This window comes from Viridibacillus sp. NPDC096237 (assembly GCF_050278625.1).
Lineage (GTDB): Bacteria > Bacillota > Bacilli > Bacillales_A > Planococcaceae > Viridibacillus.
The window spans coordinates 1-86,438 of record NZ_JBNNTI010000013.1; the positions used below are offsets into that span (position 1 = coordinate 1).

The following is an 86,438-nucleotide window of genomic DNA, read 5'->3' on the forward strand; positions in this document are numbered from 1 at the left end:
TGTCGCTACCATTATACCGAATTTGGGGAGGTGCCTGTTTTTTATTGTCTGAAAGACGTTGATATGACTGAGCTCAGAATTATGAAATTAACTCACCTGATAAATTTTTAAAAAACATTAAAGTTCTTTAATAATGATAACAGCAACTGAAAATAGTGTCTGCTTATTCTATCTAAGGTAAAAAGATAAATGAACAAGAGTGGAATGGATTAATAGTTGCTTCTCTAATTTAACCAAAATTCTTAAATATAGAAATATACAGAAATTTATAAAAATAGTATAATTAGTTAACTTGTTATGGGTAAGGTTAATAATAACGACTATACCAATAGTGGGGGAGTGTTTTGAAGAGGATCTCAATACTGGGATTTAAAAGAATCAAAATATAAATATCATTTAATTTCAGGGGAAATAATTTATTTATAGGGGTGGATGAATTGAAAGTTATAGAAGAATTGGAGAGTTTCATTTTGCTACGCTAGAAATGGATAATGAGCATACAGAATTTGAATCTGCATTAAAACTAATTACAAATGGAAAAGACGGTTTAGCTGCTGAGAAGTTGAAACATCTTTATTGCAATTCTCAAAATCTTTCATTACGGGGTGTATGCGCTCAACTATTATTTCAACTTTATTTTGTTAAATCCGAATGGAAACAAATAGAGCTTCTCGGTCTTCTTGATGAACCTAGTATAGAAAAAAGTAATAGATTAATTGCGCAAGCTTGTAGTCAGTTTGAACAAACTACATTCACTTTTCAAAACAACCAAATATGTATTCCTATGGAACTAAGCAGCTCTGGCTCACCAACGATTGAGATAATGATTAATGGACATAAGAAATGCTTTTGGCTAGATACTGGAGCAATGATGACTGTCATTTCTAATTCTTTAGCAAAAGATTGTCAAATAAACTTAATGAAAGATACAGAATTTCAGGTGGAAGGTTCAGCTAATCAAAGCTCGGGTACCGATTTGGCCTTAATGGATTCAATTGTAATAAAGGATTTATCGATTCGTAACCAGCCTACATTGGTGTTAATGGATGATTTGTTAACGATTCAAAACCCTAATACGAAAGAGACTATAATTATTGATGGAATTATTGGATGGGATATCATTCAACATATCTATTTGGAAATTGACTATAGTCAGCACAAAGTAACAATTCAGAAACCAAAACGAAAAGATGATGCGGAGAACAACCTTTTCTTCTGTGGTTATCCAATTTTGAAAGTGAAGTCAAAGAATCAAGTTCCCTTGTTTTTCGGATTAGACACCGGGGCAAATAAGTCCCATTTTGGACAACCTCTCCTATCAAAAATTGAAGATCTGAAAATAGAGAAAAGAGTTGTTCAAATTGGAGGCATAGGAGGGGGAATAGAAAAAGAAATAGATAACCTAGAAAATTTAAATGTTTATCTGAATGATGATCAATCCATCAGCTTGTACAACGTAAGTAAGGTATTGATAGAACTTGCTACTTTCTTTAAGTTAGATGGAGTTTTTGGGAGTGATATTGCTAAAAATGGACGCTTGATCATTGATTATACGAATAGAAAGGTTGAGCTTCTTCCTATAAAAAAGTATTGATGTTAATAATGGAAAGGGCTATTTAGATCAAACTTTTTTCAAAAGAGTCTATTTTTTATGTATATTAAAATACCAAAGCTAAAAAAGATGGATTAAGTAAACTTTATTCTTATGCTTCAAATAGAAGGGTAGATAAAGCAAGTTTCTTCTGCTTATCTACCCTTCTATTTTCGTTTGAAGAAGAGGCCAAAATATCGATATTTTCAAATAGTCAAGACGATTAATAGTATTGTAAGAATCGCTTTTACTTTTTAAACGATTTCAGCTTATCATAAATTCCAGCCATGCGTTTTTCTTCGCCGGCAATGACAGGTTTATAATACTCAATGCCGACAAGCTCGTCAGGCAAATATTCTTGATTGACCCATCCGCCAAATGTACCGATAGGGGTGTTATGTGGATATTGATAACCTTCTACACCTAATGTTTTCGCTCCTGCATAATGAGCGTCACGTAAATGCATAGGAATATCTCCTGTTTTCCCGGCGCGAATATCAGCGATGGCAGCGTCAATTGCTGATATCGCTGAATTTGATTTGGATGCTAAGCACATTTCAATAACAGCTTGTGCTAATGGGATACGTGCTTCAGGTAAGCCCAGGCGCTCAGCTGCTTGTATAGCGGCTAAAACATGCCCACCTACCTCTGGATTTGCAAGACCGATATCTTCATAGCCCATAACGAGTAATCTACGTGAAACGGCCACTAAATCTCCATTTTCTAGACAATGCGCTAAATAGTAGAGTGCTGCGTTCGTATCACTACCTCTGATTGACTTTTGTAAAGCGGATAATAGATTATAAAAATGCGAACCTTTTTTATCTCCAAATACCCCGATACGTTCTGCTAGATTTTTGACTGTATCATCCTGTACAATCGTTTCATTATTTACTTCATCAGAAGCGTAATAAATAGACTCCAATAATGTTAATGCTTTTCGTGCATCACCGTGTGCTGCGACCACTATTTTGTCACGTTGTGAATCGCTTAATCGTATTGTATAGCGACCAAGTCCACGTTCTTTATCTTCTAAAGCGCGTAACACTAGTGCGTCAATATCTTCATATGTTAATCTCTTAAGCTGCTTAATCTCACCACAGCGTGAGCGAATGGCTGGATTCACATCGTGAAAGGGATTTTCGGTTGTCGCACCGATTAATACAATAGAGCCATTTTCTACATGGGGTAATAATGTGTCTTGTTGTAATTTATTGAAACGATGTATTTCATCTAAAAACAGTAGTACTTTACCTGTTAACTGTGATTCTGCGACGACGTCCTCAACATCTTTCTTTCCTGCGCGTGTGGCATTAAGGGCAAAGAATGGCAGATGAGAAGTACCGGCAATAGCATAGGCAATTGATGTTTTTCCGATTCCGGGTTCGCCGTATAGTAATATGGAAGGAACATGCCCGTTTGAAATCATTTTATATAAAGTAGTATCTTTTCCAATAATGGTTTGTTGTCCGACGACTTCATCTAAGTTACGTGGTCGCATGCGGAATGCGAGTGGTTCATTTGGCAAAACAATTGCCTCCTCTCGTACATTTGTTCTATTTTACAACTTGTAACATTTATGATAAAGCATTCCCGAGTAGAATGGAAGGAAATATGCTATACTTTAACGTATAAATGTAAGCTACTATATAGAGGTGTATACTTTGAAAATCTCAACTAAAGGCCGTTATGGTCTAACAATTATGATCGAATTAGCTAAACAATACGGGCAAGGTCCAATTCCTTTGCGACAAATTGCAGCGGACAATGATTTGTCAGAAGCTTATTTAGAACAGCTTGTTTCACCCCTTAGAAACTCAGGTTTAGTGAAGAGTGTTCGCGGAGCTTATGGTGGCTATATGTTATCCAAACCACCGCATTTAATTTCAGCAGCTGATGTCATTCGTGTACTTGAAGGACCGATTCAGCCAGTTGAAGGAATTGAAAACGAAGCACCACCTCAGCGACAGCTATGGATGGATATTCGTGATGCAGTGAAAAATGTATTAGATACAACATCTTTAGAGGATTTAGCCGCTTATAAAGAACAAGATTCTGATGAAGGCTATATGTTTTATATCTAAATGAATTTATCTTATCATTTTATTAATTGATGAGATGAATGCAACAGATATATATAATTCAGTGGAGGTCAAACCCCGGCTGAATTAAGTTAAAGCCTTAGGCAAATGCCACAGATTTATATCGTGTAAGTTCGATATTGATCTGTGAGCATTGTTTTCTGCGACGAAAGTAAAGCGGTAGGAACAAATATGCCAAGGCGAATTTGATAGGAGTTTTTTACGATGAAAGAAATTTATCTAGACCATGCAGCCACTTCACCTATGCATCCAGACGTTATTGCGAAAATGACTGACCTTATGGGTTCTGTGTACGGTAATGCTTCTAGTATTCATAGTATTGGACGTCATGCAAGAAAATATTTGGACGATGCAAAAACGATATTAGCGCAGTCAATTGGTGCAAAAGACCACGAAATCATTATGACAAGTGGTGGTTCTGAAGCAGATAATTTAGCAATTTTCGGTACGGCATATGCTCGCCGTAATGAAGGTCGTCACATTATTACTTCTCAAATCGAACATCATGCAGTATTGCATACTTGCGAACGTCTTGAAAAACAAGGCTTTAAAGTAACGTATTTACCTGTCAATGAACAGGGCGTTATTTCTGTTCAAGACGTACAACAAGCATTAACTGATGAAACGATATTAGTAACAATCATATATGGTAATAATGAAGTAGGATCTATACAGCCGATTAAAGAAATTGGCTCTCTATTAAAAGGTCACAAGGCAACATTCCATACAGATGCAGTACAAGCTTATGGTATGGAGAAATTTGACGTGGAAGATTTGCAAGTCGATTTACTTTCGGTTTCTGCTCATAAATTGAACGGACCAAAAGGAATAGGCTTCCTATATCAGCGTGAAAATACACCATTACAATCCACATTGCTTGGTGGGGAACAAGAGCGTAAACGTCGAGCAGGAACAGAGAGTATTCCTGCAATTGGTGCCTTTGCAGAAGCAGTACGAATTGCACAAGCAAATTTTGAAGTGAAACAGCAAGAATTTATGGAATTCCAAGAACTATTTTTAAATACATTTGATCAAGCTAAAATTGTTTATCATGTTAATGGTGATAGAATTAACTATTTACCACATGTATTGAACATTAGTTTTACAGGTATGGATGTGGAATCCTTCCTAGTAAATTTAGATATGGCAGGTATCGCAGCTTCAAGTGGTTCTGCATGTACGGCTGGATTAATCGATCCATCGCATGTGTTAGTTGCAATGTACGGAAAAGGTGCACCAGAACTGCGTAATTCAATTCGTTTTAGCTTCGGACTTGGGCTCACTTTAGAGGATGTTCAATTAGCTGCTTCTAAAACGGTTGAAATTATAGAACGCTTAGCGAAATAAAAGAAAAAAGGTGAATGTTATGAACGCAACAAAAGACCCTTCAAAAACACGCGTTGTTGTCGGCATGTCTGGAGGAGTCGATTCTTCAGTTGCTGCGTATTTATTGAAAAAACAAGGCTATGATGTAATTGGCATCTTCATGAAAAACTGGGACGATACAGACGATTTTGGTGTTTGTACTGCAACGGAAGATTATGATGATGTTATTAAAGTATGTAACCAAATTGGAATCCCTTATTATGCTGTAAACTTTGAAAAGCAGTATTGGGATAAAGTTTTCACATACTTCTTAGATGAATACAAAGCAGGACGTACACCAAACCCAGACGTAATGTGTAACAAAGAAATCAAATTCAAAGCATTCCTTGAGCACGCATTAAAACTAGGTGCTGACTATTTAGCAACAGGTCACTATGCACAAGTAGCAGAACGAAATGGTGAAACAGTCATGTTACGAGGAAAAGATGATAATAAAGACCAAACGTATTTCTTGAACCAACTATCACAAGAACAACTGTCTAAAGTAATGTTCCCAATTGGTCATTTGGAAAAACCTAGAGTACGTGAAATAGCACATGAAGCAGGGCTAGCAACTGCTACGAAAAAAGATTCAACAGGTATTTGCTTCATTGGTGAACGGAATTTCAAGCAATTTTTAAGCCAATACTTACCTGCTCAACCTGGTAATATGGAAACAATGGATGGCAAAGTTATGGGTAAACACGATGGTTTAATGTACTATACAATTGGGCAACGTCACGGCTTAGGTATTGGTGGCGATGGTGAACCTTGGTTTGTACTTGGTAAAGATTTAGAAAAGAACATATTATTAGTCGGACAAAACTTCCATAATGACAAACTGTATTCTCATAGCCTAACAGCTGTGAAATTAGGTTTTACTTCAAATAAGCAAAAACAAGAGAAATTTAGTTGTACAGCTAAATTCCGTTATCGTCAACAAGATACACCTGTTGAAGTTGAAATGTTGGGTGAGGATAAAGTTCGTGTTACTTTTGAAGAACCAATACGTGCCATCACACCAGGACAATCTGTCGTATTTTATGATGGGGATGAATGTTTAGGTGGCGCAACAATTGATGAAGTATTTAAAGACGGTAAAAAACTAACTTATGTTGGTTAATGGGAGTGGAATTAGTGGATTTTAACGAACAAGGTATAAAAGCTATTCAAGAAAAGCGTTACGAAGATGCTGTGAAAGCTTTTACACAAGCAATAGAAGAAGAACCAAATAACACAGTAGGTTACATCAACTTTGGTAACTTACTAGCATCTATGGATGAAACAGAAAGAGCTGAGCGCTTTTTCCAAAAAGCAATTACTTTAGATGAAAAAGCAGCAACAGCCTATTACGGGTTAGCTAATTTATATTACAATAGCGAACGTTTTATGGAAGCAGCTAAATTATATGAAATCTCTATTCGCCTTGGTATTGAAGGTGAAGATGCATTTTATATGCTTGGTAAGAGCTTTGAACGCGCTGGCGAAACAAAATTAGCGTTACCTTATTTACAAAGAGCAGCGGAATTAGCTCCAGAAGACGTGCAAGTTCGTCTTGCGTATGGAATTTTACTATGCTCATTAGAAATGTTTGATGTGGCACAAAAAGAATTGCAATATGTTATCGATCAAGACTGGAATAATGCAGATGCTCATTATAATTTAGGCGTTCTATATGCAGTGTCAACTGAGCGTACTGAAGATGCCTTATATCATTTAAAACAAGCATTTACATTACAACCTGAGTTTGAACAAGCGCGTTATATCCACGATATGATTGCTATGAAGAACCAATAAAAAGGAGGGGACAGAGTTGACTGAAAATGTATCATTGTTTCAAGAAGAACAGCTATTTATAGTCGGTCGGCCTGTCGTCTCTATCTTCCATAATCCTCAGAATTTATTTTCCATCATTAAGTTGAAAATCCAAGAAACGAATACAACGTATCAAGAGAAGGAAATAATCGTGACAGGCTTTTTTCCTTCTGTCGTTCAAGAAACGTTGTATCGTTTTACAGGACAATTGAAACAACATCCTAAATACGGCATACAATTTCAAGCAAATACTTTTGTCAAAGAGATCCCTGGCACTGAACAAGGGGTAGTTCATTATTTGTCAAGTGATTTATTCCCAGGAATTGGTCATAAAACGGCTGAGACAATTGTTAAAAAGTTAGGGAAAGATGCTATCAAAATTATTATTAATAATCCGGATGTACTTGATGAGATTCCAAGACTTACGGAAGATAAAAAAGAGACATTACGCTCCGTACTTGAACAAAATTTAGGGTTGGATCGTATTATGATCCAATTAAATGACTGGGGTTTTGGTCCACAACTTGCAGTCCGTATTTACCAAATGTATGAAAATGAAACTATTCAACTGTTAACTGAAAATCCTTACAGACTAATTGAAGAAGTTGAAGGTGTAGGTTTTCAACGCGCAGATGAATTAGGAGCTAAACTACATATTACAGGCGATCATCCCGACCGCATTAAAGCTGCGGTATTACACCTTTTAAATGCTGGTGCTTTGTCAGAAGGACATGTGTATATGGATGCTCAGGATATTTTACCACAAGCGAAAAGCTTACTTGAAATGAGTCAAGCGTATGAAATTCCGTTTGAGGCAATTTCAAAAGCTTGTATTGAACTTCGCGAGGAAAGTAAAATTTGTGGTGAAGAAACTCGACTCTATATGCCGTCTTTATATTTTTCTGAAATTGGTATCGCTTCGAAAATTACAGAATTAGTTCAAAAAAATGCTGAACAATCTGCGTTCCCTACATCTGAAATCCGGAAATTTATCGGTGATGCTGAGGAACGTTTTGGTGTTTCATACGCTGAAACACAAGTGGATGCAATTGAGAAGGCGATTAACTCAGCTGTTATGATTTTAACAGGTGGTCCTGGTACAGGGAAGACGACGGTGGTTAGAGGGATTGTAGACGTTTATGCAGAGCTTCATGGTCTAACTTTGAATCCAAAAGAGTACGCAGAAAAAGAAGAGCCTTTTCCTATTGTATTAGTAGCTCCGACAGGGAGAGCAGCTAAGCGTCTTAGTGAATCGACTGAATTACCAGCAATGACAATTCACCGTTTGCTTGGTTTCACTGGGCAAGAAAAGGAAGAGGAAACGGAGAAGGAAGTTGGAGGGCGACTTATCATCGTCGACGAAATGTCGATGGTTGATACTTGGCTAGCTCATCAACTATTGAAATCATTAAATGATGATTGCCAAGTTATTTTTGTTGGTGACCAAGATCAATTGCCACCTGTAGGTCCTGGACAAGTGCTAAAAGATTTACTCGCTTCTAAAGCAATTCCAACTATCGAGTTAACAGATGTTTATAGACAAGCAGACGGGTCATCTATTATTGAACTTGCCCATCAAATGAAAAAAGGCGAGATGCCACAAAACATGCTCGCAAAAACTTCTGATCGCTCTTTTATCCAAGCGAGCTCCGATCAAGTAGCTGATGTCATCAAACAAGTCGTATCAAGTGCTGTGAAGAAAGGCTTCTCCATTCATGATGTGCAAATTTTAGCTCCAATGTACAGAGGGCCGGCTGGCATTGACGCTATTAATAAAATGATTCAAGAACTTGTTAATCCGAAAAAATCCGAAAAGAGTAAGGAAATAGCATTCGGTGATGTGACGTATCGGATTGGTGATAAAATATTACAACTTGTCAATCAACCAAATAGCAATGTTTTTAACGGTGATATGGGAGAAGTAATTAGCATTATCAAAGCAAATGAAACAATAGAGAAGCAGGACTTACTTGTAGCTTCCTATGATGGTATTGAAGTGACGTATCAGCGTGGTGATTTGAATCAGATTACCCTCGCTTATTGTTGTTCAATTCATAAATCACAAGGTAGTGAATTTCAAACAGTTATTATGCCAGTAGTACGTGGTTATTCTAAAATGTTACGTAAAAACTTGCTATATACAGGAATTACGAGGGCAAAAAACTTCCTTATACTTTGTGGTGAAATTGATGTGTTTAAATACGGCATGCTAAGAACGGATGATCTGCAAAGAAATACGACTCTAGCACAGCGCTTGCAAATAGAGGAAGTGTTAGAAGTCGTTATGGAATCAGCAGAACCTGAATTGTCGCAAGTATCCGAAAGCACTGAAACAACAATTGTCGAAGTGCAAGATGAGCAATTATCTATCGAAAAACAGACCTTAAATGCCAAAAATTATTTGGATATTCACCCTTTAATCGGTATGAAAGGTATTAGTCCTTATAATTTTCTTGAAAAAGAGATTTGACAGATACAAAGACCTTTTTTAAAATAAGATTGAGTTGATATTTGAAAACAATCTTATTTTCGAATATTTGTAACTAACAATATATATATCGCTTAAAACTACGAAGGATAAAAGTACATTATGCAATGTGCACAGAAAGAGGTTCCTAGGCTGCAAGAACCTTCACAAACCATTCTAGAAAGCTCATCCTGAGTACAGCTAATCCCTGTCGTTTGCCGCGTTAAGGCTTAATGAAGAGACAATAGACGCTAGACCAGTCTATTGTAACTAGGGTGGTACCGCGAATTTTCAACCTTCGTCCCTTTTATAGTGGATGAAGGTTTTTTATTGTCTAAAGGAGGAATTAACAAATGCAAACAGCAGCAGAAATTCGTCGTAAATTTATCGAGTTCTTTGAAGAAAAAGGACATCAGCAAGAGCCAAGTGCACCACTTGTGCCAATTAATGACCCATCATTACTATGGATTAACTCAGGAGTAGCAACATTAAAGAAATACTTTGATGGACGAGTTATTCCAGACAATCCACGTATCGTTAATGCGCAAAAATCTATTCGTACAAACGATATTGAAAATGTAGGTAAAACAGCTCGCCACCATACATTCTTTGAAATGTTAGGAAACTTCTCTATAGGTGATTACTTCAAAAATGAAGCAATTCACTATGCTTGGGAATTCTTAACGGATGCGAAATGGATGGGCTTCGATCCAGAAAAACTTTCTATTACTATACACCCTGAAGATACAGAAGCATATACAATCTGGAAAGACGAAATAGGCATTCCTGAAGAACGTTTAATCCGTCTTGAAGGGAACTTCTGGGATATTGGTGAAGGTCCAAGTGGTCCAAACTCAGAAATTTTCTATGACCGTGGAGAATCATACGGTGCTGACGAATCAGATCCTGAGCTATATCCAGGTGGAGAAAATGAACGTTACTTAGAAATCTGGAATCTTGTATTCTCAGAGTTCAACCATAACCCTGATGGAACATATACACCACTGCCAAAACAAAACATTGATACTGGTATGGGTCTAGAACGTATGGCTTCAGTTGTACAAAACGTACCAACAAACTTTGATACGGATTTATTTATGCCTATTATCGAGCATACTGAACGTATTTCTGGAGAAAAATATCACGTTGATGCAAGCAAAGATGAAGCATTCAAAGTTATCGCCGACCATATTCGTACAGTAGCATTTGCAATCGGTGATGGAGCACTTCCATCAAACGAAGGACGCGGTTATGTATTACGTCGTTTGCTACGCCGTGCAGTACGTTATGCAAAACAATTAGGTATTGAAAAACCATTTATGTATGAACTAGTACCAACCGTTGGCGAAATTATGGTGGACTTCTATCCAGAAGTAAAAGAGAAACAAGATTTCATCCAACGTGTAATAAAAAACGAAGAAGTACGTTTCCACGAAACATTAGACGGTGGTTTAGCTATTTTCAATGAAGTAGTTGAAATGCAAAAGGCAGCAAATTCAACTATCGTGCCAGGTAAGGATGCATTCCGCCTTTACGATACTTATGGTTTCCCTGTTGAATTAACAGAAGAATATGCTGAAGAAGTGAATATGACTATAGATCACGAAGGTTTTGAAAAAGAGATGGAAGCACAACGTAACCGTGCTCGTGCAGCTCGTCAAGACGTTGATTCTATGCATGTTCAATCTGAAGTATTAGCTAACTTAAACCAAGAAAGTACATTTGTAGGTTACGAAACATTAACAACTGAAACAACAGTAGTTGCGATCGTAGCAAATGGACAAGAAGTGAAAAAAGCTTCTGAAGGTGAAGAAGTCTTAGTTATTCTTTCGGAAACGCCATTTTATGCAGAATCAGGTGGTCAAATTGCTGACCTTGGTACAATCTCGAATGACTCTTTCTCTGCATCAATTAAAGACGTACAAAAAGCACCGAATGGTCAAAATTTGCATACAGTTATCGTAGAAACTGGAGAAATGCATATTGAAGATGCTGTTCAAGCAGTTGTTAATCGCGATGCTCGCAATCAAACGATTAAAAACCATACAGCAACTCACCTTTTACAACGTGCATTAAAAGATACATTAGGTGATCATGTAAACCAAGCAGGTTCTTATGTAGGACCAGATCGTTTACGTTTTGACTTCTCTCACTTCGGTCAAGTTACAAAAGAAGAGTTAGAAACAATTGAGCAAATTGTGAACGAAAAAGTTTGGGGTGATATTGCTGTTATTATCGAAAACAAAGCAATCGAAGAAGCAAAAGCAATGGGAGCAATGGCTCTATTTGGTGAAAAATACGGTGATGTAGTACGTGTTGTACAAGTAGGTGACTACTCGTTAGAACTTTGTGGTGGTATTCATGTAGAACGCACATCACAAATCGGTTTCTTTAAAATTGTTTCTGAAAGCGGAATTGGAGCAGGTACTCGTCGTCTTGAAGCTGTAACAGGAAAAGCAGCTTTCTTAGCAGCAAAAGAAGAGCAACATATTCTAGAACATGCAGCATCATTATTAAAAGCAAATCCAAAAGATTTGGTTGCTCGTGTTGAAGGTTTACAAAATGATTACAAAGAACAACAACGCGAAAATGCTGCACTATCTTCTAAAATTGCGAATGCTCAAGCATCTAACATCTTATCTGCAGCAAAGAAAATCGGTGAAGTAACAGTTCTTGCAACAAAAGTAGACGCAAAAGACAATAATCAATTACGTCAATTAATGGATGATTTAAAAGAGAAAATGTCGAACAGCGTTATTGTTTTAGGTGCAAATGAAGGTGACAAAGTAATGCTTATCGCAGGGGTTACAAAAGATATAGCTGGTGGTAACTATCACGCTGGAAATATCGTTAAACAAGTAGCAGAACAATGCGGTGGTAAAGGTGGCGGTCGCCCAGATATGGCGATGGCTGGAGCAAAAGATGGCTCTAAACTTGCAGAAGCGCTTGAATCTGTTTATGATTATGTAAAATCTATTTAAATGGTAGCTCTAATACGGTATACTTACTGTGAATAGAAGATTTTTTATACTTTCAAAAACTTAAAGTGAGGTGCTGAGCATGAGTTCGTTCGATCAAACGATGAAATTTAATTTTCCGGAAGAATCTATGGAACAAGAAGTAAAGCAAACTATGCTTCATGTTCATGCGGCACTAGAAGAAAAAGGGTATAATCCGATTAATCAGATTGTTGGTTACCTGCTGTCAGGTGATCCAGCATATATTCCTCGTCATCAAGAGGCTCGTAACAAAATTCGCAAGCTTGAGCGTGACGAAATACTAGAAGAACTTGTGAAGTTCTACATTAAAAAGAATAACGAGGCATAATGATGAGAATAATGGGTTTAGATGTTGGTTCTAAAACAGTGGGAGTAGCAATCAGTGATGCACTAGGTTGGACTGCTCAAGGAATTGAAACTGTAAAAATCGACGAAGAAAACGAAGAATTTGGTATTGACCGAATTCGTGAACTTGTCCAATCATATGGAGTAACGGAATTCGTTGTTGGATTCCCCAAAAATATGAACAATACTGTTGGACCTAGAGGAGAAGCTTCTCAACGCTATAAAGAGCTATTAGAGGAGACCTTCTCTTTAGAGGTAACGTTATGGGATGAGCGTCTAACAACGATGGCTGCGGAGCGCTTGCTCATTGAAGCAGATGTCCGTCGCAAAGATCGAAAAAAGGTTATTGATAAAATGGCTGCGGTTATGATCCTTCAAGGATTTTTAGACCGAAAACAATTATGAGGTGAATATATTATGACAAACGAACAAGAACAAGAACAACGCAACATCACAGTGGTAGATGAAGAAGGCAACGAACAATTATGCGAAGTATTACACACATTTGACTCAGAAGAATTCGGTAAATCTTACGTACTTTACTACGTAATCGGTACTGAAGATGAAGAAGGCGAAGTAGAAATCTTTGCATCAGCATTCACTCCTTCTGAAGATGGTCAAGACGGTGAATTAGCACCAATCGAAACAGAAGCTGAATGGGATTTTATCGAGCAAGTTGTAAATGAGCTTGATGAAGATATCGACGCTGAATAATTTTTAATCTAAATAAGAGGTGAAAAGCATGTCAAACGAACAAGAACACGATCATAAACATATCCATCTAATCGATGAAGAAGGCAATGAACACACATATGCTGTGCTTTATGAATTTACAGTAGATGCTACTGAACAATCATATGTACTTTATTATGAAGAGGGCCTTGAAGAGGGTGAACAAGTAGAAGTTTTCGCTGCTAAAACAATACTATCAGAAGACGGTGAACTTGAATCACTTGAAGAAATCGAAACAGATGAAGAGTGGGACATGGTTGAAGAAGTATTGAACACGCTTGACGCTGAATTCGGTGAAGAGTAGTCTGTAAGCCTTTATGAAAGCGGAATGGTTTTTTCATTCCGCTTTTTCTTATGATAATAGTTTAGATAGGTAATAGGAGGACAGCTAGTGGACCAGGAATCTCAAAAAAAAGCAATGTTAGACAAAATGAAGGAACGCAAAAAAGAAGTTAAAACCGTCCGTAAAATTGTTTTCATCATTGCTTTAATCGTTATTATTGTTACTGCCATAATCGGTACAAGCATGTATTTTTATGTATCTAGTGCATTAAAACCTGTTGATTCTAATTCTAACAAGTCAGTAAAGGTCGAAGTGCCAATTGGCTCTACTCTCGATTCAATTGCTGCCACACTTGAGAAGAAGAACATCATTAAAAATGCCAAAGTTTTTAAATATTATACAAAATTTAAAAATGAATCAGAGTTCCAAGCAGGCTCATATAAATTAACAAAATCGATGACAATCGATGAAATTATTGAAAGTTTAAAAACAGGTAAAGTTTATCGTCAGCCAACTTTCTCTCTTATTATTCCAGAAGGATTAACAATCGATCAAATTGGGAACCGCGTGGCGAAGAGTACGAAGTATTCCTCAGATGAATTTATGAAGCTTGTTACAAGTAAATCTTACGTTAAGAAGATGAAAGCGAAATATCCTGAACTGATTACTGAAAAAGTGAGTAATAAAAACATTCGTTATGCGTTAGAAGGTTATTTATATCCAGCTACTTACGCATTCTTTGAAGAAGAACCTTCTTTAGAAGAAATTGTAGATCAAATGATTGCTCAAACAAATACTGTGATAACGCAGTATAGTGCACAGTTAAAAGAAAAGAATATGTCAGTACATGAATTTTTAACATTTGCATCATTACTTGAACGTGAAGCAACAGCTAAAACTGACCGAGAAACAATCGCAAGTGTTTTCAATAACCGTATTGAAGCTGGTATGCCATTACAAACAGACCCAACAGTTTTATATGCATTAGGTGAGCATAAGGATCGTGTCTTATATAAAGACTTAGAAGTAGATGATCCTTATAACACTTATAAAGTGAAAGGTTTACCACCTGGACCGATTGCCAATGCAGGAAAAGAATCATTAGACGCGGTGATTAGCCCAGCTGAAACGCCATATTTGTACTTCTTAGCGGATAAAAATGGTATCAATCATTTCGCAGAAAAGTACGAAGAACATTTGAGAAATGTTGACAAATATATTAAGTAACAAACTGTAGAAGAAAAGCACCACTCGCTTTTCTTCTATTTTCATGTTAATATAAAGTGTATTTTTGATACTTAAGGAGCTATGAAAGTATGAACATTTCGGATTCATATATTCAAACCTTCATCCAACCAAGATCAGAATTGCTAATGGAAATGGAACGCTTCGCAGAAGAAAACCATGTACCAATTATGCAATTACCTGCAATCGAGATATTACTTCAAATGCTGCGTATACAACAGCCATCATCTATTTTAGAAATAGGGTCAGCCATTGGCTATTCCGCTATTCGTATGGCAGAGACATTACCACAATGCCAGGTTGTGACGATTGAACGTGATGTTGAACGAATTCAACACGCAAAACAATTTATCGCACAATCGGTTGCTAAAGAGAATATTGAGTTACTTGAAGGAGATGCGTTAGAAGTGGATGTGGAAAGCAATCATCCAACTTTTGATGCTGTTTTTATTGATGCGGCAAAAGGTCAGTACCAACGCTTTTTTGATAAATATAGTCCGCTAGTTCGTTCAGGCGGTATTCTATATATCGATAATATGTATATGCATGGCCTATCAGATCTAGATATGAAAGATGTGCCGAGAAGAAAAAGAACGATGATCCGCAACCTACATCATTTTGCAGATTGGATTATTAATCATCCTGATTACAAATCCACATTCTTCCCTGTAGGGGACGGTTTATTGATATGTATAAAGAGGTGACCATTCATGAAGAAACCTGAATTACTCGTTACACCACAATCTGTTGAGCATGTTGAAGCACTCATCCAAGCTGGAGCGGATGCTTTTTTAATAGGTGAACAACAATTCGGTCTACGTTTAGCAGGTGAATTTTCAATAGAACAAGTAGCTGCAGCAACTGAGAAAATTCATGCAGCAGGTAAAAAAGTATATGTAGCGATGAATGCTATTTTCCATAATGACCGAGTAGACGCACTTGCGCCATATATGCGAAAATTAGCGGAAATTGGCGTAGATGCAATCGTTTTCGGTGACCCTGCTATGATCGTTGCACGTCGCGAAGCAGAAGTGACGATTCCATTACATTGGAATCCGGAAACTATTGCAACTAACTGGTTCCAAGCAGACTACTGGGGTAAACGCGGTGCAACTCGTACGGTTTTAGCTCGTGAGTTAAGCATGGATGAAGTGGTTGAAATTAAAGAAAATACTGAATTTGAAATCCAAGTACAAGTGCATGGTATGACTTGTATGTTCCAATCAAAACGGTCATTACTTGGTAACTATTTCTTATACCAAGATAAAGCAATGGAAGTTGAAAACCGTAAAGAAAATCGTAATATGTTCTTACATGATGACGAACGTAATAACAAATATCCAATTTATGAAGATTTAAATGGTACACACATTTTCAGTCCAAATGACTTATGTATTATTGATGAATTAGATGAGTTATTTGAAGCAGGAATTGATTCATTAAAAATTGAAGGTGTACTGCAATCACCTGAATATGTAGTAATTGTGACTGAATGTTACCGTAAAGCAATCGATGCTTATGCGGAATCAACTGATAGCTATTTAGATATTAAAAATGACTTATTAGCAAAAATTGAAGAAATTCAACCAGCAATTCGTCCATTAGATACTGGATTCTTCTTTAAAGAAACAGTCTATTAAGAAAGGAGAGGTTCACTTTGACAACATTACAAAATGATCGTATTAGCGAAATCATTGATGGCAAAAGAGTCATCGTGCGAAAACCTGAATTATTGGCACCAGCAGGTAGCTTAGAAAAATTAAAAATAGCTGTACACTATGGTGCAGATGCTGTTTTCATCGGCGGACGCGAATTTGGTTTACGTTCAAATGCAGGCAACTTCTCCATTGACGAAATGCGTGAAGGTGTTGAATTTGCAAAAAAATATGGCGCTAAAATCTATGTCACAACGAATATCTTTGCTCATAATGAAAATATGGACGGACTTGAAGATTATTTACGTGACCTAGAATCAGCAGGTATTACAGGTATTATCGTGGCAGATCCACTTATCATTGAAACATGCCGTGAAGTGGCACCGGAAATTGAAATCCATTTAAGTACACAGCAATCTCTATCCAACTGGAAAGCAGTACAATATTGGAAAGAAGAAGGTTTACACCGAGTAGTTTTAGCGCGTGAAACAAGTGCTGAGGAAATCAAGCTAATGAAAGAAAAAGTGGATATCGAAATTGAATCTTTCGTTCATGGTGCGATGTGTATCGCTTATAGTGGACGTTGTGTGTTATCTAACCATATGACAGCACGTGACTCTAACCGCGGTGGTTGTTGTCAATCATGCCGGTGGGATTATGATTTATATGAAGTAGAAGATGGCGTTGAAAAACCATTATTTACTGAAAATGATGAAGCATTTGCTATGAGTCCCAAAGATTTAAAACTAATCGAATCTATTCCGAAAATTATAGAGCTTGGTATCGATTCATTAAAAGTAGAAGGTCGTATGAAGTCCATTCACTATGTAGCAACAGTTGTAAGCGTATATCGCAAAGTAATGGATGCATACTGTGCAGACCCGGAAAACTTCAAAATCGATAAAGCTTGGTTAGAAGAACTAGATAAATGTGCAAATCGTGAAGCGGCATCATCTTTCTTTGAAGGAGAGCCAAGTTACGAGCAACAAATGTTTGGAGAGCACGGAAAACAAACGAAATATGATTTCGTAGGTATGGTGCTTGATTATGATAAGGGAACTAAAATGGTTACTTTGCAACAACGTAACTTCTTTAAACCAGGTGAAGAAGTAGAATTTTTCGGTCCTGAAATTGATAATTTCCGTGTAACACTAGATGAAGTGTGGGATGAGGATGGCAATGCACTAGATGCAGCGCGCCATCCGTTACAAATTGTTCGCTTCAAATGCGAAAAAGAATTATTCCCACATAATATGATGCGTAAGGAGACCCGTTAATGAGTGAAAAACGCCCTGTTGTAATTGGGATTGCCGGTGGTTCGGGTTCAGGTAAAACGAGTGTGACACATGCTATCCATGATGTATTTAAAGAGCACTCAGTTGTAGTTATTGAACAAGACTATTATTATAAAGATCAGAGTCATTTGGAGTTTGAACAACGTTTAGCTACAAACTATGATCACCCAAATGCATTTGATACAGATTTATTAATTGAAGATATAAAAAGTCTTTTAAATAGACAAGCCATAGAAAAACCAGTGTATGACTATGCCCTACATACACGTGCAAAAGAAACAATTCACATCGAGCCACAAGATGTAATTATTTTAGAGGGAATTTTAGTTTTAGAAGATGAGCGCCTACGTGATTTAATGGATATTAAATTATTCGTTGATACAGATTCCGACTTACGTATTATCCGTCGTATTGTTCGTGATATCAATGAACGTGGCCGCTCAATTGATTCTGTAGTTGACCAATACTTATCTGTTGTCCGTCCAATGCACAATCAGTTCATCGAACCGACAAAGCGATATGCTGATATTATCATCCCTGAGGGTGGTCAAAATGAAGTAGCAATCGATTTAATGGTTACAAAAATTAAAACAATTCTTGAATCTGAAACTATTGTGTAATATGATATTTATGGATTGGCAATATTTTCATAAAAACTATGTCGCATTCTTTCCATAGAAGCGGCATAGTATTTTTATTAAGTAGTGAATTATCTAAGGAGTGAAATACTTTGTCAAATGAAAAACAATACCCAATGACAGCAGCGGGTAAACGGAAATTACAAGATGAATTAGAGTACTTAATTTCAACGAAACGTAAAGAAGTAGTAGAGCGTATTAAAATAGCTCGTAGCTTCGGAGATCTTTCTGAGAACTCTGAGTATGACGCAGCGAAGGATGAGCAAGGGTTTGTTGAAGGTCGTATTACGATTCTTGAAGCAATGGTCCGTAATGCTGTTATTATTACAGAAGACCAACTAAGTAATGATTTTGTAGCAATTGGTAAAACGGTTACATTTTTAGAACTTCCAGATGGTGATGAAGAAACTTACACAATCGTAGGTTCTGCAGAAGCAGACCCAATCGAAGGTCTTATTTCAAATGACTCACCAATCGCTAAAGGTCTTCTAGGCCGTAAAGTTGGAGAAGAGTTAAAAGTCTCTACACCGGGTGGAGACATGGACGTACGTATCATCACAATCAAATAAAATGATTATGCAAAAAGGCTTATTCTAAATGAATAAGCTTTTTTTTGCTTGGGACAATGAAACAATTCGTGTTACGATATAAGAGAGATTTTACATAGGGGGAATCAAAATGGCTGAGACGAAACGTCGATACAACCCACAACCAAATGGACCGCAAGATAAAAAGAAAAAAATGGATAAATTATTGAATGGACTAATAGGTGTCGTTGTACTTCTTATACTAGTAGTAGCGACAATGATTATACTAGGTGGCAAACCTGATGACAAAGACACTGCAAAAGAGGTTGATAAAGTACAACAAAAAGAACCTGTTATTAAACAACCTGCAGAAGAAGAAAAAGAGGAGTCAGACGAGCCAGAAGAAGAACCTGTAACGGAAGACAATGATGAAAAGAATAATGATGAAAAGAATAATGATGAAAAGAATAATGATGTAGATAACACTACTGATACCGAAGAAGATACAGAGAATGATAACTCGGTAGACCAAACACAAACCGATAGTAATACTTCTACAGATAAAGAATCAAATAATAACTCAAATTCATCAGAAGATAAAACAAACAGTCCAACAGCGAAAAAAGAAGGTTCAGAAGATCCTAATGTTAAAGAGGTCATTAAAGACTCTAACTGGAAACCAACGGCTACTTCTCAAAAGGAATCCGATGCACCGCATAATTCTAGTTACGATACAAAGTCAACAGACTGGAAAGAGAAGATTACAACTCTTGCTTCAACAACCGGCCTAAATGAAGAGGATATGATTGTATGGTACGTAAAAAATGGTGGCAGTCCTGATACAGCAATTGGGACAGTTTCTTCAAAAGATAAAAAAGACAAATACCGTGTATATATGGAATGGGTTAAAAACAAAGGATGGAAACCAACTAAGATGGAAGTTCTAAATACTTTACCCAGTGCAAATCAATAATCTCTTTTATGAAATTGAAAAGGCGTCATCCTCGTTCTTGACGGATGCACGCCTTTTGTTTTATGTTTAGAGAAGTGTCGAAAAAAGAAAGGCGGAGAAATATGAAAATCGCAGTAATTGGTGCAATGGAAGAAGAAGTAGAACTTCTACGTGCAACACTTGAAAATACAACTTCAACAACAATCGCAAAAAGTGAATATACAACAGGTACATATAAAGGGAATGATGTTATTTTACTTAAAAGTGGAATTGGTAAAGTTAATGCTGGAATGTCAACGACCATTCTATTACATCAATTCAAACCTGATGTTGTCATTAACACAGGTTCAGCAGGTGGTTTTGATGAGAATTTAGAAGTAGGAGCAGTTGTTATCTCTGATGAAGTACGTCACCATGATGTTGACGCTACTATTTTTGGTTACGAAATGGGTCAGGTACCACAAATGCCTGCTGCTTTTAAATCGGATGAGATGCTACGTAAAGTAGCTGAAGAAGCCGTAGCAGAGCTTGGAGAGCATCAATTTGCAACAGGTCTCATTTCGACAGGGGATTCATTTATGAACGATCCTGAACGTGTAGCGCTTGTTAGAAGTCATTTCCCGCAAATGAAGGCTGCTGAAATGGAAGCGGCAGCGGTAGCGCAAGTTTGTCATCAATTCGGCACACCATTCGTCGTTATTCGAGCGTTATCTGATATTGCAGGAAAAGAATCGAATATTAGTTTTGATGAATTTTTACCAGTGGCTGCAAAACATTCAACTGAAATTGTGTTACGCGTTATTGAGAAACTGTAATGTTCACAATTCTGCCTATTATTTGACAGAAGATGTTCATATATCATCTAATCTAAAAAACGTCCTAATGGTAAAATAGATGTAGGGATGCTACACATTATTCTAGGGATGTTAGGAGGATTTGACATGGTATTTTTAATGGCAGGAGCAATGGCGATTACAGCAATTGCAAGTTTAATTATTACAGGTGAAACAACTGACTAACTTAATAACTAGTAAGCTCTCTCTGAGATGCCTCTCAGAGGGAGTTTTTTTCATGTTTGAAATATTGATAGAGCTTTATCAATGCGCGTTTTTCAATGCGTGAAACGTAACTTCTGGAAATACTTAATTTTTTTGCGATTTCTTTTTGAGTCAGCGGTTCAAATGCACCAAGTCCATATCGATTTTGAATGATTTCGAGTTCTCGTTCATCCAATTTATCGAGATGTCTGTATAAGTGCTGTTCCTCCTCCTGTTGCTCAATCTGCACATCAGTTGGTCGTTCATCACTTTGTAGTAAATCTGTAATTTCTAATGCGTTACCGTCTTTATCTGTTCCGATTGGTTCATATAAAGAAACATCCTTCTGTACTTTTTTCTGAGCTCTTAAGAACATTAAAATTTCATTTTCAATACAGCGTGCGGCGTAAGTGGCTAAACGTGTCTTTTTATCTGGTGTAAAGCTACTAACAGCTTTCATTAAACCAATGGTACCGATGGAAATGTAATCATCAAGTTGCTCGTGTTTCGGGTGGAATTTTTTCACGACATGGGCGACAAGACGCATATTTCTTTCGACAAGCTCGAGCTTCGCTTGTTCATCGCCTGCTAAATAGCGTTCCAAACAAATGGCCTCTTCTTCTTTAGAGAATGGTTGAGGGAACGCCTGACCTTTTAAATAGCCGACGATTGAGGGAAGCTCCATCCAAAATTGGATGATGGCAGTTATTAGAGTACTCATTTCAGACATCCTTTCTGTCATCGTTCATCAATATATGACAGCTTGTGGTTGTCTAAGTACGTAAAAAAGCGCCCAATTTCATTGGACGCTTCAGACATTCTTTTTAAACTTTTTTCAAAGAAAAAGTACTAATCATTAAAATAGATAAAATCGGGAACAAAAACATGTAAAATGCCGTTGAAAGTATAGATATAAAAAAGAATGAGGCAGTTAAGATAGCACCTGCAGCTGTAATTGGCAGGCCTGTGAAAAAGCCGTTTGATTCTGTAATGTTGAAGCGGGCTAGTCTAAATGCACCGCAAGCCATATACATGACAGTCACTACCATTCCAACGGTACCAAATTGACTTAACACCACTTCGTACATTAATAACGCAGGGGCAACGCCGAATGATATAATATCACTCATCGAGTCAAGTTGTTTACCTAACGCCGATTCCTGGTTATATTTTCTTGCTACTTTTCCATCGTAGCGATCTAGCAAGGCAGCTATAAAAATAAATAACACACTGTATTCGTATGATTCATTGATGGTAGCCATAATAGAGGCACCACCAAAAGATAGATTTCCAATAGTGATTAAGTTTGCTAAATGTGATTTCATTTTTTTAACTGTGGTATCCACCATGTGAAGTAAAAACAATGGACAACACTCCTTTGTTATTCAGTATTAGAACATTATACTTCTTTTATAAGGTTCCGTAAATCTTTTTTGAAATGGAGGACAATGCATGATGAAAGAAAAATTTTATCAAAAAGCGATTGAACTAACGAATGGTAAATGGTCTTCGCTGCTTTTAAAACGCTTTACCACATCGTCTATAAGTAAGAAGATAATACCGTCCTATATTGATATATACGATATTAAAACGGACGAGGTTTCAAAAAACATGCAATCTTTTACGAGTTTACATGATTTCTTCACACGTAAGCTCGTGTCAGAAGCAAGACCAATTGATCATAATCCAGAAATGTATGTAAGTCCTGTTGATGCAAAAATTGAATCGTTTGGAACGATTGAAAATAATACATCGTTTTTGGTAAAAGGGAAAACCTACGATTTAGTAGACCTATTAGGTAAAGAAGAGCATGCCAAAACATTTGAAAATGGTCAATATATAGTCTTTTACTTAAGCCCTAGAGATTATCACCGTATCCATAGTCCGATTGATGGGAAAGTTGTTCGTCAATATATACTTGGTGCGAAGTCGTATCCAGTTAACGGCACTGGTCTTACATATGGTGATAAGCCGATTTCAGGCAATTATCGTAGTGTTACAGAGCTAAAAACGAATAGTGGCGCGCATTGTGAAGTGATAAAAGTCGGTGCGATGTTCGTGAATTCAATTCAATTAACGAATACGTCGGACACTTGGGAAAAGGGCGAGGAAGTTGGCTATTTCACATTCGGTTCGACAGTCGTCATGCTTTTCGAAAAGAATCGTGCAGCATTCTTTGAAAATGTTGTGAAAGATGGACGGATTCGTGTGGGAGAAGCGTTCGCACATATGTTATAATCGATAAAGTGAATTAAAGAGAATACGTCTAATTTAGTGAGTAAACACTAAATAACGTTGACTTCGATAGATAAGGGGAACATGATTTGTATAACTTTTTAATGCCAAAAGAATTTGTCACATCGATTTATCAAATTACACCTGACAAACTAAAGCAACTTGGTGTTCGCGGAATTATTACAGATTTGGATAATACGCTTGTCGAATGGGATCGTCCAGATGCGACTGAAAAGCTAATCGAATGGTTGAAAACAATTCGAGAAGCAGATATTCAAGTGATGATCGTTTCAAATAACGGCGAGCTTCGTGTTAAAGCATTCGCAGATCCGCTAGAGCTACCATATATCTTTAAAGCCCGTAAGCCTTTGGGTAATGCATTTAAACAAGCTTTAACGGAACTGAATATGCAGCCACATGAAGTTGTCATGGTAGGCGATCAAATGCTGACGGATGTACTCGGTGGAAATCGTTTACACATTCACACTATTTTAGTGAAGCCAGTTGCACAATCTGATGGTTTCGTCACACGCTTTAATCGCATGGTCGAAAGACGTGTCTTTAATTATTTGAAAAAACATGGTGTCAAAACTTGGGAGGAATAAATAAATGAATGAAATGCCAAATTGTATTGGCTGTGGAACAATTATTCAAACAGACGATTCAAAAGCGCCAGGTTATGCACCGGCTTCATCTCTTGAAAAGGAAAGTATTATCTGTCAACGATGCTTCCGTTTAAAAAATTATAATGAATTACAACCGGTAGCATTAACGGATGATGATTTCTTGCGTATTTTAAATGGTTTAGGTCAGCAAAAAGGCTTAATCGTTAAAATTGTTGATATCTTTGATTTCAATGGAAGCTGGTTACCGGGCTTACATCGCTTTGTAGGCAATAACCCAGTACTGTTAATTGCCAATAAAGCAGATTTACTACCAAAGTCAGTGAAGAAACAAAAAGTTGTTAACTGGCTAAAGCAAGAAGCGAAAAAATTAGGGTTAAAACCAATCGATGTTATGCTTGTTAGCGCTCATAAAGGTATGGGCATGCAAGAAGCAATGGGCGCTATCGATGAATATCGTCGTGGACAAGATGTATATGTTGTTGGTTGTACGAATGTTGGTAAATCAACTTTTATTAACCGTATTATTAAACAAGCAACAGGTGAAAAAGAAGTTATTACGACATCTTATTTCCCTGGAACAACTCTAGATATGATTGAAATTCCTATAGAGGATGGTAAAGCAATCTTTGATACTCCAGGAATTATTAATCATCACCAAATGGCACATTATCTAGACCCGTCTGAACTTAAATATATTATGCCGAAAAAAGAAATTAAACCAAAAGTATTCCAATTGAACGAAGGCCAATCATTATTTGTTGGTGCATTAGCACGCTTTGATTTCATACAAGGTGCTCGTGCTGCATTCACTGTTCATATTGCAAATGACCTACAAATTCATCGTACAAAATTAGAAAAAGCAGATGACTTATATGAAACCCACAGAGGTGAGTTACTAGCTCCACCTTCTAAAAAGTATATCGATCAATTGCCAGAGTTAGTGCGCTATGAATTCTCGATTAAAGAAGCGAAAACAGATATCGTCTTTTCTGGTTTAGGTTGGATTACCGTCCAAAATGCAAATGTTGTCATTGCAGCATATGCTCCTAAAGGTGTGGAAGTTCAAATTCGCCCATCGCTTATTTAGGAGGATTTTGATATGAAAAAATGGTTTGCAGTTATTGGAGATCCTATTGAGCATTCAATGTCTCCAGCAATGCACAATCAGTGGTTCTCAGAAGAAAATTTAGATGCAACTTACTTACCAATCCATGTATTACCCGAGGAATTAGAGGACGCTATCAAGTCTTTAAAATTACTTGGAGCAAGTGGATGGAATGTGACGATTCCACATAAAACTGAGATTATCCCATTTCTAGATGAGTTAGATGTTATGGCGAAAAAAATGGGTGCTGTGAATACAGTTGTGAGACAAGCGGATGGTAAGTTTAAAGGCTATAATACAGATGGTCTTGGATTTGTATGCTCGCTTGAGGAAGCAATCGGTAACACATACCGAAATGGCAATGTATTGTTAATCGGTGCTGGTGGAGCGGCAAGAGGAATTGCTTTTGCGCTACAGCATACGGGATATCATTCCATTACGATTGCAAACCGTACTGTAGCGAATGCAGAGCAAATTTGTACAGAACTTGGCGGTCAATCTAAAGCAGTATCACTGAAAGATGCAGAAGCAACTTTAGGTGACTATGATATATTAATTCAAACAACACCAGCTGGTCTAAAAAATGGTCCTTTACAACTGCCATTTGAACTAGATCAGCTTGCAACTAAAGCAATTGTTGCGGATATTGTGTATAATCCTTTAATGACGCCTTTTTTACAGGTGGCAGAACAACGCGGAGCAACTGTGGTGACAGGGTTAGGAATGTTCGTTCATCAAGGTGCTTTAGCTTTTAATTATTGGTTAGGACAGTTCCCAAATACGACTTCTATGAAAGAATCGTTAACGGAGCAATTAGGAGGAAATAATGTTAACAGGTAAACAAAAACGTTTTTTACGTGCGGAAGCACATCATTTAAATCCAATTTTCCAAGTAGGTAAAGGCGGGGTAAATGACGCATTAATTAAACATATTAAAGAAGCAATTGAAGTACGCGAATTAATGAAAGTTCGTATTTTAGATAACTGTGAAGAAGATAAGCATGAAGTAGCAGAAGCATTAGCAAAAGGTGCTCGTGCAGAACTTGTGCAACTAATTGGATTAACAGTTGTATTATATAAAGAATCTCGTGATAACAAACGTATTGAATTACCGAAATCTAAATAAGGATTTGGTTTTATGCGACGAATTGGTTTATTAGGTGGTACGTTTAATCCACCTCATAACGGTCATTTAATAATGGCAAATGAAGTATATGATGCACTTGGGCTAGATGAAGTTAGGTTCATGCCCAATGCCATTCCACCTCATAAACAGACGGCTCACGATGCTACAGCTGAAGACCGTATGATAATGACAGGGTTGTCAATTGCTTCGCATGAGCACTTTAAACTCGAGCCATTTGAAATAAAGAGTGGTGGCATTTCTTATACGTATGAAACGATGAGGAGGCTAACTGCAAGTGAACCTGACTGTGAATTTTATTTTATTATCGGTGGCGATATGATTGATATGCTTGATCACTGGTATAAAATTGATGAACTAATGGAACTTGTGAAATTCGTTGGTGTTAACCGTCCACATTCGAAAGCAGAAACAACATATCCTGTGCAAATAATAGATGCACCACTCATTGAGTTATCATCCACTTTGATTCGCGAGCGTGTGCAGTCAAATCGCACAATTACTTTTTTAGTACCAACAGAAGTTGAACAGTTTATACGAGAGGAAGGGTTATATGGAACGCGATGAATTATTATTAGCGATGAAAGACCGTATGCCTGAAAAACGTTATATCCATACAATTGGTGTTACTGAAACGGCAATTGCATTGGCAGAACGCTTTGGGAGCGATCCAAAAAAAGCAGAAGCTGCAGCAATTCTACATGATTCATGCAAGTATGCTGATAGAGATTGGATGAAATCGAAAATTATCGACAAAGAGATGGATTCGACTCTACTAAAATACCACCATGAACTTTGGCATGCACCAATGGGCGCTTATGTTGCGAAAAAAGAATTTAATATTGAAGATCAAGACATACTAAACGCCATCTGCTACCATACTACAGGACGTAAAGGGATGAGTGATTTAGAAAAGATTGTCTATATTGCAGATATGATTGAACCGAATCGTCGATACCCTGGCGTAGAAGACTTACGAGCTGCTGCAAAGGGTGACGATCTAAACGAAGTGATGATTGCGTGCATACGCCATTCCATCGTATTTTTAATAAATAAAAATCAACCGGTGTATCCGGATTCATTCAAATGTTATAACGATTTGATGTTAAAGAGAGGACAAGTGAAAGAATGACTAAAACTTTATTACAACTTGCATATAAAGCGGCAGACGACAAACGTGCGGAGGATATCGTCGTATTGAATATGCAAGGAATTTCACCATTAGCAGATCATTTCATCGTTTGTCATGCCAATTCTGACCGTCAAGTGCAAGCAATTGCACGTGAAATGGTAGATGTAGCACATAAAGAAGGTTTTGAAGTGAAACGCTTAGAAGGTTTTGACGCAGCTCGCTGGATACTAGTAGATATGGGCGATGTTGTGGCACATGTATTCCACCGCGATGAGCGTACTTTTTATAACTTGGAACGCTTATGGGGAGATGCTCCATTCGTAAACGTTGAAGAACTATGAGTAGCTACCAGCGTTTTGCCGAAGTATATGATACATTAATGATGGATATCCCATATGATCAGTATGTAGATTGGGTAGTTAAACATGCACCGAGCATAACTGCACCTAAGTTATTAGATGTTGGTTGTGGTACGGGCGTGATGGCTGCAAAATTTGCACGACAAGGATATGATGTGAGTGGTGTTGATTTATCGGAAGAAATGCTAGCAATTGCAAGTGAACGCTTTATGGACGATAAACTCGCTATCCCATTATTTTGTCAATCAATGGACGAGCTTGAAGGTTTTTCTGATTTAAATGTTGTTACGATTCCAATTGATTCCCTTAATTATTTAGTGGATGAAGAGGCGGTTGTTGCTACATTTGAGCACATATATGCGGCACTTTGTAATGGTGGTCATTTATTTTTTGATGTTCACTCATTATTCAAAATGGATTCTATCTTCCTAGATGGACCATTTACGTATGATGACGGAGAAATTACTTATATTTGGGATACAGAGGCAGGGGAAGCTCCACATTCTGTACACCATGATATGACATTTTATGTAAACGTAAATGAGCAGCTTTTCGAGCGATTTGAAGAGTATCATTATCAACGTACATTCTCGGCTGAGCAATACGTTAAATGGCTTAATGATGCTGGATTTTCTAAAGTATCAATTACAGCAGATTATAAGGAAGAAGCTCCAGTAGCAGAATCTGAACGATTATTCTTCCACGTTGTGAAATAAACTCTTTTCAATTATTAAAATATACTATAATATGGAATTAGCTTCGTATGATATGCCTTCTGAAAAGAAAGGATGGTGCGGACTAATTCCTTCTTTTTTCAAGCAGTATGGCAAAAAGTATCTACTCCCAGGGATCATGATTTTGTCGTGCTTTTTTTATTTCTACTTCTCCAACAACCCGTCGGACACTCCCCAAACCGACATTTTCGAAACAATCCCAGAAGAAACAAAAACGGAACAACCATCAATTACTGAACAGCAAGAATCACAAGGTATTATTGCTGATACATCCATTATTGTAGATGTCAAAGGGGCGGTCAAAAACCCTGGTGTTTACTCATTATCTGCAGAAAGTCGGGTGATGGATGCTATTTTACTAGCTGGTGGCTACGCAAAAAATGCTGATTCAGTAGGTATTAACCATGCCCAGCGACTACTGGATGAAATGGTCATTTATGTACCTAAAATAGGTGAAGAGCCGACGGAAGTACAAGCAATTGCTGGTATTCAACAATCGACGTCACCATCTACTCAATCGGGTAGTAGTCAAACTGGTAATCAGTCAGATAAAATCAATTTAAATACAGCTGACGAAGTAGCACTTATGAATTTAAATGGAATCGGTCCTTCAAAGGCAAAAGCGATTTTAAGTTATCGTGATGATAGCGGTCCGTTCAAAACGATAGAAGATTTAAAAAATGTAACAGGAATTGGCGATAAAACGTTTGAAAATTTACGCGACTTTATTACCGTTCAATAAATGATGCATTGACGGTTTATGTTGGTTGTGGCTAAATTTATACTAGAACGATTTATTCAGGAGGCATTCATATGGAGCGTATTACTTGGGATCAATTTTTCATGGCACAAAGCCATTTATTAGCATTAAGGAGTACATGTACCCGATTAGCTGTTGGAGCAACAATTGTACGTGATAAACGTATTATTGCAGGTGGCTATAATGGTTCAATTTCTGGAGATGATCATTGTATCGACAAAGGATGTTACGTTGTCAACAACCATTGTGTGCGTACAGTGCATGCAGAAACAAACGCATTATTACAATGTGCAAAATACGGGACATCAACAAACGGAGCAGATTTATATGTGACACATTTCCCTTGTCTCCCTTGTACTAAATCTATTATTCAATCTGGTATTCATAATTTATATTACGCAACAGATTATAAAAACAATGAATATGCGATCGAATTGTTTAAGCAAGCTGGAGTAAATGTTGTACATGTTCCTTTTGATGAACGGAAAGTTGACTTTTTAAGCGATGAAAAAATGGCGCTGTACGTTGAACTATTAAATAAACTGCGTGATAGCGGTGCTTCAAATGAGGAATTAGCTCCCTTTGAAGAGAAGGTGAAAGAGCTATTTGGCTTGCAAATATTCAACATAAAATAATTTTCTTTGCTTTGTCGATCTTACTAGCAACAGTTGCTGCCCATGAATCGGCAAAGCTACTTTTTATATTAATCCCCTATAGTATTTGGCTTTATTTAAAAAAAGAAAAAATAATCATAATACTATGTATTATTCTTGTCACCATCTCCACATATTGTTATTTCTCACATAATTTAGCTACTAGAGATACCCCTATCCCAAATGACATAAATATTACTTGGACCAATCAATATAAGGTAAATGGACAGAAGCTAAGAGGCTTTGCAAAATTGCAAAATGGTCAAAAAGTATATATTATTTTCACTCTTCAATCAGAAGAGCAAAAGAAAAAATTTGAAGAGCAATCTTTATGCGGTTCAGTTTTTCAGGTATCTGGTGAATTGGTTGAACCTGCAATGCCTGCTCATCGTTACGCTTTTTCGATGACTAATTATATTGAAAGCAATGGTGCACAAGGTATTTTTGAAGCAAAGAGTTTCCGCTTTGTATCAAAAGAAAGATCATTATCTGTGTTCTTTGCAGAGCAACGATTTAGAATGAAAAAGCATATAGAAAATACATTCCCAGAAAGTTTAGTAGCTGAAGCGCAGTCACTTATAATAGGTGACCGTGAAAATGTCGATATGGATACTGAACGTGCTTATCAAAAACTAGGTATAACACATCTATTTGCTATCTCAGGTTTGCATGTTGGGCTCGTTTCGATGCTTGTGTATGAATTATTACTGAGGTTACATATACGCAGAGAACATGCAACATGGGCTCTTATTATAGGACTACCTATATATGCTTGTATCGCAGGAGGTGCACCGTCTGTTTGGAGGGCAGTGTCAGTTGTTGAGCTTGTAATGCTAAGTAGAATTGTTTCGAATCGCTTAGCAATTGATGATGCGCTAGCATTGAGTTTTATCGGATTTGTATTATTACAGCCGAGCGTAGTGTTTCAAATCGGTTTTCAATTATCTTATTTGGCGACTGTATCGTTAATGTTTTCGGGAAAGATTTTCTCATTCGCGAAAAGTGCCTGGCAACAATCATTTGCTATCACTTTTGTGTGTCAGCTACTCGTCTATCCTTTACTTTTGTATCATTTTTTTGAAATTAGTTTGTCTTCGTTTATTGCCAATATATTTTTTGTTCCGCTATTTTCATTTGTTGTATTACCAACAAATTTAATGTTGTTAATGCTCACCTATGTGTCAAATCCATTAGCGGGGGTTTGTTTTTTTATATATGAACCTGCTCGTGAATTATTGTCGGCGATTATCATGTGGTTACAGACGATTCCGTATCAAATGTGGACGCCAGGAAGACCTTCTGTCTGGCTTCTACTCTTAGCATTTGCTAGTGTCATTTTCGTGTTAATACAAATAGAACAACGAAAACATTGGTTCCTTATTGCTTTTACACTATTATTTTCTGCATTTTTGATTCATGAAAGTCCTGCATGGAATGGAGATTTAAAAATTACATTTTTAAGTGTAGGTCAGGGTGATTGTACGATTATTGAATTGCCATTTCGGAAGAAAATCTATGTCATAGATACTGGAGGAGTACTAAGGTTTGATCAGGAGGCATGGAAGTATTCTAAAAAGCCGTATGAAGTCGGTAGAGGATTGTGGTTCCTTATTTAAAAGGAAGTGGTATACGGGCTGTAGATACGCTTATATTGACACATGCTGATGCAGACCACGCTGAAGGTGCTGAGGAGGTAATGGAAGAAATTAGCGTTAAGGAAATTCATGTGTCGCCAAACTCATGGCAAAAATCAGTTATGAAAGATGTGGTAGACATCGCACAAAAGGACGGTATTCCAATCCGTGAGCAGATTGCAGGGAGGAGTTGGATGCAAGGAGAAACTACATTATCTTATTTATCCCCAGATGATTTGATTTATGAAGGCAATGATGATTCTCTTGTTTTAATGTTACAGCATGCAAATTTTAAGGCATTATTTACAGGTGATTTAGAGCAAACAGGAGAAATAATCTTGGTAGAAAATTATAAAGAAACTATTTCTAAAATGGATATTTTAAAAGTGGGGCATCATGGCAGTAAGACGTCTTCAACAGAACCTTTCTTAAAACTAGTGCAACCACGTCTATCGATATTTTCTAGCGGTTTAAATAATCGTTACGGTCATCCGAATAAGGATGTTGTTACAAGGTTCGAAGAAATGCAACTACCGACTTTAAATACGGCAGAAGTGGGAACAATTGAAGTAATCGTCTCTAAGAGTGGATTTACAGTGTTTAAAACAAAAAATCTGCAGAAACAGAAAAAGACATTATCAAATTGATAATGTCTTTTTAACTGTATCTTATAGAGCTGCGTAATCGATGACAGTCGCAATGATGAAAATAAGTGCGAAAAACACGAATGATACGCCAAAACCTACTCCTGAATCGATTGCGTCGTTACGCTTTGATTGTACGTTTTCTTCAAATGGATTCATTGCTACCCCTCCTAATTCTCATTAATTATACGGTATGCCTATTAAAAAAGCTATATTGAAAAGGCAAAAATAGATGACTGCTCTAGAATGACACAATTTGTTCAAACTCACAGAATGAGAAATTTACGGTATACTGTAATCAATGTCAATTAGAGGTGAGACTATGTTTTCAACAATATGGAAAAATATAAAAAAAGGAGATTTACAGCCTGTCTACTTACTTGCGGGCTTAGAGCCTTATTTTATAGATGAAACAATAAGACGTATTAAAACGCAACTTGAAGAAGCTGGAGAAATTGAGACAATCACAATTGATTTGGATGAGCAACCAATCGATTATGTGATTGATGAATCAGATACAATCCCATTCTTCTCAAGTCAAAAACTTATCATTGCGAAAAATGCATCGTTCTTAAAAGCAACCGAAAAAGGCAAAGAGAAAATTGATCATGACTTAAAACGATTAGAAAAATGGTTAGACTATCCGTCAGATACATCGATAACAATTTTTATTGCTCCTTATGAAAAGCTTGATGAGCGTAAAAAAGTAACAAAGTTAATGAAAGATAGAGCTGTTTATTTACTCGCTGAAACGCCGAAAGAAAATGATTTAATGGTTTGGGTGCAAAATGAAGTAAGTCAGCAAAAAAAAACAATTGACCAAGATGCCACTAGTAAATTAATCGAGCTAGTAGGTATGGATATGCTTCATTTACAGTCAGAGATTGAAAAACTGAGCTTATATTTAGGTGAAGAAAATACAATTACGCAAGCTCTAGTAGAGGAAATGGTTGCGAAAACGCTTGAACAAGATGCTTTTAAGATGCTTAATGCTTATTTACACAGAGATGTTTCTAGTGCATTAACTATTTACCATGATCTTATACGTCAAAAACAGGAGCCAATCGCACTTGTAGCATTACTTGCATCCCAAATTCGTTTAATGTCGAATGTTTATTATTTACTAAAAAAGGGATACCATTCGCAACAAATTGCAAAACAACTAAAGGTCAACCCTTATCGTGTTAAACGAATTGTTGAAGATCGTCGGAAAATTTCAGAGGATAGTTTACTAAAAGGTTTATTTGGGTTAAGCGAAGTTGATTATCAGTTAAAAACAATGAGCGGACGAAGAGAGCGCTATTTAGAATTATTTATGATGAAACCAATATAGAGGCAAGCACTCTCTGTTGTGAGTGCATAAGTGCGTTGATTTCCGCTACGGTGGACGCATTCCGCGGGCGGGCGCCAAGTCGCTTCGTCGCTATGCTCCTGCAGGGTCTTGGACTTCCCGTTATTCCCGCAGGAGTCGCCACCTTCGCTTCAATCAACTACACATGTAATAAAAACAAATCTTTTGAGACGATGAAAAATGATGACGAGACCTCTTCAGACTGTAGACAAACTCGAAGAAATTCGAATTTATCTACGGTCTTTTTTAAAAAATAGATATGGCATTGATGTCCGCTACGGTGGACGCCAAGCCGTTTCGTCGCTATGCTCCTGCAGGGTCTTGGACTATCCCGCTATTCCCGCAGGAGTCGCCACCTCCGCTCCAATCAACTACACATGTAATACAAACAAATCTTACGGCATTGTTAAATAGGACTTAATTGATATTTTCTACAAATAAGCTTATGTATCTAATATAGCTGTTACTGCAATACTCAATACAATTAAAAGAAATGATGCTGTAAACGCTAAACTGTATTTTTAGCAGTCTTTTTACTTCTCTTTATTTTTTTCGATTGCTCAAGATTTAGACAAAAAATAATGCTTAAAATTGGAGTTAAGTAAAGACTAATGAATAAAAATGTTATATCCATGCATAATACCTTCTCTCCAAATAGTCCCTAAAACCTTACGGAGTACTTTTGAGTAATGATTTGGTAGATACAATATAGTTTTTTTATAACAATATTTCCTTTTATTAAAATATTTACGGCAAATGGTTAATTGGGGCTTACTTGGATAAAATAACACGAGGTGACGTGAATGTATGAATGAATCCAAATCGCAATAAATAGTGCGATTTCGTTATACTAATACGAAATAACCTTATGTTGCCATATTCTACGGACTTGATAGTTATTTGTATTTTAATAACAACAGTTTGCTTTAATGTAAGTTTTAAAAAAATATTTAAACACAAAAAAAGACTAGAGATATATCTCTAGTCCCTTTGAATCCATAATGGATTAAGCTTTTTTCATTAAACGAGCTTTTTGACGAGAAGCTGCGTTTTTGTGGATTAAGCCTTTAGATGCTGCTTTATCTAATGATTTAACAGCTACGCTTAAAAGTTCTTTTGCGTTATCTTCTTTAGCAACTAAAGCAGTTTCAGCTTTTTTCACAGCAGTACGCATAGCAGATTTCACTTGCGAATTTTGTGCATTAACTTTTGCATTAGTTTTTACGCGTTTGATAGCAGATTTAATATTTGGCATTAACTTTCACCTCCTAAAAAGGATCGAGATGAGTAAATTCTCAACTGTTTCAAGTGTCTATACAACAGTCATCATTTTAGCAAATCACAGTATAAAAATCAAGCATCAAATGCAAAGAATATTTACTTGACAGTTGGACCAAAATAAAAAGAGAGGTGATTAGTTTGGAAAAGAATAAATGGTATCGAACAGATTTAGTAGATGAGACGGAAGAATTTATTAATCATAGGACAAAGGAAGAGCGCGAAACATTGCGTGATTCTGCAGGTATTAAGGTGTTAGAGGAAGATCGCGGGCGCGTTAAAATTACGCGTGTAGATGTCGATTCGAGCGGCGCAGAAGAAATAGGAAAGAAGGAAGGAACTTATTTTACTTTTACCATCCCGACGTTAACCACAGATGATGAAGAAGGGTTCAAGCAACTCGGGGAAGTTTTAGCAAAAGAATTAACAACACTCCATCCTTTTATTAAAGACAAAAATGACAGCAAAGTACTTATTATTGGGTTGGGAAATAAGACCATTACCCCTGATGCAGTAGGGCCACTAGCAATTGATGAACTGCAAAATAGTGCCACGTCGATCCAAGAACGTTGTATTATTTATGCACCGGGAGTAACAGGGCAGACAGGCTATGAAACGAGTTCCTTTATAAAAGCTTTAGCTGAACAAATAAAACCAGCACTAGTTATTGTAGTAGACGCACTTGCTACAAGAGCTAGTAATCGACTTTGTAAAACCATTCAAATGACAGACACGGGGATTCATCCAGGGTCTGGCGTAGGTAATATGCGTAAAGAAATTTCAAAAGAAACAATTGGTTGTCCTGTAACTGCAATTGGCTTACCTACAGTTGTCGACGGACCAGTACTTATCGCAGATGCTGTCGATACACTTTTCCAATCTATTGCAGCTAAAATACAGGAAAAAAATAGTCCGTCCTCCGCTTTGTCTGTAACACCCTGGAGACCATCAGACGCTTCTAAGGTAGATTTAGAGGTAATAAAACCGATATTTGGCGAATGGTCGACTTGGCCAAAAGAGGAGCGTTTACAGCTCTTTGAAGAGTCTCTTGTTGGGCATGACCGATTGTTTGTAACACCGAAAAACATAGATGAGTGGGTACACAACTATGCATACCTGATTTCCGAAACATTAACTGAATGGATTGAAAGTACGTAAAATGTTCTAATTAGCTCCCCTCCTCCATACATTGATAGGAGGAGGGGGATGTTAAATGCGACGGAAAATGCAAATGTGGATTGGTCTTCTATGTTTTTTCTTTATGCTACCAATTATTACTGTAAAGTTACCAATCTGGCCACAGCAAGAGGCAACAACAACACCATCAACAAAACAAGATACGAAAATAGTCTATGCTGCCAATACTGCCACTGAAAAAAATGCTTTGACAAATAATAAGGACGCTTCATTTAATACACTAATATATTTCACGCATTCCCATGAAGCTTACTACCCTATTTTGAAAAGCCAAAATCAAAAAATAACAGCCTATCATAACGCAACTAATGTTTTGCAACTAGGTTCAGTTATCGAAGCCCATTTTAAACAAAATGATCTTTCAACGGATATTTTAGAAGTTGATACGATGACAGAAATGCAGAAAAAAAATATAGCGCTTTTTAAAGCGTATGATGCTGTAAGGCCATATGTAAAAAAACAATTAGAGAAAAAAGAATATGATTTGGTGCTAGATATCCATCGTGATTCCGCAAATAAAAAAGCCACAACAACAACCTTTGATGGCGAAAAGTACGCGCGAATTGCTGTCGTTGTTGGTGGTGAAAATAAACAGTCTAAATGGAATGAAGCCTATGCTAATCAGCTATCCGCTCATTTAAACCAGCTAGTTCCTAACATCTCTAGAGGTGTTATGAAAAAAGAAGGTTCGGGTGTAAACGGTGTATATAACCAAGATCTTTCGAAAAAACTTCTAGTAGTTGAATTAGGTGGAGTAGATAATACGGAAGACGAATTAAATCGTACCATTGCCATTTTGGCAAGAGCAATTTCGGAAGCATTTTCAAATCAAACTTCATCATAATATTGCATAAAATAGCTGTTCACTGCTATAATTCAAAATAGTTTATATAGGAGTGGACACGCATGAACAGAGAAGAACGTTTGAAACGACAAGAAAATATTAGAAATTTCTCCATTATTGCTCATATTGACCACGGGAAATCAACATTAGCAGATCGTATATTGGAAACTACAAAAAGTTTAACTTCCCGCGAGATGAAAAATCAGCTTCTAGATTCTATGGATTTAGAAAGAGAACGTGGCATTACCATCAAATTAAATGCAGTTCAATTACAATATCAAGCTAAGGATGGAGAGATTTATACCTTCCATTTAATCGATACTCCTGGACACGTCGATTTCACTTACGAAGTATCTCGTAGTCTTGCAGCTTGTGAAGGTGCTATTTTAGTTGTCGATGCAGCTCAAGGTATTGAAGCACAGACACTTGCGAACGTATATTTAGCATTAGACAATGACCTTGAAATTCTTCCTGTTATTAATAAAATCGATTTACCTTCAGCAGATCCAGAACGCGTACGTCAAGAAGTAGAAGATGTCATCGGTTTAGATGCATCAGAAGCAGTACTTGCTTCTGCTAAAGCAGGTATCGGTATTGAAGATATTTTAGAACAAATTGTTGAAAAAGTACCAGCGCCAACAGGAGATCCTGATGCGCCACTAAAAGCATTAATTTTCGATTCTTTATATGATTCATATCGTGGTGTAATTACTTATATTCGGATTGTAGATGGAACAGTTAAGGCTGGCGATAAAATTCGTATGATGGCGACAGGCAAAGAATTTGAAGTTGTTGAAGTAGGGGTATCAACACCTAAGCCAACACTTTGTAAAGAGTTAACTGTCGGTGATGTAGGTTTCTTAACAGCATCTATCAAAAACGTAGGTGATACGCGCGTAGGTGATACAATTACCTTAGCAAACAATCCTGCTACCGAGCCATTAGCTGGTTACCGTAAGTTAAATCCTATGGTTTATTGTGGTTTATATCCAATCGATACTGCTAAGTACAATGATCTTCGTGATGCATTAGAAAAGCTAGAGCTAAATGACTCTGCTTTACAATATGAACCTGAAACTTCACAAGCTTTAGGCTTCGGATTCAGATGTGGTTTCTTAGGTTTACTTCATATGGAAATCATTCAAGAGCGTATTGAACGTGAATTCAAAATCGATCTGATTACTACCGCACCAAGCGTAATCTACCATGTGCAGATGACAGACGGTTCTGAAGTTCAAGTGGACAACCCGTCTATGATGCCGGACCCTCAAAAAATTGATCGTATTGAAGAACCGTATGTAAAAGCAACTATTATGGTACCGAACGATTATGTTGGAGCAGTTATGGAAATTTGCCAACGTAAACGTGGTAACTTTATGACGATGGACTATATTGACTCGACTCGTGTAAGTATTTACTATGAGATTCCTCTTTCAGAAATTGTCTATGATTTCTTTGACCAATTAAAATCTAGTACGAAGGGCTACGCTTCTTTCGATTATGAATTAATTGGCTATCATCCATCTAAATTGATGAAAATGGATATCCTTTTAAATGGTGAACAAGTCGATGCATTAAGCTTTATCGTGCATAACGATTTTGCTTATGAACGTGGTAAAGTCATCGTTGAAAAACTTAAAAATCTAATTCCACGTCAACAATTTGAAGTACCGATTCAAGCAGCAATCGGTCAAAAAATCGTTGCTCGTTCAACAATTAAAGCGATGCGTAAAAACGTTTTAGCTAAATGTTACGGTGGAGATATCTCTCGTAAACGTAAACTTTTAGATAAACAAAAAGAAGGTAAAAAACGTATGAAACAAGTCGGTTCAGTTGAAGTACCTCAAGAAGCATTCATGGCTGTACTTAAAATGGACGACGACGCACCTAAAAAATAATAATGATTTATCCAACATGATAAATCGTTATAACTAAGCGGTTACGTGATATGGAGGTTTGAAGCCACCATATTACTACCGCTTTTTGTTTTTATAGAGATTAAGGGGTATTAAATTTTTTTTTGATTTTGTACCGTTTTTTTTAGGTTTAACGAAGGGATAAATAGGGTAAAAACTTATTAAGAGAAAAAACATATAAAAAGTGGGTAGTTTTTCGACATTTTTCGCTAAAAAATGAAAATTGAGGTATTCAAAATACAAAAGTTTTGATAAGCTTATTAAACACTATATGTATAGTGAATTTATGGGTTAATGAATTAATGAATGTAAGGAGTGAGTTCAAATCGATTATCGTGATGGAAACGACCGTTTGGATCGCTTAATGGCAACGCTAGAAGCTGAACTTTTAGCTTTTGAGGCACGTGTGGCTCATATGCAGGAAAAATTGAATGAACTTAAACAAGAAGAAGCAAATATACAGCATGAAATTGTTGAATATAAAAGAGCAGTATAAAGAAGTTACAGTGGGTATTATTATCGCTGTAACTTTTTTTACGTTTTAAAGTGACTATAATTCCATTGTTTTGCGTTTCAGCTTAAATACTATAGAATGAAGCTACGTGTTGGAAAGAGTGAATTTATATAAGAACAGATAAATTTCGACAAGAAAGAAGGAATCAGATTGGCTAGAGGCGTTTATATACACATTCCATTTTGCCATCAAATTTGCAATTATTGCGATTTTAATAAAGTGTTTTTCAAAAACCAGCCGGTCGATGAATATATAGAAGCATTAGGTATGGAGATGAAATTATGGACTGAAGACAAAGAGGCATTCAGTCATATAGAAACCATTTTTTTAGGTGGAGGAACACCAACATCTTTATCACCAGCTCAACTCTCAAGACTATTAACTTTGATTAAAACGTATATTCCGATGGAACATGTTACAGAATTTACATCAGAGGCAAATCCAGATGAATTAACAAAAGAAAAATTAAAAGTACTTTTTAACGGTGGAGTAAATCGTTTAAGTTTAGGTGTACAAGCTTTTCAACCAGAACTATTGAAAAAACTAGGGCGTACACATTCCAATAAAGATGTTTTTGAAACCATTAAGGAAGCAAAAAAAATAGGATTTGAGAACATTAGCATTGATTTAATGTATGGACTACCTGATCAAACAATGGACGAATGGAAAGCAACACTAAAAATGGCATTTGACTTAAATCTCCCGCATTACTCAGCATATTCGCTTATTGTAGAGTCCAAAACGATTTTCTATAACTTGATGAACAAAGGGAAATTGAGCTTGCCAGGTGAAGACAAAGAGGCAGATATGTATGAGGAATTGATGCAACAAATGGAGTCACATGGTTGGCATCAATACGAAATAAGTAATTTCGCCAAAGATGGACATTCTTCTATTCATAATCGTATTTATTGGGACAATGATGAATACGCTGGCTTTGGTGCAGGAGCTCATGGTTATGTCAATGGCATTCGTTACTCAAACCATGCTCCATTAAAAAAATATATCAGTACATTAGAATACGGAGAAAGACCCATACTAAAAACGCATGAAGTAACACAAAATGAAAAAATTGAAGAAGAACTTTTTCTGGGTTTACGGAAAACAGCAGGAATATCTAAATCTCATTTTGAGGAGAAGTTTGGTTGTACGATTGAAAGCGTATATGGTGAAAAGCTTAAATCACTCGTTTCAGTGGGACTTTTATCTAATGATAAAGACGCTGTAAAGTTAACGAGAAAAGGACGTTTTGTGGGAAATGATGTTTTTGAAGAATTTTTACTATAAACACATGCGTTTCCGTTGACATAAAATAATAGATTTGATAAGTTAAATATAGTATTAGCACTCTTCTTAAGTGAGTGCTAACAGAGGTGATGATCATGCTAACAAATCGGCAGTTACAAGTATTGCAAGTAATCGTAGATGACTTCATTATGTCAGCGCAACCAGTTGGCTCTCGACAGATCTCGAAGAAGGAAGGTATTACTTTTAGTCCAGCAACCATTCGTAACGAAATGGCGGATTTAGAAGAACTAGGTTACCTAGAAAAAACGCATACTTCATCGGGGCGAGTTCCGTCTGAAAAAGGTTACAGATTTTATGTGGATCATTTGCTTAAACCTCAAGTAATTACAACAAAAGAGATTCACAAAATCCAATCTGTTTTCCAAGATCGGATTATGGAAACTGAACAAGTAATTCGGGAGTCAGCTACGATTTTATCTGAATTGACGTCGTACACATCTATATTATTAGGACCGGATGTGCAGTTGCATAAAGTTAAACGATTTTCAATTGTACCTTTAACAACTGATTCTGCAGTCGCTATTATCGTTACAGATAATGGACATGTTGAAAATCGTATTTTCTCTTTACCGTCGGATTTTTCACCGTCGGATATAGAGAAGGTCATAAATATTTTAAACGAACGACTGATTGGCGTTCCGTTAGAGCATCTACAAAAAAAGCTTGAACTTGAAACGGCAGCGGTTATAAAACAACATCTCGGGACTTATGACGGATTACTTTCTTCATTAATAGACGTGACAGCACATCAATCAGAAGGTAAAATCTTCTATGGTGGCAAAACGAATATGTTCAATCAACCTGAGTTTCATGACATAAACAAAGTTCGAATGCTTATGGAACTAATGGAAAAAACTACTCAAATCCAATCCATTTTCCCTTTGAACCAATCGGGAATTCACATTCGTATTGGCTCTGAAAACAATCATTTAGCGATGGAGAATTGCAGTGTTATCACAGCATCTTACTCAGTAGGTGAGGGACAAAGTGGTTCAATAGCCATTATCGGCCCAACAAGGATGGATTATCGACGTGTCGTTGCATTACTCGACTTTATGAGTGGCGATTTAACGCGCCAACTGACACAAAAACCGAGGTAGAGAGCGACATTATAGGAGGATGAAAAGTGTCTAAAACAAATGAAACTAAAGAGCAAACAGTAGAAGAAAATGCAGTAGTTGAAGAACAATTAAATGAACAAGAAGAAAAAGTAGATTCTGAAGCTGTAGAAGCTATACCTGAACTAACAGTTGAGGAGCAGCATCAAGCAGAAATTACAGCGCTAGAGCAAAAATTGGACGAAGCAGAAAGCCGTTTCCTTCGATTACGTGCGGACTACGATAATTTAAAACGCCGCTCTCAAACTGAACGCGTGGCACAAGAAAAGTATCGCTCGCAAAATTTGTTAACGGATCTACTTCCGGTATTAGACAATTTCGAACGAGCTTTACAAGTTGAAGCTACAACGGAAGATGCCGAATCCATGAAAAAAGGGATTGATATGGTATACCGTTCATTAATAGAAGCAACAACAAAAGAAGGCTTAGAACCGGTAGCATCTGAAGGAGAAGCGTTTGATCCAAACATTCACCACGCTGTTATGCAAGAACAAGATGATTCTAAAGAGCAAGGAATCGTTTTACAAGAGCTACAAAAGGGGTATAAGCTAAAAGACCGTGTACTACGACCAGCAATGGTTAAAGTTAATGAATAAATTCTAAAAAGAAAAAAATGAATGAAAATCTAGGAGGACTATGTAATGAGCAAAATTATCGGTATTGACTTAGGGACTACAAACTCATGTGTATCAGTATTAGAAGGCGGAGAACCAATCGTAATCGCTAACAAAGAAGGCGCACGTACAACACCATCAGTTGTAGCATTTAAAAACGGCGAACGCCAAGTTGGTGAAGTTGCTAAACGCCAATCAATTACAAATCCAAACACAATCATGTCTATTAAGCGTCATATGGGTACTGACTACAAAGTAAATGTAGAAGGTACAGAATATACTCCTCAACAAGTATCAGCAATGATTTTACAACATTTAAAAGACTTCGCTGAAGACTACTTAGGAGAAAAAGTAACACAAGCTGTTATTACAGTTCCTGCTTACTTCAACGATGCACAACGTCAAGCTACAAAAGATGCTGGTAAAATTGCTGGTCTTGAAGTTGAACGTATTATCAATGAACCAACAGCAGCAGCACTTGCTTACGGCTTAGAAAAAACAGATGTAGATCAAACTGTTCTAGTATTTGACCTTGGTGGTGGTACATTTGACGTATCAATCCTTGAACTAGGTGACGGTGTATTCGAAGTAAAAGCAACAGCTGGTGATAACGCTCTTGGTGGAGATGACTTTGACCAAAAAATTATCGACTTCTTAGTTGCTGAATTCAAAAAAGAAAACGGCGTTGATTTAGCTAAAGATAAAATGGCGTTACAACGTTTGAAAGACGCTGCTGAAAAAGCGAAAAAAGAATTATCAGGTGTAACAACAGCTCAAATTTCACTACCTTTCATCACTGCTGGTGAAGCGGGTCCATTACACTTAGAAGTTTCTTTATCTCGTGCAAAATTCAATGAGATCACAGCTGACTTAGTTGAACGTACAATGATTCCAACTCGTCAAGCATTAAAAGATGCTGGATTATCTGCTTCTGAAATCGATCAAGTAATTCTTGTTGGTGGTTCAACTCGTATTCCTGCAGTACAAGATGCAGTGAAAAAAGAAACTGGAAAAGAGCCTCATAAAGGTGTTAACCCTGATGAAGTAGTAGCTATGGGTGCTGCTGTACAAGGTGGCGTATTAACTGGTGATGTAAAAGACGTTGTACTTCTTGATGTAACTCCACTTTCACTTGGTATCGAAACAATGGGTGGCGTTTTCACTAAATTAATCGATCGTAATACAACGATCCCAACTTCTAAATCACAAACATTCTCAACAGCTGCAGATAACCAACCTGCTGTAGATATTCACGTATTACAAGGTGAACGTCCAATGGCTGCTGATAACAAAACTTTAGGTCGCTTCCAACTTTCAGATATCCCTGCTGCACCACGTGGCATCCCTCAAATCGAAGTTACATTCGATATTGATAAAAACGGTATCGTAAACGTTAAAGCTAAAGACCTTGGAACTCAAAAAGAACAAACGATTACTATCCAGTCTGATAGCTCATTATCTGATGAAGATATCGAACGCATGGTAAAAGAAGCTGAATTACACGCTGAAGAAGATAAAAAACGTAAAGAAGAAGCTGAACTTCGTAATGAAGCAGACCAACTTGTTTTCCAAGTAGATAAAACAATCGCTGACCTTGGCGAACAAATTACTGAAGATGAGAAAAAATCAGTAGAAGATGCTAAAGAAGAGCTAACAAAAGCAATTGAACTTGGCGGAATCGAAGGAATCAAAACTTCTAAAGAAAAATTAGAAGGCATTCTTCAACCTTTAGTAATGAAAGTATATGAGCAAGCAGCTCAACAACAAGCAGCACAAGGCGAACAAGGCCCATCAGCTGATAAAAAAGATGACGGCGTAGTCGATGCAGACTTCACTGAAGTTGACGATAACAAATAATGCTAAAAAATAGAGCGCATTTTTAATGGCGCTTGAACGGTGCAAATTAATTTTATGCATTGTTGTTTTGAAAGAAGCCAAAGACCGCCTCGGGCTTTGGCTTTTTTCAATGTTTTTGCCATTTGTTCTTTCCATGTTACAATATATTTTATGCAAACGGAGCGGAGTGTGAAAAATGAATAAACAAGATTATTATGAAGTCTTAGGTCTTCAAAAAACAGCGTCAAAAGACGAAATTAAAAAAGCTTATCGTAAACTATCAAAACAATACCACCCTGATTTGAACAAAGAGGCAGGGGCAGAAGAAAAATTTAAAGAAATTGCTGAAGCTTATGAAGTGTTAAGCGATGACCAAAAAAAAGCACGCTATGATCAGTTTGGACATCAAGATCCTAACCAAGGATTTGGTGGCGGTGGCGGAGATGGCTTCGGCTTTGAAGACATTTTCAGTTCATTCTTTGGCGGAGGTGGCGGAAGCCGTCGTCGTGATCCAAATGCACCAACAAAAGGTGATGATCTGCAATATCGCATGACGATTAGTTTTGAAGAAGCGGTATTCGGTAAAGAAACTGAAATTGAAATTCCTCGTGATGAAACTTGTGAAACTTGTCATGGCTCTGGTGCAAAACCAGGTACATCGAAAGACACATGTTCTCACTGTAATGGCCAAGGTCAAATCAATGAGACAGTTACTACACCATTTGGTCAAATGGTAAACCGTCGTACTTGTGGTTACTGTAAAGGTAGCGGTCGAATTATCAAGGATAAATGTTCAACTTGTCACGGTGCAGGGACAGTTAAAAAACGTAAAAAAATCAAAGTTACAATTCCAGCAGGTGTTGATGATGGTCAACAATTGCGCGTAAGTGGGCAAGGTGAAGCGGGTACGAATGGTGGTCCAGCAGGTGACCTTTACATCGTATTCCATGTTCGTGCACATGAAAAATTCGAACGTGATGGCGACGATATTTATCTAGAGCTACCAATTACATTTGCTCAAGCGGCCCTTGGTGATGATATCGAAGTACCAACAGTCCATGGTAAAGTGAAAATGAAAATTCCTACAGGTACACAATCTGGTGATAGATTCCGCTTAAAAGGAAAAGGCGTCAAGAACGTTCATGGTTATGGAACGGGCGATCAACATGTAATCGTAAGCGTTGTAACGCCGAAGAAATTAACTGAAAAACAAAAACAATTATTGCGCGAATTTGCTAGTATTTCTGGAGATATCCCAGAAGAGCAAGGTAGCACTTTGTTTGATAAAATTAAAAACAAATTTAAAGGTGAATAAGGGAGTTGGCTAACAAGTGAAATGGTCGGAGCTATCCATCCATACAACAAGTGAAGCGGTTGAAGCGATTTCGAATATTCTTCACGAAGCTGGAGCAAGCGGTGTCGTGATAGAGGATTCAGAGGATTATGGTAAAGAACGTGCAGATCAATTTGGAGAGATTTATGATTTAAATCCTAAAGATTTTCCTAAGGATGGTGTCATTGTAAAAGCTTATTTGGCTGAAACAAGTTTTTTAGGTGAAACTGTTGAAGAAATTAAAGTTGCCATTAATAATCTTGTGAATTATGACATTAATATTGGTCACAATAAAGTGACATTGAATGAAGTGAATGAGGAAGATTGGGCAACTGCATGGAAAAAGTATTATCATCCTGTGAAGATTTCTAACCGTTTCACGATTGTGCCAACTTGGGAAGACTATGAGCCTGTAAACAGTGATGAGCTGATCATTGAACTTGATCCGGGTATGGCTTTTGGTACAGGAACTCATCCTACAACTGTTTTATGTTTACAAGCATTAGAAAAAACAATTAAAGCTACGGATTCAGTAGTAGACGTTGGTACTGGATCAGGTGTTTTATCTATCGGTGCAGCATTGCTAGGAGCAAAACATATTCATGCACTTGATTTGGATGAAGTAGCCGTACGCTCTGCAATTGAAAATGTTCAGCTAAATAAGGTTGAAGAAGTTATTGATGTTATGCAAGGAAATCTTTTAGATACTGTAAAAGAGCCTGCAGACGTTGTAGTTGCTAATATCCTAGCTGAAGTCATTATGACCTTCACAGATGATGCTTATACAATCGTAAAACCGGGTGGTCTATTTATTACTTCGGGTATTATTGAACCAAAGAAGGACGATGTGAAAGCATCCCTTGAAAAAGCAGGCTTCATAATCGAAGAAGTAATGATGATGGAAGATTGGGTAGCAATTATTTCACGAAAATCAGTAAATTGATGGAGTGTTACTATGCAACGATATTTTATAAACGAATCCTTTGATAATAATTTAGCCATAATTAGTGGTGAAGATGCGCATCATATAACAAAAGTGATGCGTATGCGTGTAGGCGATGAAATCATTGTTGTTCATAATAGTGAAGCAACAATCAGTCGTATTTCGGACTTTACTGAAGAGGGCGTTCATGTAGAAAAGACTGACAATGTAATGCCATCACCCGAACTACCTATTCAAGTAACAATAGCTTGTGGTTTACCAAAGGGCGATAAGTTAGATTTAATTGTCCAAAAGTCAACTGAGTTAGGTATGCATGCATTACTTCCTTTTGAAGCTGAGCGATCAATTGTCAAATGGGATGGGAAAAAAGGTAAAAAGAAGCAAGAGCGCTTACAGAAAATTGCTAAGGAAGCAGCCGAGCAATCTCATCGTACGCATATCCCGACAATAGAAGAACCAGTGAACTTCTCACAATTACTAAAAAAAGTCTCTGAATTTGATGTTGTCTTTTTAGCCGATGAAGAGGATGCTAAACAACTAGAACGAACTCGGTTTGCTGAGCAATTAAAAAAGGTATATGATTATAAGTCAATCCTTGTCATATTTGGTCCTGAAGGCGGTATTTCTCGAAAAGAGGCTACCGCTTTACAAGGATTAGGGTGTCAATGTATTTCACTAGGACCAAGAATTTTACGTGCGGAAACGGCGCCATTATATGTTCTTTCCGCAATTTCTTATGAATTTGAATGAAAGAGGTGACGAGCCTTGTCTTCAGTGGCTTTTCATACATTAGGATGTAAAGTAAATCACTATGAAACAGAGGCAATTTGGCAACTGTTTAAAGATGAAGGTTATGAACGCAAAGAATTTGACCATCAGACAGATGTCTATGTTATTAATACTTGTACAGTTACGAATACAGGAGATAAGAAAAGTCGACAAGTTATTCGTCGTGCAATTAGACAAAATCCTGATGCTGTTATTTGCGTAACAGGATGTTATGCTCAAACTTCTCCAGCGGAAATTATGGCGATTCCCGGTGTAGATATTGTAGTTGGGACGCAAGACCGTACGAAAATGATTGGCTATATTGAACAATATAAAAATGAACGTCAGCCTATCAATGCTGTACGAAATATTATGAAAAACCGAGTTTATGAAGAACTAGATGTTCCTTATTTCACTGACCGCACTCGTGCGTCATTGAAAATCCAAGAAGGTTGTAATAACTTCTGTACATTCTGTATAATCCCATGGGCACGTGGTTTAATGCGTTCTCGTGATCCGCATGAAGTCGTGAATCAAGCACAACAACTTGTAGATGCTGGTTATTTAGAAATTGTTTTAACAGGTATCCACACAGGTGGCTATGGACAAGATTTAAAAGATTATAATCTAGCGCAACTATTACGTGACTTAGAAGAGAATGTAAAAGGCTTAAAACGTTTACGTATTAGTTCGATAGAAGCTAGTCAATTAACCGATGAAGTGATAGAAGTTTTGCGCGATTCTAATATCGTCGTAAATCATTTGCATATTCCAATTCAATCGGGCTCTGATACAGTACTTAAACGTATGCGTCGTAAATACACAATGGAATTTTTCGGTGAGCGTTTAGATCGATTACGTGAAGTGTTACCGCATCTAGCTGTTACTTCTGATGTGATCGTTGGTTTCCCTGGTGAAACAGAAGAAGAATTTATGGAGACATATAACTTCATCAATAATCACAAATTTGCTGAATTGCATGTATTCCCATACTCTAAACGTACTGGAACACCAGCAGCCCGTATGGAAGACCAGGTTGACGAAGAAGTGAAAAATGAACGTGTACATCGCTTATTAACACTAAATGATCAGCTGGCTAAAGAATATGCTTCTCAATTCGAAAACGAAGTATTAGAAATCATTCCTGAAGAACACATTAAAGAAGGAAAAGATGCAGGGCTTTACGCTGGTTATTCAGACAATTATTTAAAAGTTATCTTTGAGGGCAATGAAGAGATGATCGGTAAACTAGTGAAAGTGAAAGTAACGAAAGCTGGTTATCCACAGTCTGAAGGTCAATTTGTACGTGTACTAGAAGAAGTACAAGTAAACTAACCTATGTAAATGACAACAAATTTATTAACCCCGAAAACGGAATGTAATTTCGTTTTCGGGGTTTTACTTTTAAGGATAGCAAATGGATATAAGTATTTCTGTTGTTGTTTTAAAATAAAGTTTGATTAGAAATAGTCTTAAAACGTTCCTCTAAAGTTAAGAAATTCTAATATTTCAATAGATGCTACTTATTTATTGAAAGTAAATATATAAACAACCTTGATTCAGTAAGGGATAGTGCTCACTTGGCTTTATTTCCCTTAATTTCTTTGTAGTCCAATTATAAACAAAAATATTAGGCTTGTATTTTTCAATGACTCCTACAGAAAAGATCATACGACTTGAAGAGTTTTTTTCAAAATGTTGAGTTAGTTTTGTCTTTCGAACGCTCTTATCTTTATGTATCATAAATTCGTTTTGTTCATATACACTCGGATTTTGTTCAGGTGTTGCGAATAAAAGTATATGTAACGGACTATGGCTATTATTATGATAACCATGTACATAATTCGTCCATCCAAATACAATCTCATTTTCAATAGCTTTCACTTGATGTTCAAAACTTATATCATAAGTAAGCTCTCCCTGTAATATGATAGCGCTATCTTCGCCATAAGGATGAAAATGAGCCGGAATACCCGCATCGTCCTCATCAATTTGAAAATACAATATACGATGATTTCGGTCTATACTTTCCCATACTTTTTCGAATTTTGTTTTTGACTCCATTATCGCTTGAAGATTAACATTCTCCATCCAATCACCTCAAATACAGAATAACGGGCTACCTTGGAGAAAAACATTGGACTAAATACTGAAATTAATCAGAAACCTTTCATTTCCTGCAGGTAATGCAAAATTAGTAGAAGAAGCCATAGATTTCACAGCTGAGCAATGCGGTAGTACTATTTAATAATGTTGGTTTAACAAATATTCGTAAAGACTTAGATGTTGTTAATATTGACCTAGATGAATGGAATCGTTTAGTAAACGTAAACTTAAAATCAGTATTACTTGGTAGCCGTTATGCTATTCCACATATGTAAAAAGCAGGTGGTGGTTCTATTATTAACACAGCTTCAATGGCTGCATTTGCTATGCATATAATGAATTAAAAAAGTCATGCTATTTATATAATGGCATGGCTTTTTTTATAACAGAATCAATAGTTTTACAGTAGTGGGTTTGTATATAGCATAATACTGGTAAGTGAACTATAAACCATGGTAATATGAAGAGGTACGTACATCTATTTAATCAAAGGAGTTTTCATTCATGACTAAAAACTACGCGTTATTAATCGATCATACATTATTAAAACCTGAAGCGACAAAAGAACAAATTGCAACTCTTTGTCAAGAAGCTAAAAAATATGACTTTGCTTCGGTTTGTGTTAATCCAACATGGGTAGCAGAAGCAGCAAAACATCTTGAAGGGGCTAAATCAGTTGTTTGTACTGTTATTGGTTTTCCATTAGGAGCTCAAACAAGTGCAACAAAAGCATTTGAAACAAAAGATGCAATTGCAAATGGTGCTAGTGAAATCGATATGGTGATTAATATAGGTGCCCTTAAATCAGGTCAACTTGATGTTGTTAAATCTGATATTAAAGCTGTTGTTGATGCAGCGAATGGTACTTTAGTTAAAGTTATTATTGAAACTTGTTTGCTAACTGAAGAAGAAAAAGTGGTAGCTTGCCAACTGTCTAAAGAAGTAGGTGCTGATTTTGTGAAAACTTCTACTGGCTTTTCAACTGGTGGCGCAACTGCAGCCGATATAGCGTTAATGCGCAAAACAGTTGGACCAGAAATGGGTGTAAAAGCTTCGGGTGGTGTTCGCAGTTTAGAAGATCTAGAAACTATGGTTGAAGCCGGGGCTACTAGAATCGGCGCAAGCTCTGGTGTGAAAATTATGAACGGATTAAAATCAGATTCTGAATATTAATTCGAGCATGAGTATTGACCAATTTGTATCAATAAGGTATAATTTTTTAGTACACAGCATTAACATCTTTTCTTATGCTAATGTTCGTATTTGATGTGTGTTCGGAGGGAGGGAAAGAGAGATGTCAAAAACTGTCGTTAGAAAAAACGAATCGCTTGAAGATGCTCTTCGCCGCTTCAAACGTACTGTTTCTAAAAGTGGTACAATTCAAGAGGTTAGAAAACGCGAATTCTATGAAAAGCCTAGCGTAAAACGCAAAAAGAAATCAGAAGCTGCACGTAAACGTAAGTGGTAATTTAATTTCCTAGACAATCCCTACGTTCAAAACACGCAACATCATGATTGATTAAAATTGCAAATGACCTAAACCGAGAAATCCTTGTGATTTCTCGGTTTATTTTTGTGCATTTTTTTAATAGTTTAATATGGTTGAGTAGTTAGTAAAGCGAAGACATTGTATTAAATATAGCTATACACTTTGAGCGCTAGTTTAGAGAAATCCAATACTTAATGAAATAACGGTAATAGATACATAGCAAGATTACCGATTATCTTTTAGAAGCCGGTGATTGGGATGTTTCACTACTAACAGGGTAAGTCTCCAGAAAGCGGCAAAAACAACAGGATGTATGGTAACTGTTGAAGGGGGAGTAGCAGCATTCACCAGAAAATAGAATGAAAGTTAGTTCATTTAAAAAAAGAATGTGCTAGTTTTTTATTTTTGAAGTACTTTGCAAGCAATCGTATGGTAATTTGTGGTTTAATTATAGATATCATACAGGATATGTAGGTGGAACAATGCATTATATTTGGACTGTATTACAACTTATATTGGTTGGTTTTATTATTTATTTTGTCAGTGGTCGGTTAATCGGTACGAAATTGAATTTTATGAAGCGAATATTATCAGCGGTATTTAGTTTGACTTTCACAACTTTTGTCTATTGGTATTCGTATTTACGTCATACCGATTATAAAAACGAAGACATGGTGCAAGCGGTAACAAATGTCAGTACACTTGTGTGGATCGGCAGTATGTTATTAATCGCAATGTTATTTTATTTAATTTTAGAACTATTTGACCCTATTCAACTAGGTGCAAAAGGAGAAAGATTAACAGGGCAAAAAAATATCATCACAAGATTTCGTGGACGGTTTCATCGGCAAAAGAGACTTGTGGAAGTATTTCAAATCGCCTTTAAACATGGAATAGGTAAAGCACTGAAGTATAAGCGTACGTATGAAAATGATCGCTATTTAGCAATAGCACTTCGTAATATGTTAGAGGAGTGCGGAGGTATTTTCATTAAATTCGGTCAGGTTTTATCAGCTCGGAAAGATATTTTTCCTACCGTTTTTATAGAAGAATTATCTACGTTACAACAAAATGTTAAACCCATGACAGCTGAGCAAGTAAAGAAGAGACTGGAAAAAGATTTATCAAAACCGATGTTGGAAGTGTTTCGGAGTTTTAATATGCATCCTATTGCTTCGGGTTCTATAGGTCAAGTACATAAGGCTATCTTGAGAGAAAATGGCAAAGAGGTTGTTATAAAATTATTAAGGCCGAATATAACGTCTGTCATGCAAAAAGACTTAGATATATTATTGCACTTTTCAAATTGGTTAGTTGAAGAGTCATCTTGGGCTGAAAATTTAGGGTTCCATCAGCTTGCGACCGGCTTTGCTAATAGTTTACTTGAAGAGATTAATTTTGAAATGGAAGTTCGCAATATGGAACAAGTTTCGAATGCGCTCTCTAAAAGCAAAAATAAAATTAAGATCCCACATGTTTATAAAGAATATAGCAATGAATATTTACTCGTTTTAGAATACATTCATGGTGTCAGCATTTATAATTACCAAAATGAGTTTGAAAAAACAAATGAAAAAAGGCATAAATTACTAAGTTCGATTTATGATAGCTTTTTAGAGCAATTATTAGTAGCGGGCGTATTTCATGCTGATCCCCATCCAGGAAATATATTTGTCATGAATGATGGCACGGCAGCGTTTTTAGATTTTGGAGCTGTTGGTAGACTAGGGCCTTTACAACAAAAAGGTTTGAGAACGCTATTTATTGGTATTGAACGAAATGACCCTGAAGTTGTGTTAGAAGGCTTGAAGCATCTACTTGTAGATCCTAACGGAATGGATGAAGAAGGTTTATTACAAGCATTAAGCCAGTTGCTCATTCAATTACAATATTTAGATAAAGTATCAACTGAGGAACTTGTTCAAACCCTATTTACTATTATCCAGCATTATGAGTTGAAGCTCTATCCAATGGTAGGCGTGGCTTTGCGTGCTTTAATAACTTTAGAAGGTACACTAAATGGCATAGATTCAACTTTTGATTTATTCTCAGAAGCAAAACGCTTTACAGCAAAAAACAAACGATCTTTTGTCACTGTTTCAAGTCCTACAGAACTAAAAGATCATTTACAACAAGAACTGATCATGATGTTACCAATGCTCAAACAAATGCCTAAAAAAATAGACCATATTACAACAAGGCTAGAAAAAGGCGAGATGAAGGTTAAGCTGGATATGTTCTCAGGTAAGGAGAATGCTTTGTTTATCTCGCAATGGTTCTCACTTTTTATATTATTAATGGTTGGTATTACGTTTGGCATTATTTCAGTTGCGCTTTTAGCCATTTCGCAATTTATAAATACCGCGTATGCAGTTTATTTAAATACGGTGTCTTTCTTAGGTTTATTTTTAAGTGCAGTATTACTTGTCCGATTATCTGTTCAAGCAATTAGAAATTCAAAGAGAGCATTATAAGAGGTATGTTATCCGTCTTCGATTTGAAGACGGATATTATTTTAATTAAATTTGAAACTTTTTTGTAGTTCAACCGTAGATTATTTAGGCATACTACACATAGTAGAAGGGTGGGGGAAAGTTGCAGCGATCTAAAAAGGTTAGCTTGTTGTTTTTGATGCTCATGTCATTAATGTTACTTTTACCACTAGCTTCTGTTTTCGCGAAAACAGAAGTATATCATGTGCCAGTGGAAAAAGAAGTTGAGAAAGGCTTATATGTGTTCTTACAAAGAGCCTTTAAAGAAGCAGAAGAAAGTGGTGCGAAGGCAGTTGTTCTAGAAATTCATACACCAGGTGGATTTGTCAATGCAGCGGGTGATATTGCGAAGCTGATGGATGAAGCACCAGTTAGAACAATTGCATTTATAAATAAAGATGCTCATTCAGCTGGAGCATTTATAGCATTGCATGCAGATGAAATTTATATGGTGCCTAATGGAACAATTGGAGCAGCAGCAGTTATTGATTCTGCAGGAAATATGGCCGATCAAAAAGCCAATAGTGCATGGCTAGCACAAATGAAAGCGGCAGCAGAAACCTCACATCGCAACCCGGATTATGCATTAGCTATGGCAGATGTATCCTATGCATTACCAGAATTCAGAGCAACAGAAGGAGAATTATTAACGTTAACAGCAAGTGAAGCGTTTAAAGTTGGTTATTCTGAAGGAACTGTTTCGACGCTTCAAGAACTACTTGTAAAAACAGATTTAGATGGTGCAGAGGTTGTAAAGGTAAATGAATCCTTTGCAGAGCAAATCGCAAGGTTTATTACCAATCCGATTATTGTCCCTATACTTTTATCGATCGCTAGTTTAGGATTAGTAATAGAGTTATATTCACCTGGCTTTGGTGTAGCAGGGTCTATGAGTATAATAGCCATCATTCTATTTTTCTTTGGCCATCTAGTTGCTGGATTTGCCGGATATGAATCCATCATATTATTGATTGTCGGGATTATACTAATAGTGGCTGAATTTTTCTTGCCTGGTGGTATTAGTGGTATTATTGGTTTTGGTGCAATAGTATTAAGTCTATTATTAGCTGGTGCTAATGTGACCTATATGGCTTATTCAATTCTTACGGCTCTATTAGTAGCAGTAATAGGGATGGTGATCTTAATGAAATTTTTTGGTAAAAAAATGACTATGCTTAACAAAATGGTGTTGAAAGACGCAACAGATACAGAGAGTGGTTATGTATCAAATATAAATCGTCTAGAGCTTCTTGGTAAAGAGGCAGTAACTTCAACACCTTTAAGACCTGCTGGCGCGATTATGCTAGGTGGAGAAAGAATCGATGTCGTCTCTGAAGGCGGTTACATTGATGCAAGAAAAATGGTTATAATTATTAAAGTTGAGGGATCTCGTATCGTTGTAAGAGAGGTACTTTAAACAAAAGGAGGAAGTTTTAAATGGCATTAACAGGTAGTGCAATTACAGCCATTATCGCTATTGTATTAGTATTTATAGTATTGGCAGTTTTATTTACATTTGTCCCTGTAGCATTGTGGATTTCTGCATTAGCAGCTGGGGTAAAGGTTAGTATTTTCACATTAATCGGTATGCGTTTACGTCGAGTTATTCCATCACGTATTGTCAATCCATTAATTAAAGCTCATAAAGCAGGTTTACCCGTAACGATTAATCAATTAGAAAGTCATTATCTTGCAGGTGGTAACGTAGACCGAGTTGTTAATGCGTTAATTGCAGCGCATCGTGCGAATATCGAATTGACTTTTGAACGCTGTGCAGCAATCGATCTTGCAGGTCGTGACGTGTTAGAAGCTGTTCAAATGTCGGTTAATCCTAAAGTAATTGAAACACCATTTATCGCTGGTGTGGCAATGAATGGTATCGAAGTTAAAGCAAAAGCTCGTATTACAGTGCGTGCTAACATTGAACGTCTTGTTGGTGGTGCTGGTGAAGAAACAATCGTTGCCCGTGTTGGTGAAGGGATTGTAAGTACAATTGGTAGCTCTAAAAATCATTCGACAGTATTAGAAAATCCAGATTCAATATCTCAAACTGTATTGTCAAAAGGACTAGACTCAGGTACAGCATTCGAAATCCTATCGATAGATATCGCGGACGTTGATGTCGGCAAAAATATCGGAGCAGAACTTCAAATTGAGCAAGCGCAAGCTGACAAAAATATCGCACAAGCAAAAGCTGAAGAACGTCGTGCAATGGCTGTAGCCAACGAACAAGAAATGGTTGCAAAAGTGCAAGAGATGAAAGCGAAAGTAGTAGAAGCAGAAGCTGAGGTACCTTTAGCTATGGCAGAAGCTCTTCGTACAGGTAATATTGGTATTATGGATTATATGAACTACAAAAACGTGCAGGCTGATACAAGCATGCGTGATTCAATTAGTAAAATCAATCAAGATTCACATGATAATACCAATGACAATCAATAATTAATCGTCAACCATTAGGAGGGAGGCACTTCCATTGGAAGTAATCATCCTGTTCATAATATCAGCTATCATAAGTGCTTTTTTCAAGGATAAAAAACAAGGAAATAAGGAAGCGCCGAATAAGGGGCCTGTTCAAAGGCAGCAAAATTCGGAACACCGTCAACCAATGCCTCAGAAAATAGGTCAATCGAGAAGTCTAGAAGATTATGCAAAAGAAGTTTTCCGTGATCTTGAAAGCAAATTCGGTGAGCAACCAAAAGTTGAAGTTGAAAAAGCGAAAGAAACTATCAAAGAAACAGTTGCACCTACTTATGAGCGAGACACTCATTCAGAAGGTGCAAGGAATTTTGAAAACTCAAGATCGACTCGTCCTGCGATGTCTCGTGGAACAGAAACGCAGAAAAAAGTGAAACAAACTGATAAAAGCACGTTTAATTTTCCAAAAACAAAAAATCAATTAGCGCAATCAATTATAATGGCTGAAATTTTAGGTCCACCAAAATCGAAACGCTAATACATGACCCCCGCTCTCTTTGCATATGCTATAGAGAAGGGGGTTTTTGTATGTCGAAACGGCTATTTCAGCTACTGCCTCTTATCGAAATTGAAAACTTCCAAACGATCCAGTTAAGAGGGAAAATTACAATTCAAAAGATTTCTGAACGGCAAGTAGAATTTGTGCATGAAGAGTTTATTATCCATATCGAAGCGAAAGAGCTGCAAATCCAAGTGCTAAAGGACGAGCTCGTTGCTTTAAAATTGAATCAATTAAAAAAAATGACAATCGAAAAATGGCAGGAGAGTTAACTTGCAAAGGCATGGATGGAATAATCGTAAACTGGAGTTAGAAGTAGCGCAAAATGATCGTCTACCTGGATTTCTTAGGGCTTTAGCAAAGGCGAACATACCTCTTAAAAAAGTTAAAACGACTAAACAATATGTAACATTTCAAACAACACGTAAACATTTACCGATGATTCGTAAACTAAGACGTAAGTATCATATGAAAATTGCAATAGACTGGCTAGATGAAGAAATTATTTTACGTAATGAGTGGATTGTGCATATAGGTTTATTATTACTATTTCTCGTACCATTATGCGCTTCCCAATTTATTTGGTCTGTCGATATCGATGCATCCACTCCAGAGCAGGAGGAAGAGCTGCAAAAGAGTTTATATATATTGCAAATTTCACCGCCATTCTTAAAGCGTAAATTACAAGACGAAACAGTAATTAGACAGCAAATTTTGCAAGACCAGCGAGATTTATCTTGGGTGCATATTAATCAGCAAGGAAGTCATCTCACCTTTTCACCAATCCCTTCGCCCAAGCTAGATACTGAAATTGAAAAAAAAGAACAACCTAGCCACTTAATAGCAAAAAAGAGTGGTGTTATAACGCATTTTAATTTAACGAAAGGTGAACGCGTTGTAGAGGAAAATAAAGCTGTTTATACGGGTGATTTGCTCGTCACTGGTATATTGAAACAAGGTGAGAAAGAAATCGTCTACGGGGCTGAAGGAGAGGTATTTGCGGACTACTGGATTGAGGCGTCGTTCTCACTACCAAAAAAGATTGAGTATGAGGTAACAGGTGAACGACATTACGAGTTAAAGTGGAAAAAGGACAAGAAAAAAAAGGATGGTGACTGGAAAACAGTAAAACTACCTAAATGGTTAGCCAAGTATGTTGACTTATCCGTCACTCAACAAAGTATAACAAAAGAACTTGTATTAGATGAAAAATCAGTTGAAAAAGTACTGCTACCACTGCTTCATCAAAAATATATCAATGAATTGCCATCTAAATCGGTTATGAAAAAGGAAAAACTTTTGCAGGTTGCTATTGATAATGATACAGTAAAAGGGAAAGTATTGTTTTTGGTAAATGAGAACATTGCAGTTAAACAAGCGATTTATCAAGGAGATTGAGCATGCTAGAACAACAACCTACCCAATTAAACGTGCAAGATCCTAACGAAGCAGTAATGCTTTTAGGTATATCAGATGTAAATATGAAATTGATTGAAACGGCTTTTAATGTGCAAATCATTACGCGTGGCGAAACAATTCATATTGTCGGTAATGAAAGCCAAAAAGACGATGCAACAAAGTTACTAGAACAATTATTAAAGGTTATTCGTAAAGGGATTAATATCAATCAGCGAGATGTCGCCACAGCAGTTGAAATGTCTAAAAATGGTACAATTGAATATTTTGCGGAGCTCTATGATGAAGTCATTGCCCGTAACACAAAAGGGAAAATGATTCGTGCCAAAACGATTGGTCAGCGTGAATATATTCAAGCAATTAGACACCGAGATTTAACTTTTTGTATCGGACCTGCTGGAACAGGAAAAACATATTTAGCAGTAGTAATGGCAACGCAAGCATTAAAAAACGGTAATGTGAAACGAATTATTTTAACGCGTCCTGCAGTAGAAGCTGGAGAAAGTTTAGGTTTCTTACCAGGAGATTTAAAGGAAAAAGTCGATCCGTATTTACGTCCTTTATACGATGCACTTCACGATATATTGGGCGCAGAACAAACGACGAGATTAATTGACCGAGGCACGATTGAAATTGCTCCACTAGCTTATATGCGTGGACGTACGCTAGATGATGCATTTGTCATTTTAGACGAAGCGCAAAATACAACAAAAGCACAGATGAAGATGTTCTTAACACGACTTGGTTTCGGGTCGAAAATGGTTATTACAGGTGATAAAACCCAAATTGACTTACCAAAAGGTGCAATATCAGGGTTAACAAATGCTGAAAATACTTTACAAAATGTGAAGGATATCCATTTTCAAATTCTTGAGCAAGCGGATGTCGTTCGTCATCCACTTGTAGCTAAAATTATTCAAGCTTATGAAGAAGAACAATAATGTAATAAACTGCGCAACACTCAATTTATGGGTGTTGCGTTTTATTTTCATAAGAAATTTTTCTTGTCGATTTAGTGTAGGTATTATTAAATATTTATAATTTTATTATTATTTATAGCAAAATAGATTATATTTTTTGTGAAAAAAATATCATTTGTTGATATGATAGTCTATAGATAGGAGGTGGCTGTATGGATACTTTTATAAAAAAGTTAATGCAGTACTTTCGTTTTCCGGTATTACTTGCCATTATTTTAACAATCACGGGCATTTTGCAATTTTCACTGATGCTTGGGAATGTGAAGGGCGAACATTTCGACTTAAAACTTTTTCAATTATCGCCGGATACGATACGTTCGATGAAGACAGTAGAAGACACTGTAAAAACGGAGGAAGATAGAGAACAGGCAGCTAGCGAGGTAAAACCTGTCTATCATTATTCTGAAGAAATTGCGAAAAATCGTGCATCGATGATTAAGTCGATTTTTGACTATGTTTTAGAAGTGAAAACGTCGATTGAAGATGGAAAAACTAAAAAAGAAAAAGAAGCTGTTATGCAAAGCCGTGTAGCAGAACTACGAGAAAAATTAATTGCATTAAAAACAGATGGTCAAGGTCTACGGTTCACCAATCAAGAATTGATAGCTTTGCTCCAACAAGATAATGATTCTTTGCGAGTAACACGTGATGAATTAACAGAACTTGTAAAAAAGCATTTGTCAGAACCTGTTCGAACTGAGCAAATAGTAGAGACAAAAGAAAAAATTGATAAAGAAATTCGAGAAAAACCTGAATTTCCAAAAGAAATTCGTGCAACACTTGTGTCAATTGGGCGATTTTCTATAACGGAAACAGAAAAGGAAAATTCAGATTTAACAAAGGAACAAGTTGAACAAGCAAAGGCTAATGTTGATCCAACACGTATATTACAAGGGCAAATTATTGTACAAGAAGGACAAGTGATTGATCGTGATGTTTTCCGAGAATTAGAGTTAACGGGAATGTTAGCTGATCATACATCAACTAAACCGATAATGGGCCTATTCTTACTAATCATATTACAAATGGCATTCTTCTTTGCACTGTTCAGTAATTGGAAGGCGGATAAAAAGACCAAAGTCCGTGATCTAATCATTACAGTAACAATTTATTTGCTATCAATTGTCGTGATGGAGTTGTTGAGTCTAATTAAGGATGAATTTGAAGTTATGATAGGGTTCCTTTACCCGGTCGCGATGGCACCAATGCTTATTAGATTACTAGTTAATGAGCGCATCGCAATTATTATAACGATTATGACGGCAGTTGCAGCAGGCGTCATTTTCCAGGAAGGTTATGCTACAGTAATTCAAATGGAAGTATCTTTATATATTATTTTCGGTGGATTAAGTAGCTTGTTTTTCAATAAAGGAATTGAAAAACGTTCGCGAATTTTGCAGACTAGTACGGGTATTGCTATAGCAAATGCGACTTTCATCGGCTTTTATTTATTATTGACACAATCTACATATGGTATGACGGAACTTGCATATTATTTAGTTGCTTCCATCGTTTCTGCCTTATTATCAGGAGCACTTACTTTAGGATTATTACCATTTATCGAATCGGCATTCGGTATTCTTTCATCTTTTAGATTAATAGAGTTAGCAAGTCCAAATCATCCATTACTAAAAAAGATTTTAGTAGAAACACCTGGTACTTATCATCACAGTGTAATGGTAGCGAATCTTGCCGATGCTGCCTGTGAAGCCATTGGAGCAGATGGCTTGCTTGCAAGAGTAGGGTGCTATTATCATGATATTGGAAAGACAAAAAGGCCAGGATTTTTCGTTGAAAACCAAATAGGAGCGATAAATCCTCATGATAGCTTGCCATCAGAAACGAGTCGAGATATTATTATCGCGCATGCTGAAGATGGAGCTAAAATGTTAGAAGCTTATAAAATGCCAAAAGAAATTATCGACATTGCAAGACAACATCATGGGACGAGTCTTTTGAAGTTCTTTTATTACAAAGAGAAGGAAAAAAATCCTGCTGTAATTGAATCTAATTATCGTTACCCTGGACCGAAGCCACAAACGAAAGAAATTGCTATAATAAGTGTAGCGGACAGTGTAGAGGCTGCTGTTCGTTCGATGAAAGAACCAAATGCTGAAAAAATTCAGAAGCTGGTTCATGCCATTGCACAAGATAAATTACTGGATGGACAATTTGATGAATGTGATCTTTCTGTCCGGGAATTAAAAAAGATTGAAGCAGTTTTTTGTGAAACGCTAAATGGTATCTTCCATTCACGTATCGAATATCCGAAGCCAAAATAAGCCTAGGAGGCAACTATATGAGTTTAAATATTGATTTTTTAGATGAAACATCAAAAGTAAAGGATTCTGATATCGAGCTAGTAGAGAAATTACTACAACACGCTGCGACAGTTGAACATATTGAAGATGAAACGGAATTATCCGTGACATTTGTTACGAATGAAGCAATCCATGTAATTAACCGTCAATATCGCCAAAAAGATGCACCAACAGATGTTATCTCCTTTGCCCTTGAAGAAATGGGAGAAGGAGAAGTGGAAATTATTGCTGAAGGCATGCCACGTATTTTAGGTGATATTATTATTTCAATCGATCGTACACAAGAACAAGCGGATGAATACGGACATTCATTTGAACGAGAATTAGGCTTTTTAGCTGTACATGGCTTTTTACATTTACTTGGCTATGACCATATGGAGCCTGAAGATGAAAAAGTAATGTTTGGCAAACAAGATGAAATTCTTGAATCTTACGGCTTAAGCCGTGATGCTTATGAACGTCAGTAAATTTCTAAAATCATTTCAGTATGCATTTCAGGGGATATTGCATGCATTTAAAGAACAGAATTTTCGCTTCCACGTGTTAGCAGCCATCGTTGTTATTAGCGTAGGTTTGCTAACAGGATTATCTCAAATGGAGTGGTTTGTGATAATTATTGTTATTGCTATTATGCTGACCCTTGAAATGATTAACACGGCTATTGAGCGAGTAGTAGATCTTACTACAACAGAAATACACCCTCTTGCCAAACAGTCGAAAGATCTTGCTGCAGGTGCTGTACTTGTATTTGCTTGTGCAAGTGCTATAATCGGGATACTCATCTTTTTGCCTAAGTGGATGAATTATTTTACATGAGGTGATTCTTATGGATAAGCATCAATTAATAGAAGAGTCAAAACTAGGACGCGAAAATGCCCATGTCCCTTATTCAAAATTTAAAGTCGGTGCATCTCTACTAACAAAAGAAGGTAAAGTTTACCGTGGATGCAATATTGAAAATGCAAGTTACAGTATGACAAATTGTGCAGAACGTACTGCTATTTTCAAGGCTATTTCAGAAGGCGAAAATGAATTTACTGCGCTAGCTGTTGTTGCAGATACAGAAGGACCATGCTCACCATGTGGAGCTTGTCGCCAAGTTATTGCTGAATTTTGCGAACCAGATATGCCAGTTTACTTAACAAATTTAAAAGGCGATGTTCAAGAAACCACAGTTCGTGAACTTTTACCAGGTGCCTTTACACCGGAGGATTTAAGGAATGCAGGAAAATAATCAATTCAAATCAGGCTTTATTTCAATTATTGGTAGACCAAACGTAGGGAAATCAACGTTTCTGAATCGTGTTATAGGTCAGAAAATCGCCATTATGAGTGATAAACCACAAACAACACGAAACAAAGTACAAGGTGTTTTAACACAAGATGATAGCCAAATGGTATTCATCGATACACCAGGAATTCATAAACCAAAACATAAATTGGGAGAATTCATGTTAAAAGTGTCTAAAAACACTTTGCGAGAAGTTGATGTCATTATGTTCATGGTCAACGCAACCCAAAAGTTAGGCAAAGGGGATCAGTTCATTTTAGAAATGCTTGAAGGTAACGAAACACCTGTCTTTTTAGTAATCAATAAAATCGACCAAGTGCACCCTGATAACTTATTACACACAATTGAAGATTATAAAGCTGAATATGATTTTGCTGAGATTATTCCAATTTCTGCGCTAGATGGTAATAATGTTGATCGTTTGCTTGAAACAATCACAAAATATTTACCAGAAGGACCGCAATATTACCCAGCTGATCAAGTAACAGACCATCCAGAGCGCTTTATCATTTCAGAATTAGTACGTGAAAAAGTATTGCACTTAACACGTGAAGAGATTCCACATTCAATCGCAGTGCAAGTGGATAAAATTGCGAAAGATGAAGAAAAAGATATGATACGTGTAATGGCTACAATTATTGTAGAACGCGATTCACAAAAAGGGATTGTCATTGGTAAACGAGGTGCCCTTTTGAAAGAAGTCGGAATCCGTGCACGTAAAGACATAGAAATGCTTTTAGGCAGTAAAGTGTACTTAGAACTTTGGGTCAAAGTACAAAAAGACTGGCGTAACAAATCTTCTCAATTACGTGATTTTGGTTTCCGAGAAGACGAATATTAAGTTAGGGATGTGAAGGCAATTGCTGAATAAATGGGAAGGCATTGTCTTAAAAACACAACCATATGGCGAGACCAATAAAATAGTCACGTTTATGACGCGAGAAGCTGGAAAGGTGACGGCTATGGCTCGCGGTGCGAAAAAACCATCAAGCCGTTTAGCTTCTGTTACACAACCTTTTACATATGGTTCCTTTTTAATACAGCAAGGACGTGGAATGGGGACAGTGCAACAAGGTGAACCTATTGAATCAATGCGTCATATTCGTGAAAATATTGTAGCGACCGCCTATGCTAGTTATACAGTTGAACTTGTCGACCGTTTGATTGAATCAGAAAAAGCTGAACCCTATGCTTTTGAAGTATTAGTGCAAGCATTACGTGCCATTGAAGAAGGTTATGATTCAGAAGCGATTTCTTTGTTTGTAGAATGGAAAATGCTCCCCTTTACTGGTGTTCAACCAATATTGCATGAATGCGCAAGTTGTAGTGCAGTTGATGGAGAATTTGCATTTTCATTTACACAAGGGGGCTTCCTTTGTCATCGTTGCTTCCACCAGGATCCGTATATAATACGCCTTTCACCAACTCAGTTAAAGCTTATTAGAATGTTTTACAGTGTACCTATTGAAAAGATAGGGAAACTGACGTTGAAAAAAGAAACAAAGAAATTTATTAAAAAAATTATCACAACAATTTATGAGGAACAAACAGGTCTGCGCTTAAAATCAAAAGCATTCATTGAGCAGCTTGAAAGAACCCCTCAACTATTCGGAGCGGATTTCGAATCTAAAAAAGAAGCATCCGAAGAAACAGAAAACCCACAAGCTGAAGATTAATCAGCTTGTGGGTTTTTGTTTGTTTTAGACGATAAAATGAGTTTCTAAGGACTTAAATGTTCTGTTAAATAACAATCAACTAGGTTAGTGCAACAATCATACAAGGTAGCGCAACAATCGACGGGCTTAGTGCAACAATCATATCCAGCTTCAGGCGCTAGACTCTCGAGGTCACTTTCACTTTCTCGGACAAAAGCTGAAAAGACGCTTTTGATTCGAAAGTTCCAGTGCTAGTCGAGTCTGACCGAGCGCCTTCAGCATTTAAGAAAGATATCCAGCTTCAGGCGCTAGACTCTCGAGGTCACTTTCACTTTCTCGGACAAAAGCTGAAAGACGCTTTTGATTCGAAAGTTCCAGTGCTAGTCGAGTCTGAACGAGCGCCTTCAGCATTTAAGATTAAAATTCAAGATGTTTTGCGATATAACCTTTAACATCTGTAATCGGCATACGAACTTGTTCCATAGAATCGCGGTGACGTACGGTTACTTGACCATCTTCTACTGAGTCGAAGTCGTAAGTGATACAGAATGGTGTACCAATTTCATCTTGGCGACGGTAGCGTTTACCGATTGATTGAGATTCGTCATAATCCACTGGGAATTCTTTACGAAGATCAGCCCAAACGTCATTAGCTTGCTCTGCTAATTTTTTTGAAAGTGGTAAGACTGCTGCTTTGAATGGTGCCAAGGCAGGGTGGAAGCGAAGGACTGTACGTTTGTCGTCGTTCTCTAATTCTTCCTCATCATATGCATCACATAAGAATGCAAGTGTTACACGGTCTGCTCCTAATGATGGTTCGATACAATATGGTACATAGCGTTCGTTCGTAACTGGATCGATATAAGTGAAATCTTCACCTGAATGTTCCATATGACGTTTTAAATCAAAGTCTGTACGAGATGCTACACCCCAAAGTTCGCCCCAGCCAAATGGGAATTGGAATTCGATGTCCGTCGTTGCATTTGAGTAGTGAGAAAGTTCATCGTCTGCGTGATCACGTAGGCGCATGCTGCTTTCAGACATACTTAAGTTTAATAACCAGTTTTTACAGAAGTCTTTCCAGTAAGCATGCCACTCTAATTCAGAACCTGGTTTACAGAAGAATTCAAGTTCCATTTGTTCAAATTCACGGGTACGGAAAGTAAAGTTCCCTGGTGTAATTTCGTTACGGAAAGATTTTCCTACTTGTGCAATACCGAATGGTGTACGTTTACGCATTGAACGTTGAACGTTTTTGAAATTCACGAAAATACCTTGTGCTGTTTCAGGACGTAGGAAAATCTCGTTTGTTGAAGATTCAGTTACGCCTTGGAATGTTTTGAACATTAAATTGAATTGACGGATATCAGTAAAATCTTGTTCGCCACAATCTGGACATTTCACGTCATATTCACTCATTACTTCAGCCATTTTATCCAAAGGTAAACCATCTACGATAATTTCTTGACCTTGTGCTAATGCAGCATCTTCGATTAATTTATCTGCACGATGGCGAGATTTACATTTTTTACAGTCAACCATTGGGTCATTGAAGTTACCAACATGACCAGATGCTACCCAAGTTTTTGGATTCATTAGGATAGCGGCGTCAAGACCAACATTATATTGTGATTCTTGTACGAATTTTAGCCACCATGCTTTTTTTACGTTGTTTTTTAGTTCTACACCAAGTGGGCCGTAATCCCAAGTGTTTGCTAATCCGCCGTAGATTTCAGATCCAGGGAATACGAATCCACGATGTTTTGCTAAGCTAACGATATTTTCCATTGATTTTGCCATGAAAATCCCTCCATAAAGTAATTTAAAATAAGAAAGCACCCGTCTCCGGGCACAATGCCCGGGGACGAGTGCGTAATGACCCGCGGTTCCACCCCGATTGACTAAGACCAAACTTAGTCCTCTTTAAAAAAATTAGCTCCCGGTTGCCGTTTCTCATTTCGTGTAGGCTTTCACGATCCCTACTCGCTATGTTTTAAAATGATACTTATTTTCCGTTCATCGCTTATATGATTTGAACACATTGTAACATGCGTTTCTTTTCTTAGCAATATACATTGAAATAGTATATAATTATCAAGTATTGAGTATAACACTTTTTGAGGCGGTGAGTCCAATAGAACTCAACAAACGTCAGGATGAGATCTTAGAAATTGTTAAAGGAAACGGCCCTATAACGGGAGAACAAATTGCTGAGCGGCTTTCACTGACTAGAGCGACACTAAGACCAGATCTAGCCATACTAACAATGGCAGGTTATTTAGATGCTAGACCACGTGTGGGTTATTTTTATTCTGGTAAAAAGACAGGTCAAGCTGTTATAGATAGCATGATGAATATGAAAGTGAAAGATTTCCAGTCAATTCCAATTGTAGTATCTGAGAATATTTCAGTATATGATGCCATCTGTCAGATGTTTCTAGAAGACGTTGGAACTCTTTTTGTTGTAGACAAAAACGCATTCTTGACAGGTGTCTTATCAAGGAAAGACTTACTTCGCACAAGTATTGGAAATCAGGACTTAAATAACATTCCAGTACATATTATAATGACAAGAATGCCTAATATTGCATTTTGTATGAAGTCAGATGGGTTGATTCAAGCTGCCAATAAGCTTATTGAAAGACAAATTGATGCGTTACCTGTCGTCCTTGAACATCCCGATGGCTACGAAGTCATAGGTCGGCTAACAAAAACAAATATTACGCGAGCATTTTTATCGCTTGCTGATAATCATGATTTGTGAGGTGATGCATCCAATGAATAAATTAGCCGTATTTATCGTTTCTGATTCAGTTGGAGAGACAGGAGAACTTGTCACAAAAGCTGCAATCAGCCAATTCAGACCTGGTATGCAGGATACTTTTTTGAAGCGTTTCCCTCATGTAGAGAGTTTGGAACAGTTAAAAGAAATTGTTCATTTAGCTACTGAACAAGGTGCCATAATCGTCTATACACTTGTAAAAGATGAAATGCGTTCTTATGTACAACATTTAAGTGATAACATGTTTGTTCCGGCGATTGATTTGATGGGACCACTAATGGGGAAATTGGAAGAAACTTTAAAAATTGAGCCTGTAGAAGAGCCAGGATTAGTACGAAAATTAGATGATGATTATTTTAAAAAGATTGAAGCAATTGAATTTGCAGTTAAATACGATGATGGTAGGGACCCTAGAGGCTTATTACTAGCAGATATAGTGCTTGTAGGAGTTTCACGTACATCAAAAACTCCATTATCTCAGTATTTAGCTCATAAGCGTTTTAAAGTTGCAAACGTACCACTCGTTCCCGAAGTTGAGCCACCTGAGGAATTATTCTTAGTGGATTCTCAAAAATGTTTTGGGCTTGTAATTTCGCCTGAAAAGTTGAATAATATAAGAAAAGAGCGTTTGATTGCACTTGGATTGAACGACGGTGCGAATTACGCAAAACTTGATCGAATCAATGAAGAAATTGTACATTTCCGAAAAGTAGTCAATCGCATCGGGTGTCATGTCATTGATGTGACAAACCGCGCTGTAGAAGAGACTGCAAATGATATACTTCACCGCATTCAATTATCGAAAAAGTGATATAAGTATGCAAGCCGCCCCGTATCTGGGGAGGTTTTTTTGTTTGTATATATAAAAAAGTGATAGATTTTTCAATTGAAATGTTTTATAATAAAGAATTGTGGTAAAAATGTATTTAAGTATTTTTACCTTTCCATAATAAAATATAAAATTTTTTGTCGAAATATGCAGGACTTTTTAATGATTATCTCGAATTCAGTTATTAGCAAGTAAAGATGGTGATGGAATGGCTCAAAGAATACCTGAAGAAATTATTGAACAAATTCGTTCACAGGCAGATATAGTTGATGTCATCAATGATTATGTGCAGTTGACGAAGCGAGGCAGAAACTGGTTTGGTTTATGTCCGTTTCATGGTGAATCAACACCTTCTTTTTCTGTTTCAACAGATAAACAAATATTCCATTGCTTTGGTTGCGGAGCTGGAGGGAACGCCATTACATTCTTGATGGATATCGATCATATTCCATTCCAAGAGGCGGTTGCTAAGCTAGGTGATCGTGTGGGCGTTCATGTAGAGGTATCAACTACTGAGGAACAAACGCACCCTATTTCTAAAGAAGAAGGGCGGATGAAAGAAGCTCATGCTTTTGCTGCTGAATATTATCAGCACCTCCTCCTCAATACTGAGGAAGGAGAAAAAGCTCTTATATATTTGCAACAAAGAGGATTTACAAAGGAACTTATAGAATCTTATGGCATTGGCTGGTCCTTACCACATTGGGATTCGCTTACCCAACTGTTAAAACGAAAAGGTTTCGAATTAGCAGAAATGGAACAATGTGGACTCATTATTCAAAAGGAAGAGGGTTCAGGATGGTTTGACCGCTTTCGGGAAAGAATAATGTTTCCTATAAAAGATGAGAGCGGGAGAATAATCGCTTTCTCAGGACGGATAATAGACAATACGGGAGAAGACGCCAAGTATTTGAATAGTCCAGAATCACCCATTTTCCATAAAGGGCAAATCCTATATAATTTAGATCAGGCTCGACCGATTATTCGTAAAGAACGAAAGATTGTATTATTTGAAGGCTTTATGGATGTTCTATCAGGAAAAAAGGCAAATGTTCATAATTCTGTTGCTACAATGGGAACAGCACTTACGATGCAACATTTGAACAAGATAAAACGTCTAGCTGAACGTATCATTGTTTGTTATGACGGTGATAAAGCTGGCTGGGAGGCTGCTAAGCGAGCTGCGGAAATGTTACACGCAGAAAAGATGAAAGTAGATGTGGCAGTACTCCCAACAGGACTTGATCCGGATGACTATATAAAGCAGTTTGGAGAAGACTCTTTTAAATCTAAGATTATTGAAGAACCGCTAAGTTATATAGCATTTATGCTAATGGTTGCTAGAAGGAATAAAAACTTCCAATTTAATAACGATATATTGCAATATGTGGATGAAGCCTTGAACTATTTAGTTGGAGGAATATCACCAATTGAGAAAGAATTATATATAAAGCAAATATCAACAGAAACGAATATTTCAGAAGACACGCTAAACATGCAACTTCGCCAAAAGGAAGGACAGCTTGCTCAAAACTCAAAAAGAAAAGAGCAGCAGCAACAACAGTCCCCTGCGCCGCAAATGCAGCTCCCTAAAAAGAAAATCACAGCGATAGATCGTGCTGAAAGATTACTCCTAGCACACATGTTACATAACATTGACGTTGTTGATCGTGTACGTTTAGCGGAGCAAGAACCATTTGTAAGAGATGATTATTTAGCGGTTTATGTACATCTCATTGGTTTCTATGAAAACCATCAGAAATCAGATTATCAGCGATTCGCTGAGATTCTAGAAGATAGTGAATTACGAAAAATTGCAATGGAAGCAGCTTTAGCAGATCGTGATCCAGAGCATCTCGAAGAAGAGATCGCGGATTGCTTGAAACAAGTTCAAAAGTATAAAATTGAGCAGCAGATTCAAGATAAGAATCACGCATTAAAAGAAGCGGAGAAAATGCATGATTTCGGAAATGCATTAAAGCTTTCACAAGAAGTAATTGATTTAAGAAAATCGTTATCGGCAATGTGATGCGGATTCGGTTGTTGAAGGAGGAAATACCTATGGCAGACAAGTCTAAAAATATTAAACCAGTGGTTGAACATGAACATACACTAGAAGAAGCAAAAAAACTTTTAGTAGATTCGGGTAAAAAGAATGGTGAATTAACTTACCTAGAAATTGCAGATAAACTACAATCCTACGAAATGGAAGCAGATCAGGTAGAAGAATTTATCGAGCAATTAGAATCTAAAGGTATTGAACTTGGTGGTAAAGACGGTGATGAGGAAAATCTTGATCGTCTATTAAAAGGTAGTGCAGCTGAAGAGACGTTTGACTTAAATGATTTAAGCGTACCTCCAGGTGTTAAAATCAATGACCCTGTAAGAATGTACCTAAAAGAAATTGGTCGCGTAGATTTATTAAGTGCTAAAGAAGAAATTGCACTTGCTGAACGCATTGAACAAGGTGATGACGAAGCACGTAAAAGATTAGCAGAAGCCAACTTACGACTTGTAGTAAGTATCGCTAAACGTTATGTTGGTCGTGGTATGCTATTCCTTGATTTAATACAAGAAGGTAATATGGGGCTTATCAAAGCAGTTGAAAAATTTGACTATCGCAAAGGATTCAAATTTAGTACGTATGCAACTTGGTGGATTCGTCAAGCTATTACACGTGCAATTGCTGACCAAGCAAGAACAATTCGTATTCCAGTGCACATGGTTGAAACGATTAATAAACTAATTCGTGTACAACGACAACTTTTACAAGACTTAGGTCGTGAACCATCTCCTGAAGAAATAGGAGAAGAAATGGACTTAACTCCTGAAAAGGTTCGTGAAATCTTGAAAATCGCACAAGAGCCAGTTTCACTAGAAACGCCAATTGGTGAAGAAGATGATTCACACTTAGGAGACTTTATAGAAGACTCAGAAGCGCAATCACCATCTGATCATGCAGCTTATGAATTACTAAAAGAACAATTAGAAGATGTACTTGATACATTAACTGATCGTGAAGAAAATGTATTACGTTTACGTTTTGGCTTAGATGACGGGCGTACTCGTACACTTGAAGAAGTAGGGAAAGTATTTGGAGTTACACGTGAACGTATTCGTCAAATCGAAGCGAAGGCACTAAGAAAATTGCGCCATCCTTCTAGAAGCAAACGTTTAAAAGACTTCTTAGAATAGTCCTTAAGGCACTCCTTTACAGGGGTGTCTTTTTTATATAAATAAGGTAAAATTATGGATGAAATTGGTTTTTTAGTTGGAGGAATACTAGATGAAGAATCAACGAAAAGAAACAATCCTTAATGAAATCTTATTTTGGAAAGAAAATAACTTATTACCGGAACATTATTGCGATTTTTTATCCGCCTTATATGCGGAAGGGGAAGAGTTATCTTCTACTGAACTTAAAATTAGCTCTAAAAATGCTATTCTTTCAAAAGAGCGTTCTAACAAACTATTGGTAATAGGCTTATTAGGAGTAAGTACAATTTCCTTACTTGTTCTTTTATTTTTATTGAGCGCGAAATTTGTTATTTTACCTATTATTATCGCATCTATTGCAATCTTTAGTTTACTAGTTTATGTTTTTAAATTTGCATCACAAAAAGGTGTTTTATCCACATTCGCATTTGCTGCGGCAGCGCTATTATTACTCGGAACCTCAGTCAGAATTGTAGAAGTCTACTTACCAGATAGCCCACAAGCGATGCATATGGCGCTTATATCAAATTGTGTTTTATGGCTAATTTCAGGTAAATGGATGAAACTAATCTACTTTTTGATATCTGGAGCAGGTGGATTATTAATTATTTTTACATACATATTATTCTTCTAATATTTTCATATTTTCTCGTTAAATGCGTTTTATTCTATGAATATACAATTTTCTTCTGTATAATCTAATGTGTAAGCGTATTCACAAAGGGGAGTGTTTGTATGAATTTTGATCTTACATCAGAACAGCAAATGATTCACAAAACAATGAAGGAGTTTGCTGATGAAGTGGTAGCACCAGGAGCAATTGAACGCGATCGCACGAAAGTTTTTCCAAAGGAGATTTTCAAACAGCTTGCTGACATGGGGATGATGGGCTTGCCGTTTGAAGAAGAGTACGGCGGAGCAGGAGCAGACACAACGAGCTTTGCCATTGTGACTGAAGAATTGAGCCGAGCATGTGCCTCTACAGGAATTACATATTCCGCTCATATTTCACTAGGTGGAGCTCCACTGCACTTATTTGGTACAAAAGAGCAAAAGAAAAAATATTTAGCACCTATTTGCACAGGAGAATCATTCGGGGCATTCGGATTAACAGAACCAAATGCTGGATCTGATGCCGGAGGTACTGAAACACAAGCAAAAGAAGATGGGCAAGATTTAGTTATAAACGGTAGCAAAGTGTATATTACTAACGCTAGCTATGCCAAACATTTAGCCTTAACTGCTATTACAGATATACAAGATGGAAAAAAAGAAATTAGCGCCATTATTGTTCCGACGGATGCGGAGGGTTTTACCGTTTTAGATCGATACGAAAAAATGGGCTTAAATGCATCCAACACAACAGAACTAATTCTTGAAAATGTACGTGTACCGCAAGAAAACTTACTTGGTAAAAAGGGGCATGGCTTCCGTCAATTCCTTGTCACACTAGATGGTGGACGAATTGGTATTGCAGCTATGGCAGTGGGAATCGCTCAGGCTGCTTTCGAGCGAGCGCTCAGTTACTCAAAAGAACGCAAGCAATTTGGTCAAACGTTATCTTCTTTCCAAGTGACACAATTTAAACTTGCAGATATGGCGATGAAAATAGAATTGGCGAGAAATATGGTATACAAGGCATCTTGGTTAAAAGACGAAGGTAAACCTTTTACAAAAGAGGCGGCTATGGCAAAGTTATATGCGTCGGAAGTAGCTATGGAAATTACTGATCAAGCGATTCAGATTCACGGTGGCTACGGCTACATGAAAGAATATGAAGTTGAGCGCTATTTGAGGGATGCAAAACTGCTAGAAATTGGGGAAGGAACCTCTGAAGTACAAAGGATGGTAATAGCTCGTCAAATTGGATGTTAATGTGACGAATATGGCAATTTTGTCACATTCGGCCGAAAAACTACCCTTTAGGTCTTTTCGTTTTCAATAGAATGAAGTACAATATTAATTGTTGACTGATTCTATTTATTTAGAAATAAGACTGAACTTATGAGGAGGGTTATTTGATGAAAAAGAATCCGATTATTCCGTATATCCTAATTATGGCTTTTGGTATCGGTTTGATTTTCTTCATGTCTCTTGATGGAGCAGACAAAAAAGAAGAAATCGCAAAAGGCGATGAACCTAAAACTGAAGAATCTGGTAAAGGTAAAGAAGCAGCAGGTGAATTTGATCCTGAAGCATTCGCTGCAAGCAAATGTATTTCTTGCCACGGTGAAAACCTAGAAGGCGGTTTTGGACCAAACTTACATGGTACTGGTTTATCAGCAGATAAGGCTAAAGATATTCTTCAAAACGGTAAAGGTGGCATGCCTGGTGGTTTAGTACCAGCAGATAACCTTGATGCTATGGCTAAATATATTGCTGATTTGAAATAATTAAATCACTATATTTACAAGAGCCCTTATTCTCCTTAGAGGATAAGGGTTTTTCTATGCAAAAATGCATATTTTCGTTACAATACAACATGAAAGGAGGCTTCTGCCATGAACGCACAAAAACTATCAAAACGACTAGAAACCGTTGCAAAATTCGTTCCACAAGACGCTATAGTAGCTGATATTGGTAGTGATCATGCTTATTTACCTTGCTATCTTGTACATAACAATATCGCTAAGAGTGCTATTGCAGGCGAAGTAGTAAAGGGTCCTTATGAATCAGCATGCCATGAAGTCCAAAAAGAACAACTAACAACTAAAATTACTGTAAGACTTGCAGACGGCCTGGCAGCAATCGAACCAGGGGACGGCATTACTGCCATTACAATTGCTGGAATGGGCGGACCACTAATCACGTCTATTTTAGAAAAGTATCCCTTGGCACTAGAAGGTGTCGAGCGTCTAATTCTACAGCCAAATATACACGCAAAAGTCATTCGTGAATGGGCATTACAAAATAGTTGGAAAATTATCAATGAGGTTATCCTTTTAGAGGACGAAAAACTTTATGAAATTCTTGTATTAGAACGAGGAGAAATGATTTTAAGCGAACTTGATAAGTTACTTGGTCCAGTATTAAAGCAACAACATACTGATGTCTTCCACAGTAAATGGACAAGAGAAGTTGAACAATGGGGCAATGTTCGCGAAGCATTACAAAAAGCTGAACAAACAACTGAAATTTTAGCGAAATCAGCAGAGCTAGCACATTTAATTGAAGTAGTTGGGGAGGTACTGAAACGATGAAAAAAACCAATGGTCAAGAAATCATTCAGCTGTTCGAAAATTGGTCTCCAAAAAAGTTAGCTGTAATGGACAATGATCCAATCGGTCTTCACGTGGGTAACCTAAACAAACCTGTCACAAAAGTTCTAGTCACACTTGATGTCAATGATGTGGTCGTGGATGAAGCAATTGCAGCTGGTTGTGAACTTATCATCGCTCATCACCCACCTATTTTCCGGAAGCTCTCAACACTCCGAACAGATACACCACAAGGAAAGCTATTCGAAAAATTAATTAAAAATGATATCGCAGTGTATGCTGCCCACACAAATCTAGATGTCGCTGAAGGCGGTGTAAACGATTTGCTTGCTGAAGCGCTAGGCTTACAAAATTATGAGGTACTAGTACCAACATATAGTGAAGAAATGTTTAAGCTAGCAGTGTTCGTTCCAGTTGAACAAGCAGAACAACTTCGTGAAGCACTTGCTAAAGTAGGAGCTGGACAAATCGGAAACTACGACTCATGTAGCTATACAATCCAAGGAGAAGGGCGTTTCCGTGCACTTGCTGGAGCAACACCTTTCACCGGTGAAGTAGGCGAATTACACATCGAACAAGAAGTTAAAATTGAAGTCGTTGTCCCTAAATCAATCAAAAATAAAGTGCTTCGCGCGATGCTAAACAGCCATCCATATGAAGAACCGGCTTATGATGTTATTCCGCTAGAGACAGCAGCAAAAGAAATGGGACTTGGTCGTATTGGTAAACTACCATCATCAATGACACTTAAACAATTTGCAGAACATGTGAAAGTATCCCTTCAAGTTCCTGCTGTACGCGTAGTAGGCGATCTTACATCAAGTGTTTCGAAAATTGCAGTACTTGGCGGAGACGGTAACAAATATATCCATTCAGCAAAACGTGCTGGAGCAGATGTATATGTAACCGGTGATATGTATTTCCACGTTGCACAAGATGCAGAAGCAATCGGGCTTCAAATTGTAGATCCAGGCCATCATGTCGAAAGCGTTATGAAGGTAGGCGTAGCTAATAAAATGCAAAACCTATGCCAACAACAAAAACTAGACTGTGAATTTATCCCATCTAAAATCTCAACTGAACCATTTCAATTCGTTTGATTTTAGATGAAAAAATGAATTGTGACTTCTGCCAAAAGTAGTTTTGGTAGGAGTTTTTTTGTTGAATCGGATTAAGATAGGGTTGGGTTTGCAGAGATAAAAGTTGCTTGAGAAGCGCTAAGGAGGCTGCGAGAAGCGCCAAAGCCACAGTGAGAAGCAACAAACCCCAGCAAGCAGCCAGAATCCCCACAACAAACGCCAGACCACAGCACAATAAAAAAGCCCCTGATGCAAACTTTCAACATCAGGGGACTCATCAAAATTATTTCGAAGTTGGATATGGATCGATTTTGACAACCGGTTTCGGCGTTTTAATTTTGGGTAAGATTTTATCAAGTGTGACAGAGCGCTCCATATTGTGAGTCTCTGGATCGGCAGGATCGTATTGGTCTAAGAACCTGATTACTTCTTTGACAATTGGTGTTGGTGTAGAGGCACCGGCTGTGACACCTACAGTATTAACACCTTTTAACCACTCTAATTTTAATTCAGAAAGATCTGCGATACGATAAGATTTTGTATGCGCAATTTCTTCTGAAACTTGCGTTAGGCGGTTAGAGTTATTACTTTTTGGATCTCCAACTACTATTAATAAATCAGTTGCACCAGCTTGCTTAGCAACAGCTTCTTGGCGAACTTGAGTGGCAAGACAAATTTCTTTATGCACTTCGATATTTGGAAATTTTTCTTCCAAACGTTTCATTAAATGTGCAACATCCCATTGACTCATTGTCGTTTGGTTTGTTACAAGTAATTTTTCGCGATGTAATTGTAATTGATCAATATCTTCAATAGATTGCACTAAATGTACAAAATCAGGAGCAACACCAATGGCACCTTCTGGCTCAGGGTGACCTTTTTTCCCGATATAGATAATGTCATAGCCTTCTTGTGATTTTTCAGCTATTAAATCATGGGTTACAGTTACGTCAGGGCATGTAGCATCAATTGACACTAAGCCTTTTTGACGTGCAATTTCACGAATTTCAGGCGATACACCGTGAGCTGTGAAAATGACTGTCCCTTTATCAACTTTGTCTAAAATGTCTTTGCGGTTTGTACCGTCAAGAGTAATAATTCCATCTTGTTCAAATGCGTCCGTTACATGTTTATTATGAACGATCATTCCGAGAATATAGATAGGTCTAGGTAATGTTTTGTCTAATGCAGCGTTGCGCGCGATGACCATAGCATCAACGACACCATAGCAATATCCTCGTGGCGTAATTTTAGTTACTTGCATGATCCGAACTCCCTTCATTGCTCGTTAAATACCATTATAACGGACAGCCCGACTATATACAAAGAATCGGTCACTATTTTACTTTAAAATGGTGGTTGGAATATGCGGGGAGTGGAAGGTCTAGGTGTTCTAGGGGTGGAAGTACTTTGTTCTGGTGCAGAACTACTACTCCCTAGGTCACTCCCTTGTGAGCGTGATTCTTGTCGAGGGGTAGCCCCTCCTAAACTAGCCCCTTCCCCACCTGATGAAGGAATTGATTTAAAACCTTTATATAGTCTATAAAGTGCAGGTAAGTTTTGGAACATAGGCGACATTTGTTTGAAAATAGGCGTGAACTGTTGCGCTGTAGACATAAACTTATCAGCAGTTGCCAAATATTGATCCATCTTTGCCAAACCACCAACAGCACCAGCAGCGTTTGCAACACCAGCAGCGCCAGGTCCAGCAGCAGCAGCGGCCCTACCGAACATGCCAGCAGCGCCAGGCCCAGCAGCAGCAGCGGCTCTACCTACCATGCCGGCAGCGCCAGGTCCAGCAGCGGCTCTACCAAACATACCAGCAGCTTCAGGCCCAGCAGCAGCGGCTCTACCAAACATGCCAGCAGCACTAGGCCCAGCAGCGGCTCTACCAAACATGCCAGCAGCACTAGGCCCAGCAGCGGCTCTACCAAACATACCGGCAGCACTAGGACCGGCTGCAGAAGCACCTCCAGCTTGCGATAAACCTTGCGCAAATGGATAAAATGATGAATAGCGCATTAATGATCTCCTTTCTATTCGGTATTTGCACATTTTTATCAAGAATAGCCACTATTTTAAAAAAATAATGGTCGCCTTGAATTGACGTACGTTCTATTAATAGATATCATATGCAAATGGTCTACTAAATGTACGAATCATGTTACAATGAGGTAAGTAAGTTAGGAGGGACAATTATGTCCAAATATACAGATTACAATTTTCAACCTTTTTTGCAAGATGCAATTAAGAAATTAGGTTTCACAGAACCGACGCCTATCCAAAAGGAAATAATTCCTTTGGTATTAAAAGGGAAAAGCGCTATCGGTCAAGCACATACAGGTACAGGGAAAACACATAGTTTCCTTATTCCAATCGTAGAGCGAATCCGTGCAGATAAAGAGGAAGTGCAAGCGGTTATTGCTGCACCAACTCGTGAGCTTGCAACACAAATTTTTGCAGAGTTGCAAAAACTAATCGAAGAAACATCGATCCAAGCCAAATTGTTCATCGGGGGTACAGACAAACAACGCTCAATCGATAAACTAAAAACGCAACCGCAAATTGTTGTTGGTACACCAGGACGAATTCGTGATTTAGTTGATGAGAAAGCTTTGTTAGTATATACGGCGCCAATGCTTGTGGTAGATGAAGCAGACCTTGCATTCGACATGGGCTTCATCGAGGATATCGATAAATTTGCTTCTCAAATGCCTGAAACTCTTGAAATGTTCGTTTTCTCAGCAACAGTTCCTGAAAAATTACAACCTTTCTTGAAAAAATATATGTCTTCACCTGTCCATATCAAAATGGATGATAAGCGACCAGTAGCGGAAAATTTAGATTTCTATTTAGTATCAACTCGTAGTAAATCAAAAAACAGTCGTTTACTTGAAGTAATGAAAACAATCAATCCGTATTTAGCTATTATATTCACTAACACGCGTTCACAAGCGAATTATGTTGCTGATTTCTTAGCAAATAACGGCGTCAAAGCTGGACGTATCCACGGTGACCTATCACCACGTGATCGTAAAAAAGTGATGAAACAAGTACGTGACTTGGAATTCCAATACATTGTTGCAACAGACCTTGCTGCACGTGGAATCGATATTCCAGGAGTCAGCCATGTTATTAACTACGAATTACCTTCGGATTTAGAATTCTTCATTCACCGTGTAGGTCGTACAGCTCGTGCTGGTAACAAAGGAACGGCTATCACAATTTTCGAACCATCAGAAGAAGATGCAATCGTACGCGTTGAGAAAATGGGTATTCCATTCCAACCAAAAGACATTAAAAACGGCGAACTAATTGACATGAAAGAGCGTAATGCACGTCAAAATCGTGAGAAAAAAGAAAACGAAATTGACAAAAAAGCAAAAGCTCTTGTCCGTAAACCCAAGAAGGTTAAACCTGGCTATAAACGTAATATGAAATGGGAAATGGATAAAGTTAAAAAACGTGAACGTCGTTTGAAAAACCGTCAGAAATAGTAAAGGAGGACCACAGACCATGCTTATTGGCTCACACGTATCTATGAGCGGCAAGAAAATGCTGCTAGCTTCAAGTGAAGAAGCAGCATCCTACGGGGCATCCACTTTCATGATCTATACTGGTGCTCCTCAAAACACACGCAGAAAACCAATTGAAGAGTTGAATATTGACGCAGGATTATTGCATATGCAGGAGCATGGACTTTCGAATATTATTGTCCATGCACCGTATATTATCAACATTGCCAATACAACAAAACCTGAAGTATTTGCACTTGGCGTCGACTTCTTGCAAAAAGAGATTGAACGAACAGCAGCAATAGGTGCAAAACAAATTGTTTTACATCCAGGTGCTCATGTTGGTGCAGGTACTGAAGTTGGTATTGCAAGAATCATTGAAGGACTTAATGAAGTACTATCACAAGATTATCCAGTACAAATCGCTCTTGAAACGATGGCTGGTAAAGGCTCTGAATGTGGTTGCACTTTTGAAGAACTTGCTCAGATTTTCGATGGTGTAAAAAATAACGAACGTCTTTCTGTATGCTTTGACACTTGTCACACACATGATGCAGGCTATGATATTATCAATGATTTTGATGGAGTTCTTGAAAACTTTGATAAAACGATTGGTATCGATCGTATCAAAGTGCTCCATATCAATGATAGTAAAAATGTTTGCGGTGCAGCTAAGGACCGTCACGAGAATATTGGCTTCGGTCATATTGGCTTTGACGCCCTAAACCGTATTGTCCATCATGAAGCATTTCAAGATGTACCGAAAATTTTAGAAACACCATTTGTTGGTACAGATGCAAAAAATAAAAAAGCACCATACAAATATGAAATTGAAATGTTCCACAACCAATCTTTTATCCCTGAGAAAATAGATGCATTAAAAGGGGAATAATTTTAATGGTTTTGAATGATGAAGACTTCTCTCCTAAAAAGGTGAGAAGTCTTTTTTGTGTACTGTTATCATAATGTTGCGAGAATTTTAGCGACCAAACTGTTTTAGTAAATCTGCTGTTTTCTGTTTGCCAATGGCTTTCTCAATATCCCGCATTACTTGATCGGGTATCCCCATTAGCACCCATTGAATGGAAAAGGACGATAATAGTGGGCGCAACTTTTGAATTTCTTTTTTCGATAATGGAATCTTGTAATTTTTTGCATAGAGGGCAAGCTCCTCATCCGATTTGCCTTGGAATTCCTGTATTAATGACATATAATCCATACTTTCACCCTTTCAAGTATTCGTTCTTTACAAAGTCCTATCTTTCACTTATACTAATTCTTTGTAAATCGTAATGATTCTGAATTAGAAAGAAGCGAAGAATATGGCGCAAGTGCCTTTAATCGAACTTAAAAATGTTTCATTCCAATATGACTATACTCAAGTGTTATCAAATATTTCTTTAAAAGTGGAGCAAGGCGATTTTCTCGCATTACTAGGACCAAATGGCTCAGGGAAATCAACAATGTTAAAACTGATCTTAGGGTTGATGAAACCAACTTCCGGTCAAATTGAATTATTTGGAAAGCCAGCAAACACATTTAAAAAGCGTGAGTTGATTGGTTATGTTTCACAAAAATCAAACTCGTTTAACTCAGGATTTCCAGCAACAGTAAAGGAAGTTGTTGCAAGTGGCTTAACAAAAAAGATTGGTCTTTTCAATCGCCACTTAACTGATCAAAATGATAAAGTGATGCAAGCATTACAAGACGTCGGAATGGATGGCTTTGCGAATCGAAATATCGGTGAGTTGTCAGGCGGGCAACAGCAGCGTGTCTTTATAGCGAGAGCGCTTGTCGCAGAGCCGAAGTTATTAATCTTAGATGAGCCGACAGTCGGTATTGACCACGAAAATGTGCAGTCATTTTATGATATGCTCGCAAACTTAAATGAGCACCATAAAATGACAATGATTTTAGTAACACATGATGTCGATACCGTTTCAAATCGTATAAGTCATGTTGCTTGTTTAAATCAAACAATTCATTTTCACGGCTTCAAAAACGATTATGATTCGTTAGCTGATGATCAATTGAATGCTTGGTATGGTCACACAGTACGTAAAATTCACCATACTAAAGAGGAGAAGACGCAATGATTTCATCTATACTACATTATGAATTTTTACAAAACGCATTTTTATCTGGCATTATTATAGGAATCATTGCTCCGTTACTTGGTGTTTTCATCGTCGTAAGAAGATTATCGTTAATTGCGGATGCTCTAAGCCATGTAACCCTTGCTGGGATAGCTGGTAGTCTTTATCTAAGCCAAACGTTCACAGGTCTAGCATTACTTAATCCGCTTTATTTGGGGATTGTGGCATCTGTCAGTGGCTCTGTACTTATTGAACGATTACGTCGCCTTTATAAGCATTATGAGGAGTTAGCAATTCCAATTATAATGTCTGGTGGGATTGGGATTAGTGCAATTTTCATCTCACTTGCAAAGGGCTTTAGCACTGATTTATTTAGTTATTTATTTGGTTCAGTATCAGCCGTTAGTAGACAGGATTTATTTATAGTTGTGGCAATAGCTTTGTTAGTGATAGCATTTATATATTTATTTTATAAAGAATTATTCGTTTTATCATTTGATGATGAATATGCAAAGGCGAGTGGTTTGCCTGCAAAATGGATTCACTTATTATTTATGATTGTGACAGCTCTAGTTATTGCTGCTAGTATGCGAATTGTTGGGATTTTACTAGTTTCATCATTAATGACGTTACCAGTAGCAGCAAGTATTCGTATTGCGAGAGGCTTTAAACAAGCTATATTATATGCAATTATTTTTGGGGAAATTGCTGTTATAGCAGGTCTTGTATCAGCCTTTTACTTAGACTTAGCACCTGGTGGAACAATCGTCGTAATCTCTATTTTGATTTTATTAATCGTTATTGTGGGCAAGAAGATTGCGATGAGCGTACGCGCTTAATTTACAAGGAGGAGTTTGGGTATGAATATTTCTAGAGCATGGGAAATTTTAAAAGAGAATGGCTATAAAAAAACGGATAAACGAGAGCAAATTTTAGATATGTTCGCGGCTACAGAAAAATACTTAACCGCACGTGACCTGCTACTTGTTATGAAAAAAGATTACCCAGGTATGAGTTACGACACAATCTATCGTAATCTTGCTACTTTTGTACAGCTAGGAATTCTTGAAGAAACCGAACTTTCCAGCGAGCGTCACTTCCGCATGCAATGTGAAACGGAACATCATCATCACCATTTCATTTGTATGGCATGTGGCAATATTAAAGAAATTCATCTTTGCCCAATGGACCTCCTACAAGAGCAACTACCATCATACGAAATCGATGATCACAAATTTGAAATCTATGGCAAGTGTCCAGATTGTAAAAAATATCAGCAATCACAAAGTAAAAAGTAAATAAAAACAAGGGGTTATCTAATAAGTCCTATTTCGACTCATTGTCGCTCCATTTTAAAAACCAAGAATGTTGATTTAACAGCATCTTGGTTTTTTATTTACTTCATTTTGGATGATTTAGCCCTTTTGGGATAGCCCCTTGTTTTATTATGAGGAGGTTGAGGTTTTATCTTTCACAAGCAATGCCATCTTTATCACGGTCTTTCGACTTATTAGCTGCGTAAAGTTTGGCAGATACTGTAGGTTTATATTTAGTTTTACCGCCTTTGTTTTTTACTTTGTTATCTTTAGCAATGCCACCCTTGTAAACTTTGTTAAGCTCTGTACAGTTTTTAAATGATTTAGCAGCGGCATCTGTTTCTAAAGGGGGAACAGATAATCCAAGTAGTAATGTTGATGCGAATGTTGCAAGAATAATTTTTTTCATTGTAATACCTCCATAGTGTATATGTTGTAAATATAACAGTACTTACCTTACCATATATGTCATTAGAAAAAACCTTAAAATTGATGAGACTTGATAATAGTGAGTCGGATAAAATATATTATAGTGGAAGATATGACAGAGTATACGGGTAATTGATGATGAAAAAGAGTAGGGTAATAAGATCGGTTACTGCTGTTTTTGCTATAGCTATTTTCAGCATATCTATATATACACTCATTGCTAAAATAACAGATACATCAGCAATTCAAATTGACAAAGTGGAAGTATTGAATGGGCAATCATTGCATGTGAAAGGTGATTTTACTGATAGTGCTAAAAAGTATGCAGGTAATATTTTGATATAATTGATGACAAGTTTTATTTGAGAATAAAAACCGTGCTTTTTGGTGGTAGAGCTGATGGCTTTGATTTTGAAATAAAGGATTCAAATTTAGCCAAAATAGAAGCAGTCTATTTGCAAGGAGAGAATAAGAATAATCAAGTGTTATTATGGACACCAGAAGAGTAATTTGGGTTAGTTAAAAATCTTTGTAATAGGTAAGTACATACAGTTGATGTTGCAACTATAGATACTATACAAAAACTAATAAAAGAATAAGGATGATAGTTAATGAGTTGTAGTGGTTCGGATATTCCAAATGAATTAATTAACTGTTAAATTTTTTATTCACTTTTATCAATTAAATTGAAATTCTAAAAATTCCTAATTAAGTCATTGTGGTAAGATGTAGTTAAGAGTATAAACAGCTATTATTCAAAGGAGTATTTAGATGAATAAACGAAAAAAGCAAGTCATTGAAAAAACTCATGAGTTATTTATAGATAAGGGTTATCATTCTACATCGATACAAGATATTCTTAATCACTGTGGTATTTCTAAAGGATCATTTTATAATTACTTTCCTTCTAAGGCTGATCTTTTTAAATCCGTCTTTAAATTAATGTTAGATGAGCTAAAAGAGAAAAGAGATAAATTAATGATTGGAAAAGATATCTCTGATGTTAATGTATTTATAGAACAAGTGAGTTTAATGATTAGGGAAAATCGAAAAAATAAATTACATCAGCTATTAAATGATGTGATTGTTTCAAATGATCCAGATCTAATTAAATTCATTAAAAATTTTAAATTTATGTTTTTACAGTGGGTACATGGTCGGTTTTTAAATATACTTCCAAATGATAAACAACCTTATTCATTTGACTGTGCCATTATGTTCAATGGTATTATACAAAGTTTCCTTCAAACGACGAGAATTTTACATGAAAGTATTTCAGATAAGCAGATTGCTAAGTATTGTATGGATCGTATTATGAATATTTTAGATGATATAAGTAGAAAAGAGGATCGAATTTTCACACCGGAACAAGTAAATAAACTTTTCCCACAGGCTAATAACGATGATTTCTTTGATAATGAATTATCCTTTACAACTCTTGCTTTAAGAAGGGAAATTGAAAAAGTATTTGTTAATGAGAACTCAAAAAGAGATACTTATTTAAATCTTCTCTCTTTTATTCAACAAGAATTGTTGAATAAGGAAGAACCAAGAGCATTTCTTATAGAAAGTGCTTTTTCTACTTTAAATAATTGTGCTGGATTGAATTCAACAGCATCTTTTGTTAATTACCATAAAATGTTAACTAAAATGGATTATAATGTGATTATCTAAACAAATAAGGTAGTAAAAGCAATGGCTTTTACTACCTTTATTTAATGTCACCCTTTTACCAGTTTGCCATGCACCTATTACAAGTCCTGCAATGAGAAGCGCTATACTCCCATAGTGAAAATGATATTGATCATTGAATCATTCCTCTCTAAACTTAGTATACGAAACATATTAAAGAATAGTTATATTATTTAGATAATGCACATTTTCTCTATTTACAATGCAATGAAATATAGTTACTATTATAGTAGTAACGTTATTCAGCTTATACTTGAAAGTTAAGGAGTTGGTTTACATGATGGATTTAGACTTATATACACTTTTATTGTTAATTGCATTTGGCTTTTTAGCAGCATTTATTGATTCAGTCGTTGGAGGGGGAGGTTTGATTTCTATTCCTGCATTAATGTTTACTGGTTTATCACCTTCTACAGCGATTGCAACGAATAAGCTAGCAGGGGCAATGGGATCCCTTACTAGCACTATTTCATTTTTTCGTTCTGGAAAAATCGATTTTAAAATAGTCGGTAAATACTTCCCACTCGTGTTCTTTGGTTCGATGTTAGGTGCATGGTTTGTACATTTTATATCACCAGAAGTGCTGAAGCCGCTTGTGTTAATACTTTTAATTGCTGTGGCAACATATACGATCTTCAAAAAAAACTGGGGTCAAAAGTCGTCTTATGTGAAACTAGATAAAAAGAAAGCGCTGATATTTACAGCGGTAATGACAATTATCGGATTCTACGATGGCTTTTTAGGACCAGGGACCGGTTCGTTTTTTATCTTCGCATTTTTAATGATTGGGTTTGATTTTTTACAAGCTGCGGGTAGTGCGAAGTTTTTGAATTTTGCTAGTAATATTGCGGCGCTTATAATGTTCTTATTTCTCGGAGCTGTTAATTTCTCATATGGGATACCAATGGGGCTTGCAATGATTGTAGGTGCTATTGTAGGCTCGAGGTTTGCAATCAAAAAGGGAGCACGTTATGTACGATTGTTATTTATTTTTGTTACGGTTATTCTAATCCTTAAAAACGTACTTGATTATTTACATATTTTATAAAAAAATGACCTTCGCAAGATAAAATGCGAAGGCCATTTTCAGTTTATATTGAAAAAAATTGTTCTCTTTCAGTTGCAATCCATTTTTCTACTGTATCATTTTGTTTTTTGACTAAACGATTGACGAGAATATCGTGCCATATATAGTTTTCTAATAAATAAATATGGATTGGATCATCGGTATAAAAAGCTGTTTCTCTTTCCAAGATAGAGGGACCATAAATCATTTCTTTCCCATCAATAGATAAGATAAACCACTTTTGATGACCAATATTCTCTGTATAAGTAGTTGTGCGATGATGGTCTAAACCAAGTAATGGTTGTTCAATTTCAAAGACGATACCTTTTAAAGCGCAGGTCTCGGAGGTTGACTGTAAATCCACCAGTAACTCCTCATACATATCTCCCCAAAATGAAATCACCACTTTTTTCTCAGCCTTTTTCAGCAGAGTGCGACAGAAGGAGAGAATATGCTCGGCACCTTTTAAGGTTGCTACTCGATTATCGGGTATCAGTTCAGTTTTTTCAAGCTCCTTTAACGACTCGCTAATGGATTCAAAATTAGTGCGCCAATTTGACTGCATCGATTCTAAAAAGACATCAACAGGGAGCGGAGAATATTGCGCAGCTTCATTAATTTCTTCTTTCAAGACAAGCCCTTGTTTTTCAAGTCCGTTTAAAATTTCGTATATTCGTGCACGTGGTATGCCTGAATCCTTACTTACTTGATAGGCACTGGCAGAGCCAAGTCGCACTAATGCCAAATATGCTTTGGCTTCATATTGGTTAAAGCCAAGCGACTGTATTTTTTGTATTATATTTTGCATAAGATCACCTCAGTACGTTCGTCATTCTATTACTATCATAACAAATAGCCTGAAGACTTGCTTGAACTAACTTGAAAAGGGGGAATAAAATAGCTGTTTTTTATGGCTTGCATTTAAATGAAATAATAAGACTTCTAAATTCATTTTATCTTGTCGACCAAGCTTAAGTGGTATCCAAAAAAACAAATTCGCCATTAATTAAAGTGAACTTGAAATAATAAAAAATGTAGATAAATTTATTTCGGGTCACTAGCGTTGCATTAAAATAACTTTAATTTTAAAAATACTCAAAATGTTCAATAATCTTGTTTTGTGCATAAAAAAAGTCCTTTATAATGGATAAAGTCAGGTGGTAACCCGTCCAAATCCACTAATAAAGGAACGACATATGGACAATATTACACGAAAAACATCATTTGGACAATGGTTTTTACCCATAAATCTTCAACTTTTTGAAGAAAACGTGAAAACGATGCAATTAGATGCTTATACGAAAAAACTTACGACGGATTCATTCTTAAAATTACTGCTTTTTGCGCAGCTACAGGAAACAGAAAGTCTGCACGCGCTG

At 36.9% G+C, this 86,438-nt stretch carries 91 protein-coding genes, 1 pseudogene and 1 other annotated feature; of the genes and pseudogenes, 80 read left to right on the forward strand and 12 right to left on the reverse strand.

What is annotated here, in order from left to right; all coding sequences use genetic code 11:
- Positions 1–484 precede the first annotated feature (484 nt).
- The gene (locus ACQKMD_RS09410) at positions 485–1,594 is read left to right on the forward strand and encodes a retropepsin-like aspartic protease (RefSeq protein WP_427751444.1); all 1,110 of its coding nucleotides are present in this window, start codon (positions 485–487) and stop codon (positions 1,592–1,594) included.
- A gap of 244 nt (positions 1,595–1,838) precedes the next feature.
- Here ACQKMD_RS09410 and ACQKMD_RS09415 read toward each other — a convergent pair whose 3' ends face one another.
- On the reverse strand, positions 1,839–3,119 hold the full coding sequence (locus ACQKMD_RS09415) for a replication-associated recombination protein A (RefSeq protein WP_427751446.1): 1,281 nt from the start codon (positions 3,117–3,119) through the stop codon (positions 1,839–1,841).
- A gap of 136 nt (positions 3,120–3,255) precedes the next feature.
- On the opposite strand from ACQKMD_RS09415, the gene cymR reads away from it, so the two are divergent.
- The 18 genes from cymR to mtnN all read left to right on the forward strand — a co-directional run bounded on the left by cymR (position 3,256) and on the right by mtnN (position 20,826).
- Positions 3,256–3,675, forward strand: coding sequence for a cysteine metabolism transcriptional regulator CymR (gene cymR / locus ACQKMD_RS09420; protein WP_427751448.1), 420 nt, complete (start codon positions 3,256–3,258; stop codon positions 3,673–3,675).
- Between the two features lie 222 nt (positions 3,676–3,897).
- Positions 3,898–5,040, forward strand: a complete 1,143-nt coding sequence (locus ACQKMD_RS09425) for a cysteine desulfurase family protein (protein WP_427751450.1) — start codon at positions 3,898–3,900, stop codon at positions 5,038–5,040.
- 19 nt (positions 5,041–5,059) lie between these two features.
- Positions 5,060–6,181, forward strand: a complete 1,122-nt coding sequence (mnmA, locus tag ACQKMD_RS09430) for a tRNA 2-thiouridine(34) synthase MnmA (RefSeq protein ID WP_427751451.1) — start codon at positions 5,060–5,062, stop codon at positions 6,179–6,181.
- A 14-nt stretch (positions 6,182–6,195) separates the two neighbouring features.
- Positions 6,196–6,855 carry a tetratricopeptide repeat protein gene (locus ACQKMD_RS09435; RefSeq protein WP_427751452.1) on the forward strand — a complete coding sequence of 220 codons (660 nt, stop codon included), beginning with the start codon at positions 6,196–6,198 and terminating at the stop codon, positions 6,853–6,855.
- Between the two features lie 16 nt (positions 6,856–6,871).
- On the forward strand, positions 6,872–9,343 hold the full coding sequence (gene recD2, locus ACQKMD_RS09440; protein WP_427751453.1) for an SF1B family DNA helicase RecD2: 2,472 nt from the start codon (positions 6,872–6,874) through the stop codon (positions 9,341–9,343).
- A 91-nt stretch (positions 9,344–9,434) separates the two neighbouring features.
- Positions 9,435–9,649 (forward strand) — a binding site (T-box leader).
- A gap of 44 nt (positions 9,650–9,693) precedes the next feature.
- Positions 9,694–12,321 carry an alanine--tRNA ligase gene (gene alaS / locus ACQKMD_RS09445; RefSeq protein ID WP_427751455.1) on the forward strand — a complete coding sequence of 876 codons (2,628 nt, stop codon included), beginning with the start codon at positions 9,694–9,696 and terminating at the stop codon, positions 12,319–12,321.
- Between the two features lie 79 nt (positions 12,322–12,400).
- Complete coding sequence (locus ACQKMD_RS09450; protein ID WP_038187270.1) at positions 12,401–12,667, forward strand: IreB family regulatory phosphoprotein; 267 nt, start codon at positions 12,401–12,403, stop codon at positions 12,665–12,667.
- A 2-nt stretch (positions 12,668–12,669) separates the two neighbouring features.
- The gene (ruvX, locus tag ACQKMD_RS09455) at positions 12,670–13,089 is read left to right on the forward strand and encodes a Holliday junction resolvase RuvX (protein WP_427751456.1); all 420 of its coding nucleotides are present in this window, start codon (positions 12,670–12,672) and stop codon (positions 13,087–13,089) included.
- A gap of 12 nt (positions 13,090–13,101) precedes the next feature.
- Positions 13,102–13,398, forward strand: a complete 297-nt coding sequence (locus tag ACQKMD_RS09460) for a DUF1292 domain-containing protein (RefSeq protein ID WP_427751457.1) — start codon at positions 13,102–13,104, stop codon at positions 13,396–13,398.
- A 28-nt stretch (positions 13,399–13,426) separates the two neighbouring features.
- Positions 13,427–13,720 carry a DUF1292 domain-containing protein gene (locus tag ACQKMD_RS09465; protein WP_427751459.1) on the forward strand — a complete coding sequence of 98 codons (294 nt, stop codon included), beginning with the start codon at positions 13,427–13,429 and terminating at the stop codon, positions 13,718–13,720.
- An 87-nt stretch (positions 13,721–13,807) separates the two neighbouring features.
- Complete coding sequence (gene mltG, locus ACQKMD_RS09470; RefSeq protein WP_427751460.1) at positions 13,808–14,926, forward strand: endolytic transglycosylase MltG; 1,119 nt, start codon at positions 13,808–13,810, stop codon at positions 14,924–14,926.
- An 89-nt stretch (positions 14,927–15,015) separates the two neighbouring features.
- Positions 15,016–15,648 (forward strand): O-methyltransferase, encoded by a 633-nt coding sequence (locus tag ACQKMD_RS09475; RefSeq protein WP_427751461.1) that lies wholly within the window; start codon positions 15,016–15,018, stop codon positions 15,646–15,648.
- Between the two features lie 6 nt (positions 15,649–15,654).
- A complete protein-coding gene (locus ACQKMD_RS09480; RefSeq protein ID WP_427751463.1) occupies positions 15,655–16,584 on the forward strand; it encodes a peptidase U32 family protein in 930 nt (309 codons plus the stop codon).
- Between the two features lie 17 nt (positions 16,585–16,601).
- Entirely contained in the window at positions 16,602–17,876 is a 1,275-nt protein-coding gene (locus ACQKMD_RS09485; RefSeq protein ID WP_427751465.1) for a peptidase U32 family protein, read from the forward strand.
- Complete coding sequence (udk, locus tag ACQKMD_RS09490; RefSeq protein ID WP_427751467.1) at positions 17,876–18,514, forward strand: uridine kinase; 639 nt, start codon at positions 17,876–17,878, stop codon at positions 18,512–18,514. Before ACQKMD_RS09485 ends, udk begins: the two co-directional genes overlap by 1 nt.
- Before the next feature lie 110 nt (positions 18,515–18,624).
- Positions 18,625–19,101, forward strand: coding sequence for a transcription elongation factor GreA (gene greA / locus ACQKMD_RS09495; RefSeq protein ID WP_427751469.1), 477 nt, complete (start codon positions 18,625–18,627; stop codon positions 19,099–19,101).
- 109 nt (positions 19,102–19,210) lie between these two features.
- Positions 19,211–20,032, forward strand: coding sequence for a YrrS family protein (locus ACQKMD_RS09500; protein ID WP_427751471.1), 822 nt, complete (start codon positions 19,211–19,213; stop codon positions 20,030–20,032).
- A 101-nt stretch (positions 20,033–20,133) separates the two neighbouring features.
- Complete coding sequence (mtnN, locus tag ACQKMD_RS09505; protein ID WP_427751472.1) at positions 20,134–20,826, forward strand: 5'-methylthioadenosine/S-adenosylhomocysteine nucleosidase; 693 nt, start codon at positions 20,134–20,136, stop codon at positions 20,824–20,826.
- Positions 20,827–21,064: 238 nt separating this feature from the next.
- Here mtnN and sigK read toward each other — a convergent pair whose 3' ends face one another.
- Both sigK and pssA read right to left on the reverse strand, forming a co-directional pair.
- Positions 21,065–21,769 (reverse strand): RNA polymerase sporulation sigma factor SigK, encoded by a 705-nt coding sequence (sigK, locus tag ACQKMD_RS09510; RefSeq protein ID WP_427751474.1) that lies wholly within the window; start codon positions 21,767–21,769, stop codon positions 21,065–21,067.
- Positions 21,770–21,872: 103 nt separating this feature from the next.
- Positions 21,873–22,412, reverse strand: a complete 540-nt coding sequence (gene pssA, locus ACQKMD_RS09515; protein ID WP_427751476.1) for a CDP-diacylglycerol--serine O-phosphatidyltransferase — start codon at positions 22,410–22,412, stop codon at positions 21,873–21,875.
- A 91-nt stretch (positions 22,413–22,503) separates the two neighbouring features.
- On the opposite strand from pssA, the gene ACQKMD_RS09520 reads away from it, so the two are divergent.
- From ACQKMD_RS09520 to ACQKMD_RS09580, 13 genes are all read left to right on the forward strand, one after another.
- Positions 22,504–23,286, forward strand: a complete 783-nt coding sequence (locus ACQKMD_RS09520) for a phosphatidylserine decarboxylase (RefSeq protein ID WP_427751587.1) — start codon at positions 22,504–22,506, stop codon at positions 23,284–23,286.
- A gap of 86 nt (positions 23,287–23,372) precedes the next feature.
- On the forward strand, positions 23,373–23,888 hold the full coding sequence (locus tag ACQKMD_RS09525) for a YqeG family HAD IIIA-type phosphatase (protein ID WP_427751478.1): 516 nt from the start codon (positions 23,373–23,375) through the stop codon (positions 23,886–23,888).
- A 4-nt stretch (positions 23,889–23,892) separates the two neighbouring features.
- Positions 23,893–24,996 (forward strand): ribosome biogenesis GTPase YqeH, encoded by a 1,104-nt coding sequence (gene yqeH, locus ACQKMD_RS09530; RefSeq protein ID WP_427751479.1) that lies wholly within the window; start codon positions 23,893–23,895, stop codon positions 24,994–24,996.
- Positions 24,997–25,008: 12 nt separating this feature from the next.
- Positions 25,009–25,854 carry a shikimate dehydrogenase gene (gene aroE, locus ACQKMD_RS09535; RefSeq protein WP_427751480.1) on the forward strand — a complete coding sequence of 282 codons (846 nt, stop codon included), beginning with the start codon at positions 25,009–25,011 and terminating at the stop codon, positions 25,852–25,854.
- Positions 25,841–26,140 (forward strand): ribosome assembly RNA-binding protein YhbY, encoded by a 300-nt coding sequence (gene yhbY, locus ACQKMD_RS09540; RefSeq protein WP_053416422.1) that lies wholly within the window; start codon positions 25,841–25,843, stop codon positions 26,138–26,140. Before aroE ends, yhbY begins: the two co-directional genes overlap by 14 nt.
- 12 nt (positions 26,141–26,152) lie before the next feature.
- The gene (locus tag ACQKMD_RS09545) at positions 26,153–26,725 is read left to right on the forward strand and encodes a nicotinate-nucleotide adenylyltransferase (protein ID WP_427751482.1); all 573 of its coding nucleotides are present in this window, start codon (positions 26,153–26,155) and stop codon (positions 26,723–26,725) included.
- Positions 26,712–27,290 carry a bis(5'-nucleosyl)-tetraphosphatase (symmetrical) YqeK gene (gene yqeK, locus ACQKMD_RS09550; protein WP_427751484.1) on the forward strand — a complete coding sequence of 193 codons (579 nt, stop codon included), beginning with the start codon at positions 26,712–26,714 and terminating at the stop codon, positions 27,288–27,290. The genes ACQKMD_RS09545 and yqeK overlap by 14 nt, the downstream gene beginning before the upstream one ends.
- Positions 27,287–27,631 carry a ribosome silencing factor gene (rsfS, locus tag ACQKMD_RS09555; RefSeq protein ID WP_427751485.1) on the forward strand — a complete coding sequence of 115 codons (345 nt, stop codon included), beginning with the start codon at positions 27,287–27,289 and terminating at the stop codon, positions 27,629–27,631. Before yqeK ends, rsfS begins: the two co-directional genes overlap by 4 nt.
- Positions 27,628–28,365, forward strand: a complete 738-nt coding sequence (locus tag ACQKMD_RS09560; protein WP_427751487.1) for a class I SAM-dependent DNA methyltransferase — start codon at positions 27,628–27,630, stop codon at positions 28,363–28,365. The genes rsfS and ACQKMD_RS09560 overlap by 4 nt, the downstream gene beginning before the upstream one ends.
- A gap of 136 nt (positions 28,366–28,501) precedes the next feature.
- Positions 28,502–29,125, forward strand: a complete 624-nt coding sequence (locus ACQKMD_RS09565; protein WP_427751590.1) for a helix-hairpin-helix domain-containing protein — start codon at positions 28,502–28,504, stop codon at positions 29,123–29,125.
- A 71-nt stretch (positions 29,126–29,196) separates the two neighbouring features.
- Positions 29,197–29,778, forward strand: coding sequence for a ComE operon protein 2 (locus ACQKMD_RS09570; protein WP_427751489.1), 582 nt, complete (start codon positions 29,197–29,199; stop codon positions 29,776–29,778).
- Between the two features lie 269 nt (positions 29,779–30,047).
- The gene (locus ACQKMD_RS09575; RefSeq protein WP_427751491.1) at positions 30,048–31,412 is read left to right on the forward strand and encodes a ComEC/Rec2 family competence protein; all 1,365 of its coding nucleotides are present in this window, start codon (positions 30,048–30,050) and stop codon (positions 31,410–31,412) included.
- The gene (locus tag ACQKMD_RS09580; RefSeq protein ID WP_427751493.1) at positions 31,397–32,077 is read left to right on the forward strand and encodes a ComEC/Rec2 family competence protein; all 681 of its coding nucleotides are present in this window, start codon (positions 31,397–31,399) and stop codon (positions 32,075–32,077) included. The genes ACQKMD_RS09575 and ACQKMD_RS09580 overlap by 16 nt, the downstream gene beginning before the upstream one ends.
- Before the next feature lie 21 nt (positions 32,078–32,098).
- Here ACQKMD_RS09580 and ACQKMD_RS09585 read toward each other — a convergent pair whose 3' ends face one another.
- Complete coding sequence (locus tag ACQKMD_RS09585) at positions 32,099–32,233, reverse strand: YqzM family protein (RefSeq protein WP_038187184.1); 135 nt, start codon at positions 32,231–32,233, stop codon at positions 32,099–32,101.
- A 163-nt stretch (positions 32,234–32,396) separates the two neighbouring features.
- On the opposite strand from ACQKMD_RS09585, the gene holA reads away from it, so the two are divergent.
- Positions 32,397–33,407, forward strand: coding sequence for a DNA polymerase III subunit delta (gene holA, locus ACQKMD_RS09590; protein ID WP_427751495.1), 1,011 nt, complete (start codon positions 32,397–32,399; stop codon positions 33,405–33,407).
- A 1,024-nt stretch (positions 33,408–34,431) separates the two neighbouring features.
- Here holA and rpsT read toward each other — a convergent pair.
- Positions 34,432–34,680: a 30S ribosomal protein S20 gene (rpsT, locus tag ACQKMD_RS09595; RefSeq protein ID WP_038187177.1), complete on the reverse strand. Its 249-nt coding sequence runs from the start codon at positions 34,678–34,680 to the stop codon at positions 34,432–34,434.
- Between the two features lie 164 nt (positions 34,681–34,844).
- Between rpsT and gpr the strand changes: the two genes are divergently transcribed.
- The 12 genes from gpr (at position 34,845) to mtaB (ending at position 48,429) form a co-directional block, all read left to right on the forward strand.
- Positions 34,845–35,861 carry a GPR endopeptidase gene (gene gpr / locus ACQKMD_RS09600; RefSeq protein WP_427751497.1) on the forward strand — a complete coding sequence of 339 codons (1,017 nt, stop codon included), beginning with the start codon at positions 34,845–34,847 and terminating at the stop codon, positions 35,859–35,861.
- A 55-nt stretch (positions 35,862–35,916) separates the two neighbouring features.
- Positions 35,917–36,744 (forward strand): stage II sporulation protein P, encoded by an 828-nt coding sequence (spoIIP, locus tag ACQKMD_RS09605; protein WP_427751499.1) that lies wholly within the window; start codon positions 35,917–35,919, stop codon positions 36,742–36,744.
- A gap of 62 nt (positions 36,745–36,806) precedes the next feature.
- The gene (lepA, locus tag ACQKMD_RS09610; RefSeq protein ID WP_427751501.1) at positions 36,807–38,642 is read left to right on the forward strand and encodes a translation elongation factor 4; all 1,836 of its coding nucleotides are present in this window, start codon (positions 36,807–36,809) and stop codon (positions 38,640–38,642) included.
- A 370-nt stretch (positions 38,643–39,012) separates the two neighbouring features.
- Positions 39,013–39,156 carry a hypothetical protein gene (locus ACQKMD_RS09615; RefSeq protein WP_427751503.1) on the forward strand — a complete coding sequence of 48 codons (144 nt, stop codon included), beginning with the start codon at positions 39,013–39,015 and terminating at the stop codon, positions 39,154–39,156.
- A 168-nt stretch (positions 39,157–39,324) separates the two neighbouring features.
- Complete coding sequence (gene hemW, locus ACQKMD_RS09620; protein ID WP_427751504.1) at positions 39,325–40,461, forward strand: radical SAM family heme chaperone HemW; 1,137 nt, start codon at positions 39,325–39,327, stop codon at positions 40,459–40,461.
- A 95-nt stretch (positions 40,462–40,556) separates the two neighbouring features.
- On the forward strand, positions 40,557–41,582 hold the full coding sequence (hrcA, locus tag ACQKMD_RS09625; protein WP_427751506.1) for a heat-inducible transcriptional repressor HrcA: 1,026 nt from the start codon (positions 40,557–40,559) through the stop codon (positions 41,580–41,582).
- Between the two features lie 26 nt (positions 41,583–41,608).
- A complete protein-coding gene (gene grpE, locus ACQKMD_RS09630) occupies positions 41,609–42,196 on the forward strand; it encodes a nucleotide exchange factor GrpE (RefSeq protein WP_427751508.1) in 588 nt (195 codons plus the stop codon).
- Positions 42,197–42,241: 45 nt separating this feature from the next.
- Complete coding sequence (gene dnaK, locus ACQKMD_RS09635; protein ID WP_427751509.1) at positions 42,242–44,071, forward strand: molecular chaperone DnaK; 1,830 nt, start codon at positions 42,242–42,244, stop codon at positions 44,069–44,071.
- A gap of 175 nt (positions 44,072–44,246) precedes the next feature.
- Positions 44,247–45,365, forward strand: coding sequence for a molecular chaperone DnaJ (dnaJ, locus tag ACQKMD_RS09640; protein ID WP_427751511.1), 1,119 nt, complete (start codon positions 44,247–44,249; stop codon positions 45,363–45,365).
- Positions 45,366–45,381: 16 nt separating this feature from the next.
- Positions 45,382–46,326 (forward strand): 50S ribosomal protein L11 methyltransferase, encoded by a 945-nt coding sequence (gene prmA / locus ACQKMD_RS09645; protein WP_427751512.1) that lies wholly within the window; start codon positions 45,382–45,384, stop codon positions 46,324–46,326.
- A 12-nt stretch (positions 46,327–46,338) separates the two neighbouring features.
- Complete coding sequence (locus tag ACQKMD_RS09650; RefSeq protein WP_427751514.1) at positions 46,339–47,076, forward strand: 16S rRNA (uracil(1498)-N(3))-methyltransferase; 738 nt, start codon at positions 46,339–46,341, stop codon at positions 47,074–47,076.
- A gap of 15 nt (positions 47,077–47,091) precedes the next feature.
- Positions 47,092–48,429, forward strand: coding sequence for a tRNA (N(6)-L-threonylcarbamoyladenosine(37)-C(2))-methylthiotransferase MtaB (mtaB, locus tag ACQKMD_RS09655; RefSeq protein WP_427751516.1), 1,338 nt, complete (start codon positions 47,092–47,094; stop codon positions 48,427–48,429).
- Positions 48,430–48,621: 192 nt separating this feature from the next.
- On the opposite strand, the gene ACQKMD_RS09660 is transcribed toward mtaB, so the two are convergent.
- Positions 48,622–49,185 (reverse strand): hypothetical protein, encoded by a 564-nt coding sequence (locus ACQKMD_RS09660; RefSeq protein ID WP_427751518.1) that lies wholly within the window; start codon positions 49,183–49,185, stop codon positions 48,622–48,624.
- 115 nt (positions 49,186–49,300) lie between these two features.
- Here ACQKMD_RS09660 and ACQKMD_RS09665 point away from each other — a divergent pair.
- The 16 genes and pseudogenes from ACQKMD_RS09665 to recO all read left to right on the forward strand — a co-directional run.
- Positions 49,301–49,472, forward strand: a pseudogene (locus ACQKMD_RS09665) (SDR family NAD(P)-dependent oxidoreductase); the annotation flags it as partial.
- Positions 49,473–49,704: 232 nt separating this feature from the next.
- Complete coding sequence (gene deoC / locus ACQKMD_RS09670) at positions 49,705–50,373, forward strand: deoxyribose-phosphate aldolase (protein ID WP_427751519.1); 669 nt, start codon at positions 49,705–49,707, stop codon at positions 50,371–50,373.
- Positions 50,374–50,494: 121 nt separating this feature from the next.
- Complete coding sequence (rpsU, locus tag ACQKMD_RS09675; protein ID WP_004227078.1) at positions 50,495–50,668, forward strand: 30S ribosomal protein S21; 174 nt, start codon at positions 50,495–50,497, stop codon at positions 50,666–50,668.
- Positions 50,669–51,171: 503 nt separating this feature from the next.
- Positions 51,172–53,163 (forward strand): ABC1 kinase family protein, encoded by a 1,992-nt coding sequence (locus ACQKMD_RS09680; protein WP_427751521.1) that lies wholly within the window; start codon positions 51,172–51,174, stop codon positions 53,161–53,163.
- 121 nt (positions 53,164–53,284) lie between these two features.
- A complete protein-coding gene (locus ACQKMD_RS09685) occupies positions 53,285–54,598 on the forward strand; it encodes an NfeD family protein (protein WP_427751522.1) in 1,314 nt (437 codons plus the stop codon).
- A 20-nt stretch (positions 54,599–54,618) separates the two neighbouring features.
- A complete protein-coding gene (gene floA, locus ACQKMD_RS09690; RefSeq protein ID WP_427751523.1) occupies positions 54,619–55,623 on the forward strand; it encodes a flotillin-like protein FloA in 1,005 nt (334 codons plus the stop codon).
- A 34-nt stretch (positions 55,624–55,657) separates the two neighbouring features.
- Positions 55,658–56,137, forward strand: a complete 480-nt coding sequence (locus tag ACQKMD_RS09695; RefSeq protein WP_427751525.1) for a hypothetical protein — start codon at positions 55,658–55,660, stop codon at positions 56,135–56,137.
- Positions 56,138–56,187: 50 nt separating this feature from the next.
- Complete coding sequence (locus tag ACQKMD_RS09700; protein WP_427751526.1) at positions 56,188–56,430, forward strand: hypothetical protein; 243 nt, start codon at positions 56,188–56,190, stop codon at positions 56,428–56,430.
- 1 nt (position 56,431) lies between these two features.
- Complete coding sequence (locus tag ACQKMD_RS09705; RefSeq protein WP_427751528.1) at positions 56,432–57,556, forward strand: sporulation protein YqfD; 1,125 nt, start codon at positions 56,432–56,434, stop codon at positions 57,554–57,556.
- A gap of 2 nt (positions 57,557–57,558) precedes the next feature.
- Positions 57,559–58,515, forward strand: coding sequence for a PhoH family protein (locus ACQKMD_RS09710; RefSeq protein WP_427751530.1), 957 nt, complete (start codon positions 57,559–57,561; stop codon positions 58,513–58,515).
- A gap of 191 nt (positions 58,516–58,706) precedes the next feature.
- The gene (locus ACQKMD_RS09715; RefSeq protein WP_427751531.1) at positions 58,707–60,836 is read left to right on the forward strand and encodes an HD family phosphohydrolase; all 2,130 of its coding nucleotides are present in this window, start codon (positions 58,707–58,709) and stop codon (positions 60,834–60,836) included.
- A 17-nt stretch (positions 60,837–60,853) separates the two neighbouring features.
- Positions 60,854–61,342, forward strand: coding sequence for an rRNA maturation RNase YbeY (gene ybeY / locus ACQKMD_RS09720; RefSeq protein ID WP_427751533.1), 489 nt, complete (start codon positions 60,854–60,856; stop codon positions 61,340–61,342).
- On the forward strand, positions 61,329–61,691 hold the full coding sequence (locus tag ACQKMD_RS09725) for a diacylglycerol kinase family protein (protein ID WP_427751535.1): 363 nt from the start codon (positions 61,329–61,331) through the stop codon (positions 61,689–61,691). The genes ybeY and ACQKMD_RS09725 overlap by 14 nt, the downstream gene beginning before the upstream one ends.
- A gap of 10 nt (positions 61,692–61,701) precedes the next feature.
- Positions 61,702–62,109: a cytidine deaminase gene (locus ACQKMD_RS09730; RefSeq protein ID WP_427751537.1), complete on the forward strand. Its 408-nt coding sequence runs from the start codon at positions 61,702–61,704 to the stop codon at positions 62,107–62,109.
- Positions 62,096–63,007, forward strand: coding sequence for a GTPase Era (gene era, locus ACQKMD_RS09735; RefSeq protein WP_427751538.1), 912 nt, complete (start codon positions 62,096–62,098; stop codon positions 63,005–63,007). The genes ACQKMD_RS09730 and era overlap by 14 nt, the downstream gene beginning before the upstream one ends.
- 19 nt (positions 63,008–63,026) lie before the next feature.
- A complete protein-coding gene (gene recO / locus ACQKMD_RS09740) occupies positions 63,027–63,842 on the forward strand; it encodes a DNA repair protein RecO (RefSeq protein WP_427751539.1) in 816 nt (271 codons plus the stop codon).
- Between the two features lie 396 nt (positions 63,843–64,238).
- On the opposite strand, the gene ACQKMD_RS09745 is transcribed toward recO, so the two are convergent.
- Complete coding sequence (locus ACQKMD_RS09745; protein WP_427751540.1) at positions 64,239–65,621, reverse strand: glycine--tRNA ligase; 1,383 nt, start codon at positions 65,619–65,621, stop codon at positions 64,239–64,241.
- A 325-nt stretch (positions 65,622–65,946) separates the two neighbouring features.
- On the opposite strand from ACQKMD_RS09745, the gene ACQKMD_RS09750 reads away from it, so the two are divergent.
- The 9 genes from ACQKMD_RS09750 to ACQKMD_RS09790 all read left to right on the forward strand — a co-directional run bounded on the left by ACQKMD_RS09750 (position 65,947) and on the right by ACQKMD_RS09790 (position 74,966).
- A complete protein-coding gene (locus ACQKMD_RS09750; RefSeq protein WP_427751542.1) occupies positions 65,947–66,585 on the forward strand; it encodes a helix-turn-helix transcriptional regulator in 639 nt (212 codons plus the stop codon).
- 13 nt (positions 66,586–66,598) lie between these two features.
- Entirely contained in the window at positions 66,599–67,414 is an 816-nt protein-coding gene (locus ACQKMD_RS09755; RefSeq protein ID WP_427751544.1) for a pyruvate, water dikinase regulatory protein, read from the forward strand.
- A 226-nt stretch (positions 67,415–67,640) separates the two neighbouring features.
- The gene (dnaG, locus tag ACQKMD_RS09760) at positions 67,641–69,461 is read left to right on the forward strand and encodes a DNA primase (protein ID WP_427751545.1); all 1,821 of its coding nucleotides are present in this window, start codon (positions 67,641–67,643) and stop codon (positions 69,459–69,461) included.
- A gap of 32 nt (positions 69,462–69,493) precedes the next feature.
- The gene (gene rpoD / locus ACQKMD_RS09765; RefSeq protein ID WP_038186973.1) at positions 69,494–70,627 is read left to right on the forward strand and encodes an RNA polymerase sigma factor RpoD; all 1,134 of its coding nucleotides are present in this window, start codon (positions 69,494–69,496) and stop codon (positions 70,625–70,627) included.
- 91 nt (positions 70,628–70,718) lie between these two features.
- Positions 70,719–71,282, forward strand: a complete 564-nt coding sequence (locus tag ACQKMD_RS09770; protein ID WP_427751548.1) for a hypothetical protein — start codon at positions 70,719–70,721, stop codon at positions 71,280–71,282.
- A gap of 101 nt (positions 71,283–71,383) precedes the next feature.
- Positions 71,384–72,523 (forward strand): acyl-CoA dehydrogenase family protein, encoded by a 1,140-nt coding sequence (locus tag ACQKMD_RS09775; protein ID WP_427751550.1) that lies wholly within the window; start codon positions 71,384–71,386, stop codon positions 72,521–72,523.
- A gap of 146 nt (positions 72,524–72,669) precedes the next feature.
- Complete coding sequence (gene cccA, locus ACQKMD_RS09780) at positions 72,670–73,041, forward strand: cytochrome c550 (protein ID WP_427751552.1); 372 nt, start codon at positions 72,670–72,672, stop codon at positions 73,039–73,041.
- A 108-nt stretch (positions 73,042–73,149) separates the two neighbouring features.
- Complete coding sequence (locus ACQKMD_RS09785; RefSeq protein ID WP_427751554.1) at positions 73,150–73,848, forward strand: tRNA (adenine(22)-N(1))-methyltransferase; 699 nt, start codon at positions 73,150–73,152, stop codon at positions 73,846–73,848.
- The gene (locus ACQKMD_RS09790) at positions 73,845–74,966 is read left to right on the forward strand and encodes a Nif3-like dinuclear metal center hexameric protein (protein WP_427751557.1); all 1,122 of its coding nucleotides are present in this window, start codon (positions 73,845–73,847) and stop codon (positions 74,964–74,966) included. The genes ACQKMD_RS09785 and ACQKMD_RS09790 overlap by 4 nt, the downstream gene beginning before the upstream one ends.
- A gap of 262 nt (positions 74,967–75,228) precedes the next feature.
- On the opposite strand, the gene ACQKMD_RS09795 is transcribed toward ACQKMD_RS09790, so the two are convergent.
- Both ACQKMD_RS09795 and ACQKMD_RS09800 read right to left on the reverse strand, forming a co-directional pair.
- On the reverse strand, positions 75,229–76,209 hold the full coding sequence (locus ACQKMD_RS09795; protein ID WP_427751560.1) for a 4-hydroxy-3-methylbut-2-enyl diphosphate reductase: 981 nt from the start codon (positions 76,207–76,209) through the stop codon (positions 75,229–75,231).
- Between the two features lie 83 nt (positions 76,210–76,292).
- Entirely contained in the window at positions 76,293–76,967 is a 675-nt protein-coding gene (locus tag ACQKMD_RS09800) for a hypothetical protein (protein ID WP_427751562.1), read from the reverse strand.
- Positions 76,968–77,143: 176 nt separating this feature from the next.
- Between ACQKMD_RS09800 and ACQKMD_RS09805 the strand changes: the two genes are divergently transcribed.
- Entirely contained in the window at positions 77,144–78,442 is a 1,299-nt protein-coding gene (locus tag ACQKMD_RS09805; RefSeq protein WP_427751563.1) for a DEAD/DEAH box helicase, read from the forward strand.
- Positions 78,443–78,461: 19 nt separating this feature from the next.
- On the forward strand, positions 78,462–79,352 hold the full coding sequence (locus ACQKMD_RS09810; RefSeq protein ID WP_427751565.1) for a deoxyribonuclease IV: 891 nt from the start codon (positions 78,462–78,464) through the stop codon (positions 79,350–79,352).
- Positions 79,353–79,439: 87 nt separating this feature from the next.
- Here the strand turns inward: ACQKMD_RS09810 and ACQKMD_RS09815 are convergent, their stop codons facing one another.
- A complete protein-coding gene (locus ACQKMD_RS09815) occupies positions 79,440–79,679 on the reverse strand; it encodes a hypothetical protein (RefSeq protein ID WP_053416357.1) in 240 nt (79 codons plus the stop codon).
- A gap of 103 nt (positions 79,680–79,782) precedes the next feature.
- Here ACQKMD_RS09815 and ACQKMD_RS09820 point away from each other — a divergent pair, with 103 nt between their 5' ends.
- From ACQKMD_RS09820 to ACQKMD_RS09830, 3 genes are read left to right on the forward strand one after another with little or no spacing between them, the layout of a single operon-like run.
- Positions 79,783–80,556 carry a metal ABC transporter ATP-binding protein gene (locus tag ACQKMD_RS09820; RefSeq protein ID WP_427751567.1) on the forward strand — a complete coding sequence of 258 codons (774 nt, stop codon included), beginning with the start codon at positions 79,783–79,785 and terminating at the stop codon, positions 80,554–80,556.
- Entirely contained in the window at positions 80,553–81,395 is an 843-nt protein-coding gene (locus ACQKMD_RS09825) for a metal ABC transporter permease (protein WP_427751569.1), read from the forward strand. The genes ACQKMD_RS09820 and ACQKMD_RS09825 overlap by 4 nt, the downstream gene beginning before the upstream one ends.
- A gap of 21 nt (positions 81,396–81,416) precedes the next feature.
- Complete coding sequence (locus ACQKMD_RS09830; protein WP_427751571.1) at positions 81,417–81,854, forward strand: Fur family transcriptional regulator; 438 nt, start codon at positions 81,417–81,419, stop codon at positions 81,852–81,854.
- A 166-nt stretch (positions 81,855–82,020) separates the two neighbouring features.
- Here the strand turns inward: ACQKMD_RS09830 and ACQKMD_RS09835 are convergent, their stop codons facing one another.
- Positions 82,021–82,281 (reverse strand): excalibur calcium-binding domain-containing protein, encoded by a 261-nt coding sequence (locus ACQKMD_RS09835; RefSeq protein ID WP_427751573.1) that lies wholly within the window; start codon positions 82,279–82,281, stop codon positions 82,021–82,023.
- A gap of 158 nt (positions 82,282–82,439) precedes the next feature.
- Between ACQKMD_RS09835 and ACQKMD_RS09840 the strand changes: the two genes are divergently transcribed.
- From ACQKMD_RS09840 to ACQKMD_RS09855, 4 genes are all read left to right on the forward strand, one after another.
- Positions 82,440–82,646 carry a hypothetical protein gene (locus ACQKMD_RS09840; protein ID WP_427751574.1) on the forward strand — a complete coding sequence of 69 codons (207 nt, stop codon included), beginning with the start codon at positions 82,440–82,442 and terminating at the stop codon, positions 82,644–82,646.
- Between the two features lie 32 nt (positions 82,647–82,678).
- Positions 82,679–82,810: a hypothetical protein gene (locus ACQKMD_RS09845; protein ID WP_427751576.1), complete on the forward strand. Its 132-nt coding sequence runs from the start codon at positions 82,679–82,681 to the stop codon at positions 82,808–82,810.
- A 262-nt stretch (positions 82,811–83,072) separates the two neighbouring features.
- Positions 83,073–83,975 (forward strand): TetR/AcrR family transcriptional regulator, encoded by a 903-nt coding sequence (locus ACQKMD_RS09850; RefSeq protein ID WP_427751578.1) that lies wholly within the window; start codon positions 83,073–83,075, stop codon positions 83,973–83,975.
- Between the two features lie 295 nt (positions 83,976–84,270).
- Positions 84,271–85,041 (forward strand): sulfite exporter TauE/SafE family protein, encoded by a 771-nt coding sequence (locus tag ACQKMD_RS09855; RefSeq protein ID WP_427751580.1) that lies wholly within the window; start codon positions 84,271–84,273, stop codon positions 85,039–85,041.
- Positions 85,042–85,084: 43 nt separating this feature from the next.
- Here the strand turns inward: ACQKMD_RS09855 and ACQKMD_RS09860 are convergent, their stop codons facing one another.
- Positions 85,085–85,867, reverse strand: coding sequence for a TrmB family transcriptional regulator (locus ACQKMD_RS09860; RefSeq protein WP_427751583.1), 783 nt, complete (start codon positions 85,865–85,867; stop codon positions 85,085–85,087).
- Between the two features lie 388 nt (positions 85,868–86,255).
- Between ACQKMD_RS09860 and ACQKMD_RS09865 the strand changes: the two genes are divergently transcribed.
- Positions 86,256–86,438, forward strand: a 183-nt coding sequence (locus ACQKMD_RS09865) for a DUF4372 domain-containing protein (protein WP_427751585.1), incomplete at its 3' end; no start/stop codon positions are given.

Excerpts from the sequence above, each read along its gene's own strand:
- hrcA (WP_427751506.1), top strand. The coding sequence starts at position 40,557 with ATGCTAACAAATCGGCAGTTACAAGTATTGCAAGTAATCGTAGATGAC.
- dnaG (WP_427751545.1), top strand. The coding sequence starts at position 67,641 with ATGGCTCAAAGAATACCTGAAGAAATTATTGAACAAATTCGTTCACAG.
- alaS (WP_427751455.1), top strand. The coding sequence starts at position 9,694 with ATGCAAACAGCAGCAGAAATTCGTCGTAAATTTATCGAGTTCTTTGAA.
- ACQKMD_RS09465 (WP_427751459.1), top strand. The coding sequence starts at position 13,427 with ATGTCAAACGAACAAGAACACGATCATAAACATATCCATCTAATCGAT.
- rpsU (WP_004227078.1), top strand. The coding sequence starts at position 50,495 with ATGTCAAAAACTGTCGTTAGAAAAAACGAATCGCTTGAAGATGCTCTT.
- ACQKMD_RS09710 (WP_427751530.1), top strand. The coding sequence starts at position 57,559 with ATGCTAGAACAACAACCTACCCAATTAAACGTGCAAGATCCTAACGAA.
- ACQKMD_RS09825 (WP_427751569.1), top strand. The coding sequence starts at position 80,553 with ATGATTTCATCTATACTACATTATGAATTTTTACAAAACGCATTTTTA.
- ACQKMD_RS09450 (WP_038187270.1), top strand. The coding sequence starts at position 12,401 with ATGAGTTCGTTCGATCAAACGATGAAATTTAATTTTCCGGAAGAATCT.
- lepA (WP_427751501.1), top strand. The coding sequence starts at position 36,807 with ATGAACAGAGAAGAACGTTTGAAACGACAAGAAAATATTAGAAATTTC.
- udk (WP_427751467.1), top strand. The coding sequence starts at position 17,876 with ATGAGTGAAAAACGCCCTGTTGTAATTGGGATTGCCGGTGGTTCGGGT.
- ruvX (WP_427751456.1), top strand. The coding sequence starts at position 12,670 with ATGAGAATAATGGGTTTAGATGTTGGTTCTAAAACAGTGGGAGTAGCA.
- cccA (WP_427751552.1), top strand. The coding sequence starts at position 72,670 with ATGAAAAAGAATCCGATTATTCCGTATATCCTAATTATGGCTTTTGGT.
- ACQKMD_RS09835 (WP_427751573.1), bottom strand. The coding sequence starts at position 82,281 with ATGAAAAAAATTATTCTTGCAACATTCGCATCAACATTACTACTTGGA.
- ACQKMD_RS09460 (WP_427751457.1), top strand. The coding sequence starts at position 13,102 with ATGACAAACGAACAAGAACAAGAACAACGCAACATCACAGTGGTAGAT.
- ACQKMD_RS09585 (WP_038187184.1), bottom strand. The coding sequence starts at position 32,233 with ATGAATCCATTTGAAGAAAACGTACAATCAAAGCGTAACGACGCAATC.
- ACQKMD_RS09755 (WP_427751544.1), top strand. The coding sequence starts at position 66,599 with ATGAATAAATTAGCCGTATTTATCGTTTCTGATTCAGTTGGAGAGACA.
- sigK (WP_427751474.1), bottom strand. The coding sequence starts at position 21,769 with ATGAGTACTCTAATAACTGCCATCATCCAATTTTGGATGGAGCTTCCC.
- mnmA (WP_427751451.1), top strand. The coding sequence starts at position 5,060 with ATGAACGCAACAAAAGACCCTTCAAAAACACGCGTTGTTGTCGGCATG.
- ACQKMD_RS09410 (WP_427751444.1), top strand. The coding sequence starts at position 485 with ATGGATAATGAGCATACAGAATTTGAATCTGCATTAAAACTAATTACA.
- ACQKMD_RS09800 (WP_427751562.1), bottom strand. The coding sequence starts at position 76,967 with ATGCGCTATTCATCATTTTATCCATTTGCGCAAGGTTTATCGCAAGCT.
- yqeK (WP_427751484.1), top strand. The coding sequence starts at position 26,712 with ATGGAACGCGATGAATTATTATTAGCGATGAAAGACCGTATGCCTGAA.
- yqeH (WP_427751479.1), top strand. The coding sequence starts at position 23,893 with ATGAATGAAATGCCAAATTGTATTGGCTGTGGAACAATTATTCAAACA.
- ACQKMD_RS09715 (WP_427751531.1), top strand. The coding sequence starts at position 58,707 with ATGGATACTTTTATAAAAAAGTTAATGCAGTACTTTCGTTTTCCGGTA.
- ACQKMD_RS09565 (WP_427751590.1), top strand. The coding sequence starts at position 28,502 with ATGATTTTGTCGTGCTTTTTTTATTTCTACTTCTCCAACAACCCGTCG.
- ACQKMD_RS09840 (WP_427751574.1), top strand. The coding sequence starts at position 82,440 with ATGAAAAAGAGTAGGGTAATAAGATCGGTTACTGCTGTTTTTGCTATA.
- ACQKMD_RS09545 (WP_427751482.1), top strand. The coding sequence starts at position 26,153 with ATGCGACGAATTGGTTTATTAGGTGGTACGTTTAATCCACCTCATAAC.
- ACQKMD_RS09810 (WP_427751565.1), top strand. The coding sequence starts at position 78,462 with ATGCTTATTGGCTCACACGTATCTATGAGCGGCAAGAAAATGCTGCTA.
- ACQKMD_RS09700 (WP_427751526.1), top strand. The coding sequence starts at position 56,188 with ATGTCGAAACGGCTATTTCAGCTACTGCCTCTTATCGAAATTGAAAAC.
- ACQKMD_RS09680 (WP_427751521.1), top strand. The coding sequence starts at position 51,172 with ATGCATTATATTTGGACTGTATTACAACTTATATTGGTTGGTTTTATT.
- ACQKMD_RS09850 (WP_427751578.1), top strand. The coding sequence starts at position 83,073 with ATGAATAAACGAAAAAAGCAAGTCATTGAAAAAACTCATGAGTTATTT.
- aroE (WP_427751480.1), top strand. The coding sequence starts at position 25,009 with ATGAAAAAATGGTTTGCAGTTATTGGAGATCCTATTGAGCATTCAATG.
- ACQKMD_RS09820 (WP_427751567.1), top strand. The coding sequence starts at position 79,783 with ATGGCGCAAGTGCCTTTAATCGAACTTAAAAATGTTTCATTCCAATAT.
- ACQKMD_RS09815 (WP_053416357.1), bottom strand. The coding sequence starts at position 79,679 with ATGGATTATATGTCATTAATACAGGAATTCCAAGGCAAATCGGATGAG.
- ACQKMD_RS09795 (WP_427751560.1), bottom strand. The coding sequence starts at position 76,209 with ATGCAAGTAACTAAAATTACGCCACGAGGATATTGCTATGGTGTCGTT.
- rsfS (WP_427751485.1), top strand. The coding sequence starts at position 27,287 with ATGACTAAAACTTTATTACAACTTGCATATAAAGCGGCAGACGACAAA.
- ACQKMD_RS09775 (WP_427751550.1), top strand. The coding sequence starts at position 71,384 with ATGAATTTTGATCTTACATCAGAACAGCAAATGATTCACAAAACAATG.
- ACQKMD_RS09745 (WP_427751540.1), bottom strand. The coding sequence starts at position 65,621 with ATGGCAAAATCAATGGAAAATATCGTTAGCTTAGCAAAACATCGTGGA.
- ACQKMD_RS09480 (WP_427751463.1), top strand. The coding sequence starts at position 15,655 with ATGAAGAAACCTGAATTACTCGTTACACCACAATCTGTTGAGCATGTT.
- ACQKMD_RS09785 (WP_427751554.1), top strand. The coding sequence starts at position 73,150 with ATGAACGCACAAAAACTATCAAAACGACTAGAAACCGTTGCAAAATTC.
- ACQKMD_RS09500 (WP_427751471.1), top strand. The coding sequence starts at position 19,211 with ATGGCTGAGACGAAACGTCGATACAACCCACAACCAAATGGACCGCAA.
- ACQKMD_RS09855 (WP_427751580.1), top strand. The coding sequence starts at position 84,271 with ATGATGGATTTAGACTTATATACACTTTTATTGTTAATTGCATTTGGC.
- spoIIP (WP_427751499.1), top strand. The coding sequence starts at position 35,917 with ATGCGACGGAAAATGCAAATGTGGATTGGTCTTCTATGTTTTTTCTTT.
- dnaK (WP_427751509.1), top strand. The coding sequence starts at position 42,242 with ATGAGCAAAATTATCGGTATTGACTTAGGGACTACAAACTCATGTGTA.
- holA (WP_427751495.1), top strand. The coding sequence starts at position 32,397 with ATGTTTTCAACAATATGGAAAAATATAAAAAAAGGAGATTTACAGCCT.
- era (WP_427751538.1), top strand. The coding sequence starts at position 62,096 with ATGCAGGAAAATAATCAATTCAAATCAGGCTTTATTTCAATTATTGGT.
- ACQKMD_RS09730 (WP_427751537.1), top strand. The coding sequence starts at position 61,702 with ATGGATAAGCATCAATTAATAGAAGAGTCAAAACTAGGACGCGAAAAT.
- dnaJ (WP_427751511.1), top strand. The coding sequence starts at position 44,247 with ATGAATAAACAAGATTATTATGAAGTCTTAGGTCTTCAAAAAACAGCG.
- floA (WP_427751523.1), top strand. The coding sequence starts at position 54,619 with ATGGCATTAACAGGTAGTGCAATTACAGCCATTATCGCTATTGTATTA.
- ACQKMD_RS09830 (WP_427751571.1), top strand. The coding sequence starts at position 81,417 with ATGAATATTTCTAGAGCATGGGAAATTTTAAAAGAGAATGGCTATAAA.
- ACQKMD_RS09805 (WP_427751563.1), top strand. The coding sequence starts at position 77,144 with ATGTCCAAATATACAGATTACAATTTTCAACCTTTTTTGCAAGATGCA.
- ACQKMD_RS09860 (WP_427751583.1), bottom strand. The coding sequence starts at position 85,867 with ATGCAAAATATAATACAAAAAATACAGTCGCTTGGCTTTAACCAATAT.
- ACQKMD_RS09660 (WP_427751518.1), bottom strand. The coding sequence starts at position 49,185 with ATGGAGAATGTTAATCTTCAAGCGATAATGGAGTCAAAAACAAAATTC.
- ACQKMD_RS09425 (WP_427751450.1), top strand. The coding sequence starts at position 3,898 with ATGAAAGAAATTTATCTAGACCATGCAGCCACTTCACCTATGCATCCA.
- ACQKMD_RS09475 (WP_427751461.1), top strand. The coding sequence starts at position 15,016 with ATGAACATTTCGGATTCATATATTCAAACCTTCATCCAACCAAGATCA.
- ACQKMD_RS09520 (WP_427751587.1), top strand. The coding sequence starts at position 22,504 with ATGAAAGAAAAATTTTATCAAAAAGCGATTGAACTAACGAATGGTAAA.
- ACQKMD_RS09650 (WP_427751514.1), top strand. The coding sequence starts at position 46,339 with ATGCAACGATATTTTATAAACGAATCCTTTGATAATAATTTAGCCATA.
- ACQKMD_RS09770 (WP_427751548.1), top strand. The coding sequence starts at position 70,719 with ATGAAGAATCAACGAAAAGAAACAATCCTTAATGAAATCTTATTTTGG.
- ACQKMD_RS09570 (WP_427751489.1), top strand. The coding sequence starts at position 29,197 with ATGGAGCGTATTACTTGGGATCAATTTTTCATGGCACAAAGCCATTTA.
- ACQKMD_RS09560 (WP_427751487.1), top strand. The coding sequence starts at position 27,628 with ATGAGTAGCTACCAGCGTTTTGCCGAAGTATATGATACATTAATGATG.
- yhbY (WP_053416422.1), top strand. The coding sequence starts at position 25,841 with ATGTTAACAGGTAAACAAAAACGTTTTTTACGTGCGGAAGCACATCAT.
- ybeY (WP_427751533.1), top strand. The coding sequence starts at position 60,854 with ATGAGTTTAAATATTGATTTTTTAGATGAAACATCAAAAGTAAAGGAT.
- ACQKMD_RS09725 (WP_427751535.1), top strand. The coding sequence starts at position 61,329 with ATGAACGTCAGTAAATTTCTAAAATCATTTCAGTATGCATTTCAGGGG.
- ACQKMD_RS09790 (WP_427751557.1), top strand. The coding sequence starts at position 73,845 with ATGAAAAAAACCAATGGTCAAGAAATCATTCAGCTGTTCGAAAATTGG.
- rpsT (WP_038187177.1), bottom strand. The coding sequence starts at position 34,680 with ATGCCAAATATTAAATCTGCTATCAAACGCGTAAAAACTAATGCAAAA.
- rpoD (WP_038186973.1), top strand. The coding sequence starts at position 69,494 with ATGGCAGACAAGTCTAAAAATATTAAACCAGTGGTTGAACATGAACAT.
- mtnN (WP_427751472.1), top strand. The coding sequence starts at position 20,134 with ATGAAAATCGCAGTAATTGGTGCAATGGAAGAAGAAGTAGAACTTCTA.
- deoC (WP_427751519.1), top strand. The coding sequence starts at position 49,705 with ATGACTAAAAACTACGCGTTATTAATCGATCATACATTATTAAAACCT.